The organism is uncultured Hyphomicrobium sp. (genome assembly GCF_902826555.1).
Classification (GTDB): domain Bacteria; phylum Pseudomonadota; class Alphaproteobacteria; order Rhizobiales; family Hyphomicrobiaceae; genus Hyphomicrobium_C.
Window position 1 is genome coordinate 98623 of sequence record NZ_CADEFI010000001.1, and the last position, 113273, is coordinate 211895.

The window sequence follows — 113273 nt, forward strand, 5'->3', positions numbered from 1 at the left end:
AGAAGCGGCCGTGACGGGGGGATGCTGCGTGGCCGCGGCTGCGGGCGGCGTGTTCCGGCGTCGGCATAAATCGGGCGGCCGCCATTGTTGTGAATGCGCTCGAGCCAGGATGCTTTCGAGAACATGAAGCCTTGGCGGCGTAGCCAGTCGATGATGTCGTTCCTGTGCGTCAGGCCTTGGGCGTCGATGGTGGCCATCCACGCCTCGAGGCTGCGGCCGGAATCGGCCTGAAGCGTCTCCAGGAACTGGCGCTCTCTTTCGCCGTAGTCGATACTCACGGAGCGCCCCTCATCAGATCCACCGTCGCGTGCGGGCCTTGTAGGCCCGATAGTCCTCGCCGAAGCGTGCTTCGAGGTGCCGCTCCTCGGGAAGCACGGCGAGCCAGGTCACGAGCGGGATATAGAGCACAGCGAAGATCACGAACCAGATGTTCTGCGTCAGCTCGGCGACGCCGAGCAGCATCAGGACATGGGCGACATAGATCGGATTGCGCCGCGAGCGGAACGGGCCGTCGGTGACGAGGACGTCGGCTGGCTTGTCGGGGAGGATGGTGGTGCCGTGGCGGCGGAGCGTCCAGGCCGCCCAGGCGAAGAGGGCAAGTCCGGCGATACCAAGGCTCAAGCCGGCGATGTGCCCGGCGGTATCGTGGATGCCGGGCCACGGGAGCGGCGCGAGAGTGCCGAACCCCACAGCCGCCACGGCAATGGCGGCCAGCAGGATCGGTGGCCAGGGGTGCGTCGCGGGTGTGGTGGCTGGATCGTGATAGGGTGTTGTCATGGCTCGATCATCACAGGGATTCGCGTTCAGGGTTAAGGCGTCGGGGCGCGGCAGGCAAATTTCCGTCCCCCCGGAGCCTTACTTTTATCCGCAATAGGCATTACCAGCGCGGCCGGGACCGTTCAGCTTCATCCCGCCGGTGCCGCTCAAGGGCCGGCATGCAAAGAAGGTAAGCCCCATGACACTCAAATCCATGTTCGTGCCTGCTGCAGCGGGAATTCTGCTTTGTGCCGGACTTTCGAGCGCGATTTCGACGGAGGCGCAGGCCGCGACGAACTACGGCTGCTTCAAAGTCACGGCGCCGCACCTCAACATCCGCGCTCGGCCCTACAGCAGCTCGGAGGTCATCGGTGCCGCGAAGCGCGGCGACATCCTCGAAAAGCGCAAGCTCTTCTGCACGCCGCGCGGCTTCTGGTGCGCGATCCGCAAGGGCTCGCTCGAAGGCTACGCCGACAAGTCGAACATGCGGAAGGTCACGTGTCCGTAAGTGCCCCGTCGCGGGCGAGGACATTAGTATAGCCGATGCCTTTCACGCTCTCGAAGATCCTCGGACTTCTCGTTCTGCCGTCCTCGATCGCCGTCCTCCTGATCCTCTCAGGGCTCTGGATGATGCGGCGCGGGGAGGCCGGCCGTCTCGCGCGACGGCTTGCGACGGCCGGCGTGCTGGTGCTCCTCGTCGGCGGGTTCGCGCCCGTCGGCAACCTGCTCGTGCTACCGCTCGAGCAGCGTTTTGCCGGAGTGCCGGTTCCTGCTGCCGACGACAGGGTGGACGGTATCATCCTGCTCGGGGGCTTCGAGGACGGCTGGGTGTCCTCGGGGCGCGGCGGTCTCGGCCTCAATGAGGCTGGCGAACGGATAACCGAAGGCTTGCGGCTGGCGCTGCGTCATCCGCAGGCCAAAGTGGTGTTCACCGGCGGCGTCGGCGGGTTGCTCTCGCGCGATCAGGAGGCGACGCAGCCGGTTGCCAAATTCCTCATGGATGCCGGTGTTGCCCGGGATCGGATCGTTCTCGAAAGCCGGTCGCGCAATACGTATGAAAACGCTCTCTTCACGCGCGATCTCGTGAAGCCCCAAGCCGGGGAGCGCTGGTATCTCGTGACCAGCGCCTATCACATGCCGCGCGCCATGGGGTTGTTCCGCAGAGCAGGTTTCGACGTCGTTGCCTATCCGGTCGACTACCGCACGCGGGGGCCGGAGGATCTTACGCGGTTCTTCGAGCGCATTCCGCAAGGGCTTCTGCGTCTCGACCTCGGTACCAACGAATGGATCGGGCTCGTGGCGTACCGAGCGCTCGGCCGGATCGACGAGCTGTTTCCAGGACCCTAAGGCTCCGAAACCCGGACTGGTCCCCGGTCAGGATTTCTTGAGGGGGCGCGTGCGCGGCGGATCCTTGGCGCTGGGATCAAGCTCGGCGCTGAGATCGAAATTGGCGCAGTTTTTCTCGGCCAAGCGTTGGTTGTAGGCTTCGAGCTGCGCGCGATCGTGCGCATAGCGGCCTCCCGGATCGCTTCCTTCGCCCCTGCCGCCGTTGGCCGGCTTCCACGCCGTCTGGATGCCGCGCGCCAGCATCGTGGCCTGGTCCCGGCTCTGATAGTCGCGGATCTGGACGATGCGAACCGCCATGCGGCCGGTGAGCTTCTTGCAGTCGAGCGAAAGGTCGTCCGAGGTCAACTGATAGCTCCCCGGTGACGGCAGGCGGTTCACGGTCTCGGCAGCGGTTGTCGTCCGGCCGACGCTTCCGGTTTCGCCCGTGGGCGACATGGCCGTGCTGAGGCCTCCGGACTGGGAAGCGCACGCGCCCAAGAGCAGGGCCGCGGCGGCCGCCGATGTCAGCGCTATGGCTCGGGTCGTCATAATCATATCTCGCTCAGCGCGCCTCGTATTCTAGCCGGGTTCGGCTCGACCGGGGCGTCATTTCCGCCGCAGTGCCGCAAAATCGCGGCGCGAGCAAGGCCAAGCCCTTATGCGAGTTCATCTATTAGGGATTGTTGACCGCGGTTGGCCCGGCAGGCTACGCCTCGTTGCTGGTTTCGGGCGCCGCGTTTTGCGGCACACCCGCTTTTGAAGAGGTTTCGCATGACGGTCGGCTCGAGGCTCGGCAACGATTGGGTATGGGGTGTCGTGATGGTGGCCGGGCTGGTTCTCGGGCTCGGGGTCTCGGCCTCGGAGGCGGACGACAATCCGAAGGATCTGGTCTGCTCGTTTACAGAGGGCGAGTCGCGGACCTACGAGGCCGGCGCGTTCCAGTCGAAGCCACCGAACCCGCTTTCCTTCAATATCGAGACCATCGATCTCGAAAAGCAGACGGCGACGATCAAGGCGGCGCCCGATGCGAAGCCCGGAAAGCTCAGCGTGGTGCGCGCGATCAACGCCAACCACTTTCTCGAGGTCGTCAACGAGGGTTTTTTGAACATTACGACGGTCTATGACAAGGATCGGGCTTCCGGCAAATATCCGGCCGTGCATTCGCGGCACGGCGGCGTCGTGGGCTCTCCTGTGTTCGGTCAATACACGGGCTTCTGCACTGACGAGTGAGGCGCGCAACACGCATGGCGCTGCATATCATCAAGCTCTGCGTCGGTGCCTCCTCGATCGAGGACCTGGCGGCATGGCAGACCGAGCGCATTCGCGAGCAGAAGAAGCGCGGAGAGAAGCCGCGCATCTTCCATTCGACGCTGCAGACGCCGAAACGGCAAACGGAGCTCAAGGGCGGCTCTCTCTACTGGGTCATCAAAGGCATCGTTCAGGTGCGCCAGAAGCTCTTGGGCTTCGAGGACGGCACGAAGGACGACGGCAGCCCGTGCTGCCTCATCCTCCTCGATCGCAAGCTGGTACCGGTGCGCCCCGTTCCGCGGCGTGCGTTTCAGGGCTGGCGTTATCTCGCGCAGGACGATGCGCCGCCGGATCTCGATGCCGGTGGAGGCGGTGACTTCGCTGCGCTTCCGCCCGAGATGCGGCGCGCCCTTCTCGATCTTGGTTTGATTTAGGGACGCTCCCCGTGAAACCGCCGCCGCAAACTCGCATCGTGCGCGAACTTCCGAAGCTCGTGCCCTTCGTCGGGCCGGAAGCGCAGGAGCGGGTGCGTGGGCGGCCTTTCAAGGCTCGGCTCGGTGCAAATGAAAGCCTGTTCGGGCCGAGCCCTCGAGCCGTGCGCGTGATGGCGGATGCTGCGGCCGATAACTGGAAATATTCGGATCCCGAGAACCACGATCTCAGGCAAGGGCTGGCGCGCCATCACGGTGTCGACGCCGACAACGTGGTGATCGGCGAGGGCATCGACGGGCTGCTCGGACTCGCCGTCAAGATCGCGGCGGAGCCCGGAGCGGTGGTGGTGACGTCGGACGGGGCATACCCAACGTTCAACTTCCATGTGGCGGCGCAGGGCGCGGAACTGGTGAAGGTTCCGTTTCGCGACGACCGGGAGGATCACGACGCGTTGCTTGCCGCCGTGCAGCAGCGGAATGCGGCGGTGCTCTACCTATCCAATCCGAACAATCCGATGGGCTCGTGGTGGCCGGCGGCACAGATCGAGCGGCTCATCGCGGCGCTGCCCGACGGTGTGCTGCTGCTCCTGGACGAGGCCTACTGCGATACGGCGCCTGCCGATGCGATCCCGCCGCTCGACATGGCGAATGCGCAAGTGCTGCGGCTCAGGACGTTTTCGAAAGCTTACGGACTCGCGGGCGCGCGGATCGGCTATGCGCTGGGCGAGCGTGATCTTATCGCAACCTTCGACAAGGTGCGGAACCACTACGGAATCAACCGTATCGGGCAGCTCGGGGCTCTGGCGGCTTTACTTGACCAACCCTATCTAACCGAAGCGGTCGGAAAAATCGGCCGTGCACGCGAGAGGATTGCCGACATCGCGCGCAGCAATGGACTTGCTCCGCTGGCGTCGGCGGCCAATTTCGTGACTATCGATTGTGGCCGGGACGGTGCATTTGCCCGTCTTGTGTTGGATGAGCTTCTGGCGCGCGACGTGTTTGTCCGCAAACCCGGCGTGGCGCCGCTCGATCGATGCATTCGCGTGTCCTGCGGGCGAGACGAGGATCTAGCGTTCTTCGCCGATGCTTTGCCGGAGGCGCTTGCCGCAGCGCGAAACGGGCACCCACAAAAATAGTTGGGGTCCCCACGGTCTGGCGTCGTGCTTCGCGCGTATACTCATGGAATCGCCGGCCGGAAAGTGCCGGGGTTCAGGAACATGTAAAGGGGAGACTGATGCAGAAAGCCGTACGGAGCATGTTTCTCTCTCTGGGAACGGGTGCGCTTCTCGTCGTCATGGCGGGGTTGACCGCTCCAGCCAATGCCGCCGACCTCGCAGGATCGTGGAAGGGCGGCGGTACCGTGACCTTCAGCGGTGGCAGCAAGGAGCAGGCACGCTGCAGGGCAACCTTCAGCCCAAGCGGCAAGTCCGCTTACGACGTGAGCGCAACTTGTGCCACGCAGTCGGGCACAGTTTCGCAAACCGCTTTCGTTCGCGGATCGGGTAGCAGCTACCGGGGCACATTCTACAATCCGGAGTTCGATACCACCGGCAATATCCAGATCTCGGTGAGCGGGCGCAGCCAGGTCGTCCGGCTGACCAGCGCCAAGGGCTCGGCGCTCATTCGCCTGTCGCGCTGAGGCGCGGTGCGCACGCGCATGAAAAGGAAAGGGCGTCTCCGCCGCGCGGAGACGCCCTTTTTTGTTGCGGCGACGGGTGCCGTTATTTGCCCGGTCCCTGGAACAGCATTTGGAACGAGCCGGATGCAGGGCCCTTCTGGGCCTGCTTGACGGTGGCCGGCTTGCGCGATTTCGCGGTCCGCTTGCGCACCACGGGTGCCGGCTTGGCTTCCGTCTCGGTCGTTGCCGCTTCGGTTCCGTCGGCGGCCTCCGCGACGGGGTTCTGGGGCACGAGGCTCTGGGATTCGGCCGTTGCCGCGACCGTCACGATGGGAAGCCCGTCGGTCTCAATGGTCGCGTCCTGCGCCACGAGACGCGAGTATCCCCACGGTCCGGTGACCGCGCAATCGGAGCTGCAGTCCTGCTTGACGTCGACCGATCCGCCGGACGGGATCTGATAGACGGCTTCCTCGGTGCCGTTGTCGACGCCGACCGAGATCTCCTTCGAGGAGGTGTTCTTGATGGTGAGTGCCGCCACCGGAATGGCCGCCACGGAAAGCACGGCGAAGGCGGTCACAGCGCGCGTCATGAGGCTCATGGTGGTCTCCCTTGTCGTGCGAAGTGCAGGCGGCTTGCCTGGACCGTTCATCGGGTCCGCGCTTGATCGCCAGGTACCACGCAACAGGTGCATGGGGCATCATAAATAAAAGTTGTTTAATAAATTACTTCGATTCGTTTCTAATTCAAGTGAATGTACATCTCTTAATGCATTGAATTATTTGAATTTTTTTTCGGCGATCCGGCTAGCGATTTGTGGTCACGGCAACCCAAGTCGGGTCGTCCTGCGCGCGCCGCTCGAAGCTCAGAAAATCGTAATAGCCGCAGCGGCCCTTGCCCGGAAACGAGCGGCAAACTGCCGGCCGCGCCTCGTAAATGGTGCAACGGCGCTTCACGGTGTCGAAGAAGCGGCAGATGGCGCCGAAGTGACGGTCGCGCTTGCGCTTCATCGCATATTTGCGCCCGTGCGCTTCGCGGGTGAATGCGCGGCGTGCTTCGTCGAACCCCATGCCGTGGTGGCGAGCGAGCCGCTCGACGTCACGCTTGTCGAGTGCGATCAGGGGATAGGAGCAGCAGAAACCGGGACACTTCTTGCAGTCATACACGAGGGCAGCATCCGTGATCGTTCTCGGCGCTTCAGTGGGCGCCACAACCGGAGGCCGCCGCAGATGCACGACAAGTCGCTTGTCTGCCCGTGCCAGCCCCGGTGCCTCTGTTAACTTCCATTCTCACCGCCGGCAATGTTAAAGCCAGCATGGCCTTCGAGATAGTGCGCATTACAACGCGGCTCTTGGGGCCAGGGGGCAACTATAACGGCAGAAAAGCGGGATCATGTCGGCGGCTTGGCTTGGCCTCAAGACACACTTTCTCCTTTAATGTCGGCGCATGTCAGTACCCGTATCTTGTCGAGGGTTCCCAGTATGACGGATTTGGCTCGTGGCGCGCCCGAGGGGGAAACGCCCGTCAACCCGTATAGTCTGCTCGAAGCGGTCAATCATTCGAGCGACACCGCCCATACGGGCTGGCTCATTTTCCTCGCCATCATGGCCTATCTCGTCATCGCGGTCGCGGGCGTGACGCACAAGGATCTGCTGCTCGAGACGCCGGTCTCGCTGCCGATCCTGCAGGTCGACATTCAGCTGGCTCAGTTCTTCCGCTTCGCGCCGATCGTGCTCGTGCTGTTTCACCTGGGTCTCGTCTCGCAACTGACGCTGCTGGCGCGCGAGACGCTGGAATTCGACTATGCCATCCGTTTGCTCGAGGCGACGGAGAAGCGGACGCATCCGCTGCGGCTCGAGCTCAACAACTTCTTTTTCGTGCAGGCCATCGCCGGTCCCTATCGCAGCCGCGTCATGAGCACGTTTCTGCACGGCATGAGCTGGCTTACGCTGGTCGTGCTGCCGGTGCTGCTCCTGGTCTACATTCAGGTGGTGTTCCTGCCGTACCATGATGTCGGCATCACGTGGACGCACCGCATTGCGCTGCTGTTGGACATCATTATCCTGATCTCGATCGGCATCTTCCTGATGCGCGCCGAGACCTCCTTCACGGCGGCGTTCCTGCGCACAACGTCGGCACATCCGATCAGCTTCGTGGCGACGATCTTCGTGCTGCTGTTCGTGTGGCTGGTTTCCTTCTTCTTCGCGACCATTCCCGGCGAGCAGCTCGACCGCTTCACGCAGCGCGCGCTCGGCTTCAACAACGAGGACGAGGCGGGGCAAGGGCAGCGGTTCGTGTCCGGCTATACGGTTCCGCTCCTGACGTTCGGATCGGAAGGGTCGCTGCTGGGCTTGTTCAAGCGCAATCTGGAGGTAATCGATACCGATCTCGTGTCCGACAAGGAGGTCTCGGCAGGCGAGCCGAGCATCAGCCTGCGCGACCGCGATCTCAGATTTGCCAAGCTCGATCGCTCGGACCTGCATCAGGCGGACCTGACCGGCGCCGATCTTCGCGGCGCCTCGCTGGTCGGCGCCGATCTGCGGTGGACTTGGCTCCACTGCGCCGATGAGAGCCAGCTGCTCTTCAACGTGGATCGCGCGCTCGCGAACTGCACGACAGCCCGGCGGGCCGACTTCACGCGTGCGAATCTCGAGGGCGCGCATATGACCGGTATCGACCTGCGCGGCGCCAAGCTCAAAGACACCAAGCTCGACGGCGCGGATCTCACTTTCGCGTCGATGCCCAACGCCGACCTCACCGGGGCTCGCCTCGACAAGGTGGATCTCACGGGCGGCGTGGCGCAGGGGGCCAATTTCACGACGGCCAATCTGCAAGGGGCGGACCTCAATGGTGCGCATCTCGAGGGCGCCAATCTCTCGAACGTCGACCTCACGGGGGCCGTGCTGAGTTTCGCCTACCTCGATGCCGCGACCCTTCGCGATGCCAAGCTCGACGGCGCGGTTCTCTACCGTGCCTCATTGCGCGGGGCCGATCTGGTCGGCGCAAGCGTCGCGGGCGCGGATCTGCGCGAGGCCAAGGTCTGGCTGACGGTTCCGCCCAAGGCCGACCCGGACAGCTTCGCCGATCTCACCGGCCTTCAGTTGTCGCAGATGACCGAAGCCAGCGTCGCCGAGCTCAAGTCGGCTGTGGACGCCATCGCGAGCCGGCGTGCGAAGGCTCGGGTGGCGGAAAAGATCGAGCCGCTGACCAATCTCTCCGAGGCCGCGAAGTGGAGCGGATCCTCGGACTACTACGCCTGGCAGAGCCTCATCTCGGCCGGTTCGCAGACCTATCCGGATCTCTACAAGCCGCGCATCACAGATTATCTCGCGCGGTTGATGTGCCGGCCGCGCTGGAGCAACGGCTCGGTGGCGACGGGTGTTGCGCGGCGCGCGGCGCGGCAGGAGTTCCACGGCGACCTCACCGCTGTCTACGACCGGCTCGCCGATCCGTCCTGCCCGGCATCGAAGACTGTGGCGCCGAAGGTACTCAAGGAGCTTTCGACGGCAGCCGACATCGCGCGCGGCGGGTAGCCTTTCCGGTTGCGGACTGGGTGCGCGCATTGTAGAACATAATGAGAACTTCGATGTGAATCGCGGGTTTGCCGGACGCGCGAGATCCTGCTGCTCCGTACGAGCCCGGACGATCTAACCTGCGCCGGAACGCGCGAATTCGAAAAAGGCTTGGATAAGGGCGCGCGGTGCGCACGGCCGCCTCCCGATGCGGGTAGGGTGCTGCAACTCGAGTCGCGCGGGGCTGCCCGCGCAGGCAAGTGAGCCGAGCCAGACGACGGCAACGGCGCGCTGGACAACAAGGAGCAAAGACATGGCCGGATCGGTCAACAAAGTGATCCTGGTCGGAAACCTCGGGCGCGACCCCGAGATCCGCCGCACGCAGGATGGGCGTCCGATCGCCAATCTCCGCATCGCCACCAGCGAAAGCTGGAAGGATCGCAACAGCGGCGAGCGGCGCGAGAAGACCGAGTGGCACTCGGTCGTCATTTTCAACGAGAACCTGTGCAAGGTCGCCGAGCAGTATCTGCGCAAGGGCTCGAAGGTTTACATCGAGGGGCAGCTGCAGACGCGCAAGTGGCAGGACCAGCAGGGTCAGGACCGCTACTCGACGGAGGTGGTGCTGCAGGGCTTCAACGGTCAGCTCACCATGCTGGATGGGCGGCAGGGTGCCGGTGGCGGTCTCGCGGAGAGCGGGCAGTCGGATTACGACGGCGACAGCGGCGGATTTGGCGGCGGCGGCGGCTTCGGTGGCGGCTCGAGCGAGCCGAAACGGGCGGCGCGCGGCGGCGGCTCCAAGAGTGCGACGCTCGACAAGCCGTTCGACGACGAGATCCCGTTCTAGGCGATAGAGGCTGCGCTCGTGCTGCCCGTCATTCTAGGCTTAGGGCTTGGTATCCAGGTGCCTCATGGATAAGGCCTGAACCTTTCGAGCGCTTGCCTCGCTGCGCGTTGGATCCTCGGGACAAGCCCGAGGATGACAGGCGCGCCCGGTGGCGTCAGTGGCGCTTGCCCTTCTGGCGCTTGCGGCCTTTGCGGCTCGTGCGGTCGGCGGGTGACGGTGCGCTGGGCTCGCGCGGTGCCGGAGTCGGCGGTGCGGAGAGCAATGCAGCCGGCGGCGCAGCGGGTCGGTCAGCCTGAGTTGGAGCGGCCGTCTCCGCCTCGGATGCCGAGGGCGGCATGCCGGCGGGCGCTTGCGCGGTGAGGGCTCGCTCGGTCGAGCGTGTCGCCGGCGCCGCTACGGTCTTCGGCGGCAGGCCGGCCAGTACCTCCTCGGAGCGGGCGTAATCGCGGGCGGATTGCCCTTCGATGAAAATGCGCCGTACGGCCGGCGTGTGGGTATGGATGGTGGCTTCGATGCGCGATACCGCGGCCTCGATCGAGGCTGCCGTCTCGTCGTCCTCGAAGTCGACGCTGGCGACCACCAGGATGTCGGTGGGGCCCAAGTGCATGGTTCGGATCTCGTTCACGGCACGGATCGGACGGTCTGGCCCGACTTCGGCCAGGATCGCCTCCTGGATGTCGCGGCGCACTTCGGGGGAGGCCGATTCGCCGATGATCAGGCTTCGGATCTCGATGCTCATGAAGGCGGCGACAGCGCCGAGCAGCAGTCCGATCAGAATAGAGGCGTACGCGTCGGCGGTCGGCGATCCTGTGGCGTGGGCGATGGCGATGCCGGTGGCGGCGATGGCGAGGCCGATCAGGGCGGCGATGTCCTCGAGGAGGACGGTGAAGAGCGCGGGGTCTTTCGATGCGCGGAGTGCGGCCGTGGCGGGGACATTGCCGCGACGGCTGTTGAACTCGCCGATGGCGCGGTGGGCCGAGATGGCTTCCAGCACGAAGGCGACGGCGAGAACGGCGTAGTTCACGTACGGGTCGGTGACGGGACGGGGGTCGATGAGCTTCTGGACGCCTTCGTAGATGGCGATGCCGGCGCCGAGCGAGAACAGCAGCACGGCCACCACGAAACCCCAGAAGTAGAGCTCTTTCGAATAGCCGAACGGGTGGACGGCGTCGGCGGGGCGCTCGGCGCGCTTGATGCCGAGGAGCAGCAGCGCCTGGTTGCCAGTGTCGACGAGCGAATGGATGGCTTCCGACAGCATGGCGGAGGAGCCGGTCCAGGCGGCGGCAACGAACTTGGCGGCGGCGATGCCGAGATTGGCCGCCAGCGCCACGACGACTACGCCTCTCGATCCACCCGTTGCTGCCACGCGTGTGCTCCCGCTGCTCTCTTCCGTCATGTGTTTAAGCGAGTTGCCGAAGAAAGAAAAACCCCGCCGCGGGTTTACGCGGCGGGGCGGTTAACGTCGCGGCCAAACCGGCGTTGGCGTTATGGGTTCGCCGGGGCCGGGGCCGGCTGCTCGGTCGCGGGCGGGGTGTCCGCGGGCGGCGTCGCAGGGGCGGGCTCGGTCGTCGTGCCGACGGCCTCCTTGGCGGAATCGATGGCGCCCGAAACGGCTTCCTTGGCTTTCTCAAGCGCAGGGCCGGCGGCCTCCTTGGCAGCGTCGAGGGCGTCCTGGGCCTTCTTCTTCGCCTCGTCGATCTGCGGCTTCGACTTGTCCGAGAACTCGTTGACCTTCTCGGAGGCGCGCTCGAACAGGGACTTGGCGGGCTTCTTGCGCGCGAATTCCGGAGCTTGGTCGATCTTTTCCTTGGTCAGGTCGGGGAGCGAGACGACGAGCTTGCCGTCCTTCTCCTCGAACTTGAGCGAGTCGAGGCTCACGCCGACCTTCTTTTCAGCCCAGCCAAAGTAGCCGCCGGTGCCCATCACGACGCCGACAACCTGATTCTGATCGTTGACGATCAGGTCCTCGACATCGGCAACGATGGTGCCGTCGGCGCCATGCACCTTGGCGCCAATGAGGTGATCCTTGGCCAGGAATTCGGTATCCGACTGGGCCGGGACAAAGGTGGTGTCTGCGTGCGCGATCGCGAGCGGAAGGGCTACGAACAACGTGGCTGCAGCTAGTGACAAGTGTTTCATGGGATTCGGTTCCTAAGGGCGCGATCCGCGCTCAACGTGAGATCAAGGGCGGCGCTTTTCAAGCACGCCAACACGAAAAGGCGCCGCCGGGCGCGGAATAAGCGCGACTTATTGACAAGCTCAAGGCGGCGGCGGCAGGAAAACCCCAGAATCTGGGGATTGTTCCTGCCCGATCCTGGGGAGGAGGGATGCTTTCGTCCGCTCCGGGATTGCTCTCGCCGAGCCCGGTCGGGTAAACTTCGGGCGATCAAAATCGAGTGCCATCGGTGCGCGGACGGGTATCCGAAAACGCCCTCCCATGCCGCAACAGGACTTCCGCATTTGAGCGATACCAGCGACCGGCCCGGCGCCTCAGGCCCGAGCGACATCCGCCCCGTTTTCATCACCGACGAGATGAAGCGCTCGTACCTCGAGTACGCGATGAGCGTCATCATCTCGCGCGCGCTGCCAGATGTCCGCGACGGCTTGAAGCCGGTGCACCGGCGCATCCTCTATGCCATGCAGCGCCTCGGGCTCGACTGGAACAAGAAGCACATGAAGTCGTCCAAGGTCGTGGGCGACACGATGGGCGACTTCCATCCGCACGGCAACCTCGCTATCTACGATGCGCTCGTGCGTCTCGCGCAGGACTTTTCCATGCGCGTGCCGCTGATCGACGGTCAGGGCAACTTCGGCTCCGTGGACGGCGATCCGCCCGCGGCCGAGCGCTACACGGAGGCGCGGCTTTCCAAGATTGCGCAATTCCTGCTCGACGACCTCGAGAAGGAGACGGTCGACTTCAAGCCGAACTATGACGACCGGCTCGAGGAGCCCGTGGTGTTGCCGGCGAAGTTTCCGAACCTGCTGGTCAACGGCGCGGGCGGCATCGCGGTCGGCATGGCGACCAACATCCCACCGCACAACCTCGGCGAAGTGATCGATGCGTGCATCCTCATGCTCGACAATCCCGAGACGACGATCGACGATCTGACGCAGGTCATCCCCGGACCAGACTTCCCCACCGGCGGTCTGATCCTCGGGCGGCAAGGGGCGCTCGCGGCCTACCACAAGGGACGCGGCTCGATCATCATGCGGGCGCGGGTCGAGGTCGAGGAGATCCGCAAGGACCGCGAGGCGCTGGTCGTCACCGCCATCCCATACCAGATCAACAAGAAGACGCTGATCGAGAAGATCGCAGATCTCGTGCGCGAGAAGCGGGTCGAGGGCATCTCCGACATCTGGGACGAGACGAACCGCGAAGGCATGCGCATCGTCATCGAGCTCAAGCGCGATGCGATCGCCGACGTGGTGCTGAACCAGCTCTGGCGCTACTCGGACCTGCAGACGACGTTCGGCGCCAACATGCTCGCCATCAACGGCGGCAAGCCCGAGCAGCTCAACTTGCGCGACATTATCGAGGCGTTCACGACCTTCCGGCAGGAGGTCGTCACGCGGCGCACGCGGCACCTGCTCACCAAAGCGCGCGACCGGGCGCACGTGTTGGTCGGTTTGGCCATCGCGGTCGCCAACATCGACGAGGTGATCAAGCTGATCCGGTTCTCGCCGTCGCCGGCCGAAGCCAAGGCGCAGCTCATGGAGCGTCATTGGCCGGCCAAGGACATGGCCCCGCTGATCGCGCTGATTGCGGATCCGCGCCACGGGCTGGCGGCGGACGAGACCTACCAGCTCTCCGAAGAGCAGGCGAAGGCGATCCTGGAGCTGCGTCTCGCTCGCCTCACCGCGCTCGGCCGGGACGAGATCGGCGACGAGCTGAAGAAGATTGCCGAGGAGATCAAGGATTACCTGGCGATTCTGTCGTCGCGGCTTCGCATCATCGACATCATCAAGAGCGAGTTGACTGCGATCCGCGATGAGTTCGCGACGCCGCGCAAGACCGAGATCGTCGACATCGAGGGCGAGGTCGAGGACGAGGACCTGATCCAGCGCGAGGACGTGGTCGTCACGGTCTCGCACAAGGGTTACATCAAGCGCGTGCCGCTTTCGACCTATCGCGCGCAGCGGCGCGGCGGCAAGGGGCGCTCGGGGATGTCGACCCGTGACGAGGATTTCGTCACGCAGATCTTCATCACCTCGACGCATACGCCGGTGCTGTTCTTCTCCTCGCGCGGCATGTGCTACCGCATGAAGGTTTGGCGGCTGCCGGCCGCGACGCCACAGTCGTCAGGCAAAGCCTTGATCAACCTGCTGCCGTTGGCGCAAGGCGAGGTCATCACGTCGATCCTGCCGCTGCCGGAGGATCAGGAGACCTGGTCCAGGCTCGAGCTGATGTTCGCCACCAAGGGCGGCAACGTGCGGCGCAACGCGCTTACGGACTTCGAGAACATCAATCGCAACGGCAAGATCGCCATGAAACTCGATGCGGACGAGGGCGCCGAGCCCGATCGCATCGTGTCGGTGGCCATCTGCTCGCCCGAGGACGACGTGGTGCTGACCACGGCGCAGGGCCGCTGCATCCGCTTCTTGATCAAAGACGAGGTGCGCCTCTTCAAGGGTCGCGACTCGAACGGCGTGCGCGGCATCAGGCTCGACGATGGCGACGAGGTGATCTCGATGGCCATCCTGACGCACGTCGAGGCATCGCCCGCCGAGCGTGGCGCCTATCTCAAGCAGGCGGCGCAGATCCGCCGCAGCGAGGGCGGCGACGACGCGGAGGTGGCCGAAGTGGAGTTCGAGGCGGAGGAGGGCGACGAGGGCGCCGCCGAGCTGACGCCGGAACGCTATGCGGAGCTCTCGGGCAAGGAGCAGTTCGTGCTCACGGTTTCCGAGCGCGGCTTCGGCAAACGCAGCTCGTCGTACGAGTACCGGACCAGCGGGCGCGGCGGCAAAGGCATCGTGGCCATGGTCGTCAACGAGCGTAACGGCAACCTGGTGGCGTCGTTCGGGATCGAGCATGCGGACCAGATCATGCTTGTCACCGACGGCGGGCAGCTGATCCGCTGCCCGGTGGATGACGTGCGCATCGCCGGGCGCAATACGCAGGGCGTGCGAATCTTCAAAACGGAAGCCGAGGAGCGTGTGGTCTCGGTCGAGCGCATCTCGGACGACGGCTCAGAAAGCGAGACCGGGGACGGCGGGGAAGCGTAAGTCGCTCGCCTTTCCGGTCGCAATCGTGGAGGCTGCGGTCTAGATTCGCGGTCTCGAAGTCAGACGTCGAGTCGTTGCGTGTGTTGTGTCCCCAAGCGAGGGGCCAGTTTCGCCATTTCTCATCGTGGTCCGCAGACTGGAGGGCGATGTGATGGGTGGAGAGAGCACCGCACCGCGACAGCAGACCGTTGGGCTCGTCCTGCCGGGCGGTGGAGCGCGTGGCGCTTATCAGGCCGGCGCGCTGGATGCCATCGCGGAGATCGTGCCCGAGGGCGTCAATCCGTTTCCGGTCATCATGGGAGCGTCGGTCGGCGCGATCAACGCAGTGGCGCTGGCGACGCACGCGCGAAACTTCAAGCGCGGCGTCGACCAGATGGTCGATTTCTGGGACGACCTGCATACGTCCGATGTCTATCGCACGGACCTGGCGACGATCATGAAGGGAGGCGCGCAGTGGGTGGCCTCAATGACGCCGCTCGCCTCGCTCGGCATTCCCAACCCCCGTTCGCTGCTCGACAGCGCGCCGCTCGGGGAGCTTCTGCGCAAGCACATCCATCTCGATCGCCTCGACGAAGCGATCCAGGACGGCGCGTTGCGCGCGATCGGTGTCACGGCATCGTCCTACGATCGCGCGCGCGCGATCACGTTCTTCCAGGGGGTCGAGGGGCTTGAGGAGTGGGTGCGCGTGCGCCGTGACGGCGTTGCCGTCAAGCTCAAGATCGAGCATCTGATGGCGTCGGCGGCGCTGCCGTTCGTGTTCACGGCGCAACGCATCGGCGACGAGTATTACGGCGACGGATCCTTGCGGCTCACGTCACCGTTGAGCCCGGCGATCCATTGCGGCGCCGACCGTATCCTGGTCATCGGCATTCGCGATGCCAAGCCGGATAAGCTCGCCGGTTTGGAGCCGGTCTATCCGAGCCTCGGCACGCTGAGCGGCTATCTGCTCGACACGATCTTCATGGACAACCTGGACGCGGACATCGAGCGTGCGCGCCGCGTCGATCATACGCTGTCACTTCTGCCGCTGGAGCAGCAGCGGAGCACGCGTCTGCGCGACATCGATATCCTGGTCGTGCAGCCGTCGCGCGACGTGCGCGATATCGCGCGTGAACATGCGCACGAGATGCCGTGGACTATTCGCATGCTTCTCCGCCGGCTCGGTGTCTGGGGACGGGATTGGCGACTGCCGAGCTATCTCCTGTTCGAGCCGGGCTATTGCCGTGCTCTCATCGATCTCGGCTACACCGATACGATGGCGCGTTCGAAGGAGATCCTGGAATTTCTCGGATTCGACGGCAGCGGGAGCCCGCAAAGCGGAACGTGATGCCGCTCCGGTCACGCGGACGCCAGCGTTGCCGAAGGAAATTCCGCACGGACGACGCTCTTCATCCAGGAGATCACGGCGCGGGCCTCTTTGCGTCGCGTCGGGTTGACGGCGCGGGCGACGTAGGTCTCGTTGAAGGTCAGCTCGGGGCGCGCCTTCACGAGGCGGCCGCTGTCGATCTCGTCCTTGGCGATCAGCGTGTTCAGAAGCGCGACGCCGATGCCTTCGCGTGCCGCTTCCACGGCCAAGCGAGCATCCATCACCTGCAGGAAGGATCCGGTGGGCGGTGCTGCCTGGGCCACGCCCTGGCATTCGAGCCACCACGACCAGTAGTGCTCGGAGTCGTCGTGGATCAGTGTGGCGTCCAGGAGGGACGTCAGGGCCGGAAATCCGTTGTGCCGAGCGAACACTTCGGGGCAGCAGACGGCGATGGCCGCCGGCCGGCAAATGACGATGTCTCCCTGCGCCACATGCTCGGCGAAGGTGACGGTCAAGTCGGCCTCGACGTCGACCTGGCGCAGCGCAGAGCTGGCCGGCAGCAGGATGAAGTCGAGCAGGGGTTGTCGCTCTCGCAGGGTTCTGATGCGAGGCATCAGCCAGCAGCCGAGGAAGCCGGGCTCGCAGGCAATGCGCAATGGTGACCGCGTGATGCTGCGGGCCGCTCGCGAGATCAGCGAGCTGGCGAGCTGCGCAAGCGCGGGGCGTGTCTCGCGCAGAAGTCCCTCGCCCTGCGCCGTGATCCTGAGCTTCTGCCGGTCAAGGGCCACCAGGCGGATGCCCAGCTCCCGTTCCAGAAGGCGTACCTGGCGGGCGACGGTCAGGTGGTCGATGCCGAGCTCGGTCGCGGCCGCCCGAAACCCACCCTTCCGGGCGACGGATTCGTAGACAGCGAGCGCTTTCATGAGATGAAAAGTCGACTGACGCTGGCGCAAAAATGAACCACTCCGTGCTCGCCGGAGATCATATACGGCGCTTCGGCCCAGTGCCAAGGTCGCAAATCCGGACCTATCCGGCTTTCCGCCGGACGGACCGGCGCGCGCAGGATGCGCTTGCCAGGAGGGAAACATGGACGTCGTTGCCAAGCACAAGGCGTTGTCGCGCATGCTGTTCATCGATGGGGCCTTCGCGGCGAGCGAGGGCTCGGCTTTTCCCGTCATCAATCCGGCGACCGAGGAAGAGATCGGCGCGGTCGCGGAAGCCACCGAGCGCGAGATCGAGGCGGCGATCCAGTTTGCAGCCGCTGCCCAGAAGGCGTGGTGGGCGATGTCCGGCGCCGAGCGTGCCGACATCATGCACGAGGTGACGCGGACCACGCGCGGCATGTCTGCAGTGCTTGCCGAGTCGCTCACGCGCGAGCAAGGCAAGACCTACAAGGAGGCCATGGACGAGATCGGCTGGTGCGCCAGCGCCATGAGCTACTACGCCGAGATCAGCCGTCAGGAGGGAGGCCGCGTACATGGGCCGTCGGCGCCGGGGCAGCTGCATCTGACGATCAAGGAGCCGCTTGGCATCGTGGCGGCGATCATCCCGTTCAACTACCCGTACCTCCTCCTGTTCTGGGAGGTGGCGGCCGCGGTCGGGGCGGGCAATGCCGTCATCATCAAGCCGTCCGATTACACGTCGTTGTCGACGCTCTTGCTCATGGAGGCGTTTTCGGCACTGCCTGCAGGTCTCGTGCAGTGTGTGACGGGCCGCGGCGACGCCGGCCGGCGTCTTGTCGAGCATGATCGCATCGACGGGGTGGCGTTCACGGGAAGCCTCAGGACGGCGCAATCGGTTGCGCAGGCGTGCGCGCGTACGTTCAAGCCGGCGCTGATCGAGGCGTCCGGCAACGATCCCTTCATCGTCATGCCGTCGGCGCCGGTCGACATCGCGGCGCGCGGCGTCGCGTTCGCGAGCTTTCTCAACGCGGGGCAAGTCTGCACCTCCGCCGAGCGGATCTACGTGCACGAGGCGATGCATGACGCGTTTGTCGAACGTATCGCCGGCATCGCGGCAAGCCTCAGGATCGGCAATGGGCTGGACAAGGTCGACGTGGGTCCGATGGTGTCCGCGCGTGAGCGCGACCGCTACGAGGGGATCCTGGCGAAAGCCATCATGCAGGGTGCCAAGGTCGCGCACGGCGGCGGAAGACCCAAAGGGCTCAACCGCGGTTGGTTCGCCGACGCCACCGTGCTCACGGGTGTCACGCCGGAGATGGACATCGTCAACGACGAGTCCTTCGGACCGGTGGCCCCGATCGTGAAAGTGAGAGACCTCGACGAGGCGATCGAGCTCGCGAACCGGTCGCGCTTCGGGCTCGGCGCCAACATCTATACCAAGGATCTCGCCGAGAGCATGCGCGCCGTCAACGAAATCCAGTCCGGCATGGTGTGGGTGAACGTGCCGCTGCTCGACAACGATGCGGTGCCGTTCGGCGGTCGCAAGCTCTCGGGGATCGGGCGCGAGCTCGGCATTGAGGGGCTCGATCAGTTCCGTCACACCAAGATGGTGCTCATCGATCCGGAGATTCGCGAGCAACAGGGCTGGTTCCCGTACGCCGACGCCGAGGCGTGGCAGGGTGGCCTGTCCACCACATCGGGATGAGGGCTCGGATGTCGGGACGCGTCTACGACGCCGACATCTACGTATTCGGGACCACGCCGGAGACCTATTGGACGGCGACTGCGGCCGAGGGCCCGGATGACGCTGCGCCTCGTCTCGAAACGGATCTCAGCGTCGATGTGGCGGTGATCGGCGGGGGGTACGCGGGGCTTTCCGCCGCCCACCAGCTCGCGAGCCGTCATGGGCGCCGCGTGGCCGTGCTGGAGGCCGGTGCGGGCATCGGCTGGGGCGCGTCGGGCCTCAACGCCGGTTTCGTTTCCATGGGAGGCTCCAAGCTTTCCACGGCCGAGATGGTGCGCCGAGTCGGGGAAGAGGAGACGCGACGCTATTGGGCGACACAGGCTAGGGCCGTCGAGGATGTTCGCGCCTTCATCGCCGATCATGCGCCCGATTGCGATCCTGTGGGCGACGGCAATCTCTGCGTGGCGCATCATCGAAGCGTCGCGCCCGTGCTTGCGGAGGAGGCCGAGACATTAAGTCAGCGCTTCGGCGTCGCGGCGGAATTCATCGGCGCGGATCGGTTTCGCCGAGAGATGCATGACGGGCCCGAGACGCACGGTGCGCTGCGTCTCAAGCCGGGATTTGCCATGCATCCGCTGCGTCTCGTGCGTGCGCTCTCGCGCGCCGCCAAGGCCAACGGGGCGCAGGTGTTCTCCGCAACTCCGGTCGTCACCTGGATCCGCGAAGGTCGTCACCATCGGCTCGAGACGGATATGGGCGCGTGCGTGCGCGCGGAGCGGGTCATTGTTGCGGCCAACGGCTATATGCCCAACGGGCTTCATCGCAGTGTCGCCTTCCGCAGCCTGCCCGCCATCTCGAGCATTATCGTAACGCAGGCCTACGGCGCAGAGGAGCTCGAGCGCCGAGGATTCCGGACGACGACGCCGATCTACAATTCCCGCGGACTGCTTTCGTATTATCGGCGGCTTCCCGATGGGCGCATTCTGTTCGGCGGCCGGGGTGACACGCAGGGAACGTCGGTCGCGCGGGCGAAGAAGGCCGCTGAAACGCTCAAATGCCTGACGCACACGCTGCCAGCCTTCGCGGATGCCGAGATCGCGTTTGCATGGCGCGGCCTCGTCTCGCTGACGGCACGGCGCAGCCTTGCGGTCGGGCTCGATCCCGACGACGCGAGCGTCGCGTTTGCGTTCGGTTGCCATGGATCGGGAACGGCTACGATGCCGTGGGCCGGTCGTCTCGCTGCCGATCTCGCAGTTGGTGCGGCGCGCGAGACCGATGTGCCAACGCTTTTCCGCGGACTGCCACCGCGGCTTCCGCCGTCCAATATTTTGCTGAGATGGGGTCTCAGGGCGGCGTATGGCGTCTACGCGTTGCGGGATGCACTGCACATGTAAGGCGCCGCTGTAGAAGCCACGCCCGCGCATTTTCTCATTGCAAAGACGAATTGGCGCGCGCGCCGCAATAGCGCTGCAAAGGATGAAATCATTCGAGGAGAATGGGCGTTTTAAAGCCGGGCCTCGCGATGAAAATCGTCGAAGAATGTCCGCGCAATATCCGTGTTTATACGGATGTGTTTCTCCGTTTTATCGGTGCCGTGTCGGTTGTGATTTTTCTCTTTACCTTCGGTTTAAAGTCTACAAATGCAACGATGGCTCCCGGCGGGCCGTCGTGTGAAAACGCCATTTAAGCAATCCTTTGCGCCGCCTCATGCGGCTTGTCGTGTTCCATTTTGTTGTTGCTTGAGGGCATCCTTACGGAATGCCGCTGCTGCCCAACGCGGCCCGAATTGTTGACGTCCGTGGTTGAGTATATTTCTCTCGGTGCTGCTTGGGGTTTGCGTTGTCTCACTGCAGCAATTGCCCCTGCATTTTTTCGGCGGCCCTTTTTCTCAAGGGTTTTTTGTGGGGGATAGTTATGACGTCTGCGCGCGATCCTGCCGTTTTTAGGCATTGCCCGAACCTTGCTCCGAACAGCGCTTGCTCTTCCGAAGGAGGCGACGCCCGCTGGGACGCCGGATCGACGAAACTTCTGACGGCGTTCGCCATGCTGGCCGCCAGCCCCGCGACGGTGGCGCAGGCGCAGCAGGCTGCAGAGCCGGCCGACGATCTCCCGCCTCTGGTGGTCGAGACGACGGCAAAAAAGAAGAAGCAGGGCGTTGCGGCCAAGAAGAAGGCTCAGCCTTCAAGCCCCGTTCCGCAGGCTCCGGCTCCGGAGCCCGTCGCCGAGCGTTCGGCGGAGCCGCCGCTGCCCGGTCAGGCCGGTCCCGTTGCGCCCGGCGAGTTCAAGGCTGACTATTCTGCATCGAACAAGCTGACCGGACCGCTGCTCGATACGCCGCAGACGGTGACCGTTATTCCAGGCACGATCATCAGCGAGCGGGGTGCAACCAACCTCACGCAGGCGCTGCGCAATACCCCGGGCATCACGTTCGATGCCGGTGAAAACGGATTCGCGACGAGCACCAACAACTTCAACCTGCGCGGCTTCGGTACCAGCGGCAGCATCTTCACCGATGGCGTGCGCAGCTCGGGCAGCTTCGCGCGCGACATGTTCAATGTCGAGCAGGTCGAGGTCTTCAAGGGTGCGGCCGCGGACAACGGGCGTGGCGCCGCTTCCGGATATATCAACATCATCACCAAGACGCCGCAGCAGGAGAACTTCGTCCGCGGCGAGGCGAGCGTGACGTTCGATGAGCACGGAACCGATCCGCTCTTCCGCTCGACGATCGACGTGAACCAGCAGGTCGGCACCGTCGCGGTGCGCATGAACGGCATGTACGAGGACGGCGGCGTGATGGGCCGCGACATCGCCGAGCTTGAAGCTTATGGCCTCGCGCCGTCGATTGCATTCGGCCTCGGAACCGAGACGCGCGCTATCTTCTCCTACGAGCGTCTGAAGCGAGATGACGTTCCGGATTGGGGCGTGCTCGGGTATTCCGTGAAGGGGTTGCCGCTCCATGACAGGTTCAACGTCAATACGTCCCGCACCAACTACTACGGGCTGGTTTCGGATTACGACGACGTTGAAGGCGACCGGGTCATGGCTCGCCTCGAACACGATATCTCGAAAGACTTCACGATCACCAATCAGACGGTCTGGGATCGGTCGAGCCGCGATTCACGCTATGTGATCCCGACGGGCGTCAACGCGGGCCTCACCACGGCCACGACGCAGCTGCAGTACTACGATCGCGTGAACGAGATCTTCAGCAACCAGACCAACCTCGCCGGCACGTTCGTCACCGGTGCGTTCAAGCACACCATCACGACGGGCGTCGAATACACGCGCGAGACGTCGGATGCGAACAGCTTGCCGACGATCACCAACCCACCTGGTGGTGCTGGCGCAATTGTCGCTGACCTATTCGACCCCGATCCGCGTCGAACCGGGCCGATTCCTGGTGTTTCTCAAGGGTCGAACTCGGTCGATATCGAGACGGTCGCCGTCTACTTCTACGATACGATCACCCTGACGCGTCAGCTCGAGCTCTCGGGCGGCCTCAGGCTCGAGCACTACAACGTGGACATCCGGAGCGTTGACCAGAACGGCGGAGGTGTCGGCTTCGGCGGTACCGGGCTTTTCGACGACAGCGAGACGACCCTCGGCGGAAAGATCGGACTTGCCTACAAGCCGGTGGAAGAAGGTACGATCTACGCTGCGTACGGCGTTTCGACGTTGCCGCCCGGATCGTACATGTCCAATCCCGACATCTCGCGTACTGCAGGCCAGGCGTTCCCCGGATTCGTGGAAGGTGCCGATCCGATCGAGATCCACAACTACGAAGTCGGCGTGAAGTGGGACTGGCTTGGCGGTAAGCTTTCGACGACAGCCGCGGCCTTCCAGACCGAAAAGCGCGACATCGCCTACGGCGGAAACGATCGCTATCCGGGCATCGCCTATGGCGAACAGCGCGTGCAGGGCATCGAGCTTGGCATCGCCGGAAACATCACCAGCCGCCTCAAGGCGTTCGGTGGCGCTCTGTGGCTCGACAGCGAACGCCGCCACGGCAGCGAAGTGGACAAAGCTGTGATGGCGGAAAATGCGACGAACGCAAATCCGCAAGGCGACTACGAGCGCGGCAGCACCGCTGCGACGAGCACTATCAATCCCGAATGGCAGGCCGCAAATCCGACCGGCGTGACGTCGACAGACGGTGAAGAGCTGTCCGGCGTGCCGAATTTCTCGGCTGCGCTCTGGTTGACCTACGACGTGACGGACAAGCTGACCTTCGGCGGTGGCGTTCAGTACGTTGGCTCCACGTTCTTCGGCCGCCCGGACGATGCCCTGCGCATCATTCCGAACGGTAAGTACGGCGAGCTGCCAAGCTACTTCCTGGTCAACCTGATGGTCTCGTATGATCTGACGGACAATATCGATCTGCAGTTCAACGTCGACAACGTGTTCGACGAGGACTACGCGGTGTCGGCAAACTGGCAGGGAACGCGTGCGACGCTGGGGGCGCCCCGGACCTTCCGCGTCGGTACCAGCTTCGATTTCTGACTTCGATAGTTAACAATCTGGACATCGCCGCCGGGCGCGTGCTTGTACCGCGCCGGCGGCAAGGGTAAGGACAGGATTGCCGGGCTCGCCCCGGCAATTCGCGTTTCTGGAGTTAACGATGCTGGTCACCATTCCCGACGTGCTCAAGGCTGACGAGGTGGCGCATCTCCGCCGCGTGCTGGAAAGCACGGAGTGGGTGGACGGGCGCGTCACCGCGGGCGATCAGGCGGTCAAGGTGAAGAAAAACCTGCAGGTGCCCATCGATTCTCCAGTGGCGCAGGAGCTGGGCCAGATCGTGCTCCGGGCACTTGCCGCCAATCCGAAGTTCATGACGGCGACGCTGCCGCTCAGGGTGCTGCCGCCGATGTTCAACCGCTACGATGAGGGGATGACGTTTGGCGCACACGTCGACGGGTCCATCCGCGCAATTCCGGGCACGGGGCAGCGGCTTCGCACGGACGTGTCATCGACGCTGTTCCTGACGCCGCCCGAGGACTACGATGGGGGCGAACTGGTGGTGCACGACACCTACGGCACGCACACGGTGAAGCTTCCGGCCGGGCACATGGTCGTCTATCCGGCCACCAGCATGCACAGTGTGACGCCCGTGACGCGGGGCAGCCGGTGGGCGTCGTTCTTCTGGACGCAATCCATGGTCAAGGACGATTGGCAGCGGCACATGCTCTACGATCTCGACCTTTCGATCATGAGCATCCGTTCTCGGCTGCCGGATGACGATGCCGCCGTGGTGGGGCTCACTGCGCACTATCACAACCTGCTTCGGCAATGGGCGGAGACCTGAGCCCGTGGAAACCGGCGCTCCGAGCCCCGTCTCGCTTGCGGACTACGAGCGCCTGGCGGAGCAACGTCTCGACGCCAACGCCTGGGCCTATTTCGCCGGTGGCTCGGCGGACGAGATCACGCTGCGCTGGAACCGCGAGAGCTTCGACAGGATCGCCGTATCGCCGCGCGTGCTCAATGGCGGGCCCGGCGGACATACGCGCCTCAGCCTTTTAGGACAGCGCTACGAGCATCCGATCTTCGTGGCGCCGGTCGCCTACCAGAAACTCGCGCACGCGGATGGGGAGCGCGCAACAGCGGCCGCCGCCGAGGCGCAGGATGCCTGCATGGTGCTTTCGACGCAGGCGAGCGTCAGTCTCGAGGACGCTGCCGATGCCGGGGCCTCGTGCCGTTGGTTTCAGCTCTATGTGCAGCCGGTGCGCGAGGCGACGCTGTCGCTGGTGCGACGCGCGGAGGCCGCCGGATACGAGGTGCTGGTGGTGACGGTCGACGCGCCGATCAACGGCGTGCGCAATCGCGAGCATCGCGCCGGGTTCAGCCTGCCCGTCGGGATCGTCGCCGAGAACCTCAAGGACATCGGCGGGCCGGCGGTGGAGTTGGCGCGCGGTCAGAGCGCGGTGTTCGACCGGTTCATGGCTGTCGCGCCGACATGGGACGACATCGTCTGGCTCAGCGCGGAGACTCGGCTTCCCATCGTGGTGAAGGGCATCCTGTCGGCGGAGGATGCAGTGCGTGCGGCGGATGCGGGGGTGGCCGGCATCATCGTCTCCAACCACGGCGGACGCACGCTCGATACGCTTCCGGCGACGATCGATGTGCTGCCGGGCATCGTGTCGGCGGTCGCGGGGCGCGTTCCGGTGCTGCTCGACGGCGGCATCCGGCGCGGCACGGATGTCTTGAAGGCGCTCGCGCTCGGCGCGCAGGCGGTGCTGGTGGGACGGCCGATCATCTATGGGCTGGCGGTGAACGGCGCCTATGGCGTGGCGCACGTGCTGCGTCTGCTGCGCGATGAGCTCGAAGTCGCCATGGCGCTCTCGGGGTGTCGCACGCTGGCGGATGTCGGTCCGCATCTTGTGATCGGCGGGCGTCGCGGCTAGGCGTTCAGGGCGCCGTCTGGGAGCTGTCGAGCCGGGCGCCGCCATACGTGCGCGCGAGTGCGTCGGCGAGGGGGCAGGCTCGCGCGAGATCATCGAGGCTGCGGCAGGAGAGACTGTTGCGGGCCGAGACCGAAATCAGCCCTTTGGAGCGCATGCGCGACACAATGCGCGAGACGGTGTCGGCGTTGAGCGCCAGATGGTCGGCGATGTCGGTGCGCGACATGGGCATTTCGAACTCGATACCCGCCGGCGTGTGTCTGCCGGTCCGAAGCGCCAGCTCCATCATCAACGCCGCGACCCTCTCGTCTCCCGTCAGGCTGCCGATGACGGCGTTATGGAGCGCGAGGCGCGCGGCCTTTTCGGCGAGCCTGTCGGTAATCATGCGAGCAAGGCTCGCGTCCATTTCCTGCAGCTCCTGAACGTCGGAGCCGCGCAGGCGCCATATCTCGCCCGAGTCCGAGGCGGCCGTGATCTCGGTGCGATCGAGCGCGGGTATCGCGAGCGCGTGAGCGATGTCGCCCGGATAGAGAATACCGAGGATGTTGCGATGCGAGTCGGGAATTGCCGCGCGACTGAGGAAGAGACCTTTGCGGATCAGGAAGAGCGTCTCGTCGGGCGCGCCGGCAAGTGCAATTCGCTGGTGCCTGCGCGTTGCGATGCGCGTCGCGCGTTGCGCGAGCTCATCCAAGGCGACGCCGGGGGCGTTTGTCATCGTTGCGACCAAGCGGATCCTGCTCATCTCGAGATCTCTCGCTTGCAATCCCTTCGACGCAGCGGACCGCTCGCGCCTTGACCGTGATCAAATCGACGTCGAGATCCCATGCGCGCCAACGCCGCGGGCTTTTTTGACACTGGTCAACGGTTCCGTGTCGTGCGCGCAACTCTCCGTACGGAATGGATTTCCGCCTGATCTGCATCAGGCAGCGTCTTCATTTGCCGCTTAAGCCGCGCGTGCGACGCAGCGCATGGTGACCGCCAGTTCAATCTGCCGGCGCGTCGATGCATGGCCGGCAACGATCACTCCGAAAGGACGCGACAGATGACGGGCAAGACTTTTTCGCGACTGCGCACTCAGGTGTTGGCCACTGCGCTCGCGGTGACGATGGGTGCGGCGGGGCCGGCGCTCGCAGGGGACAGCAACGGGAATTTTCAGATCAAGGTCGGCATCTCGGGCGTCTGGACCGATGACGAGACGAACAGCCTCGTGACGTCGGCCGGCGTCGACCTTCTGGCCGCGGGCGCGAGCGCGTCGACGGACGACATGACGCTTCCGACGCTGACGCTCACGTATTTCTTCAACCGCAACGTGGCCGTCGAGCTCTTTTGCTGCTTCGGTCAGACCAGCATCGTGGGCGAGGGGCTCATCAGCGGCCAAGGCGAAATCGCCGAGACGTGGATGTTTCCGCCGATCCTGACGCTGCAGTACCATTTCGACGGGCTGGGCCCCCTTCGCCCGTACGTCGGCGCCGGCGTGGAGTGGATCCACTATTTCGATACCAAGCCGGGCAGCAACGGGCTGGGCGCGGTTGCCGTGGACCTCGACGACAGCTTCGGTTTCGCTTTGCAGGCGGGCGTCGATTTCGACCTTGGCGGGGGATGGTCGCTGGGCCTCGACGTGAAGAAGGTCTGGGAGGACACCGACGTGACCTGGAGGTTCGCCGACGGCAGCCGCATCACGGCCGAGCACGACATCGATCCGCTGATTGCCACCGCCAACCTCGGCTATCGGTTCAATATCGAGGACCTGCTCGGCCGGCGCGAAGCGGCGCCTCTGAAGTAGGGCGCACTCAACCGCGTCGAGCTGTTACGTCCACAAGGGCCTGGCGAAAGCCGGGCCCTTCTCATGCCGCGGAGGGTCACTCGGAGCGATCGTCGGTGACGCTTCCAATTCCTGGATCCGGAACAGTCGCGGACGTGCGAACAAACAGGATCGTGCCGTCCGCGCGCTGCACCTTCATGTAGTCGGTGAACCCTTCGCCGACGTGCGGCACGTCGAGCAACCTTTCGCCGGAATAAAGGACCGTGCATCCCGAAGGAGGAGCCGTTGCGTCCATCTCCAGCGGTGGTCTCGCCTCAAGCTCGATCAGCGTCTGGCGATCCCGGCACCCGAGAGTGCCGGACGACTTGACCATCCAGACTTCGGCGCGCGCGCAAAAGGACGAGGCCAACAAGGCAACGGCTGCAATCGTTCGGCGCAACATCGACCATCATCCTCTCTATGCTTGTCCGGACCGCGTCGGGACCGATCATCCGTTGCAGGACCGATGCTTGGGAAGCCCTCCTGGCAGAGCCTCCGTCGACGCCCGGATGCAACACGTGTCGCGGGTTCGCGGCTCTCGTCTATACGCAACGATATAAAATTACATTTATTTTCCTTTGGTTGGTCGGTGGCACGCCGGTTGCGTGGTGCGGGTGGAAGCGCGGCTGCTTGAGATCGCGCTGTCATAAAAGCACTGGAGGAACTCCCATGACGAGGACAGGCGGTCGCCGTCCGGCGACGGCGACCAGACTATTGCTGTGTGCGGCATTGCTCGCGCCGCCCAGCGTGCTCTACGCACAGGATGCCGAACCGCCCTTGGGCATCGATACGTTGGAGGCGACGTTCAAATGGCGTCCCAACTACGTCAGCGACGACATGCTCAAGAATGCCGACAAGGACGCCAACAATTGGCTCAATTACGGCAAGGGCTACGATCACCAGAGGTATAGCCAGCTCACGCAGATCAACCGAACGAACATCAAGAAGCTGGTCCCGCTCTGGAACTTGTCGTTCGGGGTCAACGACGCGCAAGACAGCCAGGTGCTTTCGGTCAACGGCACGCTCTACGTCACGTCCAGCCAGAACAAGGTCTTTGCCGTCGAAGGATCGACGGGGCGCATTCTGTGGAAGTACGAGCATCCGCTCCCCGCGGACATCGGCCCGTTCCTATGCTGCGAGGCGATCAACCGCGGTGTCGCCGTCTACAAGGATAAGGTCTACATGGCGACGCTCGACACCCAGGTGGTGGCGCTGAACGCGTGGAGCGGCAAGGAGGAATGGAAGGTCAAGCTCGGCGATTACACGAGCGGTGACATCTATACGTCGGCTCCGTTGGTCGCCGATGGCAAGGTCATCGTCGGCAATTCGGGCGGCGATCTCGGCGGCAACGCCGGCCGCATCACCGCGCTCGATCCGGCGACGGGCAAGAAAGTCTGGGAACAGTTCACGCGCCCGACGAGCCCCGACCATCCGCAAGCCAAAACGTGGGGCAACAATTCGTGGGAGAACGGCGGCGCATCGGCGTGGCTCACGGGCTCCTACGAGCCTTCGACCAAGACTCTGTTCTGGGGCGGCGGCAATCCGGCTCCGGACTTCGATCGTCACAGCCGTCCCGGCGACAATCTCTACAGCGACTCGACCATCGCGATGAATGTCGAGACCGGCGAGATCAAATATCACTTCCAGTACACGCCGAACGATGCCTGGGATTATTCGGGCAACAACGAAGCGATTTTGCTCGACGACGAGCAGGGCCGCAAGGTGTGGCTGCACGGCGATCGCAACGGGCACCTCTATTCGATCGACCGCACCAACGGCAAATGCAACTGGGTGGTGCCGATTGCGCGCGTCAACTGGGTCACCAGCTTCGGAGAGAACTGCCGGCCGAACGTCAACCCGGAGAAGGTGCCGGTCAAGGGACGCCTCGTCACCGACATCGCGCCGGTGCTCGACGGCGGCAAGGAATGGCATCCCGCCACCTACAGCCCGAAGACAAAGCTGATCTACATTCCGTTCATCGACAGCTCGATGAACATCGAGCTCAAGGACCAGAAGTTCGAACGCGGCAAGTGGTTCCTTCGCTCCAAGGTGCTGTCGGTCAATCCCTACACGGGCGGACTCAAGGCCTTCAACGCCACCTCCGGCGAATTGGTCTGGACCAAACCGCAAAGCTTCCCGGCCACGAGCGGTCTCGTCAGCACGGCGGGCGGACTTGTCTTCTCGGGTGACGCGGAGGGCTACTTCAGCGCCGTTGCAGACGATACCGGCGAGGAGATGTGGCGCTTCAACGTCGGAACCGGCATCCACGGCAACCCCACGACCTTCACGGTCAACGGCAAGCAGGTCGTCGCCATCGTTTACGGTCCGGGTGGCGGAAGCTTGTGGCCGCTCGCCTACGCCGAGTTCATGAAGACCCACAATCGTGGCGGTGGCGTCATGCTGTTCGGGCTTCCCGAGTAAAACCAGAACCGGTGCCGGTCCCGCCCACGGGCGGGACCGGACGCGAAACGCAGAGCACCTGCTCGAAACTTACGAACATCGGATCCATCACATGCCCAGAATTCTCGTCCTCCATCGCCTGCTAGCGGTTGGAGTCGTCGCTGCTTTTGCGTGCCTCGCGGCGACCGTGGAGACCGGCAACGTTTCTGCAATGTCCTCCGGACAGTCGCAGCCCGGCGCACCGAAAGCGTCCACGAATCCGTTTGCCGGAGACCGCGCCGCGCTCACGGAAGGGGCGGACCTGTTCGGGCGCAACTGCCAGCAATGCCACAGCACGCGCGGCATCGGCGGAAAATGCCCTCAGCTCATCCACGGCGCCTGGGGCCCCGAAGGGGCGAACTCGGACGAGCTGATGTTTCGAACCATCTCGGAAGGACGGGCCAACACGCAGATGGGCGCGTTCAAGGACGCGCTGACGAGCGATGAAATCTGGAAGATCGTCGCCTATCTGAGATATGAAGCTCAGCGTTACGCGCAGCAGAGGAAGGACGACGACGAGGACTCCACGCGCCGCTGATTGTCGTCGCGGTTGTCATTCACGGGCGGTCCGTTCAGCCTTTGCAGACTTTGGCCGTGGCACTGCAGGTCCAGAGGGTGCCGTCGCTCCTGCACTTGTAGGCAGGCTTGGAGATGCGATCGGTCTCGAAGGGCCAGTTGCCCGTCACCTGGCGAATGATCAGGAAGGATTCGTACTCGGCGAAGCCGCGCGTGATGCCGGTCGCCGAGCCATGCTTGGTGACGCAGGATTCGGCGTGTGCGGTGGGCATTTGCAGCGTCAGGGCCGCAAGCAGTGCGGCTGCGACGGCGGCCGGACATGCAACTTTATGCATCACTTCGCGTGACGGCATGGCCTTACTCCCCCGTTCCGTCGTTGCATGGGCTACTATGACGCGGAAAAAGCCATCCGCCAACGGCTCCGGCGTCCTTCCGGTGTTGAATTTGCCCTTGCCGCCCGGCACCATAGCGACATGAGCAGAACCGGCTTCTATTCGGGGTCCTTCGATCCCGTCACACTCGGGCATACGGACATCATCGCACGGGCCGCCCGGCTCGTGGATCGGTTGGTGATCGGCATCGGCGTGCATCCGGCAAAGGCGCCGATGTTCTCCGACGGCGAGCGCGTAGATATGCTCGAAGCCGAGACGCGCGCCGTTGCCGCCTCCGCCGGGATCGGCATCGAGGTGGTGACGTTCTCGGATCTTGCGGTGTCGGCGGCGCAGCGCCACGGCGCCAGCGTGATCTTCCGCGGGCTCAGGGACGGGACGGATTTCGATTATGAGATGCAGATGGCCAACATGAACGGCCAGATGGCTCCGTCCGTGCAGACCGTGTTCGTCGCCGCTTCGCCCGAGGTCCGGCATATCGCTGCCAATCTCGTCCGGCAGATTGCGCTGATGGGGGGCGATGTGACGCCCTTCGTCTCAAAAGGGGTGGCGCTCAGGCTTGCGACCAAGGCCAAATCCAAGGCGAAGCGGTAGGCGGCCCGGTTGCCGCGCCCGCGGCAAAGGTTCATAACCTCGGCCTTGGAATGGACACGGGGCCGGGTGATGCACGGGTGGGCCGTCCGTTCGCATGGCAACAAACAATAGAACCGGGGAAACGATCGTGGGCAGAAGCCTTTTCACCACCAATCGCAGCGGGGCTTTCCGCTGGGGAGCGCGGGGGCTGGCCGCGATGGCCGTGGCCGCTGTTTTCGCGGCCGTTTTCGTGAGCGCGCAGATTTGTGCGCCGTCGCGCGCGTTGGCCGACGATGCCGCGAACACGGTGATCATCGAACTCAAGTCCGGGAAGGTGAAGATCAAGCTGCTGCCCGACAAAGCTCCCAAGCATGTCGAGCGGGTGAAGAAGCTGGTTTCGGAAGGTTTCTACAATGGCATCACCTTCCATCGCGTGATCCCGGGCTTCATGGCGCAGACCGGCGACCCCACCGGGACCGGGACGGGAGGATCGCCTTATCCCGACCTTCCGGCCGAATTCAATGACGTGCCGTTCAAGCGCGGCACCATCGGCGCGGCGCGCACGATGGATCCGAACAGCGCCAACAGCCAGTTTTTCATCTGTTTCGCTGACGCGTCGCATCTGACGGGTCAGTACACGGTGTGGGGCGAGGTGGTGGACGGCATGCAGTACGTCGACCAGATCGCCCAGGGCGAGCCTCCGGCCAAGCCCGACGTGATCGTGAAAATGTACATGGCTGCCGACGGCGCGGGGCAGTAGGCGTTCGCATGGCGGTATGGATCACGCGACTGGCGGCTCTCGTCCTGGCCTGCAGCCTCGCGGCGTGCGGTCCGTCGAACGCGCCGAATTTGAATGCCAACGTCTCGACTCCGCCGCCCAACGCAAACGATCCCGCGAACATGGTGGTCTTGGAGCTCAAGACGGGCAAGGTGACGATCCGGCTGAGGCCGGATCTGGCTCCGAAGCATGTGGAACGGTTCAAGATGCTGGTGAACGAGGGCTTCTACAACGGGCTCAAGTGGCACCGCGTGATCCCGGGCTTCATGGCGCAGACCGGCGATCCGAAGGGCAACGGCAGCGGCGGGTCGAAGTATCCGGATCTGCCCGCCGAGTTCACGCCTACTCCGTTCGAGCGAGGGACGGTCGGGGCGGCGCGCTCGGGGAGCCCCAACAGCGCCAACAGCCAGTTCTTCATCTGCTTTACGCACACGCCAAGTCTCAACGGCGATTATACCGTGTTTGGTCAAGTGGTTGACGGCATGCCACTTGTCGATCAGATCGCCAAGGGCGAGCCGCCGCCGACCCCGGATACCATCATAAAAATGTACATGGCGCCGGCGGTGCCCTAACCCCACATCTTTCATTGCGGCGTCCGTAGCCCGGGCCAATGAAGCCCCGGGCGCGTCTTTCCGTTCAACTCACTGGAGCTTACCCACATGGCCGACATCAAGGATCCCGAGAACACGCTCATCATCGAGACGACGAAAGGCCGTGTGGTCATCGCGCTGCGCCCGGACCTGGCGCCGAACCACGTTGCGCGCATCAAGCAGCTGGCGCGCGAGGGGTTCTATGACGGCATCGTGTTCCATCGCGTGATCGATGGCTTCATGGCGCAGACAGGCTGCCCCAACGGCTCGGGTACGGGCGGCTCGAAACTTCCGAACCTCAAGGCGGAGTTCAACGCCGAGCCGCACGTGCGTGGCGTGTGCTCCATGGCGCGTGCGGCCTCTCCCGATAGCGCCAACAGCCAGTTCTTCATTGTGTTCGACGATGCGACGTTCCTCGACCGCAAGTACACGGTATGGGGGCAGGTGATCGAGGGCATGGACAACGTCGACAAGATCAAGCGCGGCGAGCCGGTGCAGAACCCGGATCGGATGACCTCGGTCAAAGTCGCCGCAGACGTCGCCTAGAACGTCGCTCGAAAGCTCGGAGGTGAGCGCATGTCGTTGCAGGCAGCCGCACTCAGCACGGTCGCGTTCGTGGTGGGCGCCCTGCTCTCCATTCAGGCGCCGATCAACGCCATGGCGGGGGCGAGGCTTGGGCATCCTCTCGGAGGGGCGTTGCTGTCCTTTGTCGTCGGGACGCTCTTTCTCGCCGTCGTGACGATGCTGCTCGCGCGCAGCGAGGTGGCCTGGGGGAACGTCGCTTCGCTTTCCCCGGTGCTTTGGCTCGGCGGTGTGCTGGGCGCCATCTACATCACGGCCGCCATCGTTCTTACGCCGACGATTGGAGTCGGCGCGCTCATCGCGTTGACCATCGCCGGGCAGGTGACGGCGAGCCTGGTGCTCGATCACTATGGCGTGCTCGAACTCGCTACGCGTGAGATCACGATGGGGCGTGCCGCCGGTGCGGTGCTCGTGGTCGTGGGCGCACTCATGGTGCGGTTTTTCTAGCCGGGAAGGGCGAGCAGCGATGATCGGGTCATGGGGCTTGTGGAATGTGGGTGTCGCCGGGCTTGTCGGTGCGGCGGGCGTGGCGCTGGCCGCCGTGGCGGCGCATCGCGTCGCCGATCCGTCGCTCGCGACGGCGGCTCTGTTTCTGATCCTGCATGCCGGTGCGGCCGTCGCGCTGTCGGCGATTGCCGGCGGCTCGCCGTGGCCGGCGGCTTTTCTTGCGGCCGCTTCGCTGATGCTCTTTGCCGTGGCCCTGTTTTCGGGCGACGTGGCAGTGCGCGTGCTCGCGGAAGGCCGGCTTTTCCCGATGGCGGCGCCGACCGGGGGATCGCTTTTGATCCTGGCGTGGCTGGTCGCCGGCGTTGCCGGGATCGTCTCCGCCCTCAAAGGCGGCTGACAGGCTCGCGCCGTCGTCGTCTTACTGCACTGCGGGACAGGTCGATTGAGTTTGCGGCCAGGAAGACTACGCTGCTGTCAGTCCAGCCTGAGTCGCTGCGCCCGCAAACCGCGCGGCATGAGCTGCAGGTAATGGCGTCCCAATAAAAGTGTTGGTGGTTGTTTTGGCTCGCGTTTCGGCGCCGAGCTGCGCGCTCGGCGAATTGCAACCCATCCCGCTTGGGGGAAGACGACATGGAAATGCTGAATACCACGAAGTCCTGGATCGCCGGCCTGACGGAAGTCGGCCTGATGCTCATCGGACTGGCTATCGTCGCGTCGCTTTTGGCCGGCGGAACGGTGCCGTTCTTCGACGGCGTCGTCGCCAATATCGTCAATCTCGTGAAGGAGCTGGGAACGAACGGCCTCGTCGGCCTGATCGCTCTCGGCTTCATCCTCTGGCTGTTCTCGAAGCGCACGATCGCCTGAAATCAAAGGGAGGGCGCGGGATCGCATCCCGCGCCGACCGTGTCATGCCGGATATCATCGACACCATCCGCAAGGTGGGGTGGCTTGCCGTCGAGGCGGGGCTGCTCGTCGTCATTCTTTGCGTGCTGCTCAACATCATTCTGGGGCCCGCCAGCAGCGGAGACTTCGTCGCCGCCGTGGCGGCCAACGCAAATACGTTCTTGCAGGGGCTTCCGGCGGGGACCGTCACCGGTCTCGTGCTGATTTTCCTTGCTTACTGGATTGTGACGCGCCGCGGGGCCGTGCTCTAGGTCGGACCTTTGTCCGCTGCCCGGTAGGAACTTTTTCTACGCTGCCGATTCACGCCGCGCCCGGTAGGAGGCGCGACGATCGGAGCGATTATCGTCTAGAGAGGCGGGGCCATCGGCGGCATACTGCAGCCGGCATAAATGTAGATCACCCACTTTGGCGGTGGCCCGGACGGCCCGGCCGGAGGGTCGATCTGGGGTTCCGGCTCGTCCTCGGGCGGCGGCACGGGCTCCCGGGTCGGATCGGGCCTCATCGGCTCCGGCGGCTTGTGCGGATCGGGATCCATCGGCGATCGCGTCGGTTTGCCGGGGCCGGGCTCGGCCCTGCTCGGTCGGTTGCTCTGCATTCACCATAAACGCTCTCTTGTCGCAGGGGTTCCGTCGCCGCCCCTGTTGGGGCTAAGAGAGCGCCCATGCGTACCGACCTTTTCGACTTCGAGCTGCCCGAGGACCGTATCGCGCTCACGCCGGCCGAGCCGCGCGATGCGGCACGGCTGCTTGTGGTCGATCCGAACGCCCGTGCGGAGCGTGGCTCCGCCGCTCCTTTGGTGCATGGCTCCGCCATGACGCCGGCCCTTGCCGACAAGACCGTGCGCGATGTCGTCGGTCTGCTGCGTCCCGGTGATGCGCTGGTGCTCAACGATACGCGCGTGATCGCGGCGGCGCTCGAAGGCGTGCGGGTGCGCGGCGAGCTGCGATCGCGCGTTGCCTTCAACCTGCTGAAGCGCGTCGACCAGAGCCGCTGGCGGGCGCTGGCGCGGCCGGCGAAGCGGCTTCAGGCCGGGGACCGCGTGCGGTTCGGCTCCGAGGCCGAGGGGATGGCGTGTCTCTTGAGCGCGCTCGACGCGACGGTGACTGAGCGGCTCGATGCGGGCGAGGTGGAGCTTGCCTTCGATCTCGCGGGGCCGGACCTCGACCAGGCGATCGCGGCGATCGGCGAGATGCCGCTGCCGCCCTATATCGCCGGGCGGCGTGCCCCCGATGCCAAGGATCGCACGCGCTATCAGACCGTCTATGCGGCACACGACGGGGCCGTGGCCGCTCCGACTGCGGGACTGCATTTCACGCCTGAGCTCTTTGCCGCTCTCGAGGCGCGAGGCGTTTCGCGCCACTTCGTGACGCTGCACGTGGGGGCGGGCACGTTTCTTCCAGTGAAGGCCGACGACACGAGCGAGCACAAGATGCACGCGGAGTGGGGGGAGATCTCCGAGGAAACGACGCGTGCGCTCAATGCGGCACGGGCGGCCGGCGGGCGTATCGTCGCCGTCGGAACGACGTCGCTGCGCATCCTCGAAAGCGCCGCGACGGCCGATGGCACGGTGCAGCCTTTCGCGGGCGAGACGTCGATCTTCATCACCCCCGGCTATCGTTTCCGCGCCGTCGACGTGTTGATGACCAATTTTCATTTGCCGCGCTCGACGCTGTTCATGCTGGTGTCGGCGTTTGCGGGGCTGCAGACGATGAAAGACGCTTATGCGCATGCGGTTGCATCGGGCTACAGATTTTATTCCTACGGCGATGCGTCGCTCTTGTTCAAAAGCCAATGACCGAGGAGACCGCTCATGGATGAGGATCTGGAGACGATGGACCGTGCAACGCTGATCGCCGAGGTGCGTAAGCTGCGCGCCGGCATTCGCGAGCACCGGGACAGCTCCGGGCACGATCTCTGTTGGCATCATCCGGCTCTCTGGGGCCTGCTGCCGGAAAAGATCGAGGCCGCCATCGCCGTGCCGCCCTGGGACAGGTTCATGCGCGGTTGCGTCCACTATCGGGCGTCGCTCGACCGGCAACGGCCCGATGCGTCCGTTCACGACAAGGAATTCGATGGCTGAGACCGAGACGTTTCAATACCGCCTCATCAAACAGGACGGGAGCGCGCGCCGCGGCGAGATCCTGACGCCGCGCGGGAGCATCCGAACGCCGGCGTTCATGCCGGTCGGCACGGTGGCGACCGTGAAGGCGCTCTATCCGGAGCAGGTTCGCGACGCGGGCGCCGACATCCTGCTCGGCAACACCTATCATCTGATGCTGCGGCCGGGAGCAGAGCGCGTCGCCAAGCTCGGCGGGCTGCATCGGTTCATGCGCTGGGAGAAGCCGATCCTCACGGATTCCGGCGGCTTCCAGGTCATGAGCCTGTCCAAAATCCGCAAGATCACCGAGGAAGGCGCGCTGTTCCAGTCGCATCTCGACGGCTCGCGGCACATGCTGACGCCGGAACGCTCGATCGAGATTCAGTGCCTGCTCGGTTCCGACATTCAAATGCAATTCGACGAATGCATCGAGCTGCCGGCAGAGCGGCGCGACGTGGAACGGGCGATGGAGCTGTCGCTGCGCTGGGCGGAGCGCTCGCGGCAGGCGTTTCTCCTGCAGCGCGCCAGCGGCGGCGCGGGGCCGGGCCAGGCGCTGTTCGGCATCGTGCAGGGGGGCACGGACGCCGGGCTCAGGCGGCGCTCGGCGGAGGCCCTGGTGGCGATGGACCTCGAGGGCTATGCGGTCGGGGGGCTCGCTGTCGGCGAAGGGCACGAGCTGATGCTTGCCACGCTGGAAGCAACGCTGCCGTTCCTGCCCCAAGGGAAGCCGCGCTACCTCATGGGCGTCGGTACGCCGCTGGATCTCATCGAGTCGGTGCGGCGGGGCATCGACATGTTCGATTGCGTGTTGCCGACGCGGAACGGCCGGCACGGGCTCGCCTATACCTGGGCCGGACCCGTCAATCTGCGCAACGCCGTCCATGCCGACGATCCGGCGCCGCTCGATCCTGAAAGCACGTGCGCTGGGGCGCGGGACTATTGCCGCGCCTATCTGCATCACCTGATCCGGTCCGGCGAGTACCTCGGCGCCATGATCCTGTCGTGGGTCAACACGGTATTCTATCAGGATCTGATGGCCGCCATGCGTGCGGCGATCGAACAGGGCCGTTTCGACGCCTGGGCCGCCGAGACGAAAGCGCGGATTGCGGGCAAGGCGGCGCGCGACGCCTCCTCCCCTTCACCCTGACCCTCTCCCCGAGAGGGGTAGTGTGCTGCGCTTTTTATTTCAGGAGAGAGCGGTGGCGTCGGCCACCTCGCGGGCGAGGCTGCGCTCGCGTTGCACGAGGTAGACGCCGGAGGCGACAATGATCGCGGCGCCGGCGAGTGTCCAGACATCGGGCAGGTCGCCGAACACGGCGAATCCGAATGCCACCATGGTCAGGATCTGCATGTAGAGAAACGGCGCAATGGTGGAGGCGGGTGCCAAGCGATAGGCGTGCAGGAACAGCCAATGGCCGGTGCCACCGAGAATGCCGAGCGAGCAGAGCAGGACCCAGGACAGCGCATCCGGCGGCGTGTGCCAATCCAGGAGCGCGAGCGGGGCGCCGCAGAAGGTGCCGACGAACATCGAGAAAAAGAGCGTGACCAGCGGCGGATCGAAATGCGCCATGTAGCGCGTGAGCAGCATGAAGAGCGCGTAGACGATCATGGCGGCGAAGGCATAGAGCACGGCAGGATGTACGGCGCCGAGGCCAGGCCGCACGGCTATGAGCACGCCGCAAAAGCCGACCATGACGGCGACGATGCGCCGCCACCCGACCCATTCGCCGAGCAGCGGCCCGGCGAGCAACGCGACCACGAGGGGCGCGAGGAAGACGATGGTGATGGTCTGATCCAGGCGCAGGTGCTGGAGCGCCAGGAAGTTGAAGGCCGTGGTGCCGACCATGAGGACCGAGCGGACAAGCTGCAGTCCCAGCCGATTGGAGGTGAAGAGTGCCTTGGCACTCATGATGCCGAAGGCCGGCACCAGCATCAGCAGCAGGACGAACTGACCGACAAATCGGACCCAGACCACCTGTGCGACGCTGAGGCCCTCGCGGGTGACGAGATACTTGGCGGCCGTATCGAGCCCCGAAAAGAGCGCAACCGCCATCAGCATGAGGCCGATGGCCTGGAGCCGGTGACGTGCGGTCTCGGTCGAGGGGGCAGGGTGCGGGCGGTTCATATCGGTCGGCTGTTTTTGTGCGCCCCTCATACCCGATGGCGGTTCGAAAGCGACGCGGCATTTTTCCGGACGGCACACATGGCCACAAAAAGTGCGGCTCTCCCGTGACATCTCCGCCCTTGGGCTGCGGCTTTTCTTGACCGGGCGTGTCCCGCCCCCTAGAAAGCGCTCTCTTGAAACGATGCCGGCAGCCTTTCTGGCCGCGGCACGGGTCGGGGCCGGTAGCTCAGAGGTAGAGCACGTGACTTTTAATCATGGGGTCGAGGGTTCGATTCCCTCCCGGCTCACCACCCATTTCCAGCCCATACAGGGTTGAGCAGTTTGAGTTGCCAGCAATCGGCTATCGCGGGGCTTCATTCGCTGCGACCCGCCGGATATCGGGCGCCACCTTTTCCTCGGTCCTCCTGCATCGCCTGCCCGCGCGTCCGCGTCGGGGGGAACCGGCTCCGTCCTAGGGGGTTTCCTGCAAACAGGAAACAGGTAGGAGGTGCCGAGAATGGCTTATAGCGACGACACCGATACCCGCTTGAGGGGATCCCGCAATCAGAGGCCAATGGCTGAGGACGCAGGCCCGAATTACGGTGTGCGCGCTCTCGGAGTGGTTGCGGCCGTGGTCGTGATCTGGCTTGTTGCCGCTCTATTGACGCGGCCCGTCAACAAACTGCCGCCGCAGGCGGATCCGGCGCTGTCGGAGCAATCGCACGTCACTCCCTCTCCGGACAGTCCCTAGACAGGAATGCTCAGCGGAGCGGGATGTCGGCGACCTTGTCTTTGTACTCCTGCTTCGGGTCGGCGCCGAGCAAGAGCTTAATTCCGGCGTAGAGGCTGGTGGCGTTCTCCCAGATCTGCGCGCGCTCGGCGTCGAAGCGCAGCAGCGCCAGTTTCGGATCGTCCTTTCCGCCTTCGAACCAGGCGGCAATGAACGGATTCCAAAGACGGTCGATGACGGCGCGGTCGTTGTCGAGGACAAGGCCTCCGTGTACGGCAGCGAACAGCTGGTGATCCTTGGAGGTGAATGTCGCGATGGCGCGCTGCCCTCTCCCAAACGTCTGCACGATCTCGCTGTCCTTGGCGGTGAAGAACCAAATCGGAGGATGCTCACCTTCCAGTAGTGCCGTCATCGGGCGCGGGTTCGCGGCATCGATGCCGTCGAGGCCCAGCATCATCGTCATGTCTGATTTGAGGGCCTGCCAGAATTTTTCTTCGAGCTCTTTGGGGGTCGGCATCGATCGGCTCCGTTGCTTTGCGAACGAACGGGCGGCGCGTGCCGAAGTTCCAGGTGCGACGCTTTTCGTGGCGGCAAGCCTTCGGTTCGCTCTACGGCAATTGACCGCCTTGGCTGGGACATGAACTGACGCCAGGCCGTCAGCGGAGGCGATAGCAGTTGGTATACGTGCGCGGCGTGCGGGTGACGTCGTAACCCGTCAGGCACTGCACGAGCGTGGTTTCCGTTGGATGGCGGAAGAGGATCATGGCCGAGCGATTGTCGAAGGTGCTGGTGAAGCCCGCCACCTGCCAGCCCGATTTCAGGAGATCTTCGATGGAGATCTGCTCCTCGGGCTCGGATTTTTGATCGGCAGCTTGGATCGGGGCCGGTGCGACGAGTGAGAGCACGGCAGCGGTGAGCAGGTGTCTTGCTGACGGTTGCGTGATTGGCGGCATTGGGGCCTCCTCGGAGTGTACGCCGCCCTGGAGGCCAACGGCTGTCCGTCCTCCAGCTTGGCTCACGGGCGCGCCGCGTTGCGTGCGGGCTTCGACCGGCTTGCGGCATAGCCGGGGTCGATGGATTCGAGCGCGACATGGGGCTCGTTGATGCCATTCATGGTGCGCTTGCAGACGTCTTTCCAGAGGGCTTTCGTCATATGCACGGCCGGGTCCCAGAGGGCCATGCAGTCGGCAAGCGTCGGGCCGCCGCCTTCGGTGATGACGACGCCGCTGCTGCCGCCGCTCTGCTCGAGGCTCTGCGTGTCGCTCGCCTGCGGCTCGGCGATGGCGGGCGCTGCGGGTGTTGGCGGGATGGTGGTCGGCGTCGGGGGGATCGAGACCGGGGCCGGATCGCCGCCCGTGGCGGAAAACCGGGATTCGGCCATGGCCTCACAGTTGGCCGATACCTCGCCTTCGCACTGGGTGGCGAAATTGGGCGGCTCGGTCGGTGCGGCGGTCTGGCTCGTCGTATCCGAGGGTGCGGACGCCGCTGATCCGCTCCGGCGCGAGGACGGGGTGCTTGCGGCTTTGGGGTCCAGTGCCAGCGGCGTGGAAATTGTGCTGCCGGACGGTTGGACGTGGGGGGCGGCGATCCCGCGGGCGTGGCCGCCGCCGCTCCCACCGGCACCATGGGCGCATGCGCCGGCACTGAGCACGATCAGGCTCAGTGTCACGGTCACGGCTCTACATCCTGCTTTCCACGTGTGATCGAGCTTCAGCATGGCTGCTCTCCATCGACATTTGGCGATCAGAATTACGTGGCCGTGACGGCGTGCCTGCCCAAGGGGCTCAAGGCTCACATGAGGGCCGCCGGCGGTTACTTTTACGTAAGGGTTGCCGACTTCAATCCCGGTGCGTTGGCCGGCGGGCGTGGAACGCGGACCGGCTGCTACTTGCGGCCGTGGCATGCCGCGATTAGGGTGCGCCGACGCACGGCTTGGGCAGGACGATGATATGGTCGACCCAATGCCATGACATCCCGTCGGTTTCGGGTTCGTGTCCTCGGCCAAGGTTTCGCGGCTGAGGACGACCCTGCGGGCGGCTTGAGGACCACAAGGAGGGTTTCGTGCCGGAGAGCGCCAAGAACTGGATTGTCGAGACGGACTGGCTGCAAGCGCATCTGGACGCGCCCGATCTGATCGTGCTCGACGGCTCCTGGCATCTGCCGAACTCGGGGCGCGATGCGAAGGCGGAGTACCTGGCCGAGCACATTCCGGGTGCGCTGTTCTTCGATATCGACGATCTTGTCGATGAGAAGTCGCCTCTGCCTCACATGCTGCCTCCGACGCCCAAGTTCGCCTCGCGCATGAAGAAAATGGGCGTGGGCGATGGCATGCGCATCGTGGTCTACGACACCTACGGTCTGTTCTCGGCGGCCCGCGTCTGGTGGACGTTCCGGGCCATGGGGCACCAGGACGTTGCCGTGCTGAACGGCGGCTTGAGGAAATGGAAGGCCGAGGGGCGTCCGCTTGAGGACATGCCGCCGATCACCCGCACGGCGCGTCATTTCACGCCGCTGCTCAACAACTCGCTGGTGCGCGACCTCGACGACATGAAGAGCTACGTCGCCAGCGGCGACACGCAGATCGTGGACGCGCGTCCGAAGGGACGCTTCGAGGGTACGGAGGCGGAGCCCCGCCCGGGCCTGCGCTCGGGACACATTCCGGGGGCCAAGAACGTGCCGTCGGGCACCATCCTCAACAAGGACGGCACGCTGAAATCCAAGGCAGAGCTCGAGCAGATCTTCCGGGATGTGGGGATCGATCCGCAGAAGCCGGTCGTCACCACGTGCGGCTCGGGCGTTACGGCGTCGATGCTGTCGCTGGCCTTGAGCGTCATCGGCCAGACCAACGCGGCCGTGTACGACGGTTCGTGGGCCGAGTGGGGCCAGGAGAGCCTCGGAACGCCCGTCGAGACGGGACCCGCAAAGTAAGCAGGGTCGAGGTGTCCTCCCATCGGTGATCGTGTATCGTCGGGGCTGCTGCCTGCGTCAGCCCGGCGTGGATCGATTGCGGATAGGGAAGGGAGCACCTGCTTGCGGAGCCTTATTCCAACACTCGCGCTGCTCGGTGTTCTCGGTTCTGCCGCCGAGCCGGCGTTGGCGCAGGAGAAAGGCACCTGCATCGACGACGCGATGCTGGTGTTCGACGCTTCGGGATCCATGGCCGGAACCGACATGAATGCCGTGCGCCCCCATATTGCGACCGTGCGCGAGGCGCTGGCCGCGGTTCTGCCGGCCGTCACACCGCGCAGGCATCTGGGTCTCATGGTCTACGGTCCCGGATCAGCTTACGGCTGCAGCAACATCCAGTTGCGTCTCAAGCCGGGTCCGAATAGCGCCACCACGATCCTGGGCGAGGTCGATGCCGTCGTGCCGGGCGGGCAAACGCCGCTGACGGCCGCCGTGCGAGGTGCGGCCGAGGAGCTTCACTATCGCAACGAGCCGGCGGTGGTGGTGCTGCTGACGGACGGCGAGGAAACGTGCGGCGGCGATCCGTGCCGGATGGCGCGCGAGCTGCGTGCGCAGGCGCGTGATCTCACCATCCATGTGGTTGGATTCAAGGTGGCGGGCTCCACCTGGCTGCAGGCGGGAACCGGCTCGTCCTGCATGGCCGAGGAGACGGGCGGCCTCTCCATCACGGCGCACGACAAGGACGAGCTGATCGCTGCGCTGCAGAAGACGCTGACGTGTCCGTTGTTCTCGGAGAGGCGGCGATAGAAGGCGCTTTGCCGGCACGCTTCAGGCGTCGGGGAAGTACTGGAAAACCCAGGTCTCCGTCAGTGCGCGGTCGCCTTTGCGCAGGAACATGCGGATGTCGACGGGATTCTCGCCGGTGGCCTCGAGATCGAACAACGCGCGCCAGCGCTCGCGCTGATCGACCACGGGATGGCAATAGGCGTTGCTCAAAACCCCTCGCGACGGGCTGACGACGATCTCGACGCCATCGTCGCGGCCGAGGTCTTTCAGCACCTTGCCTTGGAAGTCGATGACGAACTTGCGGACGCCCTCGGGCCGTTTGTGTCCTGGCCGGCCGCCGATGCCGGTCCAGGTGGCGGTGGCTTTCGCGAGCGCAGCGGGAAACGGAATGTCGTCCAGCCAGCGCAGGCGATAGCGGTAGGTGCGGGTTTCGCCGGCCCTGAACGGGCCATTCGGGCACCAGTAGGCGGCGATGTTGTCGTGGATCTCATCGTCGGTCGGGATCTCGAGGAGATGCAGCTCGCCTTCCCCGAAGGGGGCGATGGGCTCGACCCAGACCGAGGCGCGACGCTCGTAGAAAACGCTGTCGTCGAGATAGTGCACGAAATCGCGGTCGCGCTGGAGCAGGCCAAAGCCACGGATGTTGTTGTCGAGGAAGGCGTTGCCCATGACGCGCGGCGGGTTGTTCAGCGGGCGCCAGATGCGCTCTCCGGCGCCGGTCCAGATGGCGAGGCCGTCGGAGTCGTGAATCTCGGGGCGCCAGTCGACGATCTGGCGGCGGCTCGTCTCGCCGTACCAGTACATGCTCGAAAATGGTGCGATGCCGAGGCGGCCGATGTCGCGGCGGGCGTAGAGCCGCGCCTCGATGTCCATGTCGATGCGCGCCACGTTGTTGGTGCCGACCGAGCGCTGGGCGGTGATGCGGTAGGCGCCGGTGACGCTCTGGCTGTCGAGGTAGGCGTAGATGACGACGGAGTCGCCTTTGGGCGTGCTCGAAAGCCAGAACTCGGTGAAGCGAGGAAACTCCTCGGGCGTCGGCGCACCGGTATCGATGGCAAGGCCGCGCGCGGACAGGCCGTACTGATTGTAAGGGCCAGAGGCTCGGAAATAGGAGGCGCCGAGGAAGGCCAGCCAATCCGTCTTGAGGTCGGGCGCCATGACGCGGAAACCGGCAAAGCCAATGCCTTCGGGAAGCTCGCGCGCGGGATGGCCGGCCGGCGTGTCGAAGAGGCTGGCATTGTAGAGAACTTCCTGCGCGGTATCGTCTTTGATCAGATGTATTTTGACGGCATCGCGGGAGAATTTGCCGAGGTGAAAGAGTTGCACCGGGAGTGCGCGACCGTCTCCGAGCATCAGGCTCATCTCGGGACGAAAGCGGATCTCCTGATAAGCATCGTAGTCGATGCGGTCCAAGATGCTGGCCGCAACCGGCGGAGTCGGCTGCCAGGGAACGTGCGCATTCGCTGCGGCGCGCTCGGAGAGGATGTCGAAGGAAAAGGGCTCGGAAGTACCCAACGCGGCGCCTGCCGGGGCGGCACGTGCATTCGATCCGCTCCCGGATGTTCCGGCATCGGCATTCGAAATGCCGCCTATCGTGGTCGCGAAGCCGGCAGCGGCTGCTCCTGCCAGGATCTGGCGGCGATCTAGGTTCGAGCCTGTCACGATCTTGCTTTCATCGGTCGACTACGGTGCTTCCGATGTGTCCCCTAGCGCAGAACGGTGTGTCTGGCCAGCATCCGGCGGCCGCCCCCTGTCCGCGTGTTGCACTGCGTAATGCTCTGGGCATGGATGGGGAGATCCGGCTATAGGTTATGGCCGTAAGGATCCCAGTCAGATCTGGGGCGGGGCGGGGCGAATGGCAATGAGGGGTTCCATGACGCGTTACTTTGGCGTGGCCGTTACGCTTTTGCTGCTCGCGGCGATGCAGGCTCCATCCGCAGCGCCTCTTTTTGCACAGGGGCCGCCTTCGCCGTCCGTCACGGTCGCGCAGCCCATCGCCAAGCGCATCAGTACGTGGGACGAATACTCGGGCCGTTTCGAGGCAGTGGAAACGGTTGAGGTGCGGCCTCGCGTCTCGGGCTTCGTCGACAAAGTGCATTTCAAGGACGGCCAGATCGTCAAGGCGGGCGATCCGCTGTTCACAATCGATCCGCGGCCGTTCGAGATCGCGGCCGAAAGCTCGCGAGCCGAAATCGCGCGTGCGAGGGCTCAGGTGGCGCTCGCCATGAGCGAAGTAGAGCGCGCTGCGCCGCTGGTGCGATCCGGCGCGGTCACGGAGCGCGACTTTACGCAACGCAGCGCCAATCTCAATGTTACGGAGGCGCAGCTCCAGGTCGCCGAGGCCAACCTCAAGAGCGCCGAACTCAATCTCGAATGGACGGTCGTGAAGGCGCCGATCTCGGGGCGGATCTCGGATCGCAAGGTCGATACCGGCAACTTGGTGATCGGCGGGGCGCAGGGGACGACGCTGCTCACGACGATCGTATCGCTCGATCCCATCCATTTCCTGTTCGACGCATCGGAAGCCGACTACCTGCGCTATCAGCGGCTCGCCTCGTCGGGACAACGGGCGTCGTCGCGCGACAGCTCGAATCCCGTGCTCGTGCGGCTCGCGGACGAAGCCGATTGGGTGCACGAGGGCAAGATGGACTTCGTCGACAACCAGTTCAATCCGCGCTCGGGCACGATGCGCGGGCGCGCCATTCTCGAAAACAAGGATCAGCTGTTCGCGCCCGGTATTTTCGCGCGCCTCAGGCTGTTCGGCGGCGAGGTGGATGCGTTGCTCATTCCCGACAGCGCGATCGTCGCGGATCAGATGAAGAAGATCGTGTTCGTGGTGGGCGACGACGGTGTCGTCAAGGCTGCGGCCGTGACGCTGGGCCCGATCTACGAGGGGCTGAGAGTGGTCAAGAGCGGGCTTCAGGCGAGCGACAAGATCGTGCTGGACGGCCTCGCCAATCCGATGGTGAGGGCAGGGGCCAAGGTGGTTACCCAGCCGGGCGAGATCAAACCCACGGCACCCTGATCACGGCGGTCGAAACGGTTCAATAGGGCCGAGGCCCGCGGAAGAGTCCCATGCGCTTCTCACATTTCTTCATCGACCGGCCGATCTTCGCCACCGTGCTTTCGGTGATCCTGACCATCGTGGGCGTGATCGCGGGCATCGCCCTGCCGATCGCGGAGTATCCCGAAATCGCTCCGCCGACCGTCAACATCACGGCCACCTATCCGGGCGCCTCCGCGGCGGTGATCGCGGAGACAGTCGCGGCGCCGATCGAGCAGGAGGTGAACGGCGTCGACAACATGCTCTATATCGTCTCGCAGTCGACGGGCGACGGGCGGTTGTCGATCAGCGTGGTGTTCAAGCCCGGCACCAACATCGACCAGGCGCAGGTGCTGGTGCAGAACCGCGTCTCGATCGCCGAGCCCCGGCTGCCCGAGGACGTTCGCCGTCTCGGCCTCACCGTGCTCAAGGCGTCGCCCGACCTGATGATGGTCGTGCACATGATCTCGCCCGACGGCACGCGCGACCAGCAGTACATCTCGAACTATGCGACCCTCTACATCCGGGACCGGCTGGCGCGCATCGACGGCATCGGCGATTCACGCGTGTTCGGTGCTCGCGACTATTCGATGCGCATCTGGCTCGACCCCGAGAAGGTTGCCTCCCGCAACCTGACCGCGGGCGAGGTGGTGGCCGCGCTCCGGGCCGCGAACCTTCAGGTTGCCGCCGGGTCCATCAATCAGCCGCCGGCCTCGTCGCCGGGCGGCTTTACGCTCTCCGTGCATACCCTCGGGCGCCTGACCACGACGGAGGAGTTCGAGAACATCGTCGTCAGGGCCGAGGCCACGGGCGAGGTGGTGCGTGTCCGCGATATCGCACGCGTCGAACTCGGCTCGCAGGATTACACGGTCAACGCCTACCTTTCGAACAAGGTGGCGACGGCGGTGGTGCTGTTCCAGCGGCCGGGCTCCAATGCGCTGGCGACGGCTGCGGCGGTCAAGGCCGAGATGGAGGTGCTGGCCAAAGATTTTCCGCCAGGGCTCGCCTACACCATCGTCTACAACCCGACGGATTTCATCCGCTATTCGATCGATGCCGTGGTCAGCACGTTCGTCGAGGCGTTGATTCTGGTCGTGCTCGTCGTCGTGCTGTTCCTGCAGACGTGGCGCGCGGCCGTGATCCCGATCATCGCCATTCCGGTGTCGCTCGTCGGCGCATTCATCGTCATGGGCGCGCTCGGGATCTCGTTCAACACGCTTTCGCTGTTCGGCCTGGTGCTCGCCATCGGCATCGTCGTGGACGACGCCATCGTGGTGGTGGAGAACGTCGAGCGAAAACTCTCGGAAGGCTTCTCGCCCAAGGAGGCCGCTCACCAGACCATGGACGAGGTCGGCGGCGCGCTGGTGGCCATCACGGCGACATTGATCGCGGTGTTCGTGCCGACGGCATTCATCTCGGGATTGCAGGGAACGTTCTACAAGCAATTCGCCATTACCATCGCCGCCTCGACGGCGATCTCCTGCTTCGTGTCGCTGACGCTTTCGCCGGCCCTCGCGGCATTGCTTCTGAAGCCCCATGCCCATCATGATGAGAAGCGATCGCTGATATCGCGCATTCTGGGAGCGCCGCTGCGGCTGTTTTTCCGCGGCTTCAACGCGGCCTTCGACGGGCTTTCGCACGGCTACGCCGGCATCACGAGCCGGCTGATCCGCTTGCCGCTGCTGCTGCTGCTGATTTACGGCGGACTTCTGTTCCTCACCTACGACCGGCTGGCCAAGACGCCGACGGGCCTGATCCCTTCGCTCGACCGCACCTATTTCATCGCCGTGTTTCAGCTGCCGCCGGGCTCGACGCTCGATCGCACGGATGCGGTGGTGCGGCGGGCGTCCGACCTCATGATCAAGCGGCCGGGCGTGTCGGATGCGGTGGCGTTCGCGGGCTTCGACGGCGCAACCTTCACCAACGCGCCGAACACGGCCGTGATCTTCGTGCGGCTCAAGAGCTTCGAGGATCGCCTCAAGGAAGGTCTGACGAAGGATCAGATCCTCGGCGACCTGCGCGGGCAGATGGCGTCCATCAAGGAGGCGTTCGCGTTCGTGCTCGAGCCGCCCTCGGTGCCCGGCATCGGTACGGGCGGCGGCCTCAAGGGCTATGTGCAGGACCGGGCGGGGCGCGGGTATCCGGCGCTCGAAGGCGCGGCGTGGACGGTCGCGGGCGGGGCCGGGCAGGTTCCCGGTATCGTGCAGCCATTTACGCTCTTCAACACGCGCACGCCGCAGATCTGGGCGGATATCGACCGTACCAAGGCCGAGCAGCTCGGGGTGCCGATCGGGCGCGTGTTCGATGCGCTCTCGGTTTATATGGGCTCGGCGTTCGTCAACGATTTCAACATTCTGGGTCGCACGTACCGCGTGACCGCGCAGGCCGACAATCCGTTCCGCGTGACGCTCCGGGACGTTGCGAACCTCAAGACACGCAGCGATTCCGGGGACATGGTTCCGCTCGGCTCGGTGGCGACGTTCTCCGACACCACCGGTCCCTATCGCGTGCCGCGCTACAACCTGTTCCCGGCAGCAGAGGTGCAGGTGGGCCTCGCGCGCGGCTACTCGTCGGGGCAAGGCATCACCGCCATCGAGCACATCGTCGATACGGCGCTGCCGTCGGGCTTCGGCTTCGAATGGACGGAGATCGCGCTGCAGGAGAAGCTGGCGGGGAACACGGCGGTGATCGCGTTCGGGCTCGCGGTGGTGTTCGTGTTCCTGGTGCTCGCGGCCCTCTACGAGAGCTGGCTGCTGCCGCTGGCCGTCATTCTGATCGTGCCGATGTGTATCCTGGCGGCGATGCTGGGCGTGAACCTGCAGGGCTTGGACCGCAACATTCTGGTCGAGATCGGGCTCGTGGTGCTGGTGGGCCTCGCCGCCAAGAACGCGATCCTGATCGTCGAGTTCGCCAAGCAGGCGGAGGAGGCGGGCATGAGCCGCTTCGATGCTGCGGTGAGCGCGGCGCGCACGCGTCTGCGTCCCATCCTCATGACGTCGCTGGCCTTTATTCTCGGCGTGGTGCCGCTGGTGCTGGCGACGGGAGCCGGCGCCGAGATGCGCCAGTCGCTCGGTACGGCCGTGTTCTCGGGCATGCTCGGCGTGACGCTGTTCGGCCTGATTTTCACCCCGGTGTTCTATGTGCTGACGAGCGCGTTCGCGGGGCGGCGGACGCCGGCCGCGGGAACGGACGAGGCGGGAACGCACGCCGCCGAATAGGGCGATTGGCCAAAATCCCTACGGGTGGGCGGGTTCTTTCGATATGGGCGCGTTCGTTAAGAACATTGGCGATTGATCTCGGGGCAGCCCCCCGAGTATATGTGCCCATCCTGGCGCGGTCCGGCTCCGAACGGGGCCGGCTTCCCTGATTTTGCTGGTCCATCCGGGCTGGGGCGCGAGGTTCCCGGCGCACGGCCGACGTACTGTGTCCCTGATCGCGGGCGTGGCGGAATTGGTAGACGCGCTGGATTTAGGTTCCAGTGGCGCAAGTCGTGGGGGTTCGAGTCCCTCCGCCCGCACCAGGGACCGGCCAACGAATTTCGCCCCTCCACGGGGTGGTGGACATCAAGAGATCGAGCGAAGGCGGCACGTCATGCAGGTTACGGAAACGAGTTCGGAAGGCCTCAAGCGCAAGCTCAAGGTCGTGGTTGGAGCGGACGAGCTCGGCGAGCGCTTCACAGCGCACCTCGACAAGATCAAGGATCAGGTGCAGCTCAAGGGCTTCCGCAAAGGCAAGGTGCCGCTTGCGCACATCAAGAAGGTGTATGGCCGCTCGGTCATGAACGATGTGCTGCAGGAGGCGATCCGCGAGACGTCGAACAAGGCCATCGTCGATCGCAAGGAGCGGCCGGCCATGATGCCGGACATCGCGCTCGCCGACGGAGCGTCCGAGATCGAGAACGTGGTCGCCGGTCAGGCCGACCTCGCCTACGAGATGAGCTTCGAGGTGCTGCCCGACGTGACGCTGACCGACTTCAAGACGCTCAAGCTCGAGCGGCTGGTGGCCGACGTGGAAGACGAGCAGCTCAACAAGGCGCTCGAGGAACTCGCCGAGCGCAACCAATCGTTTGCCGCCGAGGACGGCCGCGAGGCTTCGGAAGGCGACCGCGTCACCATCGACTTCAAGGGCACCATCGACGGCGTCGAATTCGAGCGCGGCTCGGGCGAGAACCTGCAGCTCGTGATCGGGAACGCCGGCTTCATTCCCGGCTTCGAGGAAGGCATCAAGGGCGCCAAGAAGGGCGAGAGCCGCGACGTGAAGGCGACCTTCCCGGCCGAGTATCCGGTTGCCGAGCTGGCCGGCAAGGACGCGGTGTTCGCGATCTCGGTCAAAGAGGTCGAGAAGCCGGTCAAAGCCGAAATCAACGAGGAGTTCGCCAAGTCGCTCGGCGCGGAAGGGCTCGACAACCTGAAAGAGCTGGTGTCGGTGCAGATCAAGCGCGAGCTGGAGCAAGCCTCGCGCATGAAGCTCAAGCGCGAGCTTCTCGATGCGCTCGAGTCCTCGCATTCGTTCGAGCTGCCGCCGACGCTCGTCGAGCGCGAGTTCGAGGCCATCTGGCGTCAGGTGACCGAAGGGCTTACCCGCGAGGGCAAGACGTTCGCGGACGAAGGCAAGACCGAGGACGAGGCGCGCGCGGAGTACCGCAAGATCGCCGAGCGCCGCGTGCGGCTGGGGCTGGTCGTCGGCGAGATCGGCGACAAGAACAAGATCGAGGTGACGCAGGACGAGATGCGGCGCGCCCTCATGGAGCACGCGCGGCGCTTCCCCGGGCAGGAGAAGAACGTCTACGAATATTTCGAGAAGACGCCCGGTGCCCTGCAGGAGCTGCGCGCGCCGATCTTCGAGGACAAGGTGATCGATTTCGTGCTCGAGCTCGCCAAGCCAGCCGAGAAGAAGGTTTCGCGCCAGGAGCTGATCGACAGCCTCGAGAAGGTGACGGAAGCCTAAGGCTTCCATCGCCTTTTTCGGTGTGGCGTTGAGCATTCCGTTTGCCCCGGGCGTGATTGCGCGTGCCCGGGAAGGTTCTCCTCAACGGGGGGCTTGAAGTCGCGTGCCGCTATGCTGATCTGATGTCTCGACCTGCCCGAGCGATTCGGGCGTGCGAGGCCTTGGCTCGAAGCAGGAGCAAGGCCTAATTGTTTGGTTGATCGTGCTTCTTGTCGGAATGCGGGCTTGCCTTCACCGGGGGCTCGCGGTTTCGGAAGCACCCTGAGGAGCAAAGACCCCATGCGCGATCCCGTCGCCACAATCACCGGTTCCTTCTGGCCCATGGTCGTCGAGCAGACCGCTCGCGGCGAGCGCGGCTACGATCTGCCGTCGCGGCTTTTGAAGGAGCGCATCATCTTCGTGACGGGCCCGGTCGAGGACCACATGGCGGCGTCGATCTGCATGCAGCTACTCTTTCTCGAGGCGGAGAACCCGAAGAAAGAGATCTCGATGTACATCAACTCGCCCGGCGGCGTGGTGACGGCTGGCATGGCGATCTACGACACCATGCAGTTCGTGAAGCCGCCGATTGCGACGCTCTGCATCGGGCAGGCGGCCTCCATGGGCTCGCTCCTGCTCTGCGCCGGGCACAAGGACATGCGCTACGCCTTGCCGAACGCTCGCATCATGGTGCATCAGCCTTCGGGCGGTTTCTCCGGGCAGGCATCGGATATCGAGCGGCATGCCGAAGACATCATCAAGATGAAGCGTCGACTGAACGAGGTTTACGTCAAGCATACCGGCCAGGCGTACGAGATGATCGAGAAGACGCTCGACCGCGATTATTTCATGACAGCCGATCAGGCCAAGGATTTTGGCCTTATCGACCGGGTGCTTAGCCAGCGCGAAGACGCGGATCCCCGGCTTTCGATGGAAACCAAGCCGGCCTGACCCGAGGTTTGAGGCCAGATGCGGCGGTGTGCCCCACCGCCGTGTCACCGACCCCCGACCAAAGTCCGTTGTATGGTCCCCGCGAGGGGTGCCTCGGCCAATTGCGGCCCTGTGGCCGTCTCTGGCCCCGCGCAAGGCCGGGGTGCTAAAGTCGCAGGCTTAACTGCCTTCAGCCAAACAACTTCCGGCTGTCAACAGTGTGGTAATCAGGTCCGAAGGTTCGGTCGGGGCGGGAAAGGCCTTAATCGAATCTTGATCTCGGCGACGCTAGCGTGCTGAGATCGGGTTTGACGGTGTCGTACCTTGCGGCGGGCTTTGCCGTACTAGCTCCCGAAAGGCCCGGGTCGGGCCAGTAGTCCAGACTATCCGGACGTGCTCCCTGACTGCGGGTGAGAGAACAGAATGGCTCAGGAAAAGAACACTCTTTACTGCTCTTTCTGCGGAAAAAGCCAGCACGAGGTCAGGAAGCTGATCGCGGGCCCGACCGTGTTCATCTGCGATGAATGCGTCGAGCTCTGCATGGACATCATCCGCGAAGAGAACAAAAACACGCTCGTCAAATCGCGCGACGGCGTGCCGACGCCGCAGGAAATCTGCACGGTTCTCGATTCCTATGTGATCGGCCAGTTTCACGCCAAGCGCGTGCTCTCGGTCGCCGTCCACAATCACTACAAGCGCCTCAACCACGCGGCGAAGAACAACGACGTCGAACTCGCCAAGTCGAACATCCTCCTGGTCGGACCCACGGGTTGCGGCAAGACGCTGCTCGCGCAGACGCTTGCGCGCATTCTCGACGTGCCGTTCACGATGGCGGATGCGACGACGCTCACCGAGGCCGGCTACGTCGGCGAGGATGTCGAGAACATCATTCTGAAGCTGCTGCAGAACGCCGACTACAACGTCGAGCGCGCACAGCGCGGCATCGTGTACATCGACGAGATCGACAAGATCAGCCGCAAGTCGGACAACCCGTCCATCACGCGCGATGTGTCGGGCGAAGGCGTGCAGCAGGCCCTGCTCAAGATCATGGAAGGCACGGTTGCCTCCGTGCCGCCGCAGGGCGGCCGCAAGCATCCGCAGCAGGAGTTCCTGCAGGTCGACACCTCCAACATCCTCTTCATCTGCGGCGGTGCGTTCGCTGGTCTCGAGAAGATCATCGCGCGGCGCGGCAAGGGCACGTCGATCGGCTTCGGCGCGAAAGTGCTGGGTCCTGACGAGCGTCGCACCGGCGAGGTGCTGCGCGAGGTCGAGCCCGAGGATCTCCTGAAGTTCGGCCTTATCCCGGAGTTCATCGGGCGTCTGCCCGTGATCGCCACGCTCGAGGATCTCGACGAGGCGGCGCTGGTGCAGATCCTGTCCGAGCCCAAGAACGCGTTGGTAAAGCAGTACCAGCGGCTGTTCGAGATGGAGGACGTGAAGCTCACGCTCACCCAGGACGCGCTCAAGGCGATTTCCCGCAAGGCGATCGAGCGCAAAACGGGTGCCCGCGGCCTGCGTTCGATCATGGAGGGCATTCTGCTCGATACGATGTTCGACCTGCCGGCGCTCAAGGGCGTCGAGGAGGTGGTCATCGGGCCGGAGGTCGTGGAAGGCGGAGCGCGTCCGCTCCGGATCTACTCCGACCGGGCCGAGGAAAAGGGCTCGACCGCCTCGTAAGGCGTGCCGGCATTCCCTGGATAATCCGCAGGCCTCGGGAGCGGCCTGCGGCACTTGGCGGCGGCGAGGGCCCGTTATTGATAAGATTGGGGGCGATCCCCATCTTTCCTCAACGACGCTTCCTTCTAACGATTGCGGCCTTCGGGCTTCCCAACGAAAGATGCAGCGTGGGTTTTCGGGATTCGGCCATAATGAAGCGGCTCCCCGGGGCTAAGGTAGTCTTCGCATGCGGCAGAACCGGCATGCGCGACTGAAGCGGGTCCGGCAGCGCGGCACAAAGTTGAACGGGTGACGACGATGAGCGAAGAGAAGCAGGCGAAGGACAAGACGGGCAGCAAGGACCACTTTCCGGTTCTCCCGCTGCGCGACATCGTCGTGTTCCCCTACATGATCGTGCCGCTGTTCGTCGGGCGCGAGAAGTCGATCAATGCGCTCGAGGAAGTGATGCGCGCCGACAAGCACATCCTGCTTGCCGCGCAGAAAAACGCGGGCGACGACGATCCGGCGACGGACGCGATCTATCAGGTCGGTACGCTGGCATCGGTGCTGCAGCTCCTGAAGCTGCCCGACGGCACGGTCAAGGTGCTCGTCGAGGGTACCGCGCGCGCGAAGGTGCTGCGCTATACCGAGAACGCGAACTATTTCGAAGCCGAGGTCGAGCGCATCAGCGAGACGATCGGCACCAAGACGGAAATAGAGGCGCTTGCGCGCTCGGCGGTCTCGCAGTTCGAGAATTACGTCAAGCTCAACAAGAAGATCTCGCCCGAAGTGCTCGGCACCGTGGCGCAGATCGAGGACTATTCGAAGCTCGCCGACACCATTGCCTCGCATCTTGCCGTCAAGATCGCGGACAAGCAGGACGTGCTTGAGACGACGATCGTCTCCGATCGCCTGGAAAAGGTCTATACGCTCATGGAGAGCGAGATCTCCGTGCTGCAGGTGGAGCGCAAGATCCGTTCGCGCGTGAAGCGGCAGATGGAGAAGACGCAGCGCGAGTATTATCTGAATGAGCAGATGAAGGCCATTCAGAAGGAGCTCGGCGACACCGAAGAGCGCGACGACATCGCCGAGTTCGAGGAGAAGATCGACAACACCAAGCTGTCGAAGGAGGCCAAGGACAAGGCCACTGCGGAGCTCAAGAAGCTCAAGCAGATGAGTCCGATGTCGGCCGAAGCGACGGTGGTGCGCAACTATCTCGACTGGCTGCTCTCGATCCCGTGGGGCATCAAGGGCAAGGTCAAGAAGGACCTCGAGGAGGCGCAGCTGGTGCTCGATGCCGAGCACTACGGCCTCGAGAAGGTCAAGGAGCGCATCCTCGAGTATCTCGCGGTGCAGGCCCGCACCAACAAGCTCAAGGGGCCGATCCTGTGCCTCGTCGGACCGCCCGGCGTGGGCAAGACCTCGCTCGGCAAGTCGATCGCCAATGCCACGGGCCGCGAGTTCGTGCGCATGAGCCTCGGCGGCGTGCGCGACGAAGCGGAGATTCGTGGTCACCGGCGCACCTACATCGGCTCCATGCCGGGCAAGGTGATCCAGTCGATGAAGAAGGCGAAGCGGACCAATCCGCTGTTCCTGCTCGACGAGATCGACAAGATGGGTCAAGACTTCCGTGGCGATCCCGCGGCGGCCCTGCTCGAGGTCTTGGATCCGGAGCAGAACGCGACCTTCAACGATCACTATCTCGAGGTCGACTACGATCTCTCGAACGTGATGTTCGTCACCACGGCAAACACGCTCAATATTCCGCCGGCGCTCATGGACCGTATGGAGATCATCCGGCTCGCGGGCTACACGGAGGACGAGAAGGTCGAGATCGCCAAGCGCCATCTGCTCACCGAACAACGCCAGGCGCACGGCCTGGAAGAGGGCGAGTGGGTGGTCGAGGACAGCGCGCTGCTCGAGATCATTCGCCGCTATACGCGTGAAGCCGGCGTGCGCTCACTCGAGCGCGAGGTCGCCAAGCTGGCACGCAAGGCCGTGAAGGAGATCCTGACGTCGTCGAACAAGACGGTCACGCACACCGGTGCCAACATCGCCGAATACCTCGGCGTGCCGAAGTACCGCTATGGCGAGGCCGAGCTCGAGGATCAGGTCGGTATCGTGACCGGTCTGGCATGGACGGAAGTCGGCGGTGAGCTGCTCACCATCGAAGGCGTCATGATGCCCGGCAAAGGTAAGATGACGGTCACGGGCAACCTGCGCGACGTGATGAAGGAATCGATTTCGGCGGCCAACGCTTACGTGCGTTCGCGGTCGGTCGAGTTCGGCATTCCGCCTTCGCTGTTCGAGAAGAAGGACATCCACGTGCACGTGCCGGAGGGTGCGACACCCAAGGATGGTCCGTCGGCCGGTGTTGCGATGGCGACGGCCATCATCTCGGTGCTGACCGGCATCCCGGTCCGCAAGGATGTGGCGATGACGGGTGAGATCACGCTGCGCGGCCGCGTGCTGCCGATCGGCGGCTTGAAGGAGAAGCTTCTCGCGGCTCTGCGCGGCGGCATCAAGACGGTGCTGATTCCGGAGGAGAACGTCAAAGATCTCGCCGAGATTCCGGAAGAGGTGAAGAAGAAGCTGGAACTCATTCCGGTGGCGCGCATGGAGGATGTCGTGAAGACGGCGCTCGTGCGTGTGCCCGAGGCGATCCAGTGGGACGAGCATCAGGAGGCTGCGACCGTTCCGGGCGACGGCACCGACGGCAGCTCCCGCGTGACGGCGCATTGAGCGCTCTCACAACGTGATACTTGGCGCGCCCCGCACGCAATGCGGGGCGCGCTTTCATTTTTACGACCGCCCGACGCGCACCTTGTCATCGCTCGCATTTCCTTGGTTAAGGGAATGTGTCCTTTGTGTGCATAAGGCGCACACCGGAAGGTCAGGAAAGGCCGATTTTTAAGGCTTATAGGGCCGTTTTGCCCTTGACGGGCCCCGTCTTTCGGGGCTTTTGTCGCCACCACTGGCCGGTCAGCGGTTTCGCAACATGCGAATTGATTGGCACACGCGCCAGCGGCGCGCTCTCCAGCCATCTGGACCCCAAAAATTATTCCAGTCACGAGGACGGAAAAATGAGCAAGAAAGATTTGATCGACGCCGTTGCCAAGGAATGCGACCTGACGAAGGAGAAAGCCGGGGTCGCCGTCGATGCTGCGCTGGCCCACATCAGGAATTCGCTCAAGGCCGGCGAGGAAGTTCGCATCCCCGATTTCGGCACCTTCAAGGTCGCCAAGCGCAAGGCGCGCGAAGGTCGCAATCCGGCAACCGGCGCGACGATCAAGATCCCGGCCTCGCGTGTGCCGAAGTTCAGCCCGTCGAAGGGCCTCAAGGACGCGCTGAACTAAGGCGCTCCGAAAGTTCGTTTCCAGAGCGCGCTGCGGGGATCCGCGGCGCGCTTTTGTTTTCGCAGTAGGCAAGCGGGATCGGGTCCGACTGTCATCCGCGGCTTTATGCCGGGGATGGCCTGGGATGACACCACGGTTGCCGAGCGCGGAGGCAGCGGCTATTGAGTGCGTGTCGGGCGATTAGCTCAGTGGTAGAGCGCTTCGTTTACACCGAAGATGTCGGAGGTTCGACCCCTTCATCGCCCACCATTTTTCTAGCGACACAAGCTGAGAGAAGCTTCGCTCAATCGTCGTGGTGCTTTGTGGATGGCCGCCGCTCGCGGCGGGTCGCCTTGCTCCCCGACCCTTCGGGTCGATTGAGTGGAAAGCCATGGGGAGCGTTCATGCCAATCACGATGTACGAGATCGCGGTGCCGAGCTTCACGAAGCATCTCGAGGCGCTGGATGCGATCCTCGACAAGGCCGTCGCGTATTGCGAGGCGAAGAAGATCGAGCCGGAGACGCTGCTCACGGAGCGCCTCTACCCCGACATGTACACCTTCAAAAAGCAGGTGCAGTCGGCTTGTGATTTCGCAAAGCTTTCGGTTAGCCGTCTGGCGGCGCTTACACCGCCGGTGCACGACGACAGCGAAAAGACGTTCGCCGACCTCAAAACGCGTATTGCCGAGACGTTGGCTGTCCTTCAGCAGGCGAATCCCGGGGCGATGGAAGAGGCTGCGGACCGCGAGGTGACGATCAAGGCCGGTCCGCGTGAGCTCAAGTTCACGGGCCGCGAATACCTGCTGCATTTCGCGCTGCCCAATTTCTATTTCCACTGTGCAACGGCCTACGGGATCCTGCGTCACAACGGTCTCGAGATCGGCAAGCGGGATTTCATGCGTCGCATGCCTCCGGCATGACATGCGTCGCCTGCCTCCGGCATGACGAGACGCCTGCGTCCGGTGTGATACGAGGCGCGCCTGCCGCCGGCAGGACACGCGGCGCGCGCCTCCGGGTTTAGCGGCCAGGCTGAGGCGGCGGGGGCCTGGTTAGGGGGCGCAGGGGCGGGACCGCGGAACCCTGGCTGCGGCGTGGCCCGAACCCTTTCGGCGTCCCTTGACTTAGGCGCCGCGAACACGTATTTCGACGCTTCGCTTTCGCGCTCCAGCGGCCTTGAGCCCCCTGGACCGAGGAAATGCGGGAGTAGCTCAGTTGGTTAGAGCGCCGCCCTGTCACGGCGGAGGCCGCGGGTTCAAGTCCCGTCTCTCGCGCCATCCTTTTCTTTTTTTGTCCGATCCGCCGGCGGTACCGCTGTTGGAGGCAACACGGTTGCCGCCCGTAGCCTTGGCTTGCCGCAACGCGTTCTCGGCGCTGTTCAGCAGCGGCTCGATCGACGGCAGCGGATCTCGGGTGGCCGTGACGCCGATGCTGACGGTCGCGCGGATCGTTTTGTCGGGGCCCCATGGCAGTGCGGTCGCGGCGAAAGATTCGCAGATCTTTCTCGCCATTGATGTCCTTGAATCGATCGATGTCGAACATCAGGACGGCAGCCCACGATGATGTGCCCGGCGAGGGGTGCGAGGAGATTTCGCGAACGGACCGCGAAGGCGCGCCGGGTCAGCGCGGCGGTCAGCGGATCGTTGGTCACCATGCGTTGCAGAAGGATCTGGAATTCGGATCGCGCCGCCGTGACGCTGGCGACCGGGATCGGCGCGAGTGCCATCAGCGCCACGCCGAGGCGGATCGATAGCAATGAATGGACGGAATTGAATCGGCCCCGACGTCAACGACGCCTGTGGAGATTGCGACAAGCGTCCACGTGCTCAGGAGGAAGGTGATAATGACCGTCCTAGGAACGTCGTAGGCGATCGCGCACCAAAGCAGAGCTGAACTACAACGCCAAGCCCGTCGCCGCGCTGCCATCGAACAACAGCGGATTGATTGCGGCTCCCGCCAATCCGGACGCGAAGGCCGCAGCGGCCGTCACCAGTCCGAGGAAAAGTACAGCCATTGGCCGTTTGAGGCGCCGGTCGTCCATGCCGACGCGGCTGTAAAGTGCGATGCCGACGAGCACGCCGGCCAAATTGCCCGCCGTGAGCAGCAGGGTTTTGTAGAGGGTGCCGCTTGTCGTGAGGTCGGCTACAAAGTAGGCAGCCAGGGCCGCGATCCATCCTGCGGGCGTCGCGAGTTTAGGGTAGCGCACGAAGAGCCCGAGAAGCAGGGCGTTGGCGGGCCAGACTGCGGCCAGCAAGCCAACCGGGCGTGTGGCGATGCCGATGAAGCACGCCAGGAGAACAAGCGAGAACGAGCAGCGGACCTTTGAGCCACGTGATGCGTGAGGTGGCCGCCGAGGTGCGGATAAGCCGAATCCCCCATCAACATGCGCTCAGTCTTCACCTCAATATCCGACAAGGACCATCAGTTTTTATATAGGTGCACCAGGCGCGCGCGGCAATTCATCTCGTGCGTTCGTCGAGTTCAGGGGGCTACCTTCCGCGGCGGTTGCGCGGGGGTACCGCAATGGGTTAACACCGTGATGTGATTTTGCACTGCGACAAGACCCCCTATGGGATCTTCGGCAGGGACCGGCTGAATGACCGAGAACCTTCTGACTGACTATCTCCCGCTCGCCGTTTTCATCGGCGTCGCGCTTGCCATCGGTGCGGCGCTCATGATCGCGCCGTTCCTGGTCGCGGTGCGTAACCCCGATCCGGAAAAGGTCTCCGCCTACGAGTGCGGATTCAACGCCTTCGACGATGCGCGCATGAAGTTCGATGTGCGCTTCTACCTCGTGTCCATCCTGTTCATCATCTTCGATCTCGAGATCGCCTTCCTGTTTCCGTGGGCCGTGGCCTTCGGCGATATCGGCACCTTCGGGTTCTGGTCGATGATGGTGTTCCTTGGCGTGCTGACGATAGGCTTCATCTACGAGTGGAAGACGGGAGCCCTCGAATGGGATTGATCGTTCCGCCCGAGCTCAATTTCGACAAGGCAAAAGAGGGCACTGGCGGCGGCTCGGCCGGCACGCTGGTGAAACCCGGCGATCCGTTCTTCACAGAACTTTCGAACGAACTCGGCGACAAGGGCTTCCTTGTCACCACGACCGACGATCTCATCAACTGGGCGCGAACCGGCTCGTTGATGTGGATGACGTTCGGGCTCGCCTGCTGCGCTGTCGAGATGATGCAGGCCTCGATGCCGCGCTACGATCTCGAGCGCTTCGGCTTCGCGCCGCGTGCTTCGCCCCGCCAGTCGGATGTGATGATCGTCGCCGGCACGCTCACCAACAAGATGGCGCCCGCGCTGCGCAAGGTCTACGACCAGATGCCGGAGCCGCGCTACGTGATCTCCATGGGGAGCTGTGCGAACGGCGGCGGCTACTACCACTATTCGTACGCCGTGGTGCGTGGCTGCGACCGCATCGTGCCGGTCGACGTCTATGTACCCGGCTGTCCGCCGACGGCGGAGGCGCTGGTCTACGGCGTGCTGCTGCTGCAGCGGAAGATCCGGCGCACGGGAACGATTGAGAGATAGGCGGCAAGGCAGCCGGCAGCAGGCAGTGCGTGAATGCCGTTGCCGTCTTCGCCCTGCTGCCTCACGGTCTACCGTCTTGGGGCTACACATGCTGACCGATCTTGAAGCGCATATCTCCTCCAAGCTGAGCACGGCCGTGCTCGACAAGCGAATCGCCGTCGGGGAGCTGACATTCGTGGTCGAAGCGGAGAGGATCGTCGATGTGCTGATGTTCCTGCGCACCGATCCGGCGTGCCGCTTCGAGGTGCTGATCGACATCTGCGGCGTCGACTGGCCGGCGCGGGAGCAGCGCTTCGACGTCGTCTATCATCTGCTCTCGCCGCGGCTCAATCAGCGCATCCGCGTCAAGCTCGCCACGGATGCCGAGACGCCGGTGCCGAGCGTGATCAGCGTGTTTCCCGCCGCCAACTGGTACGAGCGGGAGGCCTACGACATGTACGGCATCCTGTTTTCGGGTCACCCGGATCTCAGGCGTTTGCTGACCGACTACGGCTTCCAGGGCTATCCGCTGCGCAAGGACTTCCCGCTCACGGGGTATGTGGAAGTCCGCTACGACGACGAGGCAAAGCGCGTCGTCTATGAGCCGGTCAAGCTGGTGCAGGAATTCCGGTCGTTCGATTTCGAGAGCCCGTGGGAAGGCGCGCACTACGTGCTGCCGGGCGACGAGAAGGCGGGGCGTTCATGACGCCCGTCGACGAGGATCGTCTCGAACGCATTCGCGGCAACGCAGATTATGCGGTCAAGATCCTGTCGGAAGCGCGGGGCGAGCCGGTGGACTACGATTTGGAGTCCATCACCTGGGTCGAGGGTTTCATCGAGCGTGCACGCAAGCGGTACGCCGAGGGCGGCGTGCCGGAGAGCCTCGTTTCGACGATCGGCTGCTATCTCGGCGAGGCGATCATCGCGGAGGCCGATGGGCAATGGGTTGACGACGAAGCACACGGGCCCGGCGTGCTTTTTTCCAACGGCGACGCAGTGTTCCCGCTGACCAAGGTCGGCAAGCAATTCGAACAGGGTCTGGAGCAGGGGGAGTCGATTCTCAGCTTCTACACGGTGGCCGTGAGCTATATCGCCATCGGAGGTTTGCGTGCGGCCGAGGCCGCGGAGGAGGCGTCATGAAGGCGACGCTTCAGCCCGGTGCCACGGCCCGCCTCGTGTTCAAGGTGCCGGTGAGCAAGACGGTGCCGAACCTCTATCCGGAGTCGGTGGATTTCCAGGCCATGCCGTCGGTGTTCGCAACCGGCTTCATGGTGGGGCTCATGGAGTGGTGCTGCCTCGAAGTTCTGAAGCCGCATCTCGATCCGGGCGAAGGGTCGCTCGGTATTCATATCAACGTGTCGCACGCGGCGGCGACGGTGCCGGGCCAGACGGTGACCGTGGACGCCGAGTGCACGAGCGTCGCCGGGCGCAAGATCGGGTTCAAGGTGACGGCGCACGATGGCGTCGAGGTCATCGGTACGGGCAGCCACGACCGCATGGTGGTGCCGTGGGGCCGCTTCGTCCAGCGCGTGAACGACAAGGCTCAGCGCGCCGGTGCCGAGCCCATTCCGACCTGTGGAGCGTGAGCATGGGCACGGCGGGCAAGACCGTCAGCGGACGCTGTCTCTGCGGGGCGGTCACGTTCTCGGCCGATGTTGCCAAGCATGATGTCGATGTCTGCCATTGCAGCATGTGCCGGCGCTGGTCGGCGGGACCCTTCATGGGGCTCATGCACGAGGGCGAGGTGGTCTTCGGCGGTGCCGAGAATATCGGCGTCTACAAGTCGTCGGATTGGGGTGAGCGGGCGTTCTGCAAACTCTGTGGCACGCCGCTCTACTGGCATCTTTCGGGATCCGATACCTACTCCTTTTCCGCTGGAGCTCTCGACGATCAGAGCGGGCTCAGGTTCACGATGGAGATCTTCGTCGACGAGAAGCCGGCTTTCTATGAATTCGCCAACGACACATTGCGGCTGACGGGAGCGGAGGCCATGGCCGCGCTCGCGGGCGGCGCGAAGAGCGAAGAGGCGCGCGATGGCTGACGAGCGCGAGGCTTCGGGACACTGCCTCTGCGGCGCCGTGCGCTTTACGGCGACGCTCGTGTCGCACGACGTTCAGGTCTGCCATTGCGGCATGTGCCGACGCTGGACGGGAGGGCCCTTGATGTTCGTCGACGTCGACGGCGCTCCTGCCTTCGAGGGTCGCGAGGCCATCGGCATCTATCGCTCGTCCGAGGTGGGCGAGCGCGGGTTCTGCACGCGCTGCGGCTCCATCCTGTTCTGGAAGGTCGCCGGCGAGGAGCGCTATACGATGGCTGCAGGGTCGCTCGACGACGCTTCGCGCCTGGCGCTCAAGACGGAGATCTTCATCGAGGACAAGCCCGGCTTCTACGATTTTTCGAATGCGACCAAGAAAGTCGTCGGATCGGAGGCCATGGGGGCCTACATCTCCGGCAGCGGCGAAACGAATTGAGATGCGACATGGCTGAGACAGAGATCCGTCCGTTCAACATCAATTTCGGCCCGCAACATCCGGCCGCGCACGGCGTCTTGCGCCTGGTGCTCGAGCTCGACGGCGAGGTCGTGGAGCGGGTCGATCCGCACATCGGCCTCCTGCATCGCGGCACCGAAAAGCTGATCGAGGCCAAGACCTATCTGCAGGCGATCGGCTATTTCGACCGGCTCGACTACGTGGCGCCGATGAATCAGGAGCACGCGTTCTGCCTGGCCGCGGAGCGGCTGCTCGGCATCACGGTGCCCAAGCGCGCGCAGCTCATCCGCGTGCTCTATTCGGAGATCGGACGCCATCTCTCGCATCTCCTCAACGTCACCACACAGGCCATGGACGTCGGCGCACTGACGCCGCCGCTGTGGGGCTTCGAAGAGCGCGAGAAGCTGATGGTGTTTTACGAGCGCGCGTCGGGAAGCCGCATGCACGCCAAGTATTTCCGCATCGGCGGCGTGCATCAGGATCTGCCGGCGGCGCTGATCGACGATATCGACGCGTGGTGCGACGCCTTCCCCAAGGTGCTCGACGATATCGAAGGACTTCTGACCGAGAACCGAATTTTCAAGCAGCGCAACGTCGATATCGGCGTGGTGAGCCTCGAGGACGGGTTCGCGTGGGGCTTCTCGGGCGTGATGGTGCGCGGCTCGGGCGCGGCGTGGGACTTGCGCAAGTCGCAGCCCTACGAGTGTTATTCGGAATTCGATTTCGACATTCCGATCGGCAAGAACGGCGACTGCTACGACCGCTATCTCATCCGCATGCTCGAGATGCGGGAGAGCGTGAAGATCATGAAGCAGTGCATCGCCAAGCTGAGGAGCCCCGAGGGGGCGGGGCCGGTGACGGCCACGAACACGCGCGTTGTGCCGCCGCGCCGGGGCGACATGAAGCGATCGATGGAAGCGCTCATCAACCACTTCAAGCTCTATACCGAAGGCTTCCACGTGCCTCCGGGCGAAGTCTATGCGGCGGTGGAAGCGCCCAAGGGCGAGTTCGGCGTGTATCTGGTGGCCGACGGCTCGAACAAGCCTTACCGCTGCAAAATCCGCGCGCCGGGCTTTCCTCATCTCGCGGCGATGGATTTCATGAACCGTGGCCACATGCTGGCTGACGTGTCGGCGATCCTCGGCTCGCTCGACATCGTGTTCGGCGAGATTGATCGTTAAATCGCTCACGGACCTGCTCGGCCAGCGCGTTGGCGCTGGCCTGGCCCTCCGCGGGGGCGGCGCTTGCGCCGGACCGCCTCGCGGTCTGAGCCCTTCGGGCTGCGGTGTGATCGTTGCCCGCGCCGCTGCGCACTGATCTCGCGATTGAGATCTTGGCCAGCGAGTATCTGAGCCTAAGCCTCGTAGCCTTCGAATATGGGGGCGTCGGCGTGGAGGGCGGCCATTCGGCGCTCCTGCTCCGTGCGGACGGTCCAGGTGAGGAGCGGGAGCCCATTGCGGCGGACGCGCTCCGTGGCGGCGGTCGGAAGTGCGCCGACCTGGTAGGCATAGAATGACGGCGCGGCCTGGCCGCTTTCCAGCAAGCTCGCGAGGGCGCGGCGGCGCGCGTCGGTGAGCGGCGAGTTCGGCCACCATCCGTTGCCGTCGTCATCGAAGTAGGCGCCCGAGACGATGCCGCGCGGGATGTCGGGTGCGAACCGTCCAATCGCTGCCACGACGGCAGGGTCGAACGACATCAACGCGAGCGGGCGCCTGTAGAGCTTGGCGAGACGGGCGATCTCGGACAGGAAGCCGAGATCGGGCTCGGTCCATTCGCTCTTGATCTCGGCGAAGATCGGCACGCGTCCGGCGACCAGAGCCAGGAGCTCGGCGAAGCTCAGGATGCCGGTGACGTCTGCGGATTTGAACGGCAGTTTTGCCGCGCAGGCGGGTTGCAATCCGGTGATGGGGCCGCTGCCGGCCGTGAGGCGCGCGAGGTCGAGGTCGTGGAAGACGAGAGGCGTGCCGTCGGCGGCGGGGCGGAGGTCGCATTCGATGCCGTAGCCTTTGGCGATGGCGGCCTCGAAGGCGGGCGCGGTGTTCTCGACGACGCCCTTGGCGGCATCGTGGAAGCCGCGGTGGGCGATAGGGCGCAGGAAGATCTTGCGGTCGAGCATGCGTTAATGCGCTTTCGCGTTCGTTGAATCGCGACCGCACTTTAACGCCACTCAAAAGGCCCGGGCGACTGTTTCGTGTGGCAGCACGACTCAAAGAGTGCGAGGGGCGCCTGCCAGGATGGCCTCGCGCTTGCGCTTCGAGCATCCCGGCAGGCTCAAAGGTCCAAGACCGACTCTTTGTGGCGTCTTGCCGAGAGGGGTTTGCTAGTCCGCGACGGCGATGATGGCGTCGACCTCGACGGCCGAGCCCATGGGCAGGCTGGCAACGCCGACGGCGGCACGGGTGTGACGGCCCTTGTCGCCCAGCACCTCGACCATGAGGTCGGAGGCGCCGTTGACGACCTTGGGGTGGTCCGGGAAGGTGGGCGTGGCGCTGACGAATCCGGTCAGGCGGACCACCTGCGTGATGCGGTCGAGGTTGCCGAGGGCGGCTTTCGCCTGGGCAAGGATATTCAGTGCGCAGAGGCGTGCGGCGGCCTGGCCGGCCTCGATGCCGACGGTGTCGCCCAAGGTGCCGGTCACGATCTTGCCGTCGGCCGCCTTGGAGATTTGCCCGGAGACGAACAGAAGATTGCCGGAAAAGGTATAAGGCACGTAATTGGCGACGGGATTGGGGGCCTCGGGCAGGGTGATGCCGAGCTCGGCGAGGCGCGCCTCGATGGTGCCGGTCATGTCCGTTCGTCTCCTGGCAATATTAGCGGCCGCTGCATGAGGGGCTTGGCCGTAGAAAGGTCGGGGTTCCTTGTTACCCGCTCGATCGGACTTTGCAATGGGCTGCCAGTACCCTAGATTCCGGCAAAAGGGGGGGACGCAGCGTGTCTGCCCAGGGAACAGGATGAGGCGAATGAGAGATCGTGCTGCGACGCGGGCTTGGAGATCGGGATTGGCCGCCTCGGCGCTCGCGCTTGGAGCCGTGGTGGCGTCGCTGGTCGATGCCTCCGCGGTGCCGATTGCCAAAGAGGTCGTGTTCGCGCCGCACCGGGCTGTTTACGACCTGTCGCTCGACAACACGAATTCAGGATCCGGCGTCGCCGGCGTCAATGGCCGCATCGTCTATGAGCTCAGCGGCAATGCCTGCGAAGGTTATGCGCAGAGCATGCGTTTCGTGACGCAGACGATGAACCAGGAAGGCGACCTGCAGACGACGGACCTCAGGACTTCGAGCTGGGAGGAGGTGCCGGCGAAGCGGCTGAGGTTCTCGACCAGCACCTACCAGAACGAGCTGCCGGCAGAGCAGACGCAGGGCGTCGCCAAGCGCAAGGATGCGAATGGAGCAGCGACCGTCGACCTCGTGCGACCGCAGAAGCGCGAGGTGAAGCTCGCGGGCAATATCTATTTCCCCATCCAGCATTCGATGGCGATTATTCAGGCGGCGCGCGAGGGGCGGACCATTCTCGCGGCCGATCTTTTCGACGGCTCGGAAAGCGGCGACAAGATCTACTCCACCTCGACGGCTATCGGGCGGCAGATGAAACCCGGTGCAGGCCCCGTGGTGTCGCTCACCAAAGGTGTCTCCAATCTCGATCAGGTGCCGTCGTGGCCGATCTCGGTCAGCTATTTCGCGCCGACGCAGGGGCCGGGGGATGCGGTGCCGCTCTACGAGATGAGCTATCGCTTCCACGACAACGGCGTGACGAGCTCCTTGCGCATCAATCACGGCGATTTCGCCATCAAAGGCGAGCTCAAGGAACTCACGTACTTCGAGGCCTCGCCCTGCAAGAGCCCGGCGCCCTGACGTTGGCGATCTAGGGCGCTACCAGAGCCAGGCGGCGCCGCGGACGCCGCTGGCATCGCCCCATTTGGGCGGCCGGATGTCGATGTTTTTCACATCCGAGAAGACGTAGGGCGCGGCGAGGCGCGGGACGGCTTCGTAGAGATGCGGCAGCTTCGAGAGCCCGCCGCCGAGCACGATCACCTCCGGGTCGACGACGTTGATGATGTGAGCGATCCCGCGCGCGAGGCGCGAGGCGTGGCGGTCCAGGCTCGTTTGCGCCGCGGGTTCTCCGAGCTTGGCGCGGGCGACGATCTCGTGTCCGGAGACGAGTTCGCCGGTGCGGCGCCTGTAGTCGGAGGAGAGGCCCGTGCCCGAGGCCCACATCTCCATGCACCCCTTGCGTCCGCACCAGCATTCCGGCCCGGGATGCTCGTCAGGCTCGCTCCAGGGCAGCGGGTTGTGGCCCCATTCGCCGCCGATGCCGCGCGCGCCTTCGAGCACGCGGCCGTCGATGACGATACCGCCGCCGCAGCCGGTGCCGATGATGACGCCGAACACGGAGCGCGCGCCGGCGGCGGCGCCGTCGACGGCCTCGGAGAGGGCAAAGCAGTTGGCATCGTTAGCCAGGCGCAGGGGGCGTTCGAGGACCCGCTCGAGATCCTCGCGCAGGGGCTGGCCGTTGAGCCATGTCGAGTTGGCGTTGCGAACGAGGCCCGTCACCGGTGACAAGGAGCCCGGCATGCCGATGCCGACGGTGGTGACGCCGCCGCCGACCTCGGCTTCGAGCGCGCGAACGATGTCCGTCAACGCGGTGACGGTGGCCTGATAGTCGCCTTGCGGAGCGAGGATGCGCATGCGCGCGATCTCCTCGCCGTCCGGCGCCAGAACGCGACCTTCGATCTTGGTGCCGCCGAGGTCGAGCCCCATGCGCTTCGCGGCCTTCTCACTCACCGGTTGCTCCAAGGCCAAGGGCGCGGGCGAGCGTTGCGCGAGAGGGGCCGACGGTCTCCGGGGCGATGCCCTTGGCCGCTGTAAATACAAGCAAAAGAGATTCGTCGGAGAGAACGTGATCGAGGACGGCGAGCAGGGTTTCGGGCCGGTCAGCGACGGCCCGCAACTCGTCGGGGCCGATTCCGGTCAGGGCCAGGAACCGGCCCAGGCGGGGGCCGTCCTCGGCCAGAAAAGTGAGGGCGGAAAGAGCCAGCATCGCGGCGTCCTCGGGGGCTTGTGCGGCGCCTCTTTTCAGCATGCGGCGGGTCTCCTTTTCTCGTGTCAACTCCGTGGCTTGGCCCGGGGTTGCAGGGGGGTGCCCATGTTTCAACAGTTGCTTAAGCTAAGGGGTGCACACTGCGCTCCATATGGCCCGCAGAATCGGTGCAGTTAAAGGCGGGCAGGTGCGAACCTTCGACGATGACCTATCAGGAGACGAGAATGGCCGTCGAGGGCCAGAAGCAGGGGGTCGCTCCCCGTGCGCCGAAGACTGTGCTGATCGTGGAGGACAATGAGCTCAACATGAAGCTCTTCCACGATCTTCTCGATGCCTACGGATACCTGACGGTGCAGACGCGGAACGGGCTCGATGCCCTGACGCTGGCCCGCGTGCATCGCCCGGATCTCATTCTCATGGACATCCAGCTTCCGGAAGTTTCGGGGCTCGAGGTGACGCGGTGGCTGAAAGAGGACGATGAGCTGCGCGATATTCCGGTCGTCGCGGTCACGGCTTTCGCCATGAAGGGAGACGAGGAGCGCATCCGGTCTGGCGGGTGCGAGGCTTATGTGTCCAAGCCGATCTCCGTCGCCGTTTTTCTCGACACTGTCAGACGCTTTGTGGGGGATGCCTGAGCCACGCCCCGTGAAGCGTGATCATGCGTAGTGTTTTGAGAGTTTTGTCATGACTGCACGCGTTCTTGTCGTCGACGACATTCTGGCCAACGTCAAACTGCTTCAGGCCAGGCTCGAGGCCGAGTATTTCGAAGTCCTCACCGCCTTCAACGGCCACGACGCCATCGAGATTTGCCAGAAGCAGCGCGTGGACGTGGTGCTGCTCGATGTGATGATGCCGGGCCTCGACGGTTTCGAGGTTTGCCGCAGACTCAAGCTCTCGCCGCAGACGCTGCACATTCCGGTGGTGATGGTGACGGCGCTGGACCAGACCGCCGACAAGATCCAGGGGCTCGATGCGGGCGCCGACGACTTCCTCACCAAACCCGTCGACGACATCGCGCTGGTGACGCGCGTCAAGAGCCTCGCCCGGCTCAAGATGCTCAATGACGAAATGCTGATGCGCGTCACGACGAGCCGGGAAATGGGCTTGTCCGACGACGACATGCTGGCGCGCGTGCTGGCAGACAAACCGGGCCGGCTGCTGGTGGTGGACGATCATCCCCGTTCGTCGTCACGCGTCATGTCGGCCTTGACCAAGGTGCACGAAGCCTACATCGAGGCCAATCCGCAAGCCGCGCTCATGTATCTCGCGGAGCAGCCGTTCGATCTCCTGGTCACGTCCCTCAACCTGCAGAACTCGGACGGATTGCGGCTCTGCTCGCAGGTGCGCTCGCTCGATCGCACGCGCCATCTGCCGATCGTCGTCATGGCAGATCCGGGCGACGAGGCGCGCCTGTTGCGTGGTCTCGACATGGGCATCAACGACTACCTGATGCGCCCGGTGGACCGGCACGAGCTGCTGGCACGCGTGAAGACTCAGATCAAGCGCAAGCGGTTCTCGGATCATCTGCGCAACCAGATCCGCGAGAGCGTGGAGCTTTCGGTCACCGACCCGCTGACCGGGTTGCACAACCGGCGCTATATGGAGCGCCATCTCAAGACGCTGATCGCGGATGCCGCCCGTACGGGCCGTACGCTCTCGGTGTTGATCGCCGACATCGACCATTTCAAGCGTGTCAACGACACCTATGGGCACGATGCCGGCGACGCGGTGCTCAAGGAATTCTCCGATCGCTTCCGCCGCTACACGCGTGGCGTGGACCTCGCTTGCCGCCTCGGCGGCGAGGAATTCCTCATCATCATGCCCGATACGGACAAAGCTCTGGCCCGGCAGGTGGGCGAGAGGGTGCGTGAGTGTGTCGCAGTTCATCCGTTCAAAGCGGGGCAAAACCAGGATCTTTGGGTTACAGCAAGTGTCGGGCTTGCAACCTGGGAGGGTGAGGGAGATACATCCGAAGCGCTTTTCAAACGCGCGGACACTGCTCTCTACGCCGCCAAACGTCAGGGAAGAAACCAAGTCGTGGCGGCTGCGGCCTAATCCTCGGGAGGGTGGCAACTCCTTTACATGACTTGGAGAATTTAGTTTGTCCTGCGGCTGATCAATTGCAACGGCGCGAGCATTTGTAGGCGCCGCTTGCGAGTGTCCGGCAGCCGAAATCGGCCGCGCTCGACGAATTAACTAATGGCCGACTCGGCATGCGTGTTCGCCACGCAATGGTCAAGCTCCAACTTGCAATTGCCAAAATGTTCTGACAGACTTTCGTAGTGGAGGGGAATTCAAAACAAATTTCGCCCGGAAATCGTTTGGCTGCCCGTTGCCCTTCGCGCCAAAGTTTCAGGGCATTTCAGTTCCCGCGGCCCATCGGGTCCGCCGCATCTCCTGATGGAGCGGGAAATTGTAGTGGGCCGCGACGGATGGGGTTACCTCCTCAGTTACGCCGTTTCTGCACCGCTACGACACCAGGTGGAACGTCAACGCCCTCTTTGACACCATCTGGTCACTAGGCCAGGGTCCGTGGCTTACTCGGAATGCTTACCCCGCTGCCGAGCCGGTTACGGACCCTGGTTGAGGGCCTTCCTTCAAGCTTCGTGATTTCGGGCTTCCGTGCCTATCCGGAAGCGGGTCGCATTATGGCCGACCCTTCAGCCGCTTGTTTGCAATCGTGCTCAATTGCACGTCTGCGGCTTGGCACTACTTAATCTTCGTTTCCTTGAATTCGACGTGCTTGCGCACGACCGGGTCGTAGCGCTTGAAAACGAGCTTCTCGGTCGACGTGCGCGGGTTTTTCTTGGTGACGTAGAAGAAGCCCGTTCCCGCGGTCGAGAGCAGCTTGATCTTCTGTGTGATCTGCTTGGCCATTGGTCTTTAGACCTCAGAGTGGAATACTTCTCAAATTCGGATCCGGCACCATACTGATGGCGCCTCGGGTGTCAAGCCAGATGGCCGCGACCGATTATTCACGGCCCTGACAGGCCATCGGGCGCTGCAGCAGCGTCCGTTCGAAGCGGCCGTGGCGGTGGAAGTAAAAGGGCACGGGACCGGTCCGCGGCGCGTCGACCGGCCGGCTCAAGAGGGCCGCGATATCCTCCAGCACATGCGTCGTAATGGAGGCCACCTTGAGGGATCTCGCCTTATCGATCGTAAACCAATCGATATCCAGGAGCTCGCCGTCGACGCGGTCGGCACGATGGGCAATCTCGGATGCATCGACGATGAAGAAGCGGGTGTCATAGCGGCGTGGGCGTCCGGGCGGCGTGACGGCGCGGGCGAAGAACGAGAGCCCTTGAAGCCGCGGGTTGAAGCCCTCGGCGAGGAATGCACTCCAGCTTCCCGCGCGATCATGCACCCCTGCACCGGGCTCTCCGACGATGAAGCCCGCCTCCTCATAGGTTTCGCGCACCGCCGCCAGCGCGAGGGCGGAGGCGCGGGTGTCCGTCACTCGACCGCGCATGGCGGTCTTGAGGCCTTCGATCTCGTGTGACGGCAGCGCGTGGCGGCGTGCGAGCGTGCGGTCTGCCGCTTCGACGCGGCCGCCCGGAAAGACAAAGGTGTCGGGGAGGAAGACCTGATCGGGACGGCGGCGCCCCATGAGGACACGCGGTTCGTTTGCTGCGCGATCGACAATGATCAGCGTTGCCGCATCGCGTGGGCGTAGGACGGTGCGTGGCGCAACCTGGCGCTTCTCCGATGCGGCGACTCGCGTCTCCGACATGGTGCGCTCCTCGCTGCTCAATGGGCGCTGGGATCAGGCACGGGATCGTCGGTCGCGCCGCCGAAGCCGTGCATCCGCAGAGCCCATTGCAGGCCAATGAGCGTGCCTTTGACGCGCGGCAGGAGCACGAGACTCAAGGCGACCGTCAGCGGCATCCACAGCGCGAGGTGCACCCAGCTCGGCGGCGCAAAGGCCTTCTCGAGAACGAGTACGCCACCGATTACGACGTGCCCAACCACGACCATGGTGAAGTAAGGGGGGGCGTCGTCGGCGCGCTGGTGAAAGAGCTCCTCGCCGCAGGCGGGGCAGGTATCGAGCACCTTCAAGTACTTTCCGTACAGCGCTCCCTTTCCGCAGGCCGGGCATTTCTGCCTCCATCCGCGGAGCATGGACATCTTGATGTCGCGCTTCGGCAGGGTTTCCGCCGGCGGAGCTACCTCAAACTCGATCATGAAGAAACCTATCCTGTGGTGTCCCAACATAATTCCAACGACCGGCCGCCGAAACGCGACATCGTTGTCCTGCGGATCTTTACGTAGGGGGGCTCAACGCCGGCGGCCCGAGCGATGACGGAAGCGGTGCGCACCTTTGATGTGTGCGACGTTGCCCTTTTTGCCGGGCGTCAGCATCTCGAAGCGGATGGCGCCTGCGGACGGGATGACCTCGACCAGGCGCACGGTCACGGGATCGCCGAGCTGGAACGTCTCGCCGCTGCGGTTGCCGACCAGCGCATGGGCTTCCTCGACGTGCGAGAAGAAGTCCTGGCCGAGCGTCGAGACGGGCACGAAGCCGTCGGCCCCGGTCTCCTTAAGTTTAACGAACAGCCCCGATCGCGTGACGCCGGCGATGCGGCCTTCGAAGTTGGCGTCGATGCGATCCGCAAGATGAGCGGCGATGAGGCGGTCGATGGTCTCGCGCTCCGCCGCCATGGCGCGGCGCTCGGCGTCCGATATCTCTTTCGCGGTGTCGGCAAGGCGCGTGGCTTCCTGGTCTTCCAGGCCGCCCGCTCCGAGCTTCAAGGCGCGGATCAGCGCGCGATGCACGAGGAGATCCGCATAGCGGCGGATAGGCGAGGTGAAGTGAGCGTACTTCGCGAGATTGAGGCCGAAGTGGCCGATGTTGCTCGGATGATATTCAGCCTGGGCCTGTGAGCGCAGGATGACCTCGTTGACGAGCTCGGGGACGGGCAGCGTCTTGGCGCGTGCCAGAATGCGGTTGAAGGCTTCGGGTTTCAGGCCGGTGCCGACGGCGAGCTTGAGATCCAAAGTCTCGAGGAAGTCGCGCAGGTTCTTGATCTTCTCCTTCGAGGGCTCGTCGTGAACGCGGTAGACGAGGGGCGTCCTCATGTGCTCCAGCGTCTCGGCGGCGGCGACGTTGGCCTGGATCATGAACTCCTCGATCAAGCGGTGCGCGTCGAGGCGCTCCGGGATGACGACGCGCGCGACGCGGCCGTCGGAATCGAGAAGGATCTTGCGCTCGGGAAGATCGAGATCGAGGGGGCCGCGCTCGTCGCGTGCGCGCGACAGCGCGGCATAGGCCTGCCACAGCGGCAGGAGCGCGCGCTGCATGAGAGGCGCGCATTTCGCGCTCACATTGCCGTCGATGGCCGCCTGAGCCTCCTGATAGGACAGCTTGGCAGCGCTTTTCATTGCGGCGCGAACGAACTCATGGCGTCGCTTCTTGCCGCCGGCGTCGAAGATCATGCGCACGGCGAGGCACGGACGATCCTCGAGCTCACGCAGCGAGCAGAGGTCGTTCGAGATGCGCTCGGGCAGCATCGGCACGACGCGGTCGGGGAAGTAGACCGAGTTGCCGCGGAGCTGGGCCTCCTTGTCGAGGCGCGTGCCGGGGCGGACATAGTGGGCGACGTCGGCGATGGCGACGATGACGACAAACCCGCCGCGGTTCTTCGGATCGGAGTCGGGCTCGGCGTAGACGGCGTCGTCATGATCGCGGGCGTCGACCGGATCGATGGTGAGCAGCGGCACGTCGCGCAGATCGGTGCGGCCTTCGAGCGTGAACGGCTGCAGGGCTTCACTCTCCGCGATCACGGAAGCCGGGAAGTCGTCCGGAAGCCCGTGCGCGTGCACGGCGATGAGGCTGATCTTGCGTTGATCGTCGGGATTGCCGAGGGCTTCGAGGACGCGAGCTTCCGTCACCGAGTGGCGGTGCTTGGCGGAGAGATCGAAGCGGACGAGGTCGCCGTCCTTGGCGCCGCCGTCGTTGCCGGGGCGGACTTGCCAGGCGCGCAGCTCCTTGCGGTCGATGGGCTCGATGGTGCCGCCTCCGCCTTTGCGGGTGCGGAAGATGCCGAGCAGGCGGCGCCGGTCGCGTGGCAGGATCTTGATGGGCTCGGCTTCATAGGTGTGCCCCTCGACGTCGGGCGCCTCCAGCTCGGTGATGCGGGCGAGGATGCGGTCGCCGATGCCGATGGCGGTGCCTTCGCGCTCGGGACCTTGGGCGCGATGCGTGAGAACGAGCACGGCGGGAGGCTCGCCGTCGGCCTCTTTCCAGACGGCGGGACGCGCGATGAGGTCACCGTCGTCGTCGCGGGCGGTGACCTCGAGAACGGTGACGGGCGGCAGCTTGCCCTTTTCGTGCAGATCACGCTTGGTGCCCGAGAGCGAGCCTTCGGCGGCCATCTCGGCGAGCAGCTTTTTCAAGGCGACGCGCGCTTCGCCCTTGATGTTGAACGCGCGGGCGATCTCGCGCTTGCCTGCCTTGCCCTCCTGCTCGCGCAGGAAGGTGAGGATTTCCTCGCGCGAGGGCAGGGCGTCGTCGCGCCGCCGCCCTCTGGCCGGCACGTTGCGGAAGCCCTTCCTCGCCCCCTTGTGCGCCGGTCTTCCCGCGGGCGGCTTCCTGGCCATGTGTGTCAGCTTTCGGCGTCGGCCTTGGCCGCGCTTTTCTTCGGCTTGGGCGGCGCTTTCTTGCCAACCGCTTTCGCAGCCTTCGGCTTCGCCTTGGCAGGCTTGGCGTCGTTGTCGTCGTCCTTGGCCTTGGTGGCCTTGGGCTTCGCCGCAGCTTTCTTGGCGGGCTTCTTGCCGCCGCCCTTGGCGATGCGCTCCTGAAGCAGGCGGATGGCGTCGTCGATCGCCAACGTTTCAGGGTTGGTACCCTTGGGGACCGTGGCGTTGACTTTGTTCCAGCTGACGTAGGGACCGTACTTGCCGTCCAGCACCTGGATCTTGCCGCCGCCGCCCGGATGCTCGCCCAGGTCCTTGAGCACGGTCTTGACGGCCGCGCGGCCGAAGCGGTTGCCTTTGCCAGCGCGCTTTTCGGCCAAGAGCGTCACGGCGCGGTTGAGCCCGACCGTGAACACGTCCTCGATGCTGTCGACGTTGGCGTATGTGCCGTCGTGCTGGATGAAGGGGCCGTAACGACCGAGGCCGGCCATGATGGGCGTGCCGGTCTCGGGGTGGATGCCGACCTCGCGCGGCAGCGACAGCAGCTGCATGGCCCTCTCGAAGTCGATGGTCGCGGCGTCGATACCCTTGGGGATCGACGAACGCTTCGGCTTCTCGTCGCCCTCACCCTCACCGAGCTGAAGGTAGGGGCCGAAACGGCCACTCTTCACGAGCACCGGTAATCCGCTTTCGGGGTCGAAGCCAAGCTCGCGGTCGCCGCCGGCGCCGTTGGCGTCGCCGGTCAACTGACGCGTGTATTTGCAGTCCGGGTAGTTGCCGCAGCCGATGAAGGCGCCGTTCTTGCCGGAAATCTTGAGCGAGAGGCGCCCCGTGCCGCACTTGGGGCAAAGGCGCGGGTCGGAGCCGTCCTCCTTGGCCGGGAAGATGTGCGGGCCCAAGAGCTCGTTCAGCGCCTCGAGCACGTCGCCGACGCGCAGGTCCTTGATTTCTTCGACGGCTTTCGTGAAGTCGCGCCAGAAATCGCGCAGCACCTCTTTGTACTCCAGGTCGCCGGCGGAGATGAGGTCGAGCTTTTCCTCGAGGTCGGCGGTGAAATCGAACTCGACGTATTTCTTGAAGAAGCTCTCGAGGAAGGCGATGACGAGGCGGCCTTTGTCCTCTGGGATCAGCCGCTTCTTGTCGATGCGGACGTAATCGCGCTCCTGAAGCACGGCCAGCGTCGAGGCGTAGGTCGAGGGACGGCCGATGCCGAGCTCTTCCATCTTCTTGACGAGGGTCGCCTCGGAATAGCGCGGCGGAGGCTGAGTAAAGTGCTGCTCCGCCTCGATCTCCCGGTCGGTCAGCTTGTCGCCGCTCTTGAGCGCGGGCAGGCGGCGGCTTGCGTCCTCCTCGTCGGAGGGATCATCCTTGCCCTTGTTGATGGTCAGCACGCGGTCGTCGCGGCCTTCGTCATACACCTTGAGAAAGCCTTCGAACTCGATGATGGAGCCGGTGGCGCGCAGCGTGTAGGTCTTGCCGTCGCGGCCCTTGACCTCGATGTCGGCGGTGGTCTGTTTCACTTCGGCCGAGGCCATCTGGCTCGCCACCGCGCGCTTCCAGATCAGTTCGTAGAGGCGCGCCTGGTCCTTCTGGAGATAGCGCGCGACGTCGGCGGGCTTCCTCGTGACATCGGTCGGACGGATCGCCTCGTGCGCTTCCTGGGCGTTCTTGGCCTTGGTCTTGTACTCGCGGATGAAGGGAGCGACGTAGCGCTGGGAATACTCGCGCGCGACGAGGCCGCGAATGGCGTTGATCGCCTCGGGTACGATGGTAACGCCGTCGGTTCGCATGTAGGTGATGAGGCCGACGGTCTCGCCGCCGACGTCGACACCTTCATAGAGGCGCTGGGCGACCTGCATGGTCTGCTTGGCGGAGAAGCCGAGCTTGCGGGAGGCGTCCATCTGCAGCGTCGAGGTCATGAACGGCGCATAGGGGTTGCGCTTCACATCCTTGCTGTCGATGGAAACGACGCGGAACTCGCCTTTCTCGATGGCGCGCTTGATGGCGAACGCGGTCGCTTCGTCCTTGATGTCGAGCTTCTTCAAGGCCGTGCCGCCGACGGCCTGCAGGCGTGCCGGGAACACCTCGTTCGCCTGGGTCGCAAGCGTGGCCTCGATGGTCCAGTACTCGTCGGTCCGGAAGGCTTCGATCTCGGCCTCGCGGTCGCAGACGAGGCGCAGCGCCACCGACTGCACGCGGCCGGCCGAGCGGGCGCCCGGAAGCTTGCGCCAGAGAACGGGCGAGAGCGTGAAGCCGACGAGGTAGTCGAGAGCGCGCCGGGCGAGGTAGGCGTCGACGAGCGGCTCGTCGATCTGGCGCGGCTCGGCGAGGGCGGCCAGGATCGCCTGCTTGGTGACGGCATTGAAGGCCACGCGCTCGATCTCGAGGCCCTTTTTCAAAGCTTTCTTCTGTCCGAGAATCTCGAGCAGGTGCCAGGAGATGGCCTCGCCCTCGCGATCAGGGTCGGTCGCCAGGATCAGCTTGTCGGCTGTTTTCACCGCCTCGGCGATCTCGCGGATGATCTTCTGGGAGCCCGAGTCGATCTCCCAGGTCATTTCAAAGTCCTTGTCGGGCACCACCGAGCCGTCCTTGGACGGCAAGTCGCGCACGTGGCCGAAAGAAGCCAGGACTTTATAATTGCCGCCCAAGTACTTATTGATCGTCTTGGCCTTGGCAGCCGATTCCACGATGACGACGTTCATATGCGCTTTCTTGGCCTCCGGCACGACCGCGCTGGCAAAATCTGCCGCTGCCGCTCTACCCAGGATTGCCCGACGCGGTGCGCTGCGCGGGGCGGTTCAGTGGTCGGAACACGGGGCGGGAACATGGGGAAGGATCGCCCCCGTGTCAAACGGCCCGCCGCGACCCATGGGCCGCACCGGATGCGTCCGACACGCTATGCGGGGCTACTGATCGCCGGGAATCATTGAGATTTTCAGCTTACGTGGGGCTTGCGGGTGCGGCAGTTTTGGCGCGTACGCTCTGCACGGCCGCGTCCAGCTCCGCGTAATGAGAGATGATGGCATCGGGGGCGAGCGTCTCCATGGGCTCGACCGAATAGCCGAATGTGCAGCCGATGACAGGGATTGCGGCTGCCCGGGCGGCGGCAATGTCGATGGCCGTATCGCCCACCATGACGGCGTTTGCGAGGTCCCCGCCCGCCATGCGGATGGCGCCGCGGACATGGTCGGGGTGGGGCTTGTACACCGGAAAGCTGTCACGGCCGGCGATGGCGGCAAACAGGCCGTCGATATGAAGCTCGCGTAACAGATGCTGGGCCAGCGCAAGGCGTTTGTTGGTGCAGACGGCGAGGAGCGCGCCCCGAGTGCGGAAGCCTTCCAGGGTGGCGACTGCGCCGTCGTAGGGCCGCGTTTCGCGGGCGATGTTGGGCTCATAATAGGCGAGAAAGCGTGCGAGAAGGCGGTCGACTTCCGGCTCGGCCAGGACAAGGCCGGTCTGATTGAGCCCCTCGACAATCATGCGCCGCGCCCCGAACCCGACGGTCGTGCGCAGCGTTTCCGCCGGAATGGGGGGAAGCGAGAGATCGGACAACGCGTGGTTGGTGGCCGCCGCAAGATCCGGGAGCGAGTCGACAAGCGTGCCGTCGAGGTCGAAGACGATGGTCGTATTCTGCATTAGTCGGGTTTAGGCGCATCGCCCCGGCCTCGCAAGGCCACGCCGTGCCGCGCATATGCGCTTGGCTCGGGTCGCCTGTCTCCTCTTGAAGCTTGCTCTTGCGCCGAACGGCTGGCAGAGAATGACTATTTTGGAAGGACAGCGGATGTCGGTTGAGAGCTACAAGCTGGCCGCGGCTCAACGGGCCCTTGGTTTCGTCGAGCCGCGTATGCGGTTGGGGCTCGGTACCGGCTCCACGGCGTCGGTCTTCGTCAAGCTTCTGGGCGCGGAGGTGGAGCGCGGTCTTTCTGTGCTCTGCGTGCCGACGTCGGAGCAGACGCGCGCGTTGGCGGCCAGCTTCGGCATTCCGCTGACCACGCTCGACGAGACGCCGCTCCTCGACCTGACCATCGACGGGGCGGACGAGCTCGACGGCGAGCTGCGGCTGATCAAGGGCGGCGGCGGGGCGCTGCTCCGGGAGAAGATCGTCGCGACCGCTTCCGACCGCATGATCGTGATCGCGGACGCCTCGAAGAAAGTGGAGAAGCTGGGCGCGTTCCGGCTGCCGGTCGAGGTGGTGCGCTTCGGCGTCACGGCGACGCGCAACATGATCGAGATGCTGGCGGCGGATTCCGGTTGCCACGGGGAGATCGCGCTGCGTCTCGCGAGTGACGGCACCCCGTTTCTCACCGATGGCGGCAACTACATCTTCGACTGCGCATTCGGCCAGATCGATGACCCGGAGTCGCTCGACGAGGCCTTGAAGTTCATTCCGGGCGTGGTCGAGAACGGGCTTTTCCTCGGAATCGCCGATGCGGCGATCGTCGGCGGTCCGAATGGGGTCTCAGTCATCGAGGCCCACTACGGGGAAAGCCAAGAAGCCGTTTAGGCTAATCGCTGTCCGCGGCGCCAGGGCGGTTGCGCGGGGGACGCACTTCCGTCAGGTTGGCGACCGTTTCCAGTTTCAATCCCGGATCCAATCGCGTCATGGCTGCGACGGACTTCGACCTCTTCGTCATCGGCGGCGGCTCGGGCGGCGTGCGCGCGGCGCGCATCGCGGCCGGCTACGGCGCCAAAGTTGCGCTGGCCGAGCACGACCGCTTCGGTGGTACGTGCGTCATTCGCGGCTGCGTGCCGAAGAAGCTGCTCGTCTACGCGTCGCGCTTCGGCGACGAGTTCGAGGATGCCCGCGGCTTCGGCTGGACGAGCGGTCCGGCAACCTTCGATTGGGGGAAGCTGATCGCCAACAAGGATCGCGAGATCCATCGTCTCGAAGGCATCTACGAGGGCAATCTCAAGGCGAAGAGCGTCGAGACCTTCACGATGCGGGCGCGGCTCGATGGGCCGGGGACCGTCAAGCTCGCCGACGGGCGGCGGATCACGGCGCGCATCATCCTGATCGCGACCGGCGGTGCTCCGTCGCGCTACGGCGACATTCCGGGCGCCGATCACATCGTGACATCGAATGAAATTTTCGAGCTGCCGTCACTGCCGAAGAGGATCGCCGTTTGCGGCGGCGGCTACATCGCCGTCGAGTTCGCATCGATCTTTGCCGGGCTCGGTGTCGAGACGACGCTGATCCATCGCCGGGACAAAGTCTTGCGCGGGTTCGACGAGGATTTGCGCGATGGGCTCATGGAGGCGCTCAAGGCGCGGGGCATCATGCTGCTGATGAACGAGTCGCTGGTCGGCGTCGCACAAGATGTCGGATGCTTCCGGCTGGCGCTGCACAGCGGTGCGGCGATCGAGACCGATCTCGTGCTCTCCGCCATCGGGCGGGAGCCTGCGACGCACGATCTCGGACTCGAGACGGCCGGCGTTCGCACGGGGGCCAAGGGCGAGATCATCGTCGACAGCCTCTCGCAGACGACGGCGCCCGGCATCTATGCCGTGGGCGACGTGACCGATCGCGTCAATCTCACGCCGGTCGCAATCCGGGAGGGGCACGCGTTCGCCGATACGGTGTTCGGCAAAAAGACGACGCAGGTCGATCATTCGCTGGTGCCGACCGCCGTCTTCACGACGCCGGAGCTCGCAACGGTGGGGTTGTCCGAGGAGGCGGCTCGCGAGCTGGGCCATGAACTCGACATCTACAAGTCGCGCTTCCGTCCCTTGCGCAACACGGTTTCGGGGCGCAACGAGCGCATGCTGATGAAGCTGGTCGTCGACCGGGCGACGGAGCGTGTACTCGGCTGTCACGTGTTGGGGCCCGACGCGGCCGAGATCGTGCAGATGGCCGGCGTGGCGCTGACGCTCGGTGCGCGCAAGGCGGACTTCGATGCCACGGTGGCCCTGCATCCGTCCGCTGCGGAAGAGCTCGTGACGATGCGCGAGAAATGGGCGCCGGCCTGAGAGAATGAATAGAGAGACGCAATGACGCGATTGAATGACAAGGTGGCCATCGTGACGGGAGCGGGGGCCGGCATCGGCCGCGCGATCGCGGGCCTTTTCGCCGCCGAAGGCGCGCATGTCTACGTCACCGACGTCAACGGCGAGAGCGCCGTCGCAGTTGCGGACGACCTCAAGGGGCAGGGTCTCAAGGCGACGGCCATGACAGTGGACGTTTCGCGCGGTCAGGATGTGACGGCGCTCTATCGCGATGTCGAGCGGGCGTTCGGCCGCGCCGACGTGGTGGTGAACAATGCCGGGCTCAACGTGCGGGCGGATTTCCGGCATCTGACGGACGCGGACTGGGTGAAGATCCGGGAAGTGAACCTCGACGGCGTGGTGCGCATCGCGCGCGATGCGTTCTCCCTTCTCAAGGCTTCGGGCGCCGGTTCGCTGATCAATGTGTCGTCGATCATGGGCCAGCGCGGATTGCGGCAGCTCGCCGGCTATTCCGCAACCAAGGGCGCCGTGACGGCGCTGACGAAGGCGCTGGCCGTCGAGTATGCGCCGTACGGTATCCGCGTGAACTCGCTGGCGCCGGGTTATATCGACACGGCGCTCACCGAGCGGTTTCTCAAAAATCCGCTCGTCGCCAAAGCGCTGCTCGACAAGACGCCGATGCGCCGCTTCGGCACGGCCGAGGAGATCGCACGGGCGGCGTTGTTCTTCGCGAGCGAGGACTCAGCCTACGTCACCGGCGCGGAGTTGGCCGTCGACGGCGGCATGACGGCCGGTCTCTGAGATCAGGCGTGCGGGCTTCGGCCCAGGATTTTGAGCGATGGCGCTGCATTGAGGCGTCCCACCCGTACCGGTTGGCGGCGTGCCTTGACGGAGATTTCGTCCGCATCCTTGCGGGGCTCGCTCGATTGCTTCGGTACGAGCGCCTTTCTCAGCGGCTTGACGCGAAACGGTGGAAGCGGTCGCAGCACATTCCCCTCCATGACCTCTGATGCCCCGCCCCCCGGCGAGGTCGCACGATCTAGCACTCCGGTCACGTCAGCGGCAATGGATCCGGCGCGAAGGCGAGTGATCCCTGCCGCCCGATCGGCGATCGAGCGCGTCTCGATTTCTCAGCAATCGCCATGCCAAGGCGATGGGCTTCGCGAAAGTCGTGATAGCTCAGGGCGCTCGCTTGTCATGCTGCACCTGCGTCGTCGCACGGAGGCTAAAGCGGTCCAAAGTTTTGGCGCAGAGTGCCTATAAGGATGGCACGAGCTGTGCCGGCTCTTGCAAACGACTGGCACTTTTGCTGCCTCTAGAGCTATGTTCTCACCGACGAGAACCAACACGGGTGCCTCCATGCGCTATGAAGACGACGACCGCCAGAGCAACAACGTCGACGACCGCCGCGGCAAGGGCGGTGGCGGCTTCCGCTTTCCGGGCGGAGGCGGAGGGCGGGGCATCCAGATTCCGATCGGCGGCAAGGGCGGAATGAGCTTCACGACGCTCTTGATCCTCGGCGCGATCATGCTGTTCTTCGGCATCAATCCGCTCGAGGTTCTTCTCGGCGGCGGTCAGGGTTTCCCCGACATTCAGCTTCCCCAGCAGCAGGAGGCGCCGCGGCGCACGAGCGAGCGCAATCCGTTCGATATTCCGGGGCTGCCGGGATCGGAGCCTTCCGCTCAACAGCAGCCGCAGCAGCCCGGCGGTGGACAGGCGCAGCAAGTCCCCAAGTCGGAGGACGCGATGAAGGTCTTCATTTCGCGTGTGCTCGCGGATACGGAGGACGTCTGGAACCGGGTCTTCGAGAGCTTCGGCAAGAAGTACAAGGAGCCGCAGCTGGTGCTGTTCTCGGGCGGAACGCAGACGGCGTGCGGCACCGGCATGTCCGCCATGGGGCCGTTCTATTGTCCGCTCGATCAGAAGGTCTACGTGGACCTCGTGTTCTATGACGAGCTGAAGCGGCGTTTCAACGCGCCGGGTGACTTTGCCCAGGCTTATGTCATCGCGCACGAGGTCGGCCACCACGTGCAGACGCTGCTCGGAATCTCCGATCAGGTGCAGCGGGCAAAGTCGCGGGTGGACGAGCGCGAGGGCAACCGGATCCAGGTGATGATGGAGCTGCAGGCGGACTGCCTTGCGGGCGTGTGGGCCAATCTCAACGATCAGCTCAAGAGCCGCCTCGAGGATGGCGACATCGACGAGGCGCTCAACGCGGCGAGCCAGATCGGCGACGACATGATTCAGAAGCGGACGCAGGGGCGGGTGGTGCCCGATGCTTTCACCCACGGCTCGGCCAAGCAGCGCGTCGATTGGTTTACGCGCGGCTTCAAGTCGGGTGAGATGAAGGCGTGCGACACCTTCAACTCGGGTGACCTTTAGGCACGCCGAGCGTTCCGACAAAGAAAAACCCCTCTCGCTTTGGCGAGAGGGGTTTTTTGTTTCCGAGGGCGAGTAGGGAGCGTTAGAGCGCGTCGCCGGTGAAGCGGCTCACGGCGCAGGGCGTCCCCTTCATCGCCAGCTCCTGACAGAGCTTCTTGCCCTCGTCCGCAGAGGCGACGGGGCCAACGATCAGATCGTAGGTCTGCTCGGAGCCCGACATGTCCGTCGTATAGCGCGGCTCGAAGCCGTTGAGGCCGGCGCCGTGACGCTCCTTGAGAAGCGTCCAGCTCAGACGAAGGCTGTCGACCGAGGGGCCGGTGGCGATCTGGACACCGACCTGGCCGCCGATGTTGGCCTCGGCCGGCGCATTGGCGTGGGTGACCGTGGGCGCGCCGAAGGTGATGGCGCCCGCCGCCGGTTGGGCGACGCTCCCGGTTTCGATCTCGGGCTTTGCAGCCGCCTTCTTGGCGGCGGCCTCCTTGGCGGCCGCCTCCTTGGCTGCCTTCTTGGCGGCGGCGGCTTCCTTGGCTTTGGCCTGCGGATCGGCGGCCGCGATCTTCTGCGGCTCGGCCGGCACGGTCTCGAGCGTGGCGACGCGGCTCGTGAGGTCGCGCGTGGCGTCGGTCTGGCTCGAGACTTGGGCGCGGATCTCGATCAGCTCGTTTCGGAACAGGTCGACGGTGTCGCGGAGCGCGCGCACTTCGGCGGTGGTTTCGCCGATCGCCTTCTGCGTGGCCTCGTTTTCCGCCGTTTTCGGGCCTGCGCCGAGGAAGCGCGCGACCATGCTGGGCTGGGTAGCGAGCAAGATCAGATAGAGAATCGAGGCGAACGCGGCCGCCACCCAAAGGAGCGAATATTTCGTCAGCCTGCCGCCCACCGTCACGTGCGGCGAACTCGGCTGCGGGAAGCTTTTCTCGGTCATGATTTGCTTTCCGGACCCTACTGCTATGGAGGCCTCTTACCGCTCGATCCGGGGGCGCGGCTTGCCCCGCGGTCCGGGCGAGGCGACCTCAACCCTCCTACGGTGGTGTCTGAGTCGCCCCCGGAGGGTCAACGTGCGGGCTGATGCAACTGTGGACGATCTGGGGATATCGGCCGGGTCTCCGGAGCCGGGTCCGGCCCGGTCCCATTTGCGATCCGGGATGGGGGGCGATAGCTTGCTCGGCGGATTCGCTCACCTGTCGCGTTTCCTTCGAATAGCCGCCGTATCCCGTTCGGCAGATCGTTCCAGCCCAGGATCCTCCCATGAGCCGATCGTTGCTCACCGTCATCCTTGCCGCAGGCAAGGGAACGCGCATGCGTTCCGATCTTCCCAAGGTGCTGCATCGCATCGCGGGGCGCTCGATGCTGGGCCACGTGCTGGCGCTGGCGCAGGCCGTCGGTGGCGACAAGTTGGCGGTGGTTGTCGGCCCGGGCATGGACAGCGTCAGAAAAGAGGCGCTGGCGGGGGCGCGCGATGCCTCCGTCTACGTGCAGGAGAACCAGCTCGGGACCGCCGACGCGGTGCTCGCGGCACGCGATGCCATTGCGGGGCATGACGGCGATCTTCTCGTGCTTTATGCCGACACGCCGCTTCTCAGGGCCGAGACCATTCGCATGCTGATCGGCGAATTGGACCGTGGTGCGCAGCTCGCCGTGCTGGGCTTCGAGGCGCGCGATCCTGGGAGCTACGGCCGCCTCGTCACCGCGACGGACGGCACGCTCACTGCCATCCGCGAAGCGAAGGATGCGACCGCCGCCGAGCTTGCTATCCGGCTCTGCAACTCGGGCGTGATGGCGTTCCGGTTGCAGAACCCGCTCGAGGTGCTCGGCAAGATCGGCAACGCCAACGCCAAAGGCGAGTTCTATCTTACGGATGCCGTCGAGATCGTGCGGGCCGGAGGAGGGCGCGCGGCCGTCGTCGTGTGCGACGAGGACGAGGTGCTCGGCGTCAACGCGCGCCGCGAGCTTGCCGCCGCCGAGGCGATCTGGCAGGGCCGCGCACGCGAGCGCGTGATGGCCGAGGGGGCGACGTTGATTGCGCCGGAAACGGTCTGGCTCGCGTTCGACACCGTGCTCGGGCGCGACGTCGTGATCGAGCCCAACGTATTCTTCGGCCCCGGGGTCACGGTCGAGGACGGCGCCGAGATCAAGGCCAACTCGCATCTGGAAGGGGCGCGGGTCGGTGCCGGCGCGCGTGTCGGCCCGTTCGCGCGGCTGAGGCCCGGCGCGGTGCTGGGGCGTGACGTGCACGTCGGAAACTTCGTCGAGGTCAAGAATGCCGCGCTCGGCGACGGGGCCAAGGCCAATCATCTGTCCTATCTCGGAGATGGATCCGTCGGCGCCAAGGCCAACATCGGCGCGGGGACGATCTTCTGCAACTACGACGGCTTCCTGAAGCACAAGACCGAGGTCGGGGAGGGCGCGTTCGTTGGGTCGAACACGGCGCTGGTGGCTCCGGTCAAAGTCGGAGCCGGCGCCTACATCGGCTCGGGCAGCGTCATTACCAAGGACGTGGCTCCGGGGGCGCTGGCGCTCGAGCGGAGCGTGCAGGAGGAGCGGCCGGGCTGGGCCGAGAAGTTCCGCACCTTGATGGCTCGGCGCAAGGCGGCCGCAAACAAGTAAAGACGGGATTAGGAACGGTTAAGATTCGACATATTGTTTGATTTGAAAGGGTGCGCGCCGTTTCGTAGGCAATCAAACTGTTCCTGCTAGGGTTCCTCCTTTCCTCCGCATAGCAAAGGTTCCACGAATGTGTGGCATCGTCGGCATTCTCGGCAGCAAACCCGTGGCGACGGATCTCGTCGACGCGCTGCGGAGGCTCGAATACCGGGGCTATGACAGCGCGGGCGTGGCCACGGTCGAGAACGGACACCTCGAGCGGCGCCGCGCGGAAGGCAAGCTCCGCAATCTCGAATCACGACTGTTGACGGAGCCCCTCACCGGACGCACCGGGATCGGGCATACGCGCTGGGCAACCCACGGGCGGCCGACGGAGCGCAATGCGCATCCGCACATGAGCGCCAAGGTTTCGGTGGTTCACAACGGCATCATCGAGAATTTCCGCGAGCTCAAGGCCGAGCTGACCGGCAAAGGACACACCTTCGAGACGGACACCGATACCGAAGCCGTCGTGCACCTCGTCACCGAGGAGATGCAGGGGGGGCGCGGGCCGATCGATGCGGTCAAGGCGGCGCTCGGCAAGCTCAAGGGCGCCTTCGCGCTCGGCATCATCTTCGCCGGAGAGGACGATCTCATGATCGCGGCCCGGCAGGGGAGCCCGCTCGCCATCGGACACGGCCGCGGGGAAATGTATCTCGGCAGCGATGCCATCGCGCTCGCGCCCTTCACGGACGCGATCACCTATCTCGAGGAAGGCGACTGGGCGGTGATGCGCCGCTCGGGGGTCGAGGTGTTCGACCGCGCCGGGGAATGCGTCAAGCGTCCGCTCATCAAGTCGGTCGCGAGCTCGCTGCTCGTCGACAAGGGCAATCACCGCCACTTCATGGCCAAGGAGATCCACGAGCAGCCGGATGTCATCAGCCACACGCTGTCGAACTACATCGACATGGCGAATGGGCGCGTGAATTTCCCGGATCTCGGCATCGATCTGACCAAGATCTCGCGGGTGACGATCTCGGCGTGCGGCACGGCCTACTATGCCGGTCTGGTCGGCAAGTACTGGATCGAGCGTTATGCGCGGCTTCCGGTCGAGATCGACGTCGCGTCCGAGTTGCGCTATCGCGAGGCGCCGCTGCCCGAAGGGGGGCTGGCGCTCTTCGTGTCGCAGTCCGGCGAAACGGCGGATACGCTGGCGACGCTCAGGTATGCGCGTGCCAACGGGCAGCGCATCGCGTCCATCGTCAACGTTCGCACGTCGACAATCGCCCGCGAGTCCGATGCGGTGCTGCCGACGCTTGCAGGGCCAGAGATCGGCGTCGCGTCGACCAAGGCGTTCACCTGTCAGCTAGCGGCGCTCGCCTGCCTCGCCATCGCGCTGGGCAAGGCGCGCGGCACAATCGACGAGGCGCTCGAGCAGGAGCTGGTCACGGCACTGGTCGAAGTTCCGCGCCTGATCTCCTCGATGCTGCGCGACGAGGAGCAGTTCGTCGAGCTGGCGCAGATGCTTTCGAAGGCCCGGGACGTGCTTTATCTCGGGCGAGGGTCGAGCTACCCGCTGGCACTCGAGGGGGCGCTCAAGCTCAAGGAAATTTCCTACATCCACGCCGAAGGCTATGCCGCCGGAGAGCTCAAGCACGGGCCGATCGCGCTGATCGACGAGAACGTGCCGGTGATCGTGGTGGCGCCGGAGGACGATCTACTCGAGAAAACCGTTTCGAACGTCCAGGAAGTGGCAGCACGGGGTGGGCAGATCATCCTGATCTCCAACGCGAATCCCGACAAGATCGGGTGTGCGCTGGCGGCCCATATCACGGCACCCAAGGCCCATGCGTTGACCAATCCGCTGATCTATGCCGTTCCGGTCCAGCTTCTGGCCTATCATACGGCCGTATTCATGGGGACGGACGTCGATCAGCCGCGCAATCTCGCCAAGTCGGTCACGGTGGAATGAGGGGATAAGGGGGTCACCGTATCGCCCTGGATTTGCCTCTTCCCTGTGTTTGACTTAAACCATCGCGGGGTGCTGCGTTTTTGACCAGGGGCAGGGAATAGAGCGCATGGTGAATGCGACGCACGGGTGTGCGGGCCGAAAGGGCCCGGGCAGCACGCCGGCCTATCGTGGATCGGGCCGGGGGACGTGGCTGGCCGCCGCGGCCTTGGCCGTGGTCCTTGGAGCCCTGCCGTGCGCCGACGGCACCTTTGCCCAAACCAAGAAATCGCAGGCAAAAAAAACGAGCGAAGCACCGGCGCAAGTGGACACGGCCGCGGCGCAGCGCGCCTATGCCGGAGGCACCAAGGCATTCGACGCCGGCGATATGGCGGGGGCGGAGCAGCAGCTCTCGGTTGCGCTCGCCGGTGGCGGCCTTCCCAACTCGCAGATGGCGCGGGCGCTTTATCTGCGCGGCGCGGCGTCGCGTCGTCTCGGCAAGCCGGCGCAAGCGATTTCCGATCTCACGACGGCCATGTGGCTCAAGGGCGGTCTTTCCGAATCCGACAAGACCAAGGTCGCAGAGGAGCGTCAGCTCGCCTACCGCGAGGCCGGGCTCGGTGACACGCCGCCGCCGATCGGCGCTGCACCTCTCGATCAAAGCCCGAAGACGCCGGCAACGCCGGCCGCAGCTACTCCGGCATCCGGGGCCCAGATCGTGCAGGTCCAGCCGCAGTCGTTCTGGAACAATTTCTCGATGCCGTCCCTGCCGTCGCTGACAGGATCCTCGCAGCCGGCGCAACCGGCGGCGGCCCCGGGCGCAACAACCGCGCAGACGGCTGAGGCGGGCTCGCAGTCGTCGTTCTGGAGTTTCCTGTCGCCCTCCTCGCCGCCGGCTGACGCCAGCGCCCAGCCAACACCGCCAGCGGCTGACGGTACGGCGCAGATCACGGTGACTCAGGGGCCGGTCGCGGATGCGGCTGCTCCGGCGGCTGCTTCGCATTCCAGCTGGGACACGCAGACGGCGGCTGCGGCCGAGGCGTCTGCCGCGCAGCAGCTTTCGGCCGGTTACGCGCCCGCTGCTCCGTCGAGCGCCGCTCCGGTCGCCGCCCCGTCGATGGGGTATGCTCCAACACATGAGACGGCCGGCATCAATCCGATGGGCGTGCAGGCCGACGCGTCCGCGCCTCAGGCCTCCTCGATCTCGAACCCGCTCGAGGGCACAGGCACGGCCGTCAGCAACTTCTTCGGCAACATGTTCGGCGGCAGTTCCGGTGCTTCCGCGCAAAGCGGTAGCGCCGCGGTGACGACCGGCTCGACCGAGCACCCCGGACAATGGGGCCCCGATACGACCGTGGTCACGGCGCAGACGTCATCGATGGTCCAGCGCGGGCCTGACTCGCCGCCTCCTTCGAAGCCGGATGCGCTTCCCTGGGGTGCGGCAAGCGCTTCCGCGGACGCTTCGCCCCCGCAGGCTGCGGCCGTCAAGACGGCAGCGACGGGCGTGGCCGGCAAATACAAGCTTCAGGTCGCCGCCGTGCGCTCACGCGAGGAGGCCGAGCGCCTGGCGCAGACCCTCAACGGGTACCAGCCGGTGCGGGACGGCATGGTGACGCCGGAGATCGACGAGGCGGTCATTGGCAGCATGGGCACGTTCTATCGCGTGCGGCTCGGTCCCTACGCCGATGCGGCTGAGCCGGGCCAGCTCTGCAAGACGCTGAAGCCCCAGGGCTTCGATTGTCTCGTGGTTACCCAGTAACGCTAGCCGTCCGGGAGCAGTCCCGGCTTATGGCAGAGGCCGCGGCCCGGTTTCGCCCCGCAGAGTTGACGGGACGCCCGGGCGGCTCCACGATGGCCGTACGATGACCGACCATCCTTCCGGCAAGACGCCGCCAAAGAGCGGTGACGACAGCGCCGCTCTTTCGGCCGGCCTCCAGCTGCTGGCGGCGGACGACAGCGCGCCGCTTAGAATTGGCGCGCGGCTCAGAAACTACTTCCTCACTGGGCTGATCATCGTGGGGCCCGTGACGCTCACGATTTACATCATCTGGTGGGTGATCAACGTCACGGATGCGTGGCTGAAGCCGTTCGTGCCGGTGGTCTACCTCCCCGATACGTACCTGCCGTTCGCGGTGCCGGGCATCGGGCTGTTGTTCGGTATCGTGTTCCTGACGCTCACGGGCGCACTGGCCGCCAACCTGCTCGGGCGGTCGCTGATCTCCTTCGGAGAGATGGCGCTCGACCGCATGCCGATCGTGCGCAATGTCTACCGGGCGCTGAAGCAGTTTTTCGAGTCGCTCGTGTCGGCGACGGCGAGCAGCACGCAGCATGGCTTCCAGAAGGTCGGGCTAATCGAGTTTCCGTCCAAGGGATTGTGGTCGATCGTGTTCGTGACCGGCGAGACCAAGGGCGAGATCTCCGTTGTGCAACCCGGCGGGGAGGATGAGCTGCTCACCGTCTTCATGCCGACGGGCATCGTACCGCCGACGGGCTTCATCTGCTTCGTGCCGCGGCGTGATGTGACGTTCCTCAAGATGAGCGTCGAGGATGCGGCGAAGATCGTCATCTCGGCGGGGATCGTGGTGCCGGACTACGAAGCGCGCCTGAAGCAGCTTGCGGAGCGTGCGGTGCGCACGGAGACGAAACGCCCGCCTGTCGTTACGCCACCGCCACCCTCGTCATCGTAATCCTGATTGCGACCGACGCTAGGCGGCGCGGAAGAGACGGATCGCCTCGTCGCACTCGAAAAGGTAGAGCAGACGCCGCAGCGCTTCGCCGCGCGCGGTGGTGAGGCTCGGGTCTGAGGCGAGGATCATGCGCGCGTCGTCGTGCGCCGCAGACAAGAGCTCGGCGTAGTTGGCTCCACCCGCGACGCGGAATTCGGCGTCGCCGCTCTGGCGGGCGCCCAGAACCTCGCCGCCGCCACGCAGCTCCAGGTCCTTCTCGGCGATCAGGAAGCCGTCCTCGGTCTCTTCCATCATGGCAAGGCGCTCCTGCGCGGTCTTCGTCAGGGGCTCGGCATGGAGTAGCATGCAGAAACTTTCGCGGCTGCCGCGGCCGACGCGTCCGCGCAACTGGTGGAGCTGGGCGAGGCCGAAACGCTCGGCGTGCTCGATGACCATGATGTTGGCGTTCGGGACGTTGACGCCCACCTCGATGACGGTGGTGGCAACGAGGACCTTGAGGTTGCCGTCGGCGAATGCGGCCATGGTGGCGTCCTTGGCAGCCGCATTCATGCCGCCGTGCAAGAGGCCGACGCCCTCGCCCAGCACCTGTGTGAGATGGGCGTGGCGCTCCTCGGCGGCGGCGAGATCGGAGACGTCCGAGCTTTCGATCAGCGGGCAGACCCAGTAGACCTGAGCGCCTTCCGCCAGTTGCGCCTTGATGCGTGCGATCAGCTTCTCGATGAGGGTGTTCGAGATCTGTTTGGTGACGATCGGTTTGCGGCCGGCCGGCTTCTCGGTGAGCTTTGAAACCTCGAGGTCGCCGTAATGCGTCATGAGCAGCGTGCGCGGGATCGGCGTCGCCGTCATCACCAGCATGTTGGCGCCGCCGTCGCCGCCCTTGGTCTGCAGCGCCAGGCGCTGGTGGACGCCGAAGCGGTGCTGCTCGTCGATGACGGCGAAGGCGAGATCATGAAATACGACGTCGTCCTGAAAGAGCGCGTGGGTGCCGATCAGGATGTCGATCTCGCCGGATGCGAGGCGGCCCAGAAGCTCGTCGCGCGGGCGGCCTTTCTCGCGACCCGTCAAGAGGCCGACGCGCAACCCCGCGGCATCGGCAAGGGGGGCGATGGTTTCGGCGTGCTGGCGGGCCAGAACTTCGGTCGGTGCCATGAGGGCGGCCTGGGCGCCCGCTTCGACCGCGGTCGTCATGGCGAGGAGCGCGACCACGGTCTTGCCGGAGCCGACGTCGCCCTGCAGCAGGCGCAGCATGCGGCGCGGTGCGCCCATGTCGGCTTCGATCTCCTTCAGGGCGGTGCGCTGAGAGTTCGTCAGCGAGAAGGGAAGGGCCGTGGCGATACGCTCGCGCAGCCGTCCGTCGCCTTTCACGGGACGGCCGCGCTGGGCCTTGAAGCTTTCGCGCACAATGCCGAGCGCGAGCTGATTGGCCAGCAGCTCGTCGTAGGCGAGGCGCTGCAGAGGCGTGCTGCCGGCCGAAACGTCGGCGGCATCGTCGGGATGGTGGAGACGGCGCAGGGCGTCATGGAACGATGGCCATCCGCGCTCTTTCAGCCAAGGCGCATTCTGCCATTCGGAGAGAACGGGCGCGCGGTCGAGCGCCTGCCGCTCCGCCTTGAGCAACACCTTTCCGGAAAGCCCCGCGGTCATGGGGTAGACGGGTTCGAGCAGCGGCAGGTCGGCCCTGGCCTCGGGGGCGACGATGTAGTCGGGATGCGCCATCTGCAACGTCTCGCCGTAGCGCTCGACACGGCCCGAGACGTAGCGCTCCTCGCCGACCGGCAACTGACGCTCGACGAACGAGCGTTGGGCGCGGAAGAAGACGAGGTCGAGGCGGCCGGTCTCGTCCTCGGTCGCAACCTTGTAGGGCGCCTTGGTGTTACCGCGCGGCGGGGCCTTGTGCTTCAGGATCCTGACCTTGAGCGTGGCGATGGTGCCGGGGATGGCCGCGGCGACGGTCGGCTCGGCCCGGCGGTCGATGACACCGGTCGGCAGGTGCCACAGCAGGTCGATGACGCGCGGCTGGGTGATGCCGGGCGGCATGCGCAGGGCCTTCTTGAGGAGGGTCATGACGTGGGGGCCGACGCCCTTGAGGACATCGGCCGACGCAAACAGGGGGGTTAGCTCTGGGGGCCGCATGATCGTCCGGAGAACTGCCGTTGCTTGTGGACTGGCCTCGAGCGCACCTGCGGCGACGCGGAATCTGCAATTGCTCTTCCGGCGGGCTGACAGAGCCCGTGGAGGGCGCTATATGACACCTCACGACGGGCTTGGCAAAGCGCCGCCCGTCTGTTTTCGCTTCTATCGTGCTTCAGGCCGGAAAATCGCTTGGCCTTTTTCCGGAAGCACTCAGGCCCGAAACGGTTTTCCGTCATGAGCGAGGATATCGAAGTCCGGCGCAAGCGCGCGGCGTGGCGCGCCGGGCACCGGGGCACCAAGGAGCTCGACCTTCTGGTCGGGCGTTTTGCGGACGCGCACCTTGCCGGCATGTCGGACGCCGATCTTTCGCGCTTCGAGCAATTCCTGGCGGTGACCGATCCCGAGCTCCAGTCGTGGCTGCTTGGGCCTTCGCGTGAGTCGGCAGGCGAGTTCTCGGATGTGGTGGCCGACATTCGCAAGTTTCACGGGCTCGTTTGAGCGGCGGGCATAACGAGGACGACACTTTCCATGAGCGAGCGGGCGGATCTCATCTTTACGGGCGTGCCGGAGGGGCTCGATGCCCTGGTGCTCGCGCGCCTCGTCGAGGAGGCGGCCGACGGGGCGAAGTCCGGCATCCTGGTGCACGTCGCGCGCGACGACCGGCGTCTCGAGGCGCTCGAAGGGCAGCTCCGCTTTTTTGCGCCCAAGGTGCGCGTGGTGCCGTTCCCGGCCTGGGATACGGTGCCGTACGACCGCGTCAGTCCCAATGCGGAGATCGTGGCTAAGCGGATCACGGCTCTCTCGCGGCTGGCGCTCTCCAGCCGCAGCGAGCCGCTGGTGGTGCTGACGACTGTCAACGCAGCTTTGCAGCGCGTACTGCCGCGGGCGTTCATCCGCAATGCGATGAAGAGCATCGCCCCCGGACAGCGGGTGGACCTCAACCGGCTCGTCGCACGGCTGTCGCTGGCCGGCTATACGCGAACCGGCACGGTGATGGAGCAGGGCGAGTTTGCGGTGCGCGGCGGCATCCTCGATCTCTTTCCGCCGGGGCGGCAGAATCCGGTCCGGCTCGATTTCTTCGGCGACACGCTGGAGAGCATCAAGGGGTTCGACGCAGAGACGCAGCGGACGGCGAAGCCCTTGCGCAAGCTGGTGCTGATGCCGGTTTCGGAGGTGGCATTCGGCGAGGCGGCGACGGCGCTTTTCCGCTCGCGCTACGTTGAATTGTTCGGCGGCGCGACGGGAGACGATCCGCTGTACGAGGCGGTCAGCCATGGCAGCCGCTACTCGGGGCAGGAGCATTGGCTGCCGCTGTTCCACGACACGCTCGAGACGCTGCTCGACTATATGGGTGATGCGGCCATCAGCTTCGACCACCTCGTGGATGACGCCGTCAAGAGCCGCTTCGAGCAGGTGTCGGAGCATTATCTCGCGCGCACGGAAGGGCTCGAGTCCGAGCGTTTCGGCGCGCCGCCCTACAAGCCGGTGCCGCCGGACAGCCTGTTTCTCGACGCGGAAGCATGGAAGAAGGCGCTCGCGCCGCACAAGGTCGTGAGGCTGACGCCGTTCGAGATGGCCGACGGTGACGGCATCCGTCCCTGGCGCGGAAAAATGGGGCGCTCGTTCGCGGCCGAGCGGCAGAACCCGGACTCCAACGTGTTCGATGCCGTAGTTGCACATGTGAAGCAGGTTCAGGCCTCGCATCGGCGGGTGATCGTGGCGGCGTGGACGCAGGGAGCGCGCGAGCGGCTTTCCTCTCTTCTGTCGGATCATGGGCTCAAGGCGCAGGCGAAGGTCGAGGGCTATGCCGATGCGCTGGCGCTCGAACCCGGCGTGACGGCGCTCGCCGTGCTCGGCCTCGAGCAAGGGTTCGAGACGCCGGAGCTGGCGGTCGTCGCCGAGCAGGACGTTCTCGGCGACCGGCTCGTGCGTCCGCGTCGCAAGGCCAAGCGTGCGGCGGACGTGCTGACGGAGGCGACGAGCCTCTCCGTCGGCGACCTCGTCGTGCATGCGGATCACGGCATCGGCCGGTTCCATGGCCTCAAGACCATCACGGCGCTCGGCGCGCCGCATGATTGTCTCGAGCTCAAGTATGCGGGCGGCGACACGCTCTATCTGCCGGTCGAGAACATCGAGCTTTTGTCGCGCTACGGCTCGCACGACGGAGATACCCAGCTCGACAAGCTTGGCGGCGTAGCGTGGCAGTCGCGCAAGGCACGGCTCAAGAAGCGCCTGCGCGAGATGGCCTCCGAGCTGATCAAGATTGCGGCGCTGCGTCAGCTTCGGGAAGCACCCGTGCTGGCGCCGCCACACGGCTCCTACGACGAGTTCGTGGCCCGCTTCCCGTACGAGGAGACGGAAGATCAGGCGGCGAGTATCGATGCGGTGCTCGGGGATCTGCAGTCGGGGCGACCGATGGACCGGCTGGTTTGCGGCGACGTGGGCTTCGGCAAGACCGAGGTGGCGCTGCGGGCGGCGTTCGTCGCGGCGATGAACGGTCTGCAGGTGGCGATCGTGGTGCCGACGACGCTACTCGCGCGGCAGCATTCGCGCACGGTCAACGAGCGCTTCAAGGGACTGCCGATCAAGACGGCGCAGGCCTCGCGTCTCGTCGCCGCCAAGGATCTCACCGAGGTGAAAGACGGACTCAAGAACGGTACGGTCGATGTGGTGGTGGGGACGCATGCCCTGCTCGGCAAGCAGATCCAGTTCCAGCGATTGGGGTTGCTCGTCATCGACGAGGAGCAGCACTTCGGCGTCACCCACAAGGAGCGCCTGAAGCAGCTGCGCGAGGACGTGCATGTTCTGACGCTGTCGGCGACGCCCATTCCGCGCACACTGCAGCTGGCGCTGACCGGCGTGCGGGAGCTGTCGCTGATCACGACGCCGCCGGTCGACCGGCTCGCCGTGCGCACGTACATCTCCGAGTTCGATCCCGTCATTCTGATCGACGCCTTGAAGCGCGAGCGGGACCGTGGCGGGCAGACCTACTACGTGGCGCCGCGAATCTCCGATCTCGACGAGGTGGCCGAGTTCCTGGCCGAGGCGGTGCCGCATCTCAAGGTGGCGCGGGCCCACGGGCAGCTGGCACCATCCGAGCTCGAGGACATCATGACGGCGTTCTACGAGGGGCAGTACGACGTGCTGCTTTCGACGGCTATCGTCGAGTCCGGCCTCGACGTGCCGAACGCCAATACGCTGATCGTGCACCGGGCCGACATGTTCGGGCTGGCGCAGCTCTATCAGCTGCGCGGGCGCGTCGGGCGCTCGAAGCGGCGCGCGTATGCCTATTTCACCACACCGCCGGGTCAGGCGCTGACGGAAGGCGCGGAGAAGCGGCTCAAGGTGCTGCAGTCGCTCGACACGCTCGGGGCCGGGTTCTCGCTTGCCTCTCACGATCTCGACATTCGTGGCGCGGGCAATCTGCTCGGTGAGGAGCAATCCGGGCATATCCGCGAGGTGGGCTTCGAGCTTTATCAGTCGATGCTGGAGGAGGCGGTCGCGGCCATGAAGGGCGGCGATCTCGGTGAAGCGGACGACAGGTGGAGCCCCGAAATCGCCATCGGCCTCTCGGTGCTGATCCCGGAGACCTATGTCGCCGACCTGCAACTTCGGCTCGGGCTCTACCGGCGGCTTTCGGCGCTCGAGACACGGGCCGACATCGACTCGTTTGCGGCCGAGCTGGTGGATCGCTTCGGCGAGCTACCGGCGGAGGTCGATCACCTGCTCGACGTGATGGAGATCAAAGGCCTGTGCCGGGCGGCCGGCATCGCCAAGGTGGACGCCGGGCCGAAAGGTGCCGTCGTCAGCTTCCATCGCAACGCATTTCCCAATCCGCAGGGGCTTGCGCAGTTCCTGCAGGCCTCACGCGGGCTCGCGAAGCTGCAGCCCGATCACAAGCTCGTCTTCCGGGGTGAGTGGGATCAGCCCGAGACGCGATTCAAGGGTGTGCGCGGTCTGGTGGCCGCGCTGGCTGAGATTGCCGCCAAAGGCGCCAAGGCTGCCTAAGTGCGGACGGCGGCACGGCGACGTTCCGTCCAGCGACTATTTGGGCCGGGTGGTCCGAGGGTCTATAGTTTCCAAGCGATTCGATGCGTGCGCGTCCGAGGTGGGGAAACGCGGCATGAAGGCCATCGCGCTTGCGATCGGGATTGCGACTGTCGTTCTAGCCGCTGGCACACCCGTGCGTGCCGATCCGTCTTCGGGGTTTGCGGGCGGCTACGTGGGTGTCAATGCGGGTGTCGCGCGCGGCTCGTCAAACTTCGGTACGGATCCCGGCTGCGTGCCGGTGGGCGCGAACGGGACATTCTGCGAACAGTCGAGCACGTCGTCCGTAAACGGCACCCACGTTGCGAGAAGCGGATCAGGGGATCTCTCGGACAGCGGATTCACCGGGGGCATTCAAGGCGGCTACAACTGGCAATCCGGCAGCATCGTGTTTGGCGGCGAAGCTGATTTCGGCGCGTTGGATCTCGGCAAGTCCATTGATCGGGCCGGCGTGTTTCCGTTCCCGTTCCTCGGCACGACGTACGCGCTGGGCGAGAGCATGTCGACGGATTGGCTCGTCACGCTGCGGGGCAAGCTTGGCTATGTGGCCGCGCCGCAGCTTCTGCTCTATGCGACGGCCGGCGTCGCCTTCACCGAACTCGACTTCTCAAGCAGCTATAGCGACAACGCGGTCGACGTGACCTTTCCGGGCGGTGCCGGATCGGGCAGCAGCTCCGATGTCCTGACCGGATGGACCGTCGGCGGCGGCGGCGAGTGGAAGCTCGACGAGCGCTGGTCGATCAAGGCGGAGTATCTCTATCTCGATTTCGGCTCGATGACTGTCGCCGTTCCGGTCAGCAATACCGCCGCTTTCGCGCAGACGATGCGCGTCGATGCCGATCTCGATATCCACCTCGCGCGCATCGGCCTCAACTATCGCTATTAAGCGGCGCGACTAGACGCGGGCGCGCCGGGCGTGACCCTTGGCAATCGGGGGCTCCTCGCCGCCGAAAGCGATTTTCGCGACGCGGATGGCCTGGTGATAGACAAGCGGGAAGATGACGATCAGGAATGCGCCGATGTATTGCAGGTCGCGCAAGTCGGTCTGGTAGCCTCGGTGAAAGACCAGGATGCCGGAGACGAAGCCCGCAGCGCAGAGTAGCGTCACCAGGACGGAATGGAGATGGTGGGAGACCACATACCAGCCGCCGATCAGAGCCAGCAGCGCGAAGGCTCCCAATGCCGTCAGAATGACCGGGTGATCGACGAGATACTGCGTAAGCTCTTGAAGCATCGAAAGACCCTCATACGCAATTGATTTGGTTGCCGCTTTGAAGCCGTCGAAAAAACGGCTCGGCGTGACCGCTTTCCTAGCCTTTCCGCTCGTGTCCCGCCAGATGGTGCGATCACTTCCATGGGGATGCGAGGCGCGTCTGCCGCAGTCTAGGACGCGGGCGGCATCGAAGCCAGGGCCGTGCGCTTGATCTTGCCGTTGGCGGTGCGCGGAAGCTGGTCCAGAAAGCGGATTTCCCGGGGCATTTTGTACGCTGCGAGGCGTTCCGCGGCGAAGGCGAGTATTTCCGCGCCGTTGGGGCGTGCACCGCTCTTGAGCACAACGAAGGCGCCGACGACATGCACATCCGGGCGCACGGCGACTTCGGCGCAGGCGACCTCGGCGATATCGGGGTGAGCGGCGAGCGCAGCTTCCACCTCCATCGGAGAGACGCGGTAGCCGAGCGCTTTCATGACCTCGTTGTTGCGTCCGACATGGGTGATGTAGCCTTCGGCATCCATGCGTCCAATATCGCCGCCGGTGAACCAGTCGCCGCGGACGACCTCGGCTTCTTCGGCGGGGCGGTTCCAGTAGCCAAGCATGAGACCCGGGTCCGAGCGGTGGACGGCGATCAGTCCTTCGCTTCCGGGCGGCAACGGTACGTCGGCGCCGTCCACGGGCAGGATGGCGACGCGGCGACCGGCCTGGGCCTTGCCGACGGTGCCGGGCTTACGTGGCACGCCGGGGGCGGTCGATATGTAAGTCGAGATCTCGCTCATGCCCAAGCCTTCGTAGAGCGCCCGGCCCGTCGCGGCCGTCCAATCGTCGAACAGGCTTGGCGGCGGGGCCTCGCCCGCCATCAACGCATGGCGTAGCGTGGGCATCGCCGCGGGTGCGAGCGGCGCGTATTTCAACATCTGACGGAAGAGGCCGGGGACGGCGGCGAACAGCGTCGCGCCGGTCTTTTCGATGAGCTTCGGCCAGAGCGTTGGCTCTTTCTCGCCGGTGTAGATGAGGGCGGTGGCGCCGTTGGCCCAGGGATCGGTGAGGCCGACACCAAGGGTGAAGGTCCAATTGAAGGCGCCGGCGTGCAACACGCGGTCGTCCATGCTCATTCCATACCAGCCCCGGTACATCGGGCGGCGACCGAGGGCCGCGCGCTGGGCATGCAGCACGCCTTTCGGATTTGCCGTCGTGCCGGATGTGTAGATGAGGAAGGCGGGCGCCTCGGCGCGTGTCGGGGCGTAGTCGATGCGGGGGCCGTCACGCATCATGCGGGCGACGTCGTCCGGTGAGAGGGCAATCGGTGTATGGGCGAGTGTGCGCGTATCGATCGAAGCCGCGCTGGCGACGGCGGCCGCACCGCTGTCGGCGAGCAGAAAAAGCGCCTCGCGGTCGGTGAGCAGGCTCGAAGCCGGGAGCGCGACGAGCCCTGCTGCGATGGCCGCGAAGAAGAGAATGGCGTAGGCGCTCGTGTTATCGAGGCGGATCATCACGCGGTCGCCTTCCGAAAGCCCCAAGGCGCGCAGCGCTCCGGCGGTGCGCAGCACCGCGTCCTCGAGATCGGCGTAGGTCCAGATCTCGGATGGGGATTGCGCGCTCGCATCGCCGATGACGATAAGGGCCGGCTTTGCAGGCGTTGCGGCGGCACCGCCCGCGATGCAATAGCGGGCCATGTTGAAGGGCGGATTCTCGGTGGGCGTCAGAAGCAGCGTCATTGGGCTTGCGGCGGCGATAGCTCGATGCGGGGTCTGTTCATGTGTCAGTTTTGGGGGCTCACCCACCAGGTGTCGAGGTTGAAGCCGAACAGCGGTTTGGCCTCGGGATGCGAGAGACGTTTCCAAGAGGCGATCCACTGGGCCGGAGGATAGAACAGCGGAATGACATAGTGCCCCGAGAGCAGCACGCGGTCGAGCGCACGGACGGCGGAGACGAATTCCTCATTGCCGTGGGCGGCGAGCATGGCGGTGATCATGGCGTCTGCCGCCGGGTTCTCGACACCGGCGTAATTGTACGAGCCGGGCTGGTCGGCGACGCGGGAGGACCAGCGGAAGAGCTGTTCGTTGCCGGGCGACAATGACGAGGGCCAGGTGAACTGGATCATGTCGAAATCGTAGTCCTTGAGGCGGGACTGGTACTGGGCGCTGTCGACGACGCGCATGCGGGCCTTGATGCCGAGCTTGGCAAGATCGCCGACGAAGGCGCCGAGCAAGCGCTCCTGTCCGGTGTTGGAGGCCAGGATCTCGAAGTTGAGCTGATTGCCGGTCTTGGTCTGGACGAGGCGGCCGCCTTGCAGGGCGTAGCCGGCCGCTTCGAGCATTTCGTAGGCCTTGCGTGCGTTGGCGCGGTTGTGTGGCGTGCCGTCGCTCTCAGGCGCGCGCCAAGTGCCGTCCATGATCTCAGGCAAGACGGCGTTGGCGAACGGGCCGAGCAGGGTGCGCTCGCGCTCGTCGGCGGGTTTGCCGGCGGAGGAGAGCATCGAGCGCTCGAAGTAGCTCTGGCTGCGCTTGTAGAGACCGTGAAAGAAGCTCTTGTTCACCCATTCGAAGTTGAACAGGAGAATGAGCGCCTGGCGCACGCGCTCGTCGGCGAATACGGGGCGGCGTGTGTTGAAGACGAGGCCGGTCATGCCGGCGGGCAGCCCGATGGCGATCTCCTCGCGATGAACGCGTCCGTCGCGTGCGGCGGGGAAGTCGTAGCCCTTGGCCCACGTGGCGGGATCGTCCTCGTTCCTGAGGTCGATGGCGCCGGTCTTGAAGGCTTCGAACAGAGTCGAGCCTTCACGGTAATATTCGAAGCGGATCTCATCGAAGTTGAAGCGGCCACGGTTGACGGGCAGGTCCTTGGCCCAATAATCGGGGTTGCGCTTGTAGGTGATGGAGCGGCCGGGATCGACGGCGGCGATACGGTATGGACCGGACCCGATCAGCGGCGCGAGCGTTGTCTCCTCGAACTTCTCGGCATCCATGGCGTGGCGGGGAAGCACCGGCATCAGGCCCAGGATCAGTGGCAGCTCGCGGTCCTCGCCGTCGGCGAAGACGAAGCGCACCTCGTGGTCGGACACGGCTTCCGCCTTCGTGACCTTCTTGTAGTAGGTGCGGTAGTTGGGGCGGCCCTTGTCGCGCAATACTTCGAACGAGAACAGGATGTCGGCGGCCGTGATCGGCGTGCCGTCGGAGAACCGTGCGCGCTGGTCGAGGCGGAACGTCACCTGGCTGCGATCGTCCGGCACGTCGATGGTCTCGGCGATGAGGCCGTAGAGCGTGAACGGCTCGTCCTGGCTGCGCGCCATCAGGCTTTCGACAACGAACTCGCGGATACCCTGGACCGGCTCGCCGCGCACGATCATGGGATTGAGATTGTCGAAAGAGCTCGACGAGCCGAGCGTGACGCGGCCGCCCTTCGGGGCGTCGGGAACGGCGTAGGGAAAATTAGGAAAGCCTGCGGGCAAAGCGGGATTGCCGTGCATCGCGATCGCATGCGCGGGCTCGGCGTGGGCGGGGGATAGCAGAACGGCCGAGGCCTGTGCCAGGACGGCAAGGGTCGCGAAAATCATTCGCTGCACAGCACACTCCCGTCTCGGCGTCCCACAACGCATTGGATTCGCTCGCACCACCGGGCTCACGTAGCATACATCCCCGGCGAGTGAATGGCGGATCGGCACGGCGGTTGCGTGGCGGGATTGCCACGGACGTGGCGTTTCCGCCTGTGCATGTTGTCGGCAGAATTTGTCCGGCCACGGGATTGCCTCATTCGGGGCTTTAGTGCCGGGCCGGAAGACGCTTAAAGCGTCAGGGCGCGCGCCAATAATTGCCGATTGAGCGCTGCGAAGAGGGGACGGGCCGCTGGACGGGGTTCGCCAGGCGGCTCCAGGTCAGGCTCATAGACGAAAGGTCGATTTTCCTATGTCGCACAGAGATGGCATCGCAACGGGCTTTGGACGCGGTGTGTTGGCGGGCGCCGCCGCGCTCGCTTTGGTTATCGGTTCCGGCGTGTACGGAGCTGCGCTGGCGCAGGATGCGGCTGCTCCTGCTGCAAAGAAGGATGCTCCCGCAGCGAAGGATGCGCCGAAGGATGCCAAGGCGGCACCTGCCGGTAAGCAGAGCGCGTGGGTAAAGCTTTGCGAGAAGGCGCCGCTGGTCAAGAAGGACAAGGACGGCAAGGAAGAGAAAGAAGAGAAGGACATCTGCCTCACGCATCATGAGCGTCTCGACGGCAACTCGGGCATGGTGCTGGTGTCGGCTGCGATCCGTCAGGTCGAGGGCAACGAGCACGACCATCTGATGGTCATGGTGCCGCTCGGCATGGCTATCCCGCCGGGCATCAAGGCGGCCGTGTACACCAAGGAGCAGTGGGAGAAGGCGTCGAAGAACGAGAAGGTCGACGACAAGGATCTGAAGCCGATCGATCTCAAGTTCTCGCTTTGCCACGCGTCGGGCTGCACGGCGGAGACCGAGGCAACGAAGGAGATCGTCGAGCAGATGAAGACCGGCGGCGGCATCATGGTGCTCGCCATGAACGCGCAGGCGCAGCCGATCGGCTTCCCGGTTCCGCTCGATGGTTTCGCCGATGCCTTCGCCGGCAAGCCGGTCGACAACGCCGAGTACAAGAAGGCCCGCGGCCAGCTGATGGCGCAGATCCGTCAGCGCCAGCAGGAAGCCTACGAGAAGTTCAAGGCCGAGAAGATGAAGGAGCTTCCTCCGCAGCCGGGCGCGGCGGATGCCGCAGCGGCAGCTGCGAAGAAGGACGCGCCGGCCGCGAAGAAGTAGGGCTCGGCAAGCTCACAAACAGAAAGGCCGCCTCGAAAGGGCGGCCTTTTTTGATTCTCTCCCCCATGGCGCGGAGAGGGGACGTTTCAGTGGGGCTGAATGAAGACGGCGCGGTAGCGGCCTTCCTCGTCCTCGACGAAGTAGTCGTCGAGCTGCGGGTGGCGCAGCGGTTCGCCGCTTTCGTCGGGCAGCAGGTTCTGCTCCGAGACATAAGCGATGTACTCGGTCTCCGCGTTCTCGGCGAGGAGGTGATAGAACGGCTGGTCCTTCAGCGGACGGTTCTCGGCGGGAATCGACTGGTACCAGTCTTCGGTGTTGTTGAAGACGGGATCGATATCGAACACGCCGCCGCGGAATGCGTAGACGCGATGGCGCACGACCTGCCCGAGCGCATACTTCGCCCTGCGCACAGCCGGGGTACTGGCTGCACGCTTGCGACGGCGCGGCGATGGCTGCGTGGCTTTACGCGACATGTTCCTATCCCCAGGGCGCATTCGAGGGGAGAGGCCCACCAATGTCAACCAATCTGTCGAACATAGTTGATGGCACGGGCGGGCGCGCGATGTCAGAATCCGTAGGCGGCCGCGCGTTCCGGATCCTTCTCGGCGACGAGGCGCGCCAGATCGACGATCACCTTGGCCTGCTTCCAAGTGGCGTCGTCCTGCATCTTGCCGTCGATCATGACGGCTCCGGTGCCGTCGGGCATGGCCTCGAGAATACGCTTGGCAAACGCAACCTCTTTCGCGTCGGGCGAAAAAACGCGCTTGGCGATGTCGATCTGCGTGGGATGCAGCGACCAGGCGCCGAGGCAGCCCTGGATGAAGGCGTTGCGGAACTGCGCTTCACAGGCGGCGCCGTCAGAAAAATCGCCGAAGGGACCGTAGAACGGCTTCAGGCCGTAGGCGAGGCAGGCATCGACCATCTTGCCGACGGTGTAGTGCCAGAGATCCTGCTGATAGCGGGCGCGCGCAGCGGTCGCGTCGGTCCCGGCATCCTGCAGCACGTAGTAGTCCGGGTGACCGCCGCCGACGCGTGTCGTCTTCATGCCGCGGGAGGCGGCGAGGTCGGCGGGACCGAGGCTCATGCCGTGCATGCGGGGCGAGGCGCCGGCGATGGCCTCGACGTTCTTCACGCCCTCGGCCGTCTCCAGGATGGCGTGGATCAGGATCGGGCGTTTGACGGCGTACCTGGCTTCAAGCTGGGCGAGGAGCTGGTCGAGATAGTGAATGTCCCAGGGGCCCTCGACCTTGGGCAGCATGATGACGTCGACCTTGTTGCCGGCCTCGCGGACGATCTCCGTCACGTCGTCGAGCATCCAGGGCGAGTTCAAGCAATTGATGCGGGTCCAGAGACCGGTGGAGCCGAAGTCGTTGTCGCGGGCCATCTGGATGAAGCCCTTGCGCGCGGCTTCCTTGTCGCCCACCGGTATCGCGTCCTCGAGATTGCCGAGCACGACATCCACCTGGCCGGCGATGTCCTTGATCTTGGAGCGGATCTTCTCGTTGTGGGGCGGCACGAAGTGAATCATGCGCTCGATGCGTACCGGGAGCGCGCGATAGGGCTCGGGTGCGCCGATGGCGAGAGGGGAAAAATGCTTCGCGGGCGTGCGGACGGCGCTCATCGGGAGAACCTCGGATCAGTGGGTATGGAGGGAGAATGCGCCGCACTCTAGTAGCAGGGCGGCGCCTGTCAACGCAGGCTCCGCCGTGATCGCGGTCCGGGCCAATGTGTCTCAGCCAGCCGAGCCGTTGGGGACGCTGCCGTTTGGAGCCGCGGCGCCGTTGGGGCCGCGCCAATCGACGATATTCTCGCGTGTCGCGTGCAGGGAATGATAGGGCAGCGGAATCTTGGTCTCGCTGCCGCCGACGCGGCGTTTGAACTGGATGGTGCGGATCATCTCGCGGATGCGGGGGGCGATCTCCGTGCGCCACCGGGTGCCGCTGAAGACGCCGTAATGACCGACGCCGGGCTGGACGTAGTAATAGTGCTCGTCGACAGCGATGTTCGAGCAGAGGTCGTGGGCGGCTTCGGTCTGGCCGAGGCCGCAGATGTCGTCGCGCTCGCCCTCGACGGTCATCAGCGCGGTCTTGCGGATCGCCGAGCAATCGACGCGCTGGCCGCGATACATCATCTCGCCCTTGGGCAAGGTGTGATCCTGGAACACGTTCTTGACGGTCTGCAGGTAGAACTCCGCCGGCAGGTCCATGACGGCGAGGTACTCTTCGTAGAACGTCTTGTGCTGATTGACCGAGTCGCAGTCGCCTTTGACGAGGTTCTCGAACAGCTTCATGTGCGCCTGGGTGTGGCGCTCGAGGTTCATGGTCATGAAGCCCGTGAGCTGGATGAAACCCGGGTAGACGCGGCGGCCGAAGCCTGCATTCGGGAACGGCACGTAGTTGATGACGTTGCTCTCGAACCAGGAGATCGGCTTCTCCTCGGCGAGCTTGTTGACCTGGGTCGGATTGCGGCGCGTGTCGATGGGGCCGCCCATCAGCGTCATGGAGGCGGGCTGCGCAGGATCGTCGTTCGCTGCCATCACGGCCGCTGCGGCCAGCGCCGGCACGGCCGGCTGGCAGACGGCGATGACATGCGTGTTGGGGCCGAGGAACTGGATGAATTCGATGATGTAGCTGATGAAGTCGTCGAGATCGAAGGCGCCCTCGTAGACCGGGATGTCGCGCGCATCGGACCAATCGGTGATGTAGAGATTGTGCTCCTTGATCAGCTCCTGCACGGTGCCGCGCAGGAGGGTCGCGTAGTGGCCCGACATGGGGGCGATCAGCAGCACCTTCGGATCGTAGCGCTTGCCGACGACTGTCTCGTCGCGGTCGAAGTGGAGGAGATTGCAGAAGGTCTTCTTCAGCACGATTTCCTCGCGCACCGGCACCGTGAGGCCACCGACGCGGGTCTCCTTGATGCCGAACTCGGGCTTGCCGTAGCGGCGCGTCATGCCTTCGAACACCTCGCAGGCGGCGGCGATGTTCTTGGCCATCTCGGTGTTGGCGAAGGGATTGAGCGGTGTCTCGAATTGCGCCTTGAGCGCGCGGGTCATGAGACGGACCGGATGCAGCAGCGTGTGTGTCAGTTCGTAGGTATAGTAGTGCATTAACCTCGCCCTCCCGCCGGGTGCTCGGTTGCAATGCAGCAGGGTCGCTCGGTGACGTCAAGCATTCCGTCTCAGAAATGTCGTAATTGCCCTAATGGCAGGCAAATATGTGACTAATCTTTGAGCTAAACGCCCGCAGTTCCCGGCTTGACCGTCAAATGCCCGACAAGGCAGCATCGTTGCAGTGCACAAGGGGCTGGGCCGTCATCTCGACGTCAGACGCAGGTTTCGACTCGTCCCTCAATTGATCCTGCGTCCGATCGGAAAACCGGCCTGCACTCCGGAAGCATTCGAGAGGTCCGCTCCCGGCAATGGGCATCCTAACCAGCCTCCACCATGTTACCCGCTACAAGTACGATCGGCCCGTGGCGCTGGGGCCTCAAGTCATCCGGCTCCGGCCTGCCGCTCACTGTCGTGTGCGCGTTCCGAGCTACTCGCTGAAAGTCGAGCCTGCCAATCACTTCGTGAATTGGCAGCAGGATCCGCACGGGAATTGGCTTGCCCGATACGTGTTCCCGGAGAAAACGACCGAGTACAGCGTCACGGTCGATCTCCTGGCCGAGATGGCGATCGTCAATCCGTTCGATTTCTTCGTCGAAAGCTCCGCCGAGAAGCTTCCGTTCACCTACTCCGAAGAGCTCGAGGTCGATCTCGCGCCCTATCTTGTCACCGACAATCCCGGTCCGCTCCTGGCGCAGTTTCTGGCCACCATTCCGCGCGAGGCGGAACGGACGGTGGATTTTCTGGTCGAGCTCAATGCGCGTATCAATCGCGAGATCAGCTATCTCATCCGCATGGAGCCCGGCGTGCAGGCGCCGGAGGAGACGCTCAAACTCGGTTCAGGTTCGTGCCGCGACTCGGCTTGGCTGCTCGTGCACGTGCTGCGCCATCTCGGGCTCGCGGCCCGCTTCGTCTCCGGCTACCTGATCCAGCTCAAGCCCGATCTCAAGTCTCTCGACGGGCCGTCCGGAACGGATGTCGATTTCACCGACCTGCATGCGTGGACCGAAGTCTACCTGCCGGGCGCCGGGTGGATCGGACTCGATCCGACATCCGGGCTCTTCTGCGGCGAGGGCCACATTCCACTGGCGGCGACTCCGCACTACGGCACCGCGTCTCCGATCAGCGGAACGGTGGATCCGGCGGAAGTCGACTTCTCCTTCGACATGAAGGTCGAGCGCATCGCAGAGAAGCCGCGCGTCACGCTGCCGTTCTCGGACGATGCTTGGGAGGCGCTTCTCAAGCTCGGCGATGCCGTCGATACAGATCTCTCGGTGCAAGGCGTCGGCCTCACCATGGGCGGCGAGCCGACGTTCGTCTCCATCGACGACTACCAGTCCGCGGAGTGGAACACCGCTGCCGTCGGACCTACAAAGCGGTCGCGTGCCGACGATCTCATTCGCCGCCTGCGGGCGCGCTTCGCGCCGGGCGGCTTCCTGCATTACGGACAGGGCAAGTGGTATCCCGGCGAAAGCCTGCCGCGGTGGACTTTTTCGCTGTACTGGCGGCGCGACGGAAAGCCGATTTGGCGCAACGATTGCCTGGTGGCGCGCGAAGGCTATCTCGCGCCGACGGATATCGACGGGGCGAAAGCCTTCATGGAGGGCATTTCCGAGAGGCTCGGCGTGGGCGGCGACTATGTGGTCCCTGCCTACGAGGATCCGGCGCACTGGATCATCAAGGAAGCTCAGCTTCCCGTGAACGTGGATCCCTCCGACAGTAAGCTCGAAGACAAGGAGGAGAGGGCGCGTATCGCGCGGGTGTTCGACCGTGGGCTCAGCGTCGCATCGGGGTTCGTGCTGCCGATCCAGCGCTGGCAGACGCGGGCCGGCAAAGGCTGGATGAGCGAAAAGTGGAAGCTCAGGCGGCAGCATCTGTTCCTGATGCCCGGCGATAGCCCTCTGGGGCTTCGGCTGCCTCTCGGGGGCTTGCCGTGGTTGCCGCCGCATGCGGTTCCGCACGTGGTGGCCGACGATCCATTTGCAGAGCGGGGGGAGCTTCCGGATCCGGACGCCCTCATGCAGATTTACAGCCGTGTCGGCGACAACCCCTACCGGCAGCCGATCCCGCTCGCGCAAGACATCGAAGGCGCGTCCGTGCGCACGGCGATGGCGGTGGAGCTGCGCGAGGGCAAGCTCTGCGTGTTCATGCCACCGCTCGGTGTGCTCGAAGACTATCTGGAGCTGATGACGGCCATCGAGGCAACGGCCGACGAGCTCGATCTTCCGGTGCATATCGAAGGCTATCCGCCGCCGCCAGATCACCGCTTGAACGTGATCAAGGTCACGCCCGATCCGGGCGTCATCGAGGTCAACATTCATCCGGCCTCGACGTGGCGCGACTGCGTGGCGACGACCGAGGGCATCTACGAGGAGGCGCGGCTTTCGCGGCTCGGCACCGACAAGTTCATGGTCGATGGGCGACACACCGGCACCGGTGGCGGTAATCACGTGGTCGTGGGCGGGCCGACGCCATGGCAAAGCCCGTTCCTGCGCCGTCCCGATCTGCTCAAGAGCCTGATCGTGTTCTGGCAGCGCCATCCGTCGCTGTCCTATCTGTTCTCGGGGCTGTTCATCGGTCCGACCAGCCAGGCGCCCCGTGTCGACGAGGGGCGTCACGAAAGCCTCTACGAGCTCGAGATCGCACTCGGCAACATTCCGCCGCCGTTCGGAGGGACGACTCCCCAGCCGTGGCTGGTGGACCGGCTTCTGCGCAATCTCATGGTCGACTCCTCGGGCAACACGCATCGCAGCGAAATCTGCATCGATAAGCTCTATTCGCCGGACAGCACCTCCGGCCGCCTCGGTCTGGTCGAGTTCCGCTCGTTCGAGATGCCGCCGGACGGCCGCATGAGCTTGGCGCAGCAGCTCCTGATCCGGGCGCTGATCGCGAAATTCTGGGCGGAGCCGGAGCAGGGAGATCTCGTGCGCTGGGGCACGACACTGCACGACAAATTCATGCTCGAGCACTTTGTCTGGGCGGATTTTCTGGATGTGCTCGACGCGCTCGGCCGGGCGGGCTACGCTTTCAAGCCGGAATGGTTCGAGGCGCAGCGGGAGTTCCGCTTTCCGTACTACGGAAGTGTCGAGCACGGAGGCGTGAAGCTCGAGGTGCGCCAGGCGCTCGAGCCGTGGCATGTGATGGGCGAAGAAGGAATGGCCGGGGGGACGGTGCGTTTCGTGGATTCATCGGTCGAGCGGGTGCAGGTGAAAGCCGACGGGTTCAATCCGCGGCGGCATGTGCTCGCCTGCAACGGGCGGCGCGTTCCGTTGACGTCCACGGGGCGTTCGGGCGAGTTCGTGGCGGGTGTGCGCTACAAGGCGTGGCAGCCGGCGTCGGGGCTGCATGCGACACTGCCGGTGCATGCGCCGTTGACGTTCGATGTCGTGGATACCTGGAGCCATCGCTCGCTCGGCGGGTGCGTCTATCATGTCGCGCATCCGGGCGGCCGCAGCTACGAGACGTTTCCCGTCAACACATACGAGGCGGAGGCACGGCGTCTGGCGCGCTTCCAGGAGCACGGCCATACGCCGGGGCTGATGACGACGCCGGCACCGGAGCGCAACGACGAGTATCCTTCGACGCTCGATCTCAGGCGGGCGCGGGCATGAGGTCGACGGGACCGATCCTTCTTTGCCTTTTCCGGGGAAGCGTCGGGGTGCGCGCGGGAAATCGGGACGCGTGTGTGTGTCGTGGGCCCTGAGGCAGTCATGGCCTCAGCGGCGGCGACTGCGGGATTGCTGGCCGGATACCGCCCGTTGCCGGGCGTCTACGACGAGATGGTGGACGCGGCGGGGCAGGTGCGTCCGCATTGGGCGCCGTTCGTGGGGCGGCTTTCAGCCGAGGCCCCCGGTGCTCTTTCGCAGCGCTTTGCGGCGGCAGACCGCTACCTGAAGGAATCCGGCGTCTTCTACCGGGTCTACGACGATCCGTCGGCGAGCGAGCGGCCGTGGCCGCTCTCGCATGTTCCGCTCCTGATCTCGCCAGAGGATTGGTCCGTCATCGAGGCTGGCGTGGTGCAGCGCGCGCGGCTGATCGAGGCGTTGCTCGCGGACGTCTACAGTGGCGGCGGAAGGCTCGAAAGCCTCGGCGTACCGGCTTCGCTGTTGGCCGGAAGTCCCGACTTCCTGCGTCCGCTCGTACAGGCCGGCCGGTCTCAGCCGCGCCATCTGCATCTCTATGCGGTGGATCTCGGGCGTAGCCCGAGCGGCGCGTGGTGGGTTCTGCGCGATCGGACGCAGGCTCCCTCCGGAGCCGGCTACGCGCTCGAGAACCGCATTGCGCTGTCGCGGGGGCTGTCGGACGTGTTTCGCGCTTTCGACGTGCAGCGTCTCGCGCCCTATTTCGATGCGCTGCGGGCCGAGCTGGCGCGTTATCGCGAGACGGACGATGCAGGCGTGTGCCTGCTGACGCCCGGGCCGCTCAACGAGACCTACTTCGAGCACACCTACCTCGCGCGCTATCTCGGTCTACGTCTCGTCGAGGGGACGGATTTGCAGGTGGTCGGAGGTGAGGTCTATCTGCGCACGGTCGGCGGGCTCAGGAAAGTGCGCGTGCTCGTGCGCCGCATCGACGGCGATTTTGCCGATCCGCTCGAGCTCAATGCGCGCTCCCGGCTCGGGATCGCAGGCCTTGCACGGGCGGCACGGCGCGGCAGCGTCACGTTGGCGAACGGATTGGGCTCAGGGATCGCCGAGGCGCGCGGATTGCTCGGCTTCCTGCCGGCTCTTGCAGAGCCGCTGCTCGGGGAACGGCTCCTGCTGCCCAACATCGCGACCTGGTGGTGCGGTCAGGAGGCGGGACGGGATGCCGTCCTCGGTGCCTTCGACGATCGGGTGATCGCGTCGGCGTTCTCTCGCTTGAGCAGCGCCATTCCGCCGGGCGGACCCTGGGTGGTCTCCGAAATGGGCGGCCCGGAACGGGAGATGCTGACCGAGGCTATCCTGCGCCGGGGCGTCGACTTCGTCGGGCAGGAAGTGGTGAAGCTTTCGACGACGCCGGTGTGGTCCGACGGGCGGCTCGCGCCGCATCCGTTCACGCTGCGCGTCTTCGTGGCGGCAACGGCGGATGGCTATACCGTCATGCCGGGCGGGTTCGCGTTGATCGGTGAACAGCAAGATCTGAGAGCGATTACCATGCAGCGCGGCGCGCGCTCGGCCGACGTGTGGGTGATGTCGCAAGGGCCCGTGGCGCCGACCAGCCTCATTCCATCGGAGACGCAGATCGTCGTGCGGCGCGGGGACGGCGTGTTGCCGAGCCGGGCCGCCGACAACCTCTTTTGGCTCGCACGCTACGTGGAGCGGGCGGAAGCGACCCTGCGGCTCATCCGTGCGGTTGCCACGCGCGTGTCGGGAAGCCGTGCTCAGGGCGCGCCAGACGTGGCGGGGCTCGCCGAGATGCTGATGCGCTGGGGGGCGACGGAGGTGCCGCGCGGCGAGGACGACGCCATGCACGCCGCCGAGTCCGCGCTGTCGCATCCGGACCTCGACGGCTCGGTGCCCGCGCTCGTGGCGGCCGCGCGCCGGGCGGGGCTCGGCATTCGCGACCGCTTTCCTCCGGACGCGTGGCGGGCGCTTCAGGACCTGCATGCGTATGTGCATGCGCCCGTCGAGCCGGAGGGCCGGGATGTTGCCGTGCTGGAACGCGCGAGCCGTGCCCTGCGCACGATCGCCGCCGTGACGGGATTCCAGCTCGAGACGATGAATCGCGTTGCCGGATGGCGGTTCCTGAAGCTCGGGTTCCGCATCGAGCGTGCGCTCGCCACGTGCCGGTTCGCGCGGCAGTTCGCGCGTGCGCAAGGCGGCTCGCGCGAAGAACTCGATCTGCTGCTCGAACTCAACGACTGCCAGATCACCTACCGGTCGCGTTATCCGTTCGGGGCGGCGTTCGCGCCCGTGATCGATCTCGTGCTGCTCGACGAGAGCAATCCGCGCTCGCTGGCCTTCCAGCTCCAGCGGCTCGAGGAGCATACGCTTGCGCTCCCGTTGCTGCCGCCTTCGAATAGACCTTCGCCGGCCCTTGCGGTGGCCGACCGGCTGCATGACGTCGTCGCGGCGTTCGATCCCGCGAAGGTGCGCGGCGCCGACATCCTCGGCATCGAGAACGGGCTCATGCATCTTTCGGATGAAATCTCACACGCCTACTTCCGCGTGCGCGATCCGTTCGTCACGGAAGGCGGGGCGCCGTGATCTACGATATCCGCCAGACGACGTCCTATTCCTACGGTTCCTATGTGCCGTTCGCGGCGCACGTGCTGCGGCTGATGCCGCTCCCGCAACCGGGGCTGGACGTGCTTGCGCGCGACATGCTGATCGATCCGAGCCCGAGCGAGTTCTCGGCGACGCGCGATTTTTTCGGCAACGCGACGACACACATCACGCTCAAAGCGCCGCACAACCGGCTGACGGTCGAAAGCCGGTTCACGGTGGCGCTCACGCCGGGCCCGCTCGTCGTGCCCGAGGAGACGGCGCCATGGGAGGCCGTTCGCCGCGCCGCGCAGGCGACAACGAGTTTCGCCGCGCGTTCGCCCGTGCATCAGATTTTCGCTTCGCGGCATGTGCCGCTCGACGCGGCGTTCCTCGACTATGCGCGTGCGGAGTTTCCCTCCGGGCGCCCGGTGCTCGCCGGTGCGATCGGTCTCATGGAAATGTTCCGTCGCGATTTCCGGTACGATCCGGGAGCGACCGACGTCATGACGCCGGCCCGGGAGGCGTTCTCGACGCGGCGCGGTGTGTGCCAGGACTTCGCGCATATCATGATCGGCTGCCTGCGCTCGCTGGGTCTGCCTGCGGCCTATGTCAGCGGATATTTGCGTACGCATCCGCTTCCGGGCATGCCGCGGCTCGAAGGAGCGGACGCCATGCATGCGTGGGTGGCGGTGTGGTGCGGTGAAGGCGTGGGCTGGCAAGAACTCGATCCGACAAATGCGATGCGCGCCGGGACGGACCATGTGCCGTTGGCCTTCGGGCGCGATTACTCCGACGTTTCGCCGATCGACGGCGTGATCTTCGACTCCGGCCGCCATTCGGTCGCGGTTGCGGTGGATGTGCGCGAGCACCAGAGCGGCGCCTAGCGCGGAGCGGCGAACCTCGGCGGTGCTTACTTACGGCGCCGGCGGCCGCAAGGCGGCCAGGGCCGAACCCGGAATCGGCCGGGACTTCACATCACGCAGGACGAAGCTGGATCTCAGGCGCGTGACGCCCGGGAGCCGCGACAGCTCCTGCTTGTGGATGCGCTCGTAGTCGGCGAGGTCGCGCGCCAGCACCGTCAGCACATAGTCGTCCTCGCCCGACATGAGCTGGCAGCCGATGACCGAGGGCGCGGCGAGCACTGCGGCCTCGAAGGATTCGAGGCGCTGCTCGCTCTGGTTCTGCAGGCTTATGAAGACCAGCACCGTCATCTCGAGGCCCATGGCGCGACGGTTGATGCGGGCCTGATAGCCCTCAATCACGCCGGAGTCCTCGAGGGCGCGAATGCGGCGGGCAATGGCGGTCGACGACAGGGGCACGCGCTCGGCGAGCTGCACCTGGCTCAGGCGTCCGTCTTCGAGAAGGGCGGCAAGAATTGCGCGATCGCGCGCATCTAAAGGGTGTTCCATTTGATATCTGCGCTGAATCTGTATATTTCGCGGATTATCTGCGTCTCTGCGCCAACTTTCAAGGAAAATTGCAAGGTTTTGACGCTGGATTGCTGATAAGGTTCGTATCGAAATGAACTCAAGCCCCAGGCATGGAGCGGCGCTATGCGCATCGGTGTCCCAACAGAGATCAAGAGTGACGAATTCCGCGTCGGGCTGGTCCCCGGCTCGGTGCGGGAGTTGACGGCGAAAGGCCACGAGGTCGTCGTGCAGTCGGGCGCCGGAGCCGGGATTTTCGCGGACGACGCCACCTACGAGAAGGCGGGCGCGAAGATCCTGCCCACCGCGGAAGCGGTGTTCGAGGCGGCCGAGATGATCGTCAAGGTGAAGGAGCCGCAGGCGGTCGAGTACAAGAGGCTGAAGCCGCACCAGATCCTGTTTA

103 protein-coding genes, 4 tRNA genes and 1 pseudogene (1 of these 108 running past the window's edge) are annotated in these 113273 nt (G+C 64.9%); 71 read left to right on the forward strand and 37 right to left on the reverse strand.

Annotated features, from left to right (window positions below; all coding sequences use genetic code 11):
• Positions 1-278, reverse strand: a pseudogene (locus tag QZV93_RS00435) (hypothetical protein); the annotation flags it as partial.
• 13 nt (positions 279-291) lie between these two features.
• Positions 292-777 carry an isoprenylcysteine carboxylmethyltransferase family protein gene (locus QZV93_RS00440; protein WP_295555028.1) on the reverse strand — a complete coding sequence of 162 codons (486 nt, stop codon included), beginning with the start codon at positions 775-777 and terminating at the stop codon, positions 292-294.
• A 178-nt stretch (positions 778-955) separates the two neighbouring features.
• On the opposite strand from QZV93_RS00440, the gene QZV93_RS00445 reads away from it, so the two are divergent.
• Together QZV93_RS00445 and QZV93_RS00450 are read left to right on the forward strand one after the other, a co-directional pair.
• On the forward strand, positions 956-1264 hold the full coding sequence (locus QZV93_RS00445) for an SH3 domain-containing protein (protein WP_295555029.1): 309 nt from the start codon (positions 956-958) through the stop codon (positions 1262-1264).
• Positions 1265-1299: 35 nt separating this feature from the next.
• Entirely contained in the window at positions 1300-2103 is an 804-nt protein-coding gene (locus tag QZV93_RS00450) for a YdcF family protein (protein ID WP_295555030.1), read from the forward strand.
• Positions 2104-2130: 27 nt separating this feature from the next.
• On the opposite strand, the gene QZV93_RS00455 is transcribed toward QZV93_RS00450, so the two are convergent.
• Positions 2131-2631 carry a hypothetical protein gene (locus QZV93_RS00455; protein ID WP_295555032.1) on the reverse strand — a complete coding sequence of 167 codons (501 nt, stop codon included), beginning with the start codon at positions 2629-2631 and terminating at the stop codon, positions 2131-2133.
• A gap of 222 nt (positions 2632-2853) precedes the next feature.
• Between QZV93_RS00455 and QZV93_RS00460 the strand changes: the two genes are divergently transcribed.
• From QZV93_RS00460 to QZV93_RS00475, 4 genes are all read left to right on the forward strand, one after another.
• Positions 2854-3312: a hypothetical protein gene (locus QZV93_RS00460; protein WP_295555034.1), complete on the forward strand. Its 459-nt coding sequence runs from the start codon at positions 2854-2856 to the stop codon at positions 3310-3312.
• Positions 3313-3326: 14 nt separating this feature from the next.
• Positions 3327-3764: a DUF1489 domain-containing protein gene (locus tag QZV93_RS00465; protein WP_295555036.1), complete on the forward strand. Its 438-nt coding sequence runs from the start codon at positions 3327-3329 to the stop codon at positions 3762-3764.
• 11 nt (positions 3765-3775) lie between these two features.
• Positions 3776-4897: a pyridoxal phosphate-dependent aminotransferase gene (locus tag QZV93_RS00470; protein WP_295555038.1), complete on the forward strand. Its 1122-nt coding sequence runs from the start codon at positions 3776-3778 to the stop codon at positions 4895-4897.
• 98 nt (positions 4898-4995) lie between these two features.
• Positions 4996-5400, forward strand: coding sequence for a hypothetical protein (locus QZV93_RS00475; RefSeq protein ID WP_295555040.1), 405 nt, complete (start codon positions 4996-4998; stop codon positions 5398-5400).
• An 82-nt stretch (positions 5401-5482) separates the two neighbouring features.
• On the opposite strand, the gene QZV93_RS00480 is transcribed toward QZV93_RS00475, so the two are convergent.
• On the reverse strand, positions 5483-5977 hold the full coding sequence (locus tag QZV93_RS00480) for a hypothetical protein (protein WP_295555042.1): 495 nt from the start codon (positions 5975-5977) through the stop codon (positions 5483-5485).
• A 205-nt stretch (positions 5978-6182) separates the two neighbouring features.
• Positions 6183-6542: a YkgJ family cysteine cluster protein gene (locus QZV93_RS00485; RefSeq protein ID WP_295555044.1), complete on the reverse strand. Its 360-nt coding sequence runs from the start codon at positions 6540-6542 to the stop codon at positions 6183-6185.
• Positions 6543-6857: 315 nt separating this feature from the next.
• Here QZV93_RS00485 and QZV93_RS00490 point away from each other — a divergent pair, with 315 nt between their 5' ends.
• Both QZV93_RS00490 and QZV93_RS00495 read left to right on the forward strand, forming a co-directional pair.
• Positions 6858-8909 carry a pentapeptide repeat-containing protein gene (locus tag QZV93_RS00490; RefSeq protein ID WP_295555045.1) on the forward strand — a complete coding sequence of 684 codons (2052 nt, stop codon included), beginning with the start codon at positions 6858-6860 and terminating at the stop codon, positions 8907-8909.
• A gap of 292 nt (positions 8910-9201) precedes the next feature.
• Complete coding sequence (locus QZV93_RS00495) at positions 9202-9732, forward strand: single-stranded DNA-binding protein (protein ID WP_295555047.1); 531 nt, start codon at positions 9202-9204, stop codon at positions 9730-9732.
• A gap of 154 nt (positions 9733-9886) precedes the next feature.
• On the opposite strand, the gene QZV93_RS00500 is transcribed toward QZV93_RS00495, so the two are convergent.
• Together QZV93_RS00500 and QZV93_RS00505 are read right to left on the reverse strand one after the other, a co-directional pair.
• The gene (locus QZV93_RS00500; protein WP_295555050.1) at positions 9887-11098 is read right to left on the reverse strand and encodes a cation diffusion facilitator family transporter; all 1212 of its coding nucleotides are present in this window, start codon (positions 11096-11098) and stop codon (positions 9887-9889) included.
• A 119-nt stretch (positions 11099-11217) separates the two neighbouring features.
• Positions 11218-11871 (reverse strand): PRC-barrel domain-containing protein, encoded by a 654-nt coding sequence (locus QZV93_RS00505; protein ID WP_295555052.1) that lies wholly within the window; start codon positions 11869-11871, stop codon positions 11218-11220.
• A 321-nt stretch (positions 11872-12192) separates the two neighbouring features.
• Here QZV93_RS00505 and gyrA point away from each other — a divergent pair, with 321 nt between their 5' ends.
• On the forward strand, positions 12193-14955 hold the full coding sequence (gyrA, locus tag QZV93_RS00510) for a DNA gyrase subunit A (RefSeq protein ID WP_295555054.1): 2763 nt from the start codon (positions 12193-12195) through the stop codon (positions 14953-14955).
• Between the two features lie 151 nt (positions 14956-15106).
• On the forward strand, positions 15107-16282 hold the full coding sequence (locus tag QZV93_RS00515) for a patatin-like phospholipase family protein (protein ID WP_295555056.1): 1176 nt from the start codon (positions 15107-15109) through the stop codon (positions 16280-16282).
• Positions 16283-16293: 11 nt separating this feature from the next.
• Here QZV93_RS00515 and QZV93_RS00520 read toward each other — a convergent pair whose 3' ends face one another.
• A complete protein-coding gene (locus QZV93_RS00520; protein WP_295555058.1) occupies positions 16294-17184 on the reverse strand; it encodes a LysR substrate-binding domain-containing protein in 891 nt (296 codons plus the stop codon).
• Between the two features lie 163 nt (positions 17185-17347).
• On the opposite strand from QZV93_RS00520, the gene QZV93_RS00525 reads away from it, so the two are divergent.
• The 5 genes from QZV93_RS00525 (at position 17348) to QZV93_RS00545 (ending at position 25245) form a co-directional block, all read left to right on the forward strand.
• A complete protein-coding gene (locus QZV93_RS00525; protein WP_295555059.1) occupies positions 17348-18868 on the forward strand; it encodes an aldehyde dehydrogenase family protein in 1521 nt (506 codons plus the stop codon).
• An 8-nt stretch (positions 18869-18876) separates the two neighbouring features.
• The gene (locus QZV93_RS00530; protein ID WP_295555061.1) at positions 18877-20241 is read left to right on the forward strand and encodes an FAD-dependent oxidoreductase; all 1365 of its coding nucleotides are present in this window, start codon (positions 18877-18879) and stop codon (positions 20239-20241) included.
• A gap of 520 nt (positions 20242-20761) precedes the next feature.
• Complete coding sequence (locus QZV93_RS00535; RefSeq protein WP_295555063.1) at positions 20762-23347, forward strand: TonB-dependent receptor; 2586 nt, start codon at positions 20762-20764, stop codon at positions 23345-23347.
• Positions 23348-23465: 118 nt separating this feature from the next.
• Positions 23466-24149: a Fe2+-dependent dioxygenase gene (locus QZV93_RS00540; protein ID WP_295555064.1), complete on the forward strand. Its 684-nt coding sequence runs from the start codon at positions 23466-23468 to the stop codon at positions 24147-24149.
• A gap of 4 nt (positions 24150-24153) precedes the next feature.
• Entirely contained in the window at positions 24154-25245 is a 1092-nt protein-coding gene (locus tag QZV93_RS00545) for an alpha-hydroxy acid oxidase (protein WP_295555066.1), read from the forward strand.
• Positions 25246-25249: 4 nt separating this feature from the next.
• Here the strand turns inward: QZV93_RS00545 and QZV93_RS00550 are convergent, their stop codons facing one another.
• The gene (locus tag QZV93_RS00550) at positions 25250-25957 is read right to left on the reverse strand and encodes a Crp/Fnr family transcriptional regulator (protein ID WP_295555068.1); all 708 of its coding nucleotides are present in this window, start codon (positions 25955-25957) and stop codon (positions 25250-25252) included.
• A 327-nt stretch (positions 25958-26284) separates the two neighbouring features.
• Between QZV93_RS00550 and QZV93_RS00555 the strand changes: the two genes are divergently transcribed.
• A complete protein-coding gene (locus QZV93_RS00555; RefSeq protein WP_295555070.1) occupies positions 26285-27025 on the forward strand; it encodes an OmpW family outer membrane protein in 741 nt (246 codons plus the stop codon).
• A gap of 76 nt (positions 27026-27101) precedes the next feature.
• Here the strand turns inward: QZV93_RS00555 and QZV93_RS00560 are convergent, their stop codons facing one another.
• A complete protein-coding gene (locus QZV93_RS00560) occupies positions 27102-27446 on the reverse strand; it encodes a hypothetical protein (protein ID WP_295555072.1) in 345 nt (114 codons plus the stop codon).
• A gap of 266 nt (positions 27447-27712) precedes the next feature.
• Here QZV93_RS00560 and QZV93_RS00565 point away from each other — a divergent pair, with 266 nt between their 5' ends.
• Positions 27713-29464, forward strand: a complete 1752-nt coding sequence (locus tag QZV93_RS00565) for a PQQ-dependent dehydrogenase, methanol/ethanol family (protein WP_295555073.1) — start codon at positions 27713-27715, stop codon at positions 29462-29464.
• Between the two features lie 91 nt (positions 29465-29555).
• Complete coding sequence (locus tag QZV93_RS00570) at positions 29556-30020, forward strand: c-type cytochrome (protein ID WP_295555074.1); 465 nt, start codon at positions 29556-29558, stop codon at positions 30018-30020.
• A 34-nt stretch (positions 30021-30054) separates the two neighbouring features.
• Here QZV93_RS00570 and QZV93_RS00575 read toward each other — a convergent pair whose 3' ends face one another.
• Positions 30055-30351, reverse strand: coding sequence for a hypothetical protein (locus QZV93_RS00575; RefSeq protein WP_295555075.1), 297 nt, complete (start codon positions 30349-30351; stop codon positions 30055-30057).
• 120 nt (positions 30352-30471) lie between these two features.
• Here QZV93_RS00575 and coaD point away from each other — a divergent pair, with 120 nt between their 5' ends.
• The 11 genes from coaD (at position 30472) to tgt (ending at position 37505) form a co-directional block, all read left to right on the forward strand.
• A complete protein-coding gene (gene coaD, locus QZV93_RS00580; protein WP_295555076.1) occupies positions 30472-30981 on the forward strand; it encodes a pantetheine-phosphate adenylyltransferase in 510 nt (169 codons plus the stop codon).
• A gap of 196 nt (positions 30982-31177) precedes the next feature.
• On the forward strand, positions 31178-31720 hold the full coding sequence (locus QZV93_RS00585; RefSeq protein WP_295555343.1) for a peptidylprolyl isomerase: 543 nt from the start codon (positions 31178-31180) through the stop codon (positions 31718-31720).
• Positions 31721-31728: 8 nt separating this feature from the next.
• Positions 31729-32310 carry a peptidylprolyl isomerase gene (locus tag QZV93_RS00590; protein ID WP_295555077.1) on the forward strand — a complete coding sequence of 194 codons (582 nt, stop codon included), beginning with the start codon at positions 31729-31731 and terminating at the stop codon, positions 32308-32310.
• Between the two features lie 87 nt (positions 32311-32397).
• A complete protein-coding gene (locus QZV93_RS00595; RefSeq protein ID WP_295555079.1) occupies positions 32398-32874 on the forward strand; it encodes a peptidylprolyl isomerase in 477 nt (158 codons plus the stop codon).
• Between the two features lie 30 nt (positions 32875-32904).
• Positions 32905-33357 carry a DMT family transporter gene (locus tag QZV93_RS00600; protein WP_295555081.1) on the forward strand — a complete coding sequence of 151 codons (453 nt, stop codon included), beginning with the start codon at positions 32905-32907 and terminating at the stop codon, positions 33355-33357.
• Positions 33358-33376: 19 nt separating this feature from the next.
• Positions 33377-33754, forward strand: coding sequence for a DUF423 domain-containing protein (locus QZV93_RS00605; RefSeq protein ID WP_295555082.1), 378 nt, complete (start codon positions 33377-33379; stop codon positions 33752-33754).
• A 233-nt stretch (positions 33755-33987) separates the two neighbouring features.
• Complete coding sequence (locus tag QZV93_RS00610; RefSeq protein WP_295555084.1) at positions 33988-34221, forward strand: hypothetical protein; 234 nt, start codon at positions 33988-33990, stop codon at positions 34219-34221.
• 44 nt (positions 34222-34265) lie between these two features.
• Positions 34266-34511, forward strand: a complete 246-nt coding sequence (locus QZV93_RS00615; RefSeq protein WP_295555085.1) for a hypothetical protein — start codon at positions 34266-34268, stop codon at positions 34509-34511.
• 410 nt (positions 34512-34921) lie between these two features.
• Positions 34922-36055: a tRNA preQ1(34) S-adenosylmethionine ribosyltransferase-isomerase QueA gene (gene queA / locus QZV93_RS00620; RefSeq protein ID WP_295555086.1), complete on the forward strand. Its 1134-nt coding sequence runs from the start codon at positions 34922-34924 to the stop codon at positions 36053-36055.
• A 15-nt stretch (positions 36056-36070) separates the two neighbouring features.
• Positions 36071-36340: a hypothetical protein gene (locus tag QZV93_RS00625; protein WP_295555088.1), complete on the forward strand. Its 270-nt coding sequence runs from the start codon at positions 36071-36073 to the stop codon at positions 36338-36340.
• Positions 36333-37505 carry a tRNA guanosine(34) transglycosylase Tgt gene (gene tgt / locus QZV93_RS00630; RefSeq protein ID WP_295555090.1) on the forward strand — a complete coding sequence of 391 codons (1173 nt, stop codon included), beginning with the start codon at positions 36333-36335 and terminating at the stop codon, positions 37503-37505. Before QZV93_RS00625 ends, tgt begins: the two co-directional genes overlap by 8 nt.
• Positions 37506-37544: 39 nt before the next feature.
• Here the strand turns inward: tgt and QZV93_RS00635 are convergent, their stop codons facing one another.
• Positions 37545-38513 carry a DMT family transporter gene (locus tag QZV93_RS00635; RefSeq protein WP_295555092.1) on the reverse strand — a complete coding sequence of 323 codons (969 nt, stop codon included), beginning with the start codon at positions 38511-38513 and terminating at the stop codon, positions 37545-37547.
• Positions 38514-38698: 185 nt separating this feature from the next.
• On the opposite strand from QZV93_RS00635, the gene QZV93_RS00640 reads away from it, so the two are divergent.
• Positions 38699-38773, forward strand: a tRNA-Lys gene (locus QZV93_RS00640).
• Between the two features lie 206 nt (positions 38774-38979).
• A complete protein-coding gene (locus QZV93_RS00645; protein ID WP_295555093.1) occupies positions 38980-39213 on the forward strand; it encodes a hypothetical protein in 234 nt (77 codons plus the stop codon).
• A 10-nt stretch (positions 39214-39223) separates the two neighbouring features.
• Here the strand turns inward: QZV93_RS00645 and QZV93_RS00650 are convergent, their stop codons facing one another.
• The 3 genes from QZV93_RS00650 to QZV93_RS00660 form a co-directional block, all read right to left on the reverse strand.
• On the reverse strand, positions 39224-39709 hold the full coding sequence (locus tag QZV93_RS00650; protein WP_295555095.1) for a pyridoxamine 5'-phosphate oxidase family protein: 486 nt from the start codon (positions 39707-39709) through the stop codon (positions 39224-39226).
• A 139-nt stretch (positions 39710-39848) separates the two neighbouring features.
• Positions 39849-40145, reverse strand: a complete 297-nt coding sequence (locus tag QZV93_RS00655; protein WP_295555097.1) for a hypothetical protein — start codon at positions 40143-40145, stop codon at positions 39849-39851.
• Between the two features lie 62 nt (positions 40146-40207).
• Positions 40208-40909, reverse strand: a complete 702-nt coding sequence (locus QZV93_RS00660) for a hypothetical protein (RefSeq protein ID WP_295555099.1) — start codon at positions 40907-40909, stop codon at positions 40208-40210.
• A gap of 344 nt (positions 40910-41253) precedes the next feature.
• Here QZV93_RS00660 and sseA point away from each other — a divergent pair, with 344 nt between their 5' ends.
• On the forward strand, positions 41254-42120 hold the full coding sequence (gene sseA / locus QZV93_RS00665) for a 3-mercaptopyruvate sulfurtransferase (protein ID WP_295555101.1): 867 nt from the start codon (positions 41254-41256) through the stop codon (positions 42118-42120).
• Between the two features lie 102 nt (positions 42121-42222).
• Positions 42223-42906, forward strand: coding sequence for a VWA domain-containing protein (locus tag QZV93_RS00670; RefSeq protein ID WP_295555103.1), 684 nt, complete (start codon positions 42223-42225; stop codon positions 42904-42906).
• A gap of 21 nt (positions 42907-42927) precedes the next feature.
• Here QZV93_RS00670 and QZV93_RS00675 read toward each other — a convergent pair whose 3' ends face one another.
• Positions 42928-44547, reverse strand: coding sequence for a glucan biosynthesis protein (locus tag QZV93_RS00675; protein WP_295555105.1), 1620 nt, complete (start codon positions 44545-44547; stop codon positions 42928-42930).
• A gap of 211 nt (positions 44548-44758) precedes the next feature.
• Between QZV93_RS00675 and QZV93_RS00680 the strand changes: the two genes are divergently transcribed.
• The 11 genes from QZV93_RS00680 (at position 44759) to QZV93_RS00730 (ending at position 58049) form a co-directional block, all read left to right on the forward strand.
• Positions 44759-45910, forward strand: a complete 1152-nt coding sequence (locus tag QZV93_RS00680) for an efflux RND transporter periplasmic adaptor subunit (RefSeq protein WP_295555107.1) — start codon at positions 44759-44761, stop codon at positions 45908-45910.
• A 50-nt stretch (positions 45911-45960) separates the two neighbouring features.
• Entirely contained in the window at positions 45961-49146 is a 3186-nt protein-coding gene (locus QZV93_RS00685) for a multidrug efflux RND transporter permease subunit (RefSeq protein ID WP_295555108.1), read from the forward strand.
• A 217-nt stretch (positions 49147-49363) separates the two neighbouring features.
• Positions 49364-49448 (forward strand) — tRNA-Leu (locus tag QZV93_RS00690).
• A gap of 71 nt (positions 49449-49519) precedes the next feature.
• A complete protein-coding gene (gene tig / locus QZV93_RS00695) occupies positions 49520-50875 on the forward strand; it encodes a trigger factor (RefSeq protein ID WP_295555110.1) in 1356 nt (451 codons plus the stop codon).
• Between the two features lie 279 nt (positions 50876-51154).
• Positions 51155-51805, forward strand: a complete 651-nt coding sequence (locus tag QZV93_RS00700; protein ID WP_295555112.1) for an ATP-dependent Clp protease proteolytic subunit — start codon at positions 51155-51157, stop codon at positions 51803-51805.
• Positions 51806-52207: 402 nt separating this feature from the next.
• Positions 52208-53461 carry an ATP-dependent Clp protease ATP-binding subunit ClpX gene (gene clpX, locus QZV93_RS00705; protein ID WP_295555114.1) on the forward strand — a complete coding sequence of 418 codons (1254 nt, stop codon included), beginning with the start codon at positions 52208-52210 and terminating at the stop codon, positions 53459-53461.
• 297 nt (positions 53462-53758) lie between these two features.
• Positions 53759-56182 (forward strand): endopeptidase La, encoded by a 2424-nt coding sequence (gene lon, locus QZV93_RS00710; protein ID WP_295555115.1) that lies wholly within the window; start codon positions 53759-53761, stop codon positions 56180-56182.
• A gap of 302 nt (positions 56183-56484) precedes the next feature.
• On the forward strand, positions 56485-56796 hold the full coding sequence (locus QZV93_RS00715) for an HU family DNA-binding protein (protein WP_295555345.1): 312 nt from the start codon (positions 56485-56487) through the stop codon (positions 56794-56796).
• Positions 56797-56970: 174 nt separating this feature from the next.
• Positions 56971-57045 (forward strand) — tRNA-Val (locus QZV93_RS00720).
• A 134-nt stretch (positions 57046-57179) separates the two neighbouring features.
• Entirely contained in the window at positions 57180-57695 is a 516-nt protein-coding gene (locus QZV93_RS00725) for a DUF1993 domain-containing protein (protein ID WP_295555116.1), read from the forward strand.
• Positions 57696-57972: 277 nt separating this feature from the next.
• Positions 57973-58049: transfer RNA gene (locus QZV93_RS00730), tRNA-Asp, on the forward strand.
• Here the strand turns inward: QZV93_RS00730 and QZV93_RS17555 are convergent.
• Positions 58008-58283, reverse strand: coding sequence for a hypothetical protein (locus tag QZV93_RS17555; RefSeq protein WP_363156353.1), 276 nt, complete (start codon positions 58281-58283; stop codon positions 58008-58010). The two genes, QZV93_RS00730 and QZV93_RS17555, sit on opposite strands and share 42 nt — an antisense overlap.
• Before the next feature lie 383 nt (positions 58284-58666).
• Positions 58667-58978 (reverse strand): hypothetical protein, encoded by a 312-nt coding sequence (locus QZV93_RS00740; protein ID WP_295555120.1) that lies wholly within the window; start codon positions 58976-58978, stop codon positions 58667-58669.
• A gap of 390 nt (positions 58979-59368) precedes the next feature.
• On the opposite strand from QZV93_RS00740, the gene QZV93_RS00745 reads away from it, so the two are divergent.
• The 8 genes from QZV93_RS00745 to QZV93_RS00780 all read left to right on the forward strand — a co-directional run bounded on the left by QZV93_RS00745 (position 59369) and on the right by QZV93_RS00780 (position 63958).
• On the forward strand, positions 59369-59737 hold the full coding sequence (locus QZV93_RS00745) for an NADH-quinone oxidoreductase subunit A (protein ID WP_295555122.1): 369 nt from the start codon (positions 59369-59371) through the stop codon (positions 59735-59737).
• Positions 59728-60309 carry an NADH-quinone oxidoreductase subunit B gene (locus tag QZV93_RS00750; RefSeq protein WP_295555124.1) on the forward strand — a complete coding sequence of 194 codons (582 nt, stop codon included), beginning with the start codon at positions 59728-59730 and terminating at the stop codon, positions 60307-60309. The genes QZV93_RS00745 and QZV93_RS00750 overlap by 10 nt, the downstream gene beginning before the upstream one ends.
• An 88-nt stretch (positions 60310-60397) precedes the next feature.
• The gene (locus tag QZV93_RS00755; protein ID WP_295555126.1) at positions 60398-60994 is read left to right on the forward strand and encodes an NADH-quinone oxidoreductase subunit C; all 597 of its coding nucleotides are present in this window, start codon (positions 60398-60400) and stop codon (positions 60992-60994) included.
• A complete protein-coding gene (locus QZV93_RS00760; RefSeq protein ID WP_295555128.1) occupies positions 60991-61428 on the forward strand; it encodes a hypothetical protein in 438 nt (145 codons plus the stop codon). The genes QZV93_RS00755 and QZV93_RS00760 overlap by 4 nt, the downstream gene beginning before the upstream one ends.
• The gene (locus QZV93_RS00765) at positions 61425-61874 is read left to right on the forward strand and encodes a thioesterase family protein (protein ID WP_295555130.1); all 450 of its coding nucleotides are present in this window, start codon (positions 61425-61427) and stop codon (positions 61872-61874) included. The genes QZV93_RS00760 and QZV93_RS00765 overlap by 4 nt, the downstream gene beginning before the upstream one ends.
• A 2-nt stretch (positions 61875-61876) precedes the next feature.
• Positions 61877-62329, forward strand: a complete 453-nt coding sequence (locus tag QZV93_RS00770; protein WP_295555131.1) for a GFA family protein — start codon at positions 61877-61879, stop codon at positions 62327-62329.
• Entirely contained in the window at positions 62322-62759 is a 438-nt protein-coding gene (locus tag QZV93_RS00775; RefSeq protein ID WP_295555133.1) for a GFA family protein, read from the forward strand. Before QZV93_RS00770 ends, QZV93_RS00775 begins: the two co-directional genes overlap by 8 nt.
• An 8-nt stretch (positions 62760-62767) precedes the next feature.
• Positions 62768-63958: an NADH-quinone oxidoreductase subunit D gene (locus QZV93_RS00780; protein ID WP_295555135.1), complete on the forward strand. Its 1191-nt coding sequence runs from the start codon at positions 62768-62770 to the stop codon at positions 63956-63958.
• A 173-nt stretch (positions 63959-64131) separates the two neighbouring features.
• Here the strand turns inward: QZV93_RS00780 and QZV93_RS00785 are convergent, their stop codons facing one another.
• Both QZV93_RS00785 and QZV93_RS00790 read right to left on the reverse strand, forming a co-directional pair.
• A complete protein-coding gene (locus QZV93_RS00785; RefSeq protein WP_295555137.1) occupies positions 64132-64893 on the reverse strand; it encodes a glycerophosphodiester phosphodiesterase family protein in 762 nt (253 codons plus the stop codon).
• Between the two features lie 204 nt (positions 64894-65097).
• Positions 65098-65565 (reverse strand): RidA family protein, encoded by a 468-nt coding sequence (locus QZV93_RS00790; protein ID WP_295555138.1) that lies wholly within the window; start codon positions 65563-65565, stop codon positions 65098-65100.
• Positions 65566-65737: 172 nt separating this feature from the next.
• On the opposite strand from QZV93_RS00790, the gene QZV93_RS00795 reads away from it, so the two are divergent.
• Positions 65738-66628, forward strand: coding sequence for a cell envelope integrity EipB family protein (locus QZV93_RS00795; RefSeq protein WP_295555139.1), 891 nt, complete (start codon positions 65738-65740; stop codon positions 66626-66628).
• 18 nt (positions 66629-66646) lie between these two features.
• Here QZV93_RS00795 and QZV93_RS00800 read toward each other — a convergent pair whose 3' ends face one another.
• Both QZV93_RS00800 and QZV93_RS00805 read right to left on the reverse strand, forming a co-directional pair.
• A complete protein-coding gene (locus QZV93_RS00800; RefSeq protein WP_295555347.1) occupies positions 66647-67534 on the reverse strand; it encodes an ROK family protein in 888 nt (295 codons plus the stop codon).
• A 16-nt stretch (positions 67535-67550) separates the two neighbouring features.
• A complete protein-coding gene (locus QZV93_RS00805; protein ID WP_295555141.1) occupies positions 67551-67856 on the reverse strand; it encodes a DUF3572 domain-containing protein in 306 nt (101 codons plus the stop codon).
• Positions 67857-68038: 182 nt separating this feature from the next.
• Between QZV93_RS00805 and QZV93_RS00810 the strand changes: the two genes are divergently transcribed.
• Both QZV93_RS00810 and QZV93_RS00815 read left to right on the forward strand, forming a co-directional pair.
• Entirely contained in the window at positions 68039-68449 is a 411-nt protein-coding gene (locus tag QZV93_RS00810) for a response regulator (protein WP_295555142.1), read from the forward strand.
• A gap of 49 nt (positions 68450-68498) precedes the next feature.
• Positions 68499-69869, forward strand: coding sequence for a PleD family two-component system response regulator (locus tag QZV93_RS00815; RefSeq protein ID WP_295555143.1), 1371 nt, complete (start codon positions 68499-68501; stop codon positions 69867-69869).
• A 654-nt stretch (positions 69870-70523) separates the two neighbouring features.
• Here QZV93_RS00815 and rpmG read toward each other — a convergent pair.
• The 6 genes from rpmG to QZV93_RS00845 all read right to left on the reverse strand — a co-directional run bounded on the left by rpmG (position 70524) and on the right by QZV93_RS00845 (position 78083).
• Positions 70524-70691 carry a 50S ribosomal protein L33 gene (gene rpmG / locus QZV93_RS00820; RefSeq protein ID WP_020087301.1) on the reverse strand — a complete coding sequence of 56 codons (168 nt, stop codon included), beginning with the start codon at positions 70689-70691 and terminating at the stop codon, positions 70524-70526.
• A 94-nt stretch (positions 70692-70785) separates the two neighbouring features.
• Complete coding sequence (locus tag QZV93_RS00825) at positions 70786-71544, reverse strand: NUDIX domain-containing protein (protein WP_295555145.1); 759 nt, start codon at positions 71542-71544, stop codon at positions 70786-70788.
• Between the two features lie 17 nt (positions 71545-71561).
• A complete protein-coding gene (locus tag QZV93_RS00830; RefSeq protein WP_295555147.1) occupies positions 71562-71996 on the reverse strand; it encodes a DUF983 domain-containing protein in 435 nt (144 codons plus the stop codon).
• Positions 71997-72089: 93 nt separating this feature from the next.
• Positions 72090-74411, reverse strand: coding sequence for a ribonuclease R (gene rnr, locus QZV93_RS00835; protein WP_295555149.1), 2322 nt, complete (start codon positions 74409-74411; stop codon positions 72090-72092).
• Positions 74412-74416: 5 nt separating this feature from the next.
• Positions 74417-77149: a type I DNA topoisomerase gene (topA, locus tag QZV93_RS00840; protein WP_295555151.1), complete on the reverse strand. Its 2733-nt coding sequence runs from the start codon at positions 77147-77149 to the stop codon at positions 74417-74419.
• Between the two features lie 238 nt (positions 77150-77387).
• Positions 77388-78083 carry an HAD-IA family hydrolase gene (locus QZV93_RS00845; protein ID WP_295555153.1) on the reverse strand — a complete coding sequence of 232 codons (696 nt, stop codon included), beginning with the start codon at positions 78081-78083 and terminating at the stop codon, positions 77388-77390.
• A 145-nt stretch (positions 78084-78228) separates the two neighbouring features.
• Here QZV93_RS00845 and rpiA point away from each other — a divergent pair, with 145 nt between their 5' ends.
• The 4 genes from rpiA to QZV93_RS00865 all read left to right on the forward strand — a co-directional run bounded on the left by rpiA (position 78229) and on the right by QZV93_RS00865 (position 82772).
• Positions 78229-78951: a ribose-5-phosphate isomerase RpiA gene (gene rpiA, locus QZV93_RS00850; protein ID WP_295555154.1), complete on the forward strand. Its 723-nt coding sequence runs from the start codon at positions 78229-78231 to the stop codon at positions 78949-78951.
• 98 nt (positions 78952-79049) lie between these two features.
• Positions 79050-80414 carry a glutathione-disulfide reductase gene (gene gor, locus QZV93_RS00855; protein WP_295555156.1) on the forward strand — a complete coding sequence of 455 codons (1365 nt, stop codon included), beginning with the start codon at positions 79050-79052 and terminating at the stop codon, positions 80412-80414.
• Positions 80415-80435: 21 nt separating this feature from the next.
• Complete coding sequence (locus QZV93_RS00860; protein ID WP_295555158.1) at positions 80436-81191, forward strand: glucose 1-dehydrogenase; 756 nt, start codon at positions 80436-80438, stop codon at positions 81189-81191.
• Positions 81192-81749: 558 nt separating this feature from the next.
• Complete coding sequence (locus tag QZV93_RS00865; protein WP_295555159.1) at positions 81750-82772, forward strand: neutral zinc metallopeptidase; 1023 nt, start codon at positions 81750-81752, stop codon at positions 82770-82772.
• A gap of 82 nt (positions 82773-82854) precedes the next feature.
• On the opposite strand, the gene QZV93_RS00870 is transcribed toward QZV93_RS00865, so the two are convergent.
• The gene (locus QZV93_RS00870; protein ID WP_295555161.1) at positions 82855-83694 is read right to left on the reverse strand and encodes a hypothetical protein; all 840 of its coding nucleotides are present in this window, start codon (positions 83692-83694) and stop codon (positions 82855-82857) included.
• A gap of 323 nt (positions 83695-84017) precedes the next feature.
• On the opposite strand from QZV93_RS00870, the gene glmU reads away from it, so the two are divergent.
• The 4 genes from glmU to QZV93_RS00890 all read left to right on the forward strand — a co-directional run bounded on the left by glmU (position 84018) and on the right by QZV93_RS00890 (position 89987).
• On the forward strand, positions 84018-85376 hold the full coding sequence (gene glmU, locus QZV93_RS00875; protein ID WP_295555164.1) for a bifunctional UDP-N-acetylglucosamine diphosphorylase/glucosamine-1-phosphate N-acetyltransferase GlmU: 1359 nt from the start codon (positions 84018-84020) through the stop codon (positions 85374-85376).
• Between the two features lie 127 nt (positions 85377-85503).
• Positions 85504-87324: a glutamine--fructose-6-phosphate transaminase (isomerizing) gene (gene glmS, locus QZV93_RS00880; protein WP_295555166.1), complete on the forward strand. Its 1821-nt coding sequence runs from the start codon at positions 85504-85506 to the stop codon at positions 87322-87324.
• A 106-nt stretch (positions 87325-87430) separates the two neighbouring features.
• Positions 87431-89059, forward strand: a complete 1629-nt coding sequence (locus tag QZV93_RS00885; protein ID WP_295555168.1) for an SPOR domain-containing protein — start codon at positions 87431-87433, stop codon at positions 89057-89059.
• A gap of 103 nt (positions 89060-89162) precedes the next feature.
• On the forward strand, positions 89163-89987 hold the full coding sequence (locus QZV93_RS00890) for a DUF502 domain-containing protein (RefSeq protein WP_295555169.1): 825 nt from the start codon (positions 89163-89165) through the stop codon (positions 89985-89987).
• A gap of 18 nt (positions 89988-90005) precedes the next feature.
• Here QZV93_RS00890 and recG read toward each other — a convergent pair whose 3' ends face one another.
• Positions 90006-92120 carry an ATP-dependent DNA helicase RecG gene (recG, locus tag QZV93_RS00895; RefSeq protein ID WP_295555171.1) on the reverse strand — a complete coding sequence of 705 codons (2115 nt, stop codon included), beginning with the start codon at positions 92118-92120 and terminating at the stop codon, positions 90006-90008.
• A 234-nt stretch (positions 92121-92354) separates the two neighbouring features.
• Here recG and QZV93_RS00900 point away from each other — a divergent pair, with 234 nt between their 5' ends.
• The 3 genes from QZV93_RS00900 (at position 92355) to QZV93_RS00910 (ending at position 97053) form a co-directional block, all read left to right on the forward strand.
• Positions 92355-92618 (forward strand): succinate dehydrogenase assembly factor 2, encoded by a 264-nt coding sequence (locus QZV93_RS00900; protein WP_295555173.1) that lies wholly within the window; start codon positions 92355-92357, stop codon positions 92616-92618.
• 30 nt (positions 92619-92648) lie between these two features.
• Positions 92649-96128 (forward strand): transcription-repair coupling factor, encoded by a 3480-nt coding sequence (gene mfd, locus QZV93_RS00905; protein WP_295555174.1) that lies wholly within the window; start codon positions 92649-92651, stop codon positions 96126-96128.
• Between the two features lie 115 nt (positions 96129-96243).
• Positions 96244-97053: an outer membrane beta-barrel protein gene (locus QZV93_RS00910; RefSeq protein WP_295555175.1), complete on the forward strand. Its 810-nt coding sequence runs from the start codon at positions 96244-96246 to the stop codon at positions 97051-97053.
• Positions 97054-97062: 9 nt separating this feature from the next.
• On the opposite strand, the gene QZV93_RS00915 is transcribed toward QZV93_RS00910, so the two are convergent.
• The 3 genes from QZV93_RS00915 to QZV93_RS00925 form a co-directional block, all read right to left on the reverse strand.
• Entirely contained in the window at positions 97063-97401 is a 339-nt protein-coding gene (locus QZV93_RS00915; protein ID WP_295555177.1) for a hypothetical protein, read from the reverse strand.
• A gap of 149 nt (positions 97402-97550) precedes the next feature.
• The gene (locus QZV93_RS00920; RefSeq protein ID WP_295555179.1) at positions 97551-99098 is read right to left on the reverse strand and encodes an AMP-binding protein; all 1548 of its coding nucleotides are present in this window, start codon (positions 99096-99098) and stop codon (positions 97551-97553) included.
• 44 nt (positions 99099-99142) lie between these two features.
• Positions 99143-100849 carry an extracellular solute-binding protein gene (locus QZV93_RS00925; RefSeq protein WP_295555348.1) on the reverse strand — a complete coding sequence of 569 codons (1707 nt, stop codon included), beginning with the start codon at positions 100847-100849 and terminating at the stop codon, positions 99143-99145.
• Positions 100850-101285: 436 nt separating this feature from the next.
• Here QZV93_RS00925 and QZV93_RS00930 point away from each other — a divergent pair, with 436 nt between their 5' ends.
• The gene (locus QZV93_RS00930) at positions 101286-102149 is read left to right on the forward strand and encodes an invasion associated locus B family protein (protein WP_295555181.1); all 864 of its coding nucleotides are present in this window, start codon (positions 101286-101288) and stop codon (positions 102147-102149) included.
• Between the two features lie 86 nt (positions 102150-102235).
• On the opposite strand, the gene hspQ is transcribed toward QZV93_RS00930, so the two are convergent.
• The 3 genes from hspQ to phaZ all read right to left on the reverse strand — a co-directional run bounded on the left by hspQ (position 102236) and on the right by phaZ (position 105255).
• Positions 102236-102622 (reverse strand): heat shock protein HspQ, encoded by a 387-nt coding sequence (hspQ, locus tag QZV93_RS00935; RefSeq protein ID WP_295555183.1) that lies wholly within the window; start codon positions 102620-102622, stop codon positions 102236-102238.
• A gap of 92 nt (positions 102623-102714) precedes the next feature.
• Entirely contained in the window at positions 102715-103770 is a 1056-nt protein-coding gene (locus tag QZV93_RS00940) for a CoA ester lyase (RefSeq protein ID WP_295555185.1), read from the reverse strand.
• A gap of 111 nt (positions 103771-103881) precedes the next feature.
• Positions 103882-105255 carry a polyhydroxyalkanoate depolymerase gene (gene phaZ, locus QZV93_RS00945; protein WP_295555186.1) on the reverse strand — a complete coding sequence of 458 codons (1374 nt, stop codon included), beginning with the start codon at positions 105253-105255 and terminating at the stop codon, positions 103882-103884.
• 311 nt (positions 105256-105566) lie between these two features.
• On the opposite strand from phaZ, the gene QZV93_RS00950 reads away from it, so the two are divergent.
• From QZV93_RS00950 to QZV93_RS00960, 3 genes are all read left to right on the forward strand, one after another.
• On the forward strand, positions 105567-108866 hold the full coding sequence (locus QZV93_RS00950; protein WP_295555188.1) for a transglutaminase family protein: 3300 nt from the start codon (positions 105567-105569) through the stop codon (positions 108864-108866).
• Positions 108867-108965: 99 nt separating this feature from the next.
• Positions 108966-111443, forward strand: coding sequence for a circularly permuted type 2 ATP-grasp protein (locus QZV93_RS00955; protein ID WP_295555190.1), 2478 nt, complete (start codon positions 108966-108968; stop codon positions 111441-111443).
• On the forward strand, positions 111440-112327 hold the full coding sequence (locus tag QZV93_RS00960) for a transglutaminase family protein (RefSeq protein WP_295555192.1): 888 nt from the start codon (positions 111440-111442) through the stop codon (positions 112325-112327). Before QZV93_RS00955 ends, QZV93_RS00960 begins: the two co-directional genes overlap by 4 nt.
• A gap of 30 nt (positions 112328-112357) precedes the next feature.
• Here the strand turns inward: QZV93_RS00960 and QZV93_RS00965 are convergent, their stop codons facing one another.
• Complete coding sequence (locus tag QZV93_RS00965; RefSeq protein WP_295555194.1) at positions 112358-112852, reverse strand: Lrp/AsnC family transcriptional regulator; 495 nt, start codon at positions 112850-112852, stop codon at positions 112358-112360.
• Between the two features lie 144 nt (positions 112853-112996).
• Here QZV93_RS00965 and ald point away from each other — a divergent pair, with 144 nt between their 5' ends.
• Positions 112997-113273: the 5' portion of an alanine dehydrogenase gene (gene ald, locus QZV93_RS00970; protein ID WP_295555196.1), read on the forward strand. Its footprint extends 851 nt past the window's final position; 277 of the gene's 1128 nt are visible here — the first part of the coding sequence; its start codon is at positions 112997-112999; its stop codon lies off the right edge, out of view.

Excerpts from the sequence above, each read along its gene's own strand:
- QZV93_RS00625 (WP_295555088.1), top strand. The coding sequence starts at position 36,071 with ATGGATGAGGATCTGGAGACGATGGACCGTGCAACGCTGATCGCCGAG.
- QZV93_RS00515 (WP_295555056.1), top strand. The coding sequence starts at position 15,107 with ATGGGTGGAGAGAGCACCGCACCGCGACAGCAGACCGTTGGGCTCGTC.
- glmS (WP_295555166.1), top strand. The coding sequence starts at position 85,504 with ATGTGTGGCATCGTCGGCATTCTCGGCAGCAAACCCGTGGCGACGGAT.
- QZV93_RS00900 (WP_295555173.1), top strand. The coding sequence starts at position 92,355 with ATGAGCGAGGATATCGAAGTCCGGCGCAAGCGCGCGGCGTGGCGCGCC.
- QZV93_RS00570 (WP_295555074.1), top strand. The coding sequence starts at position 29,556 with ATGCCCAGAATTCTCGTCCTCCATCGCCTGCTAGCGGTTGGAGTCGTC.
- QZV93_RS00595 (WP_295555079.1), top strand. The coding sequence starts at position 32,398 with ATGGCCGACATCAAGGATCCCGAGAACACGCTCATCATCGAGACGACG.
- QZV93_RS00615 (WP_295555085.1), top strand. The coding sequence starts at position 34,266 with ATGCCGGATATCATCGACACCATCCGCAAGGTGGGGTGGCTTGCCGTC.
- QZV93_RS00770 (WP_295555131.1), top strand. The coding sequence starts at position 61,877 with ATGGGCACGGCGGGCAAGACCGTCAGCGGACGCTGTCTCTGCGGGGCG.
- QZV93_RS00780 (WP_295555135.1), top strand. The coding sequence starts at position 62,768 with ATGGCTGAGACAGAGATCCGTCCGTTCAACATCAATTTCGGCCCGCAA.
- QZV93_RS00520 (WP_295555058.1), bottom strand. The coding sequence starts at position 17,184 with ATGAAAGCGCTCGCTGTCTACGAATCCGTCGCCCGGAAGGGTGGGTTT.
- QZV93_RS00890 (WP_295555169.1), top strand. The coding sequence starts at position 89,163 with ATGACCGACCATCCTTCCGGCAAGACGCCGCCAAAGAGCGGTGACGAC.
- QZV93_RS00725 (WP_295555116.1), top strand. The coding sequence starts at position 57,180 with ATGCCAATCACGATGTACGAGATCGCGGTGCCGAGCTTCACGAAGCAT.
- QZV93_RS00605 (WP_295555082.1), top strand. The coding sequence starts at position 33,377 with ATGATCGGGTCATGGGGCTTGTGGAATGTGGGTGTCGCCGGGCTTGTC.
- QZV93_RS00505 (WP_295555052.1), bottom strand. The coding sequence starts at position 11,871 with ATGAAACACTTGTCACTAGCTGCAGCCACGTTGTTCGTAGCCCTTCCG.
- QZV93_RS00805 (WP_295555141.1), bottom strand. The coding sequence starts at position 67,856 with ATGCTGAAAAGAGGCGCCGCACAAGCCCCCGAGGACGCCGCGATGCTG.
- QZV93_RS00530 (WP_295555061.1), top strand. The coding sequence starts at position 18,877 with ATGTCGGGACGCGTCTACGACGCCGACATCTACGTATTCGGGACCACG.
- QZV93_RS17555 (WP_363156353.1), bottom strand. The coding sequence starts at position 58,283 with ATGGCGAGAAAGATCTGCGAATCTTTCGCCGCGACCGCACTGCCATGG.
- QZV93_RS00775 (WP_295555133.1), top strand. The coding sequence starts at position 62,322 with ATGGCTGACGAGCGCGAGGCTTCGGGACACTGCCTCTGCGGCGCCGTG.
- rnr (WP_295555149.1), bottom strand. The coding sequence starts at position 74,411 with ATGGCCAGGAAGCCGCCCGCGGGAAGACCGGCGCACAAGGGGGCGAGG.
- QZV93_RS00445 (WP_295555029.1), top strand. The coding sequence starts at position 956 with ATGACACTCAAATCCATGTTCGTGCCTGCTGCAGCGGGAATTCTGCTT.
- QZV93_RS00965 (WP_295555194.1), bottom strand. The coding sequence starts at position 112,852 with ATGGAACACCCTTTAGATGCGCGCGATCGCGCAATTCTTGCCGCCCTT.
- QZV93_RS00830 (WP_295555147.1), bottom strand. The coding sequence starts at position 71,996 with ATGATCGAGTTTGAGGTAGCTCCGCCGGCGGAAACCCTGCCGAAGCGC.
- hspQ (WP_295555183.1), bottom strand. The coding sequence starts at position 102,622 with ATGTCGCGTAAAGCCACGCAGCCATCGCCGCGCCGTCGCAAGCGTGCA.
- QZV93_RS00540 (WP_295555064.1), top strand. The coding sequence starts at position 23,466 with ATGCTGGTCACCATTCCCGACGTGCTCAAGGCTGACGAGGTGGCGCAT.
- QZV93_RS00660 (WP_295555099.1), bottom strand. The coding sequence starts at position 40,909 with ATGCTGAAGCTCGATCACACGTGGAAAGCAGGATGTAGAGCCGTGACC.
- QZV93_RS00555 (WP_295555070.1), top strand. The coding sequence starts at position 26,285 with ATGACGGGCAAGACTTTTTCGCGACTGCGCACTCAGGTGTTGGCCACT.
- QZV93_RS00825 (WP_295555145.1), bottom strand. The coding sequence starts at position 71,544 with ATGTCGGAGACGCGAGTCGCCGCATCGGAGAAGCGCCAGGTTGCGCCA.
- QZV93_RS00550 (WP_295555068.1), bottom strand. The coding sequence starts at position 25,957 with ATGACAAACGCCCCCGGCGTCGCCTTGGATGAGCTCGCGCAACGCGCG.
- QZV93_RS00440 (WP_295555028.1), bottom strand. The coding sequence starts at position 777 with ATGACAACACCCTATCACGATCCAGCCACCACACCCGCGACGCACCCC.
- QZV93_RS00925 (WP_295555348.1), bottom strand. The coding sequence starts at position 100,849 with ATGCACGGCAATCCCGCTTTGCCCGCAGGCTTTCCTAATTTTCCCTAC.
- QZV93_RS00475 (WP_295555040.1), top strand. The coding sequence starts at position 4,996 with ATGCAGAAAGCCGTACGGAGCATGTTTCTCTCTCTGGGAACGGGTGCG.
- QZV93_RS00585 (WP_295555343.1), top strand. The coding sequence starts at position 31,178 with ATGGCCGTGGCCGCTGTTTTCGCGGCCGTTTTCGTGAGCGCGCAGATT.
- QZV93_RS00870 (WP_295555161.1), bottom strand. The coding sequence starts at position 83,694 with ATGACCGAGAAAAGCTTCCCGCAGCCGAGTTCGCCGCACGTGACGGTG.
- topA (WP_295555151.1), bottom strand. The coding sequence starts at position 77,149 with ATGAACGTCGTCATCGTGGAATCGGCTGCCAAGGCCAAGACGATCAAT.
- QZV93_RS00810 (WP_295555142.1), top strand. The coding sequence starts at position 68,039 with ATGGCCGTCGAGGGCCAGAAGCAGGGGGTCGCTCCCCGTGCGCCGAAG.
- QZV93_RS00450 (WP_295555030.1), top strand. The coding sequence starts at position 1,300 with ATGCCTTTCACGCTCTCGAAGATCCTCGGACTTCTCGTTCTGCCGTCC.
- clpX (WP_295555114.1), top strand. The coding sequence starts at position 52,208 with ATGGCTCAGGAAAAGAACACTCTTTACTGCTCTTTCTGCGGAAAAAGC.
- QZV93_RS00460 (WP_295555034.1), top strand. The coding sequence starts at position 2,854 with ATGACGGTCGGCTCGAGGCTCGGCAACGATTGGGTATGGGGTGTCGTG.
- QZV93_RS00750 (WP_295555124.1), top strand. The coding sequence starts at position 59,728 with ATGGGATTGATCGTTCCGCCCGAGCTCAATTTCGACAAGGCAAAAGAG.
- QZV93_RS00930 (WP_295555181.1), top strand. The coding sequence starts at position 101,286 with ATGTCGCACAGAGATGGCATCGCAACGGGCTTTGGACGCGGTGTGTTG.
- lon (WP_295555115.1), top strand. The coding sequence starts at position 53,759 with ATGAGCGAAGAGAAGCAGGCGAAGGACAAGACGGGCAGCAAGGACCAC.
- QZV93_RS00755 (WP_295555126.1), top strand. The coding sequence starts at position 60,398 with ATGCTGACCGATCTTGAAGCGCATATCTCCTCCAAGCTGAGCACGGCC.
- QZV93_RS00590 (WP_295555077.1), top strand. The coding sequence starts at position 31,729 with ATGGCGGTATGGATCACGCGACTGGCGGCTCTCGTCCTGGCCTGCAGC.
- QZV93_RS00940 (WP_295555185.1), bottom strand. The coding sequence starts at position 103,770 with ATGAGCGCCGTCCGCACGCCCGCGAAGCATTTTTCCCCTCTCGCCATC.
- QZV93_RS00815 (WP_295555143.1), top strand. The coding sequence starts at position 68,499 with ATGACTGCACGCGTTCTTGTCGTCGACGACATTCTGGCCAACGTCAAA.
- QZV93_RS00915 (WP_295555177.1), bottom strand. The coding sequence starts at position 97,401 with ATGCTTCAAGAGCTTACGCAGTATCTCGTCGATCACCCGGTCATTCTG.
- QZV93_RS00700 (WP_295555112.1), top strand. The coding sequence starts at position 51,155 with ATGCGCGATCCCGTCGCCACAATCACCGGTTCCTTCTGGCCCATGGTC.
- QZV93_RS00910 (WP_295555175.1), top strand. The coding sequence starts at position 96,244 with ATGAAGGCCATCGCGCTTGCGATCGGGATTGCGACTGTCGTTCTAGCC.
- queA (WP_295555086.1), top strand. The coding sequence starts at position 34,922 with ATGCGTACCGACCTTTTCGACTTCGAGCTGCCCGAGGACCGTATCGCG.
- QZV93_RS00495 (WP_295555047.1), top strand. The coding sequence starts at position 9,202 with ATGGCCGGATCGGTCAACAAAGTGATCCTGGTCGGAAACCTCGGGCGC.
- QZV93_RS00610 (WP_295555084.1), top strand. The coding sequence starts at position 33,988 with ATGGAAATGCTGAATACCACGAAGTCCTGGATCGCCGGCCTGACGGAA.
- QZV93_RS00535 (WP_295555063.1), top strand. The coding sequence starts at position 20,762 with ATGACGTCTGCGCGCGATCCTGCCGTTTTTAGGCATTGCCCGAACCTT.
- coaD (WP_295555076.1), top strand. The coding sequence starts at position 30,472 with ATGAGCAGAACCGGCTTCTATTCGGGGTCCTTCGATCCCGTCACACTC.
- QZV93_RS00565 (WP_295555073.1), top strand. The coding sequence starts at position 27,713 with ATGACGAGGACAGGCGGTCGCCGTCCGGCGACGGCGACCAGACTATTG.
- QZV93_RS00765 (WP_295555130.1), top strand. The coding sequence starts at position 61,425 with ATGAAGGCGACGCTTCAGCCCGGTGCCACGGCCCGCCTCGTGTTCAAG.
- QZV93_RS00745 (WP_295555122.1), top strand. The coding sequence starts at position 59,369 with ATGACCGAGAACCTTCTGACTGACTATCTCCCGCTCGCCGTTTTCATC.
- rpmG (WP_020087301.1), bottom strand. The coding sequence starts at position 70,691 with ATGGCCAAGCAGATCACACAGAAGATCAAGCTGCTCTCGACCGCGGGA.
- QZV93_RS00645 (WP_295555093.1), top strand. The coding sequence starts at position 38,980 with ATGGCTTATAGCGACGACACCGATACCCGCTTGAGGGGATCCCGCAAT.
- QZV93_RS00860 (WP_295555158.1), top strand. The coding sequence starts at position 80,436 with ATGACGCGATTGAATGACAAGGTGGCCATCGTGACGGGAGCGGGGGCC.
- QZV93_RS00480 (WP_295555042.1), bottom strand. The coding sequence starts at position 5,977 with ATGAGCCTCATGACGCGCGCTGTGACCGCCTTCGCCGTGCTTTCCGTG.
- tgt (WP_295555090.1), top strand. The coding sequence starts at position 36,333 with ATGGCTGAGACCGAGACGTTTCAATACCGCCTCATCAAACAGGACGGG.
- QZV93_RS00490 (WP_295555045.1), top strand. The coding sequence starts at position 6,858 with ATGACGGATTTGGCTCGTGGCGCGCCCGAGGGGGAAACGCCCGTCAAC.
- QZV93_RS00655 (WP_295555097.1), bottom strand. The coding sequence starts at position 40,145 with ATGCCGCCAATCACGCAACCGTCAGCAAGACACCTGCTCACCGCTGCC.
- rpiA (WP_295555154.1), top strand. The coding sequence starts at position 78,229 with ATGTCGGTTGAGAGCTACAAGCTGGCCGCGGCTCAACGGGCCCTTGGT.
- QZV93_RS00955 (WP_295555190.1), top strand. The coding sequence starts at position 108,966 with ATGGCCTCAGCGGCGGCGACTGCGGGATTGCTGGCCGGATACCGCCCG.
- QZV93_RS00455 (WP_295555032.1), bottom strand. The coding sequence starts at position 2,631 with ATGACGACCCGAGCCATAGCGCTGACATCGGCGGCCGCCGCGGCCCTG.
- QZV93_RS00525 (WP_295555059.1), top strand. The coding sequence starts at position 17,348 with ATGGACGTCGTTGCCAAGCACAAGGCGTTGTCGCGCATGCTGTTCATC.
- QZV93_RS00685 (WP_295555108.1), top strand. The coding sequence starts at position 45,961 with ATGCGCTTCTCACATTTCTTCATCGACCGGCCGATCTTCGCCACCGTG.
- QZV93_RS00465 (WP_295555036.1), top strand. The coding sequence starts at position 3,327 with ATGGCGCTGCATATCATCAAGCTCTGCGTCGGTGCCTCCTCGATCGAG.
- QZV93_RS00920 (WP_295555179.1), bottom strand. The coding sequence starts at position 99,098 with ATGACGCTGCTTCTGACGCCCACCGAGAATCCGCCCTTCAACATGGCC.
- QZV93_RS00575 (WP_295555075.1), bottom strand. The coding sequence starts at position 30,351 with ATGCCGTCACGCGAAGTGATGCATAAAGTTGCATGTCCGGCCGCCGTC.
- QZV93_RS00845 (WP_295555153.1), bottom strand. The coding sequence starts at position 78,083 with ATGCAGAATACGACCATCGTCTTCGACCTCGACGGCACGCTTGTCGAC.
- QZV93_RS00560 (WP_295555072.1), bottom strand. The coding sequence starts at position 27,446 with ATGTTGCGCCGAACGATTGCAGCCGTTGCCTTGTTGGCCTCGTCCTTT.
- QZV93_RS00785 (WP_295555137.1), bottom strand. The coding sequence starts at position 64,893 with ATGCTCGACCGCAAGATCTTCCTGCGCCCTATCGCCCACCGCGGCTTC.
- QZV93_RS00650 (WP_295555095.1), bottom strand. The coding sequence starts at position 39,709 with ATGCCGACCCCCAAAGAGCTCGAAGAAAAATTCTGGCAGGCCCTCAAA.
- QZV93_RS00760 (WP_295555128.1), top strand. The coding sequence starts at position 60,991 with ATGACGCCCGTCGACGAGGATCGTCTCGAACGCATTCGCGGCAACGCA.
- QZV93_RS00800 (WP_295555347.1), bottom strand. The coding sequence starts at position 67,534 with ATGGGGCTCGACCTCGGCGGCACCAAGATCGAAGGTCGCGTTCTGGCG.
- recG (WP_295555171.1), bottom strand. The coding sequence starts at position 92,120 with ATGCGGCCCCCAGAGCTAACCCCCCTGTTTGCGTCGGCCGATGTCCTC.
- QZV93_RS00885 (WP_295555168.1), top strand. The coding sequence starts at position 87,431 with ATGGTGAATGCGACGCACGGGTGTGCGGGCCGAAAGGGCCCGGGCAGC.
- QZV93_RS00950 (WP_295555188.1), top strand. The coding sequence starts at position 105,567 with ATGGGCATCCTAACCAGCCTCCACCATGTTACCCGCTACAAGTACGAT.
- gor (WP_295555156.1), top strand. The coding sequence starts at position 79,050 with ATGGCTGCGACGGACTTCGACCTCTTCGTCATCGGCGGCGGCTCGGGC.
- QZV93_RS00680 (WP_295555107.1), top strand. The coding sequence starts at position 44,759 with ATGACGCGTTACTTTGGCGTGGCCGTTACGCTTTTGCTGCTCGCGGCG.
- QZV93_RS00865 (WP_295555159.1), top strand. The coding sequence starts at position 81,750 with ATGCGCTATGAAGACGACGACCGCCAGAGCAACAACGTCGACGACCGC.
- tig (WP_295555110.1), top strand. The coding sequence starts at position 49,520 with ATGCAGGTTACGGAAACGAGTTCGGAAGGCCTCAAGCGCAAGCTCAAG.
- mfd (WP_295555174.1), top strand. The coding sequence starts at position 92,649 with ATGAGCGAGCGGGCGGATCTCATCTTTACGGGCGTGCCGGAGGGGCTC.
- QZV93_RS00790 (WP_295555138.1), bottom strand. The coding sequence starts at position 65,565 with ATGACCGGCACCATCGAGGCGCGCCTCGCCGAGCTCGGCATCACCCTG.
- QZV93_RS00600 (WP_295555081.1), top strand. The coding sequence starts at position 32,905 with ATGTCGTTGCAGGCAGCCGCACTCAGCACGGTCGCGTTCGTGGTGGGC.
- phaZ (WP_295555186.1), bottom strand. The coding sequence starts at position 105,255 with ATGCACTACTATACCTACGAACTGACACACACGCTGCTGCATCCGGTC.
- QZV93_RS00795 (WP_295555139.1), top strand. The coding sequence starts at position 65,738 with ATGAGAGATCGTGCTGCGACGCGGGCTTGGAGATCGGGATTGGCCGCC.
- glmU (WP_295555164.1), top strand. The coding sequence starts at position 84,018 with ATGAGCCGATCGTTGCTCACCGTCATCCTTGCCGCAGGCAAGGGAACG.
- QZV93_RS00635 (WP_295555092.1), bottom strand. The coding sequence starts at position 38,513 with ATGAGGGGCGCACAAAAACAGCCGACCGATATGAACCGCCCGCACCCT.